Annotated in this window: 83 protein-coding genes, 4 tRNA genes and 1 pseudogene (2 of these 88 cut by a window edge); 65 read left to right on the top strand and 23 right to left on the bottom strand. The window is 64.8% G+C overall.

Annotated features, from left to right (window positions below):
* The 9 genes from PSQ40_RS09100 to ntrC all read left to right on the top strand — a co-directional run.
* On the top strand, positions 1-489 hold the final stretch of the coding sequence (locus PSQ40_RS09100; protein WP_273951159.1) for a YncE family protein. The gene continues 546 nt to the left of window position 1, outside the view; 489 of the gene's 1,035 nt are visible here — the last part of the coding sequence; the start codon falls outside the window, past its left edge; the stop codon is at positions 487-489.
* Between the two features lie 28 nt (positions 490-517).
* Positions 518-1,435 carry a polysaccharide deacetylase family protein gene (locus tag PSQ40_RS09105; RefSeq protein ID WP_273950980.1) on the top strand — a complete coding sequence of 306 codons (918 nt, stop codon included), beginning with the start codon at positions 518-520 and terminating at the stop codon, positions 1,433-1,435.
* 8 nt (positions 1,436-1,443) lie between these two features.
* Complete coding sequence (locus tag PSQ40_RS09110; protein ID WP_273950983.1) at positions 1,444-2,430, top strand: sterol desaturase family protein; 987 nt, start codon at positions 1,444-1,446, stop codon at positions 2,428-2,430.
* Between the two features lie 65 nt (positions 2,431-2,495).
* Positions 2,496-3,404, top strand: a complete 909-nt coding sequence (locus PSQ40_RS09115; protein WP_273950988.1) for an EI24 domain-containing protein — start codon at positions 2,496-2,498, stop codon at positions 3,402-3,404.
* On the top strand, positions 3,343-4,221 hold the full coding sequence (locus PSQ40_RS09120; RefSeq protein ID WP_273950992.1) for a competence/damage-inducible protein A: 879 nt from the start codon (positions 3,343-3,345) through the stop codon (positions 4,219-4,221). Before PSQ40_RS09115 ends, PSQ40_RS09120 begins: the two co-directional genes overlap by 62 nt.
* A 240-nt stretch (positions 4,222-4,461) precedes the next feature.
* Positions 4,462-5,877: a type I glutamate--ammonia ligase gene (gene glnA / locus PSQ40_RS09125; protein WP_273951000.1), complete on the top strand. Its 1,416-nt coding sequence runs from the start codon at positions 4,462-4,464 to the stop codon at positions 5,875-5,877.
* 159 nt (positions 5,878-6,036) lie between these two features.
* Positions 6,037-6,516 carry a hypothetical protein gene (locus tag PSQ40_RS09130; RefSeq protein ID WP_273951001.1) on the top strand — a complete coding sequence of 160 codons (480 nt, stop codon included), beginning with the start codon at positions 6,037-6,039 and terminating at the stop codon, positions 6,514-6,516.
* On the top strand, positions 6,513-7,598 hold the full coding sequence (gene glnL, locus PSQ40_RS09135; RefSeq protein ID WP_273951005.1) for a nitrogen regulation protein NR(II): 1,086 nt from the start codon (positions 6,513-6,515) through the stop codon (positions 7,596-7,598). Before PSQ40_RS09130 ends, glnL begins: the two co-directional genes overlap by 4 nt.
* Before the next feature lie 40 nt (positions 7,599-7,638).
* Entirely contained in the window at positions 7,639-9,225 is a 1,587-nt protein-coding gene (gene ntrC, locus PSQ40_RS09140; protein WP_273951013.1) for a nitrogen regulation protein NR(I), read from the top strand.
* A 276-nt stretch (positions 9,226-9,501) separates the two neighbouring features.
* Here ntrC and xth read toward each other — a convergent pair whose 3' ends face one another.
* A complete protein-coding gene (gene xth / locus PSQ40_RS09145; protein WP_273951021.1) occupies positions 9,502-10,275 on the bottom strand; it encodes an exodeoxyribonuclease III in 774 nt (257 codons plus the stop codon).
* 209 nt (positions 10,276-10,484) lie between these two features.
* Positions 10,485-11,462, bottom strand: coding sequence for a Bug family tripartite tricarboxylate transporter substrate binding protein (locus tag PSQ40_RS09150; RefSeq protein WP_273951028.1), 978 nt, complete (start codon positions 11,460-11,462; stop codon positions 10,485-10,487).
* A gap of 321 nt (positions 11,463-11,783) precedes the next feature.
* Here PSQ40_RS09150 and PSQ40_RS09155 point away from each other — a divergent pair.
* From PSQ40_RS09155 to PSQ40_RS09230, 16 genes are all read left to right on the top strand, one after another.
* Positions 11,784-11,859: transfer RNA gene (locus tag PSQ40_RS09155), tRNA-Gly, on the top strand.
* Positions 11,860-11,957: 98 nt separating this feature from the next.
* A tRNA-Gly gene (locus tag PSQ40_RS09160) sits at positions 11,958-12,033 on the top strand.
* A gap of 98 nt (positions 12,034-12,131) precedes the next feature.
* A tRNA-Gly gene (locus tag PSQ40_RS09165) sits at positions 12,132-12,207 on the top strand.
* Positions 12,208-12,305: 98 nt separating this feature from the next.
* Positions 12,306-12,381 (top strand) — tRNA-Gly (locus PSQ40_RS09170).
* Positions 12,382-13,060: 679 nt separating this feature from the next.
* Positions 13,061-14,281: a tyrosine-type recombinase/integrase gene (locus PSQ40_RS09175; protein WP_273951033.1), complete on the top strand. Its 1,221-nt coding sequence runs from the start codon at positions 13,061-13,063 to the stop codon at positions 14,279-14,281.
* Between the two features lie 575 nt (positions 14,282-14,856).
* Positions 14,857-15,066 carry a helix-turn-helix transcriptional regulator gene (locus tag PSQ40_RS09180; protein WP_273951040.1) on the top strand — a complete coding sequence of 70 codons (210 nt, stop codon included), beginning with the start codon at positions 14,857-14,859 and terminating at the stop codon, positions 15,064-15,066.
* 63 nt (positions 15,067-15,129) lie between these two features.
* Entirely contained in the window at positions 15,130-15,561 is a 432-nt protein-coding gene (locus PSQ40_RS09185) for a helix-turn-helix transcriptional regulator (RefSeq protein ID WP_273951047.1), read from the top strand.
* An 8-nt stretch (positions 15,562-15,569) separates the two neighbouring features.
* Entirely contained in the window at positions 15,570-18,200 is a 2,631-nt protein-coding gene (locus tag PSQ40_RS09190; protein WP_273951053.1) for an AAA family ATPase, read from the top strand.
* A 936-nt stretch (positions 18,201-19,136) separates the two neighbouring features.
* Positions 19,137-20,198 carry a hypothetical protein gene (locus PSQ40_RS09195; protein WP_273951061.1) on the top strand — a complete coding sequence of 354 codons (1,062 nt, stop codon included), beginning with the start codon at positions 19,137-19,139 and terminating at the stop codon, positions 20,196-20,198.
* Positions 20,199-20,206: 8 nt separating this feature from the next.
* Positions 20,207-21,250, top strand: coding sequence for a hypothetical protein (locus PSQ40_RS09200; RefSeq protein WP_273951063.1), 1,044 nt, complete (start codon positions 20,207-20,209; stop codon positions 21,248-21,250).
* 1,028 nt (positions 21,251-22,278) lie between these two features.
* Entirely contained in the window at positions 22,279-23,829 is a 1,551-nt protein-coding gene (locus PSQ40_RS09205; protein WP_273951064.1) for a class I SAM-dependent DNA methyltransferase, read from the top strand.
* Positions 23,819-25,072, top strand: coding sequence for a restriction endonuclease subunit S (locus PSQ40_RS09210; RefSeq protein ID WP_273951065.1), 1,254 nt, complete (start codon positions 23,819-23,821; stop codon positions 25,070-25,072). Before PSQ40_RS09205 ends, PSQ40_RS09210 begins: the two co-directional genes overlap by 11 nt.
* Complete coding sequence (locus PSQ40_RS09215; RefSeq protein WP_273951066.1) at positions 25,069-25,902, top strand: hypothetical protein; 834 nt, start codon at positions 25,069-25,071, stop codon at positions 25,900-25,902. The genes PSQ40_RS09210 and PSQ40_RS09215 overlap by 4 nt, the downstream gene beginning before the upstream one ends.
* A 257-nt stretch (positions 25,903-26,159) precedes the next feature.
* Positions 26,160-29,303 carry an AAA family ATPase gene (locus PSQ40_RS09220; RefSeq protein ID WP_273951067.1) on the top strand — a complete coding sequence of 1,048 codons (3,144 nt, stop codon included), beginning with the start codon at positions 26,160-26,162 and terminating at the stop codon, positions 29,301-29,303.
* On the top strand, positions 29,300-30,652 hold the full coding sequence (locus tag PSQ40_RS09225; protein ID WP_273951068.1) for an McrC family protein: 1,353 nt from the start codon (positions 29,300-29,302) through the stop codon (positions 30,650-30,652). Before PSQ40_RS09220 ends, PSQ40_RS09225 begins: the two co-directional genes overlap by 4 nt.
* Positions 30,649-33,756 carry a type I restriction endonuclease subunit R gene (locus PSQ40_RS09230; RefSeq protein ID WP_273951069.1) on the top strand — a complete coding sequence of 1,036 codons (3,108 nt, stop codon included), beginning with the start codon at positions 30,649-30,651 and terminating at the stop codon, positions 33,754-33,756. The genes PSQ40_RS09225 and PSQ40_RS09230 overlap by 4 nt, the downstream gene beginning before the upstream one ends.
* A 140-nt stretch (positions 33,757-33,896) precedes the next feature.
* On the opposite strand, the gene PSQ40_RS09235 is transcribed toward PSQ40_RS09230, so the two are convergent.
* Complete coding sequence (locus PSQ40_RS09235; protein ID WP_273951070.1) at positions 33,897-34,451, bottom strand: hypothetical protein; 555 nt, start codon at positions 34,449-34,451, stop codon at positions 33,897-33,899.
* 623 nt (positions 34,452-35,074) lie between these two features.
* On the opposite strand from PSQ40_RS09235, the pseudogene PSQ40_RS09240 reads away from it, so the two are divergent.
* The 6 genes and pseudogenes from PSQ40_RS09240 to PSQ40_RS09265 all read left to right on the top strand — a co-directional run.
* Positions 35,075-35,215 (top strand): annotated as a pseudogene (locus PSQ40_RS09240) (IS3 family transposase); the annotation flags it as partial.
* A gap of 467 nt (positions 35,216-35,682) precedes the next feature.
* Positions 35,683-38,079 carry an anti-phage ZorAB system protein ZorA gene (gene zorA / locus PSQ40_RS09245; RefSeq protein ID WP_273951071.1) on the top strand — a complete coding sequence of 799 codons (2,397 nt, stop codon included), beginning with the start codon at positions 35,683-35,685 and terminating at the stop codon, positions 38,077-38,079.
* Positions 38,080-38,094: 15 nt separating this feature from the next.
* Complete coding sequence (locus tag PSQ40_RS09250; protein ID WP_273951072.1) at positions 38,095-38,862, top strand: flagellar motor protein MotB; 768 nt, start codon at positions 38,095-38,097, stop codon at positions 38,860-38,862.
* On the top strand, positions 38,841-40,775 hold the full coding sequence (locus PSQ40_RS09255) for an EH signature domain-containing protein (protein WP_273951073.1): 1,935 nt from the start codon (positions 38,841-38,843) through the stop codon (positions 40,773-40,775). Before PSQ40_RS09250 ends, PSQ40_RS09255 begins: the two co-directional genes overlap by 22 nt.
* 3 nt (positions 40,776-40,778) lie before the next feature.
* Positions 40,779-44,060 carry a DEAD/DEAH box helicase gene (locus tag PSQ40_RS09260; protein WP_273951074.1) on the top strand — a complete coding sequence of 1,094 codons (3,282 nt, stop codon included), beginning with the start codon at positions 40,779-40,781 and terminating at the stop codon, positions 44,058-44,060.
* 942 nt (positions 44,061-45,002) lie between these two features.
* A complete protein-coding gene (locus tag PSQ40_RS09265) occupies positions 45,003-45,872 on the top strand; it encodes a helix-turn-helix domain-containing protein (RefSeq protein WP_273951075.1) in 870 nt (289 codons plus the stop codon).
* 234 nt (positions 45,873-46,106) lie between these two features.
* On the opposite strand, the gene PSQ40_RS09270 is transcribed toward PSQ40_RS09265, so the two are convergent.
* Both PSQ40_RS09270 and PSQ40_RS09275 read right to left on the bottom strand, forming a co-directional pair.
* The gene (locus PSQ40_RS09270) at positions 46,107-47,855 is read right to left on the bottom strand and encodes a methyl-accepting chemotaxis protein (RefSeq protein ID WP_273951076.1); all 1,749 of its coding nucleotides are present in this window, start codon (positions 47,853-47,855) and stop codon (positions 46,107-46,109) included.
* A gap of 1,138 nt (positions 47,856-48,993) precedes the next feature.
* Positions 48,994-50,070: a GlxA family transcriptional regulator gene (locus PSQ40_RS09275; protein WP_273951077.1), complete on the bottom strand. Its 1,077-nt coding sequence runs from the start codon at positions 50,068-50,070 to the stop codon at positions 48,994-48,996.
* A gap of 114 nt (positions 50,071-50,184) precedes the next feature.
* Between PSQ40_RS09275 and PSQ40_RS09280 the strand changes: the two genes are divergently transcribed.
* Together PSQ40_RS09280 and PSQ40_RS09285 are read left to right on the top strand one after the other, a co-directional pair.
* Entirely contained in the window at positions 50,185-51,516 is a 1,332-nt protein-coding gene (locus PSQ40_RS09280) for an amidohydrolase (protein ID WP_273951078.1), read from the top strand.
* A gap of 457 nt (positions 51,517-51,973) precedes the next feature.
* Complete coding sequence (locus tag PSQ40_RS09285) at positions 51,974-54,574, top strand: cation-translocating P-type ATPase (RefSeq protein WP_409338566.1); 2,601 nt, start codon at positions 51,974-51,976, stop codon at positions 54,572-54,574.
* 47 nt (positions 54,575-54,621) lie between these two features.
* On the opposite strand, the gene PSQ40_RS09290 is transcribed toward PSQ40_RS09285, so the two are convergent.
* Complete coding sequence (locus tag PSQ40_RS09290) at positions 54,622-55,353, bottom strand: Crp/Fnr family transcriptional regulator (RefSeq protein WP_409338567.1); 732 nt, start codon at positions 55,351-55,353, stop codon at positions 54,622-54,624.
* A gap of 398 nt (positions 55,354-55,751) precedes the next feature.
* On the opposite strand from PSQ40_RS09290, the gene PSQ40_RS09295 reads away from it, so the two are divergent.
* On the top strand, positions 55,752-56,402 hold the full coding sequence (locus PSQ40_RS09295; protein ID WP_273951080.1) for a Crp/Fnr family transcriptional regulator: 651 nt from the start codon (positions 55,752-55,754) through the stop codon (positions 56,400-56,402).
* Positions 56,403-56,746: 344 nt separating this feature from the next.
* Here the strand turns inward: PSQ40_RS09295 and PSQ40_RS09300 are convergent, their stop codons facing one another.
* Complete coding sequence (locus PSQ40_RS09300) at positions 56,747-56,896, bottom strand: lmo0937 family membrane protein (RefSeq protein ID WP_273951081.1); 150 nt, start codon at positions 56,894-56,896, stop codon at positions 56,747-56,749.
* Positions 56,897-57,180: 284 nt separating this feature from the next.
* On the opposite strand from PSQ40_RS09300, the gene PSQ40_RS09305 reads away from it, so the two are divergent.
* From PSQ40_RS09305 to PSQ40_RS09355, 11 genes are all read left to right on the top strand, one after another.
* Positions 57,181-57,483, top strand: a complete 303-nt coding sequence (locus PSQ40_RS09305) for a BON domain-containing protein (RefSeq protein ID WP_273951161.1) — start codon at positions 57,181-57,183, stop codon at positions 57,481-57,483.
* Positions 57,484-57,536: 53 nt separating this feature from the next.
* Positions 57,537-58,106, top strand: a complete 570-nt coding sequence (locus PSQ40_RS09310; RefSeq protein WP_273951082.1) for a hypothetical protein — start codon at positions 57,537-57,539, stop codon at positions 58,104-58,106.
* Between the two features lie 63 nt (positions 58,107-58,169).
* On the top strand, positions 58,170-58,556 hold the full coding sequence (locus tag PSQ40_RS09315) for a hypothetical protein (RefSeq protein WP_273951083.1): 387 nt from the start codon (positions 58,170-58,172) through the stop codon (positions 58,554-58,556).
* Between the two features lie 87 nt (positions 58,557-58,643).
* Positions 58,644-59,189, top strand: a complete 546-nt coding sequence (locus PSQ40_RS09320) for a sterol desaturase family protein (RefSeq protein ID WP_273951084.1) — start codon at positions 58,644-58,646, stop codon at positions 59,187-59,189.
* A gap of 132 nt (positions 59,190-59,321) precedes the next feature.
* Positions 59,322-59,972, top strand: a complete 651-nt coding sequence (locus PSQ40_RS09325) for a BON domain-containing protein (protein ID WP_273951085.1) — start codon at positions 59,322-59,324, stop codon at positions 59,970-59,972.
* A gap of 106 nt (positions 59,973-60,078) precedes the next feature.
* Positions 60,079-60,588, top strand: a complete 510-nt coding sequence (locus tag PSQ40_RS09330; RefSeq protein ID WP_273951086.1) for a DUF1269 domain-containing protein — start codon at positions 60,079-60,081, stop codon at positions 60,586-60,588.
* 2 nt (positions 60,589-60,590) lie between these two features.
* Positions 60,591-60,896 carry a DUF1488 family protein gene (locus PSQ40_RS09335; protein ID WP_273951087.1) on the top strand — a complete coding sequence of 102 codons (306 nt, stop codon included), beginning with the start codon at positions 60,591-60,593 and terminating at the stop codon, positions 60,894-60,896.
* Positions 60,897-61,297: 401 nt separating this feature from the next.
* Positions 61,298-69,598 carry a GH36-type glycosyl hydrolase domain-containing protein gene (locus PSQ40_RS09340; protein WP_273951088.1) on the top strand — a complete coding sequence of 2,767 codons (8,301 nt, stop codon included), beginning with the start codon at positions 61,298-61,300 and terminating at the stop codon, positions 69,596-69,598.
* Positions 69,570-70,178: a GH36-type glycosyl hydrolase domain-containing protein gene (locus tag PSQ40_RS09345; protein ID WP_273951089.1), complete on the top strand. Its 609-nt coding sequence runs from the start codon at positions 69,570-69,572 to the stop codon at positions 70,176-70,178. Before PSQ40_RS09340 ends, PSQ40_RS09345 begins: the two co-directional genes overlap by 29 nt.
* A gap of 208 nt (positions 70,179-70,386) precedes the next feature.
* Positions 70,387-71,220 (top strand): alpha/beta fold hydrolase, encoded by an 834-nt coding sequence (locus tag PSQ40_RS09350; protein WP_273951090.1) that lies wholly within the window; start codon positions 70,387-70,389, stop codon positions 71,218-71,220.
* Entirely contained in the window at positions 71,217-74,849 is a 3,633-nt protein-coding gene (locus PSQ40_RS09355) for a PAS domain S-box protein (protein ID WP_273951091.1), read from the top strand. Before PSQ40_RS09350 ends, PSQ40_RS09355 begins: the two co-directional genes overlap by 4 nt.
* Before the next feature lie 43 nt (positions 74,850-74,892).
* On the opposite strand, the gene PSQ40_RS09360 is transcribed toward PSQ40_RS09355, so the two are convergent.
* From PSQ40_RS09360 to cho, 9 genes are all read right to left on the bottom strand, one after another.
* Entirely contained in the window at positions 74,893-75,786 is an 894-nt protein-coding gene (locus PSQ40_RS09360; RefSeq protein ID WP_273951092.1) for an amino acid ABC transporter substrate-binding protein, read from the bottom strand.
* A gap of 163 nt (positions 75,787-75,949) precedes the next feature.
* Positions 75,950-76,663 carry a two-component system response regulator KdpE gene (kdpE, locus tag PSQ40_RS09365; RefSeq protein ID WP_273951093.1) on the bottom strand — a complete coding sequence of 238 codons (714 nt, stop codon included), beginning with the start codon at positions 76,661-76,663 and terminating at the stop codon, positions 75,950-75,952.
* Between the two features lie 58 nt (positions 76,664-76,721).
* A complete protein-coding gene (locus PSQ40_RS09370) occupies positions 76,722-79,439 on the bottom strand; it encodes a DUF4118 domain-containing protein (RefSeq protein ID WP_273951094.1) in 2,718 nt (905 codons plus the stop codon).
* A 60-nt stretch (positions 79,440-79,499) separates the two neighbouring features.
* Entirely contained in the window at positions 79,500-79,823 is a 324-nt protein-coding gene (locus PSQ40_RS09375) for a hypothetical protein (RefSeq protein WP_273951095.1), read from the bottom strand.
* A 17-nt stretch (positions 79,824-79,840) separates the two neighbouring features.
* A complete protein-coding gene (gene kdpC, locus PSQ40_RS09380) occupies positions 79,841-80,425 on the bottom strand; it encodes a potassium-transporting ATPase subunit KdpC (protein WP_273951096.1) in 585 nt (194 codons plus the stop codon).
* Positions 80,426-80,468: 43 nt separating this feature from the next.
* The gene (kdpB, locus tag PSQ40_RS09385; RefSeq protein WP_273951097.1) at positions 80,469-82,568 is read right to left on the bottom strand and encodes a potassium-transporting ATPase subunit KdpB; all 2,100 of its coding nucleotides are present in this window, start codon (positions 82,566-82,568) and stop codon (positions 80,469-80,471) included.
* A gap of 27 nt (positions 82,569-82,595) precedes the next feature.
* Entirely contained in the window at positions 82,596-84,395 is a 1,800-nt protein-coding gene (kdpA, locus tag PSQ40_RS09390) for a potassium-transporting ATPase subunit KdpA (RefSeq protein WP_273951162.1), read from the bottom strand.
* A 6-nt stretch (positions 84,396-84,401) separates the two neighbouring features.
* The gene (gene kdpF, locus PSQ40_RS09395; protein ID WP_273951098.1) at positions 84,402-84,500 is read right to left on the bottom strand and encodes a K(+)-transporting ATPase subunit F; all 99 of its coding nucleotides are present in this window, start codon (positions 84,498-84,500) and stop codon (positions 84,402-84,404) included.
* 234 nt (positions 84,501-84,734) lie between these two features.
* Positions 84,735-85,664 (bottom strand): excinuclease Cho, encoded by a 930-nt coding sequence (gene cho / locus PSQ40_RS09400; protein ID WP_273951099.1) that lies wholly within the window; start codon positions 85,662-85,664, stop codon positions 84,735-84,737.
* Positions 85,665-86,097: 433 nt separating this feature from the next.
* Between cho and PSQ40_RS09405 the strand changes: the two genes are divergently transcribed.
* The 3 genes from PSQ40_RS09405 (at position 86,098) to PSQ40_RS09415 (ending at position 87,836) form a co-directional block, all read left to right on the top strand.
* Complete coding sequence (locus PSQ40_RS09405; protein ID WP_273951100.1) at positions 86,098-86,718, top strand: DUF6806 family protein; 621 nt, start codon at positions 86,098-86,100, stop codon at positions 86,716-86,718.
* Between the two features lie 73 nt (positions 86,719-86,791).
* Positions 86,792-87,337, top strand: coding sequence for a YgjP-like metallopeptidase domain-containing protein (locus PSQ40_RS09410; protein WP_273951101.1), 546 nt, complete (start codon positions 86,792-86,794; stop codon positions 87,335-87,337).
* 190 nt (positions 87,338-87,527) lie between these two features.
* Positions 87,528-87,836 carry a high-potential iron-sulfur protein gene (locus PSQ40_RS09415; protein ID WP_273951102.1) on the top strand — a complete coding sequence of 103 codons (309 nt, stop codon included), beginning with the start codon at positions 87,528-87,530 and terminating at the stop codon, positions 87,834-87,836.
* A gap of 21 nt (positions 87,837-87,857) precedes the next feature.
* On the opposite strand, the gene murI is transcribed toward PSQ40_RS09415, so the two are convergent.
* Both murI and PSQ40_RS09425 read right to left on the bottom strand, forming a co-directional pair.
* On the bottom strand, positions 87,858-88,766 hold the full coding sequence (murI, locus tag PSQ40_RS09420; RefSeq protein ID WP_273951103.1) for a glutamate racemase: 909 nt from the start codon (positions 88,764-88,766) through the stop codon (positions 87,858-87,860).
* Between the two features lie 202 nt (positions 88,767-88,968).
* Positions 88,969-90,519, bottom strand: coding sequence for a fumarate hydratase (locus PSQ40_RS09425; protein ID WP_273951104.1), 1,551 nt, complete (start codon positions 90,517-90,519; stop codon positions 88,969-88,971).
* Positions 90,520-90,659: 140 nt separating this feature from the next.
* Between PSQ40_RS09425 and fumC the strand changes: the two genes are divergently transcribed.
* The gene (gene fumC / locus PSQ40_RS09430; RefSeq protein WP_273951105.1) at positions 90,660-92,048 is read left to right on the top strand and encodes a class II fumarate hydratase; all 1,389 of its coding nucleotides are present in this window, start codon (positions 90,660-90,662) and stop codon (positions 92,046-92,048) included.
* A 48-nt stretch (positions 92,049-92,096) separates the two neighbouring features.
* Here fumC and PSQ40_RS09435 read toward each other — a convergent pair whose 3' ends face one another.
* Positions 92,097-92,696: a YqhA family protein gene (locus PSQ40_RS09435; RefSeq protein ID WP_273951106.1), complete on the bottom strand. Its 600-nt coding sequence runs from the start codon at positions 92,694-92,696 to the stop codon at positions 92,097-92,099.
* A 184-nt stretch (positions 92,697-92,880) separates the two neighbouring features.
* Here PSQ40_RS09435 and acs point away from each other — a divergent pair, with 184 nt between their 5' ends.
* Complete coding sequence (acs, locus tag PSQ40_RS09440) at positions 92,881-94,863, top strand: acetate--CoA ligase (protein ID WP_273951107.1); 1,983 nt, start codon at positions 92,881-92,883, stop codon at positions 94,861-94,863.
* A gap of 459 nt (positions 94,864-95,322) precedes the next feature.
* Positions 95,323-95,850, top strand: coding sequence for a pilin (locus PSQ40_RS09445; RefSeq protein ID WP_273951108.1), 528 nt, complete (start codon positions 95,323-95,325; stop codon positions 95,848-95,850).
* Positions 95,851-95,878: 28 nt separating this feature from the next.
* Here the strand turns inward: PSQ40_RS09445 and PSQ40_RS09450 are convergent, their stop codons facing one another.
* Positions 95,879-96,322 carry a universal stress protein gene (locus tag PSQ40_RS09450; protein WP_273951109.1) on the bottom strand — a complete coding sequence of 148 codons (444 nt, stop codon included), beginning with the start codon at positions 96,320-96,322 and terminating at the stop codon, positions 95,879-95,881.
* Positions 96,323-96,425: 103 nt separating this feature from the next.
* On the opposite strand from PSQ40_RS09450, the gene PSQ40_RS09455 reads away from it, so the two are divergent.
* From PSQ40_RS09455 to PSQ40_RS09495, 9 genes are all read left to right on the top strand, one after another.
* Positions 96,426-98,789, top strand: a complete 2,364-nt coding sequence (locus PSQ40_RS09455; RefSeq protein ID WP_409338568.1) for a heavy metal translocating P-type ATPase — start codon at positions 96,426-96,428, stop codon at positions 98,787-98,789.
* On the top strand, positions 98,789-98,926 hold the full coding sequence (ccoS, locus tag PSQ40_RS09460; RefSeq protein WP_273951110.1) for a cbb3-type cytochrome oxidase assembly protein CcoS: 138 nt from the start codon (positions 98,789-98,791) through the stop codon (positions 98,924-98,926). The genes PSQ40_RS09455 and ccoS overlap by 1 nt, the downstream gene beginning before the upstream one ends.
* 62 nt (positions 98,927-98,988) lie before the next feature.
* Positions 98,989-100,425, top strand: coding sequence for a cytochrome-c oxidase, cbb3-type subunit I (gene ccoN / locus PSQ40_RS09465; RefSeq protein ID WP_273951111.1), 1,437 nt, complete (start codon positions 98,989-98,991; stop codon positions 100,423-100,425).
* Positions 100,426-100,436: 11 nt separating this feature from the next.
* Positions 100,437-101,066, top strand: coding sequence for a cytochrome-c oxidase, cbb3-type subunit II (gene ccoO / locus PSQ40_RS09470; protein ID WP_273951112.1), 630 nt, complete (start codon positions 100,437-100,439; stop codon positions 101,064-101,066).
* Between the two features lie 9 nt (positions 101,067-101,075).
* Positions 101,076-101,213 (top strand): cbb3-type cytochrome oxidase subunit 3, encoded by a 138-nt coding sequence (locus tag PSQ40_RS09475; protein ID WP_273951113.1) that lies wholly within the window; start codon positions 101,076-101,078, stop codon positions 101,211-101,213.
* A 20-nt stretch (positions 101,214-101,233) separates the two neighbouring features.
* The gene (gene ccoP / locus PSQ40_RS09480; protein WP_273951114.1) at positions 101,234-102,157 is read left to right on the top strand and encodes a cytochrome-c oxidase, cbb3-type subunit III; all 924 of its coding nucleotides are present in this window, start codon (positions 101,234-101,236) and stop codon (positions 102,155-102,157) included.
* 103 nt (positions 102,158-102,260) lie between these two features.
* Complete coding sequence (gene ccoG, locus PSQ40_RS09485) at positions 102,261-103,700, top strand: cytochrome c oxidase accessory protein CcoG (RefSeq protein ID WP_273951115.1); 1,440 nt, start codon at positions 102,261-102,263, stop codon at positions 103,698-103,700.
* A gap of 11 nt (positions 103,701-103,711) precedes the next feature.
* On the top strand, positions 103,712-104,011 hold the full coding sequence (locus PSQ40_RS09490) for a FixH family protein (RefSeq protein ID WP_273951116.1): 300 nt from the start codon (positions 103,712-103,714) through the stop codon (positions 104,009-104,011).
* Positions 104,012-104,072: 61 nt separating this feature from the next.
* Positions 104,073-104,369, top strand: a complete 297-nt coding sequence (locus tag PSQ40_RS09495; RefSeq protein ID WP_273951117.1) for a hypothetical protein — start codon at positions 104,073-104,075, stop codon at positions 104,367-104,369.
* A 251-nt stretch (positions 104,370-104,620) separates the two neighbouring features.
* Here the strand turns inward: PSQ40_RS09495 and fnr are convergent, their stop codons facing one another.
* Positions 104,621-105,340, bottom strand: coding sequence for a fumarate/nitrate reduction transcriptional regulator Fnr (gene fnr, locus PSQ40_RS09500; RefSeq protein ID WP_273951118.1), 720 nt, complete (start codon positions 105,338-105,340; stop codon positions 104,621-104,623).
* A 189-nt stretch (positions 105,341-105,529) separates the two neighbouring features.
* On the opposite strand from fnr, the gene hemN reads away from it, so the two are divergent.
* From hemN to PSQ40_RS09520, 4 genes are all read left to right on the top strand, one after another.
* A complete protein-coding gene (gene hemN / locus PSQ40_RS09505; RefSeq protein ID WP_273951119.1) occupies positions 105,530-106,915 on the top strand; it encodes an oxygen-independent coproporphyrinogen III oxidase in 1,386 nt (461 codons plus the stop codon).
* A gap of 36 nt (positions 106,916-106,951) precedes the next feature.
* On the top strand, positions 106,952-107,770 hold the full coding sequence (locus tag PSQ40_RS09510; protein ID WP_337961824.1) for a sulfite exporter TauE/SafE family protein: 819 nt from the start codon (positions 106,952-106,954) through the stop codon (positions 107,768-107,770).
* A 127-nt stretch (positions 107,771-107,897) separates the two neighbouring features.
* Positions 107,898-109,202, top strand: a complete 1,305-nt coding sequence (locus tag PSQ40_RS09515; RefSeq protein WP_273951121.1) for an HD-GYP domain-containing protein — start codon at positions 107,898-107,900, stop codon at positions 109,200-109,202.
* The gene (locus PSQ40_RS09520; RefSeq protein WP_273951122.1) at positions 109,199-111,604 is read left to right on the top strand and encodes a sensor domain-containing protein; all 2,406 of its coding nucleotides are present in this window, start codon (positions 109,199-109,201) and stop codon (positions 111,602-111,604) included. Before PSQ40_RS09515 ends, PSQ40_RS09520 begins: the two co-directional genes overlap by 4 nt.
* A 66-nt stretch (positions 111,605-111,670) precedes the next feature.
* Here PSQ40_RS09520 and PSQ40_RS09525 read toward each other — a convergent pair whose 3' ends face one another.
* The gene (locus tag PSQ40_RS09525; protein ID WP_273951123.1) at positions 111,671-112,486 is read right to left on the bottom strand and encodes a sulfite exporter TauE/SafE family protein; all 816 of its coding nucleotides are present in this window, start codon (positions 112,484-112,486) and stop codon (positions 111,671-111,673) included.
* A 338-nt stretch (positions 112,487-112,824) separates the two neighbouring features.
* On the opposite strand from PSQ40_RS09525, the gene PSQ40_RS09530 reads away from it, so the two are divergent.
* A complete protein-coding gene (locus PSQ40_RS09530) occupies positions 112,825-114,612 on the top strand; it encodes a methyl-accepting chemotaxis protein (protein WP_273951124.1) in 1,788 nt (595 codons plus the stop codon).
* Between the two features lie 539 nt (positions 114,613-115,151).
* Here the strand turns inward: PSQ40_RS09530 and PSQ40_RS09535 are convergent.
* Positions 115,152-115,343 carry the 3' portion of a cell division protein ZapA gene (locus PSQ40_RS09535; RefSeq protein ID WP_273951125.1) on the bottom strand. The gene runs 183 nt beyond the window's last position, so the window shows 192 of its 375 coding nt (coding positions 184-375); its start codon lies off the right edge, out of view; it ends in the stop codon at positions 115,152-115,154.

Consider the following 115,343-nt stretch of genomic DNA (forward strand, 5'->3'; position numbering starts at 1 on the left):
GAGTTGGTGGCCATCGACCTGGCCAGCCAAAACCTCAAATGGCGGGTCAAAACCGGTTCGCTGCCCGCCGACGTGTATGGCAGCCCCGACGACAAAACCCTGTTTGTGGGCATGACCGGCGGCGAAGGGGTCGAGGTCTATGACGTCAGCGGCGGCAAGGAAGCCAAGCTGGTCAAGACCATCCTGACCGGCAAGGGGGCCCACGCCTTCCGGGCGGCGGGTGACAAGCGCCACATCTACGTCAGCAACCGGGTGGCCAACACCATCAGCAAGATCGACATGCAGACCCTGACCGCGGTCGCCCAGCTGCCGGGCCCCACCGGGCCGGACTGCATGGACGTGTCGGCCGATGGCAAGCTGATCCTGCTGAGCTCGCGCTGGGCCCGCAAGATGACCGTCATCGACACCGAAACCCGCAAAGTGGTGCGGCAGGTCAACGTGGGCAAGTCTCCCCATGGCGTCTGGACCCTTGACCACGCCCCACGCTGAGCCCCGGGCCGGTCAGGCGCGCGCTCCCATGCGCTCGCCGCATGCCGCCTGGTTCTTGCGCTCGTCGCATGCCGCTTGGTTCGTGCGCTCGCCGCATGCCACCGGGTTCGTGCGCCCGTCGCACGTCGCCTGGCCTGTGGGTCTGACCGCGCTGGCCGTCGCGGCCTGTGGCGCCGCGCTGGCCCAGCCGGCCAGTGGCACCTGGCCCGCCCCGGCCACCTGCGCCAAGCCGGTCTACCTGACGCTGGACACCGGCCACATGGGCGTGGCCCCATTGATGGCCGAGGTGTTGAAGCGCCAGCAGGTGCGCGTGACCTTTTTTGCCGCCAACGAACCCACCCAACAGGGTGACGGCACCCTGGGCGACCACTGGGCACCCTGGTGGCGCGCCCGCGCCGCCGAAGGCCACGCCTTCGCCAGCCACACCTGGGACCATGTTTACTGGCGCGCCGATGTGCCCGCTGCCGACGGGCGCATGCGCTTTCGCGTCAAGCCATCGGCCGGGCCCGAGGCGGGCCGTGAATCGCTGATCGACGTGGCTGACTACTGCCAGGCCCTGGACCGGGCCAGCCAGCGCCTGCAGCAGCTGACCGGGCAAAAGCCCTTGCCCCTGTTCCGGGCGCCCGGCGGCAAGACCTCGCCGGCCCTGCTGGCCGCCGCCCGGCAGTGCGGCTACGCCCACGTGGGCTGGGCGCCGGCCGGCTTTTTGGGCGACGAGTTGCCCAGCGATCGTTTCAGCAACGCCCAGTTGCTCGACAAGGCGCTGCGCAACATCCGCCGGGGCGACATCCTGATGGCCCACCTGGGCATCTGGTCGCGCCGCGACCCCTGGGCGCCCGCGGTGCTTGAACCCCTGATCGAGGGCCTCAAGGCCCGCGGTTTTTGTTTTGCCACGCTGCGCGAGCACCCGGACTACCAGGCCTGGCTCGCGCAGAAAGGCTTTTGAGGCGGACCATGGAGACGTTGATGGATGTCTTTGGCGCGGCTCAGCTTTGGTTGTTTGAGACCGTGCTGCAGCCGCTGATGTTCCAGGCCGGGTTGGGCAACTTCCTGGAGGACGGCTTCAACGGCACCGGCTGGCTGTTGGTGGGCCTGATCCAGCTGGCGGTGATGGTGGCCGTGATCGGCCCGCTGCAGCGCCTGTGGCCGGCCGAGCCCCTGACCGACCGCCGCGCCGTGCGGGTCGATGTCCTCTACACCCTAATCCACCGCCTGGGGCTGGTGCGGGTGGTGCTGTTCTTCGCGGTCGAGCCCCTGTTTGACGATCTGTTCGGTCACCTGCGGGTGCTGGGCCTGCAGACCTGGCACCTCGACGGCCTGTGGCCCGGGGTCACCGACCTGCCCTGGGTCAGCCTGCTGCTGTACCTGGTGGCGTTTGACTTTGTCGCCTACTGGGTGCACCGCGGACAGCACCAGTCGGAGGCTTGGTGGGCCTTGCATTCGCTGCACCACTCGCAGCGCCAGATGACGATGTGGTCCGACAACCGCAACCACCTGCTCGACGACCTGTTTGTCGACTGCATCATGGTGGTGGTGGCGCAGTTGATCGGCATCGCGCCGGGGCAGTTCATTGCTGTCGTGGCCATCACCCAGCTCAGCGAGAACCTGCAACATGCCAACCTGCGCTGCTGGTTTGGTGCGCTGGGGGAGCGCCTGTGGGTGAGTCCGCGCTTTCACCGCATGCACCACGCGATCGGTGTGGGGCACGAGTTCCCCGCGGTGCCCGGCCGCGCCGGGCCGCCGGTGCTGGGCGGTTGCAATTTCGGCGTGCTGCTGCCCTGGTGGGACATGCTGTTCGGCACCGCCAACTTTGAAGTGGCTTACCTGCCCACCGGCGTGCGCGACCAGGTGGAACCCGGCCCGCACGGGCTGCGTGACTACGGGCAGGGCTTCTGGGCCCAGCAGCGCCTGGGGCTGAAGCGGCTGTTCCGGCGCGGTTGAGCGACGGGCGGTACCCCAGCCGCCCAGGGGCTGCCTTCTGGGCCGCCTGAGGTTATGCTGCGCCCATGACTTTGTTGCTTGACTCCTTTTGGCGCGCGGTGGTGTATTGCCTGCACCCGCGCGTGATCGCCCTGTCCTTTCTGCCCCTGGTGCTGCTGGTGGGGCTGTCATTGGGGCTGGGTTACTTCTATTGGGATCCGGCGGTGGAGGGCGTGCGCCAGTCGCTCGAATCGTTCGAGCTGCTCAACACCTTCTGGGCCTGGCTGCAGGGCGCTGGGGTGGGGCAGTTGAAGACCGTGGTGGCACCGCTGATCGTGATCTTTGTGGTCACCCCCGTGCTGGTCGTGGTGTCGCTGGTGGTGGTGGCGGTGCTGATGGCGCCGGCGCTGGTGTCGATGGTCAGCGAGCGGCGCTTTCCCCAGTTGGCGCGGCTCAAGGGCGGCTCGACGGTGGGCAGCCTGCTGTGGTCGCTGGGCTCGGTGTTGCTGGCGCTGGTGGCGCTGGTGGCCTCGATGCCCCTGTGGCTGGTGCCGCCCCTGATTTTGATCTTGCCGCCCCTGATCTGGGGTTGGCTGACCTACCGCGTCATGGCCTACGACGCGCTCGCGCTGCACGCCAGCAAGGACGAGCGCCAGACCCTGTTCCGGCGCCACCGCCTGACTTTGCTGGGCATGGGCGTGATGACCGGTTACCTGGGCGCGGCGCCCAGCCTGGTCTGGGCCTCGGGGGCGCTGTTCGCGGCGGCCTTTGTGGTGCTGGTGCCCGTGGCGATCTGGATTTACACGCTGGTGTTCGCGTTTTCCTCGCTGTGGTTTGCCCACTTTTGCCTGGCGGCGCTCGATGGGCTTCGAGCCGAGTCGGGTACGGCGGCCCCGGTCGAAGTGCTCGATCCGGTCGCGGTAGGATGGCGAGATGAGCTCAACCCACCCAACCCCCTCGTCGGCAACGGCGCCGAGCCGCCCCGCCTCCCCTGAGGCCCCGCCCCCTTTCGGACTGATCATCGTCGGCGATGAAATCATGTCCGGCAAGCGGGCTGACAAACACATGCCCAAGGTCATTGAACTCTTGGGGGCCCGGGGCCTGCAGTTGGCGTGGGCCGATTACGTGGGGGATTCGCCCCAGCGCCTGGAGGCCACGCTGGCCCGGGCCTTCGCGTCGGGCGACATCGTCTTCTCTTGTGGTGGCATCGGAGCGACCCCCGATGACCACACCCGCCAGTGCGCGGCCCGGGCCTTGGGCGAGCCGCTGCAACTGCACCCGCGCGCGGCCGAATTGATCCGTGAGCGCATGCAGGACGTGGCGCGTGAGCAGGGCCTGCCCTACGAGCCCGAGCGCGAGGACAACGTGCACCGCCTCAACATGGGGGTGTTCCCGGCGTCGGCGCAGATCATCCCCAACCCGTACAACAAGATCGCGGGCTTCTCCTGCCAGGGGCCCGGTGGCGGCGCGGTGCACTTTGTGCCGGGTTTCCCGGTCATGGCCTGGCCGATGATCGAGTGGGTGCTCGACACCCACTGCGCGCACCTGTTCAACCGGGTGCCGCACGTGGAGAAGTCGGTCATCGTCTTTGGCGCCATGGAGGCGGCCCTGACGCCCCTGATGGAAGAGATCGAGCGCGACCACGGTGGCGTCAAGGTGTTCAGCCTGCCCAGCGTCGACCACCCCCAGTATGGCCGCCACATTGAATTGGGGGTCAAGGGCGACCCGGCCCGGGTGCTGCAGGCCTACCCGGCCTTGCTGGCCGGTCTGCATCGCTTCGAGGTCAAGTTGGGCCCTGAATTGGTGCGCTGACAATTTGAACCAAGTTGGTGCATTTTTATTTATTGCACCAAAATAGGGTTTCGGTGCGCTGTGGGGCGAAAAAAACGCCATTCCATCGCCCACCGCAGGCCCCAAAAGCCCAAACATCGGCCCTTGGCAAGGCAAAATACCGCAGTGGGGGCTGGGTGCTGTGCACCAAGCTTTGGCACAAAAACTGCATTCCCCCCTGAGTCATTGATTTTTTAACCAGCCTCAACCCAGGAGATCCTGATGGCAAAGACCGTCGCAGACGTGATGAAGTTGGTGAAGGAAAACGAAGTCAAGTTTGTTGACTTCCGCTTCACCGATACCCGTGGCAAGCAGCAGCACACCACGGTTCCTGTGTCCCACTTTGACGAAGACAAGTTCACGTCGGGACACGCTTTTGACGGCTCTTCCATCGCTGGCTGGAAAGGCATTGAAGCCTCGGACATGCTGCTGGTGCCGGACCCGAACACCGCCAACATCGACCCCTTCTTCGAAGAAACCACCCTCATCCTGACCTGCGATGTGGTGGAACCCGCTGACGGCAAGGCCTACGACCGCGACCCGCGCTCGATCGCCAAGCGCGCTGAAGCCTACCTGAAGGCTTCGGGCATCGGCGACACCGCCTACTTCGGTCCGGAACCCGAATTCTTCATCTTCGACGGCATCCGTTGGAGCACCGAGCCGCAAAACACCTTCTACGAAATCGAAGAGTACGAAGCCCCGTGGAACACCGGCGCCAAGCTCGAAGGCGGCAACCGTGGCCACCGTCCGACCGTCAAGGGCGGCTACTTCCCGGTGCCCCCGGTCGACAGCACGCAAGACATGCGCGCTGAAATGTCCCTGATCCTCGAATCCCTGGGCATCCCGGTCGAAGTGTTCCACCACGAAGTGGCTGGCGCTGGCCAAAACGAAATCGGCACCAAGTTCAGCACCCTGGTGGAGCGCGCTGACTGGACCATCCTGCAAAAGTACGTGGTCCACAACGTGGCCAACGCTTACGGCAAGACGGCCACCTTCATGCCCAAGCCCTACCACGGCGACAACGGCTCTGGCATGCACGTTCACCAGTCGGTCTGGAAGGACGGCAAGAACCTGTTCGCTGGCGACGGCTACGCTGGCCTGTCTGATTTCGCCCTGTACTACATCGGCGGCATCATCAAGCACGCTCGTGCCCTGAACGCCATCACCAACCCGGGCACCAACAGCTACAAGCGCCTGGTGCCTCACTTCGAAGCCCCGGTGAAGCTGGCCTACTCGGCCAAGAACCGCTCGGCCTCGATCCGCATCCCGTTCGTGGCCAACCCGAAGGGTCGTCGCGTGGAAGCCCGCTTCCCCGATCCTCTGATGAACCCGTACCTGGGCTTTGCGGCCCTGCTGATGGCAGGTCTGGACGGCGTGGAAAACAAGATCCACCCGGGCGAAGCCGCCACCAAGGACCTGTACCACCTGCCGCCCGAAGAGGACGCACTGGTGCCGACCGTCTGCCACAGCCTGGACCAGGCTCTGGAAGCCCTGGACAAGGACCGCGCGTTCCTGACCAAGGGCGGCGTGTTCACCGACTCCATGATCGATGCCTACATCGACCTGAAGATGCAAGAAGTCAACCGCTTCCGCATGTCGGTGCACCCGGTCGAATACGACATGTACTACTCCCTGTAATCACAGGGCCATGCATGGCGCAAAAGGGCAGCTTCGGCTGCCCTTTTTTCTTGCGCGCCTTGCCGACCTGACCCATGGGCTGTCCGGGCTTTGCCTTCTCGGGTCAGAGCGATTGGGGGATACTTGCCAAGGTGCCCGTGAGGGCGTTGAACTGGACGTATGAAACACGCTGTATTGATCACCTTGTTGGCGCTCCTGTCAGGCCCGGTCCTGGCGCAGGACCGCATTTACCGCTGCGGCAACGAATACACGAACACCGTCTCGCCCGCCCGTGCCAAAGAGTGCAAGCTGGTGGAGGGGGGCAATGTGACGGTCGTTCCGGGCACCCGCCCCGCGGCCAACCCGGCCGAGCCTGGCCGCGTGGTGACGGCACCGCCGGGCGCTCCACGGGTCGACAACAGCGAACAGAAGGCCCGCGACGCCGATGCCCGGGCCATCCTTGATTCCGAGCTGCGCAAGGCCGAGGCGCGTCTGGCCGAGCTGCAAAAGGAATACAACAATGGCGAGCCCGACAAGCAGGGCGGTGAGGCCCGCAACTACCAGAAGTACCTGGACCGGGTGGCGGCCCTCAAGGAGGCCGTGACGCGGGCCGAGGCCGATGTGGCCGGCATCAAGCGTGAAATGGGGCGCCTCAAATGAGCCGCCCCCCTGTCGCGGTGCCGCCCGCTGTGTCGGCGACTTTTCAACCCTTTGACTTGCTGGCCACCCTGATCGCGGTGGTGCGCATCGATGGCTCGGTGGTGTTTGCCAACGCCGCCCTCGAGGACGCGATTGGCACCTCGCGCCGGACCATCGAAGGCTCGCAGTTTGCTGACTTTTTCTCCGAGCCGCAGATCCTGCGCAATGCGCTCGAAGGCGCGGGCAGCAATGAGTTCGCGGCCTTGCGTTACGACGCCTGGCTGAAGCGTTTTTCGCACGATCCGGTGCTGGTGCATGTGATCGTCGCCCAGACCGACCGGCCTGGCGAAGTCATCATCGAGCTGCTGCCGCTGGAGCAGCAGGCCCGCCAGGACCGCGAAGAGCGCCTGATCGACCAGGCGCAGGCCAACAAGGAGCTGATCCGCAACCTGGCCCATGAGATCAAGAACCCCCTGGGGGGCATCCGGGGCGCGGCCCAGTTGCTGCAGATGGAGGTCGAGTCGCGCGACCTGATCGAGTACACCCAGGTCATCATCCACGAGGCCGATCGCCTGCAAACCCTGGTCGACCGGCTGCTGGCGCCGCACCGGCGTCCGCACGTGGTGGGCGACGTCAACATCCACGAGGTGTGCGAGCGCGTGCGCTCGCTGATCCTGGCCGAATTCCCGCGCGGGCTGCGCGTGGTGCGCGACTACGACACCTCGATCCCCGAGTTCCGCGGCGACCGCGAGCAGCTCATTCAGGCCGTGCTCAACATCGCCCACAACGCCGCCCAGGCCCTGGCCGACCGCGTGGCCGCGGGCGATGCGCAGATCACCTTCCGCTCGCGCATTGCGCGGCAGGTCACTTTTGGCAAACAGCGCTACCGACTGGCACTGGAATTGCATGTCATCGACAACGGGCCCGGCGTGCCGGACTCGATCAAGGACCGCATCTTCTACCCCCTGGTTTCAGGGCGCGATGGCGGCTCCGGCCTGGGCTTGACGTTGGCTCAAACCTTCGTCCAGCAACACCATGGCCTGATCGAGTGCGACAGCGTGCCAGGGAGAACAGATTTCAAGATCTTGATTCCATTGCCCTGAATTTGATTGACAACAATTTGACCTAAGGTGGTAAGAGCTCATGAAGCCGATCTGGATAGTAGATGACGATCAATCGATCCGCTTCGTGCTCGAGAAAGCGCTGCTGCGGGAAGAGCTGCCCACGCGCAGCTTCACCAACCCGCGTGAGGTGCTGGCAGCACTCGACGACATCGGGGACGAAGACACCGACAACCAGGGGCCGCAGGTGCTGGTCAGCGACATCCGCATGCCGGGTGGCTCGGGCCTGGACCTGCTGAGCAAGGTCAAGGAGCGCCACCCGGGTCTGCCCGTCATCATCATGACGGCCTTCTCGGACCTGGACAGTGCGGTGTCGGCCTTCCAGGGCGGGGCCTTTGAGTACCTGCCCAAGCCGTTCGACCTGCCCAAGGCGGTGGAGCTGATCCGCCGCGCGGTGGAGGAAAGCCAGCGCGAGGAAGTGGCCGAAGAACGCATGGCCGCCACGCCCGAGATGCTGGGCCAGGCCCCCGCGATGCAGGACGTGTTCCGCGCCATCGGCCGCCTGAGCCAGAGCAATGTGACGGTGATGATCACCGGCGAATCCGGCTCGGGCAAAGAGCTGGTAGCGCGCGCCCTGCACAAGCATTCGCCACGTGCCAATGGCCCCTTTGTGGCCATCAACACCGCGGCCATCCCCAAGGACCTGCTGGAGTCCGAGCTGTTCGGCCATGAGCGCGGCGCCTTCACCGGCGCCCAGACCATGCGCCGCGGCCGCTTCGAGCAGGCCGAGGGCGGCACGCTGTTCCTCGACGAAATCGGTGACATGCCGTTTGACTTGCAGACCCGCTTGCTGCGCGTGCTGTCGGATGGCCATTTCTACCGCGTGGGCGGGCACAACGCCGTCAAGGCCAATGTGCGTGTCATCGCCGCCACCCACCAGGACCTGGAGCAGCGCGTCAAGGACGGCGTGTTCCGCGAGGACTTGTTCCACCGCCTCAACGTGATCCGCCTGCGCCTGCCGGCCCTGCGCGAGCGCAAGGAAGACGTGCCCATGCTGACGCGCCATTTCCTGCAGCAAAGCGCCAAGCAGCTGGGGGTTGAGCCCAAGCGCATCGCCGACACCGCGCTGGCCCAGTTGGGAGCCTTCAACTTCCCGGGCAATGTGCGCCAACTCGAGAACATCTGCCACTGGCTGACCGTCATGGCGCCGGCCCAGGTGATCGAGGCCAAGGACCTGCCGCCCGAGGTGCTGGGTGGCTCCGGCGCCCACGGTGCCCTCAACGCCGCGTCCTACCACCCTGCGGTGGCCGAGGCGGCCCCCCAGCGCACCGAGTCCGCCGCCAGCCCCAGCACGCCGCCTTTCGGTCTGCCGGTGATGGGCGCTGAAGGCCTGACCCACGAACCCAGCCGTGACGATGCCCTGGTGTTGCCGGTGGCGGCCCCGGGCCAGCGGGCCTCGGCCTGGGAGCAGGGGTTGGAGTCCGAAGCGCTGGAATTGCTGGCCACCGGACGCCACGATGTGTGGGACGAGTTGACCCGCCGTTTTGAGTCCAAGCTCATCCTGACTGCGCTGGCCAACACGCGGGGTCGCCGCATCGAAGCCGCGCAAAAGCTGGGCATCGGTCGCAACACCATCACCCGCAAGATTCAGGAACTGGGTCTCGAATGAGCCGCGCGGACGGCCCGCCCCGGCGGGTGGTCCGCAGCCGACAGCAACGCCGCCCCCGGTGCAGGACTGGGGGCGGCGTTGTGCCTTGTGGGGGGCGCTGAAACCTGATCGCAGCGCGGCGTTAGCTAGGCGCTGTCTGCCCCGGCGGCCTGGGCGTCTGAACGTCTGAAGGCCTGAAGGCCTGGGATTCGGGTCGTTGGAGGCGGGCTGCGCTGGCCATGGTGCTGCCCCTGGGCGGGCGCTGGGGCACCGTCCCGCCCCGGCGTGTGCCGCGCCTCAGAACGTCACGATGACCGGCGTGTGGTCGCTGGGGCGCTCGTTCTTGCGCGGGGCGCGGTCGATCTCGCACTGGCTGACCTGCGGCTTGATCGCGTCGCTGACCAGGGCGTAGTCGATGCGCAGGCCGCGGTTGCGGCGGAAGGCGAACTCGCGGTAATCCCACCAGGAGTAACTTTTCTCGGCCTGTTCAAACAGGCGGAAGGCATCGTGCAGGCCCAGGTCCAGCAGGGCCTTGAACTCGTTGCGCTCGGCCGTGGTGTGGTGGATGGTCTCGCGCAGGCCTTCGGGGTCCCAGGTGTCGCGGTCGTCCGCGGTGATGTTGAAGTCCCCCAGCAGCACCAGGCGCGGGTGGGCTTCGAGTTGGCTGCGCAGCCAGTCGCGCAGGGCCTGCAGCCAGCGCATTTTGTAGGCGAACTTGTCGGAATCGGGCGCCTGGCCGTTGACGAAATAGCCATTGACGATGCGCACCGGGCCGCCTTCGCCGGGCAGCGTGCCGGCGATGATGCGGGCCTGTTCGTCTTCGAAGCCGGGGATGTTGCGCACCGTGTCGCTGAGCGGCTGACGGCTCAGGATCGCCACCCCGTTGTAGGTCTTCTGGCCAAAGAAAGCGCTGTGGTAGCCCGCTTCCTGCAAGGCGGCCACTGGAAACTTGTCGTCGCTGAGCTTGAGTTCTTGCAGGCACAGGGCGTCGACCGGGTTGTTGCCCAGCCAGTCCAGCACTTGGGGTAGGCGCACGGACAGGGAGTTGACGTTCCAGGTGGCGATTTTCATGGGGTGTTTCGGTGTCTAGGGTCAGGGGCTGTGGCACGGCGGATGGGGTGGGCCCGAGCCGCGCGCTGCCAGGGGCCGGGCAGCGGGGCTGCCCTTCAAGCCCGCCATTGTCACCCGAGCCAACGGGGCTGGTGGCGGGGCGGCGCTTGCCCACTGGCGCTTGGGGGCTTGTGGGCGGCGCAATCGCTCCGGAGGCCGCCGGGCCGCTGTCAGTCGAGCGTGGCGCCCGTGTCCTTGACCACTTTTTGCCAGCGCGCCAGGTCCTCACGCACCAGTTCGCTGAGCTGGGCGGCACTGCCTTTGTAGGGTTCGCAGCCCACCGCGGCCAGCCGCTCGATGACGTCTTTCTGGTCCAGCGCCTTGACCACCTCCTGCTGCAATTGGGCCACGATGGCGGCGGGCGTGCCAGCCGGCGCAAACAGCCCGTACCAAGGGGTTTGGCCAAAGCCCTTGAGGGTTTCGCCCATCGTGGGACTGTCGGGCAGGGCCGCGATGCGCTTCGGGTTGACGACCCCAATGACCTTGAGTTTGCCGGTCTTGATGAAGGCAATCGACGAGGGCAGGCTTTGCACCGACAGCGGCACCTGCCCGCCCACCACATCGGTGGCCGCGGCGGCCGAGCCCTTGTAGGGGATGTGCTGCAGGTCAATGCCGGCCGCCTTCTGCAGCATCTCGCCAATCAAGTGGTTGAGGGTGCCGTTGCCCGCCGAGGCGATGGCGTATTTACCGGGGCTGGCCTTGGCCAAGGCGATCAGCTCAGCCAGGTTGCGGGCCGGGAAGCTGGGGTTGGCCACCAGCACATAGCCGGCGGTGGCCACGGGGGCGATGGGCTCGAAGTCCTTGATCGGATCGAAGCCGGTGTTCTTGTAAAGCCAGGGGTTGATCACTTGAGCGCTGTCGGCGGTCAGCAACAGCGTGTAGCCATCGGGTTTGGCGCGGGCCGTGGCGGCCGTCCCCACGTTGCCGCCGGCACCCGGCCGGTTGTCCACCAACACCGACTGACCCAATTGTTCGCCCAGCTTCTGGGCCAGCACGCGGGCGATGGCGTCATTGGCGCCGCCAGCGGCTTGGGGGACCACCACGGTGATCGGCTTGCTGGGATAACGCTCTTGCGCGAGCGCCGCCAGGGGGCTGCAGGCCAGCCAGGTGCTCAGGGTGCGGCGTGAGAGGGTCAGGGGGCGGTTCATGGGCTGAGGTCTCCTTGTGCCATGGGGTGCAGGGTGGGGCGCCGAGTGGGGTGGGGCGCTCCCGGCGATTCATGGCGATCGAGCATACGTCAGCGTCGCGGCGGCGGGCAGGTGGTTTGCCCGGGGCCGTGGGGCGTGTGCGTCGGGCGTTGCCTTGTCGGAGTGCCCGGGACCGGGTCAGCCCCGGGGCCGTCAGCCTGCACCCAGGGCTGCTTTCAAAATTTTTTGGTGGTCCGGCAAAAATATGTATAATTTGAGGCTCTGCTGAACACGCTCGGTACCCACTGGGCAGCTCAGCAGGCAGACTTCGCAAGAAGTTTTGCGGGAATAGCTCAGTTGGTAGAGCGCAACCTTGCCAAGGTTGAGGTCGAGAGTTCGAGACTCTTTTCCCGCTCCAGATTCAGTCGCTGCGGTTTGGCTCGCGGTGGCAGGGTTCGGTCAGCAATGGCCGCATCCGGTGGGGGCTTGCGGTGCAAGCACCTGCAAAACGGTTACGCGGGAATAGCTCAGTTGGTAGAGCGCAACCTTGCCAAGGTTGAGGTCGAGAGTTCGAGACTCTTTTCCCGCTCCAAGTTCAGTCGCTGCGGTTTGGCTCGTGGCGGCAGGGTTCGGTCAGCAATGACCGCATCCGGTGGGGGCTTGCTGTGCAAGCACCTGCAAAACGGTTACGCGGGAATAGCTCAGTTGGTAGAGCGCAACCTTGCCAAGGTTGAGGTCGAGAGTTCGAGACTCTTTTCCCGCTCCAAACACCGCCGCTGCGGTTTGGCTCGTGGCGGCAGGGTTCGGTCAGCAATGACCGCATCCGGTGGGGGCTTGCGGTGCAAGCACCCGCAAAACGGTTACGCGGGAATAGCTCAGTTGGTAGAGCGCAACCTTGCCAAGGTTGAGGTCGAGAGTTCGAGACTCTTTTCCCGCTCCAAATAAAAAAAGGAAGCTTCGGCTTCCTTTTTTTTGCGCCGCGTGGGCTGGGGTGGCCGCCTCTTGGGAGGGGTGTCCGGCGAGTGCGGGCTCCCACCCTTCAGGCGGCTGAACTGGCGTTGCTGCCATGGGGCGCTGCGGCTTGGAAGCCCGGCGGCTCGTGCTAGACTGCGCGCCGTGCCCGGATGGTGAAATTGGTAGACACAAGGGATCGTCAGACAACGAGTCCCCCTTTGCCGGTAACGGTGAAGCAAGCTGTGGGTGAATTCAGGAGAGGCTAAAGCGCGAGCCAAGCCGATCGTGAGCCAAGCCAGAACTGCAGTTCTGGAAGGTGCAGAGACTACTGGAGAGGTCGAGCCCTCTTAATGACCAGCAAGAGCGCCCACTGCCCCACCAGGTCAAGCTGAGGGCAAAGAGATAGTCCATGCTGCGGGGAAACCGGCAGACAGAGCATGCTTAAAATCCCTCGACGCAAGTCGTACCGGTTCGATTCCGGTTCCGGGCACCATTTGATCGCCTCAGGCGGTCGCTAAACCCCTCAAAACCCGCACGGCTTCAGGCTCTGCGGGTTTTTCTTGTCGCAGGTAGGCTCAAGGGGTAGCATCTCATCTCGGTATTTTTACGGTACTTCGAACGGTACTTGGTAGATGCCGTAGGTCCAGATACCGTAAAAAGCCCCTATGCCCCTCACCGATACCTTCATCAAGCAAGTCAAACCCTCAGGCAAGCCAGCGGGGGACAAGTATGCCGATGGCGCTGGCATGTTCCTTCTCGTCAAGGCGGCAGGCAAGTATTGGCGGATGGACTATGCGATCCACGGCAAGCGCAAGACGTTGGCCTTGGGTGTCTACCCGGAGGTGTCTCTGGCCAAGGCTCGCCAAAGGCGCGAAGATGCCAAGAAGCTGTTGGCTGATGGGCTCGATCCCAGCCAGGCCAAGCGGGAGGAAAAGTTACACCGCGCTGCAGCTGCCTCCAACACCTTCGAGGCAATCGCGCGCTTGTGGTTGACGGCGACGGCAGCCAGTCGTGCTGAGTCCACCCAGGGAAAAGTCCAAACCTGGCTGGAGAAGGATGTTTTTCCCTCCATCGGTGCTAGCCCCATCACCTCAATTGGCCCGCGTGATGTTTTGGCCGTGGTGCGCAAGATCGAAGCACGTAAGGCGTTTGACACCGCTCACCGCGTGAATCAGATCTGCGGCCAGGTGTTTCGCTTTGCTGTCGCCGAGGGCTCTGCTGAGCGCGATGTGACCACGGATCTGCGTGGAGCCCTGCAGCGTGCCGAAAAGACGCATTACGCTGCTGTCACGGATCCCTCCCAGCTGGGGCCCCTGCTGCGGGCTATTCATGCGTACACGGGCTACCCCGTCGCCAGTGCTGCACTCAAGCTGACGCCGCTGGTGTTCGTCCGGCCTGGCGAGCTGCGCTCAGCGGAGTGGACTGAGTTTGATCTGGAGGCCGCCGAATGGCGCATCCCTGGTGCCAAGATGAAGATGAAGAACGATCACCTCGTCCCCCTGAGTCGCCAGGCAGTAGCGATTCTGCAGGAGCTACAACCAATCACCGGGCACGGCCGGTATGTTTTTCCCAGCATGCGCACTGGCGAACGTTGCATGTCCGAGAACACCGTCAATGCAGCCTTGCGGGGCATGGGGTACAGCAACGAGGTACAGACCGCCCATGGCTTCCGTGCAACGGCCCGAACGATCATGGATGAGGTGCTGGGCGAGCGTGTGGACTTGATCGAGCACCAGCTTGCTCATGCCGTCAAAGACCCCAATGGCCGCGCCTACAACCGCACGGCTCACCTGCCAGCCCGGCGCGAAATGATGCAGCGATGGGCGGACTACCTGGACAAGCTGCGCCAGGGGGCTGATGTGATCCAACTGCGTGCGAACGGGTGAGCTGATGGTTCGGATCGACTTTGATCATTGGGGCGCCCAAAGCAAAGTTTTGCGTGCGCGGGGGAATCCCGAGAACGCTGCAGAGTTGTTGCGTCTGATTGCAAGCCAGCTCAGCGCTGGAACACCTTTGCCCGAGCCGTTCGCTCAGTACCTTGCGGGTGCGATAGAGGCCGCGATGCATGAGCCCGCTGCGCACCGAGGAACTGCGTTGGCTAGGAAGCTCCACCTCACTGCCGCCAGTGGTCGGCCAAAGAAGGGGCTGGATGAGTACAGAGTTGGACGCCTTTACCACCGGCTGCGCCGTCGCAGGGTGACTTCCGAGGTCGTGTACGAAGTTTTGGGAAAGCGCTTCAAAGCCTCAGAGTCAACGTTGAAGCGAGCAGTGGAAGCTTACGACTACGACACATGGGGGTGGAGGCGCGAACTCATGGACGAGCTCACCGACAAGTGAGTGAATATCCCAGGTCAAAAGTCCAAGACCCTTTTGAACTGGACGGCACGATACAGGCTGGCGAGACTTGAGGCCATTCGAGACACACCACCCCGGTGTGTCCGTCACCTCAAGAGAGATCCTCATGGCCGCTATCCCTACTTCCGCCGTCAACTTCGACGACCTTCCCGACAGTGCGCTTGTCGCACTCGACGTCGTGACCACCGTCACGGGCGTTTCCAAAGCGACTGTCTGGCGCATGGTCCAGCGCGGCTCCTTGCCCGCCCCCCGGAAAATTTCCCTTCGCGCAACGCGTTGGCACGTGGGCGAATTGCGCGCCTTCCTGGCTGCCTAAGGTCGAATTGCCATTTACCCCCGATATTGGCCGCTTCTATTCGACTCCGATCAGCTTCCTGCAATGACCATTCGCCTTTCCCATCTGCCCGCCGCGGGCAACCTGCGCGACTTCACCGATGCCATCCACCGAGCGCGCGTCTGCGATGTCCGCAAGGCCCCCAAGACCACGATGCCGACCATCACCAACGATCTGCCCGAGGCAGGTTGTGGTGGCGCGTCGGCAGCTCCAGCCGCGCCTGTAGCAGCGTCGTCTGATGATCATCAGCCTGAACCCGACCCCGAGCCCCGACGACCGTCCTACCGGCCTGTCCTGATCACGTTTTCTGACCTACAGGAGCTGTTACGACTGCGACGGACTGCCGTGCATGAGTTGTCTCGCCAGGTAGGCTTCCCGGTGCCCATCATCGTCGGTAGGTCCAAGCGATGGATCCGCGTTGAGGTCGACCAGTGGATTGAGCAGCGCGCCGCCGCCAGAAAAGGGGCGCTCAAATGAACGCCCAAATGAATGAAGCCCCGCTGGCGGCAACCAGCGAGGCCTCTCAGGAAAAACAGCAGACACTCCATGATTTTCTCGCAAGTGGCGTGAGTGGGCAAGGGCGCGGCGCTCGCTTCACCAGGCTTGAGTACAGCGCGCCAATTGGGAAGGCCTTCTTCGTCTATGACGGGGAGCTGCAGAAGCGCACTAACAGCAATGGGACAGACGCTGTCGCACGCATCGTCGAATGCCACTCCATCCAAGATCTGGAGGATGCCTTCAAAAGGGCCACTCACCGTGATGTTTTCGTTGGCGGCGTACCCTACGCTGACAGGTTGTTGATCACTACGAAAGATGCCAGGGCGGAGGGGAAAATCGCGCGCTCGAAAGACGATCTTCCTTTCCCTCGCGGACCTGGCGTCATGTTCCTGGACAACGACCACCCGACCAGGGAAGGTGACGACCAGTTCGAGGCATACGCAGTCGCAGTCCCAGCCCTGGCGAAAGCCTCGTATGTGTTTGCCCCTAGTTCCTCTGCATGGCTTCATGATCCTGAGACGGTAGAGCTTCTGAAGGGGGCTGGTGGTCAGCATTACGGCATCCCAGTGCAGGATGCAACGGACATCCCTCGCGCCATGAAGGCTCTACACGATAGGCTGGTGCTGGCTGGGATGGGGGCGGCTATCGTCACGCAGGCTGGGTCTATCCTGATCAGGTCCCCCGTTGACCTGGCAATGCGGTCGCCGAATCAGCCACTCTTTCAGCGTGCAGATTGCGGGGCAGGTGTGGTGCAAAAGAAAGTTGAGCACATCGGTTCGCATGCGGGCGAAGTTTTCCTGTTCGATACCCGGCTGATAGCGGACCTCAGCCCGAGTGAAATACATGACCTCGTGGCGGTCGAAGACAAGTTGAGGGCGAGTGTCGATATCAAGGCCCACGACGTCCGGACGTCTTGGGTGGAGGCACGCGTGCTTGCCGTCGCCGCACAGCAAGGCGTTTCGGACGAACAGGCGCGGAGGTTCTTGCATGTCATCGCCCTTGCATCCACAAAGGAACACATCGACATCTGGCCGGGCCTGGTTGTGGAGTTCGCAGACGGCACGACCGTAGACGTGAGCGAATTACTCAAGAACCCCCACAAGTACGACGGTAACGCCTGCTGCGACCCGGTGGAGCCCGAGTATCGCGGTGGAGCACTGGTCGGGAAGTTCTACGCCGAGTCGTTGACCATTCACAGCTTCGCGCATGGCGGACGTACTTTCCACCTGCAGCACGAACCCGTCGACATCAGTGGGATACTGGCCCAGGTGCCAGGTTTGATGGGAGCGCTTACGCACGATGGCGAGGCCCCCTTGGGGCCTTCTGATACGTCTGAGGGAGAGCTCCCATCCATCAACATGACAGGGTGGGCTCCACCGACTGAGCCGCACCCGCTAGCGAGGTTCGTTGACATCAGCGACCTTCCCAAGGTGCCTCGCATGATCATCCCCGGCTTGATCATGCACGGCGTGGTCTGCATCTCGGGCTCTCGGGGCGTGGGCAAGACGACCTGCCTGCTTCCTCTTGCCGCTGCTGCGGCGGGTCTCCATGCGCCTGGGTATGAGTTCGCCCCGAAGCACTGGCGCCATGTGATCTACATCTCCGAGCAGTTGGAGCAAGCCGCGATCATCATGGAGGGGCTGGTCAATCACGCGGGCTTGGGGATCCAGCGTGAGGACGTAAACGATCGCATGCACTTTGTTGATGCTTGCCGGCTGCCCCCAGAAAAGGTTGCCGAAGTCGGAAAGCTCTACAAAGAGCTGTTCACCCGACATATCGATGGCGTCAAGATTGACCCACTGGTTGTGTTTGACACCAAGTCTGCAGTGCTGAGCCTGGCTGACGAGAACGACAACGCGGAGGGGAGCAAGGCCATGGCACACCTCAAGCAGGGCTTTGAAGGCCTCCCTGTTTGGATCATTGGGCATGTGACCAAGGCGAGCATGAACCAAGTCGATGCCAGCGCACTCACCCAGCGGGGAGCAGGATCTTTCGAGGACGATGCGGTACAGACTGCTTACCTCATCGCGGACACATCCGGGGCACGTCGTCTGTGTTTGGGAAAGAAGCGGTTCGAAGCAGAGTGCGACTCCCTTGTCATCGAGTGCGGGTTTGCCAAGACCCGCGCACTGGACGAATTCGGTGACGTGGAAGATGTCGGCATGAGATGGGGGATCGTCAAGAAACCGTTGGGCGACAGCGCAGTATTGCGTTTTGGGGGGGCTAAATCCAGCAAGGAACGGGAAGAAGGGGATCGGCGGGAGAGGATCCTCGATACTCTTCGTGCTGCCTCCAAACGTGGAGAGCCTCTCAACCGGACCGACTTGAGGGAGATGCTGGGCGGCAACGCCCAAAAGCTCTCTGAGACGGTGACAGATCTCTGCAATGAGGGGTGGGTGATTGAGGTCGATGTCCCTGCCGAGCGACGACGAACCTCAACGAGGAAGAAGTTCCTCGTTGCCCTGACGACCGAAGAACACGATGCAGTCACCATCGACGGTAAGCCGGTGCCGCCCCATCTCCTCCAGATCCCCCCAAGTTGGTGCAAACCAACACCACCCGTTCCGGGCGTGGTCAAACCCGTCGCTAAAAACGATGAGGAAAGTTCAACCTGCTGAAAGGCACGCCCATCCGTTCCGAAAGCACCCGTTCCCCTATAGAAAAAACATGGGGGAACGGGTGGGGGAGTGGCTTATTGCCACCCCCCCCCACCCTTCCATTCCCCGATTGCTGGAACGACACGGAACGGGTGGGAACGGATGGAACCCCATCAACCCAACCCCTCTCGACACAATGGGTTCAATACTCTCGGGACGTCACGGCCTCCGGTCCCCCCGGCCGACCAATGAGCAGATCCCCTCCTGGCGCCTGAGCAACAAGGCGCTGTATGGGATCAGCGATGCCCGCCAGGTCATCACTGCCCGGCTGGAATCGCCTGACCTGGTGGTGCTGTCTGCTGGGCGCCTGGTCCAGCCCGTCGGCCTGGTACACCAACCGCGGCACTTCGGCGGAGCTATGCGTTGGGCCTTGTGCCCGATCTGCGACCGGAGGTGCGGGGTCATCTACCTGCACCAAGGGCGGTTCGGGTGCAGGCACTGCCACGGGGTGGTAGCGGCCACCCAGCGCGAGAACCGGCGCAGTCGTCTTTTGAGGCGGGAGGCAGCTATCCGCCGCCGCCTGGGTTGGCCGTTGGGAGTGTTTGACATGAGTCTAGGCAAACCCCGGTACATGCGGTGGTCCACTTTTGCTGCGTTGACCGCGGAGCTGCTGGAGGTTACGAGCCAAGCTACCGGCTTGATTGAGGAATGGACGGCCAAGGCTGAAAAGGTCTTTTGACGGTTGCTGGTACTAGCCCGAGTGACTGCGGTGCGTGTCAAGGTAGTTGTTGCCTGATTCATGCGCGCCGAGGCGCTTTATCCAGTGTGTCGATTTCCATGTAAACCTGACCCCATGGGGGTCACTTCTGCGTGGAAATCAACACCTGTGGGCACTCGGTCCTATGTGCGCCCATAATAAAACCCACCACCGACACACGCCTTCCTCATTCTGAATCCATGCCCTCTCCTCTCGGCTCGCACACCAACGAGCATCTCGGCGACGTTCTCCCGCCCTCCACTCAGCCTCTCACGTCGCTACTGCAAGATTTATGGACCTACTTGCGTGCGCTCGATCCCGTGCTCCGAGCACCTGGCACTGACACCGTGGGTTCCAGTCGGGGCGACCGGTTCCAGCTCCAATGGTGGGCGGCCGAGGACGGCCAGCATTTCGCGCTCCAGGCCTTGGACATTCAACACGGGCAGCAGTGGGAAGCGTTTGCGATTCCAGCCTCAGTTGGACGCACAGTGGCGGGGGTGCGATCAAACTGGGCCACTGCCCAGGCCATGCCGGCGACCGATGACATTTGGACTGCGGTCTTCATGTCACGCGTCGGCCCTCTGATCGGGGCATGTCGTCACCCGAGCTTCATTGAGATCGTCTCCACAGCATCAAACCCAGCTGGCATCAACGTCCTGCGCGATGACCATGCTCGACTGGACCAGCTGAAAAGCGACCTTGAATATTGGAAAGGCCTGGCAAAGGCCCAGGAAAAGAGCGTGCGCAAAGAAGTGGCGTTGCAGCGGCGCCAGCCAAGCTCACCCCAAATTCAGGCCCCCGCCGCGTCTGAGCCAACCTTTGAAACGATATGGAAGCTGCGGGACATCGATCGCTGGGCGGCTCAAAACACGGATCGCATAATCGTCCTGCCCCGGGCGATTTCAGCGACCAAGAACAGCACCTACGACTCTCCAGAAGTGCTGTATCGATCGCTGGAGCTGCTGGCCAACGAGTACACGCAAATGCGCCAAGGGACCATCGACATGGGCACCTTCAAGGACAGGGCAAGAGAAATTGGGGTGGAGTTGAATCGCTCGGTGGCACCTGAATCCGCAAGCGCTTACGGCGATCAGTATTTCGTGCGCTGGGCCGGATCAAGGCGCCTCCTCGATCTGCACCTGACCAAAGGGGTGTCCCGAGATCCACGGTATTGCCTTCGGATCTACTTTTTTTTCGATGAAACATCAGGCCAAGTGGTGGTCGGCTCAATGCCTGACCACTTGGACACAGCGGGGACCTGAGGACTGACATGAGCAAGCTCACAAAAGACCAGAAGCGCGCCAAGGCCAAGCGTGAAGAGCAAAAGCGCCAGCGCACAAAGCAGCACACCATCAACGCTCAGGCAAAGGTCGTGGGTCAGACACTCACAGGGCTGGGTGAATCCATGCGAGGCGGCGTCTCCGCCGAACGGATTGAGGAGCAGATCGTGGCGGTGGCAGGTGGCGCCAGACCTGACAACCAGATCGACCCTTTCTCGCATCCAGCCTGGCGGGACTTCAAGCCCCGCTTGAGCAACCTGGTGGATATGCTGCGCACGGGCTCCATGACACTGGGGAGGCCCGCACCAATGCAGGGGCGTGTCTATCTCATCGACAAGGAACATCGGAGTTTTTCGACGGTCTCCGCCCCGACATGCATGGTTGAGCTGGCGCGTTGGCCCACCGAAATAGTCCTCAAGAAAATCGCTGAGGAGTTATCGATTGAGCCCGTTGAGGGCATCTATTGCTATGGCCTCCGGCTTGGCCAGGTCGCGATCCATTTCGCCTTCGTCCACCATGGCGGTGAAAATGGTTTCGTTGAGATCTACTTGGTCACCCCTACAAGCTGGCACTACCTGATCCCAGACAAGTTTTACCTCTATCTTGAGCCGATGATTGAGTTCACTAGGAACCAGACAGCAGAAATGTTCGGCCTGCGCGAGCCAGAGCAAAAGATGAGGTTTCACCTGAAGGCCTCCCCTGAGGCCATCAAGATGGAGGCGGAACTAGGTGAGGGCCATAGGCGCAAGACCTTGATTTCGATGCTTCAAGACTCAATGGAGGAGTGTGACTTGATTCTGGAATGCGCGCACAACCATCACCGAAACCATGGAAACAAGACCTACGACAACGGGTTTGAGGATGGTTATGCAGAGCGCAAAGGCGAACTCAAGGAAACACAGGAGGCCTTGTCTGCCCTGAGGATGGAACTGCAGACGGCCAAGGCCAAGCTAGCAGCCCAACCATCCTCAAAGGTCAGCAAGCCTGCTCAACTCCTACATGAGCGCATGGCCCATCTGCTGGCGCGGTCATAGGCGTGAGCGGTGGCTAGGCCGTCCTCATTGCAAGACGCGAATGGTGGTGTCCGAACCCAAACTCAATTTTTGTAATGAAGGCGTCGAGGGAGACTAAAAAACGAAATTCGCAGTTCTGAGTTTGGCCGTCATATTGGTCGCTTGTGAAGCGGAAAAGTTCCTATGAAAATTGGGTTCTCCGCGATCCTTCCTTGCATGCTTCAATACCATCTCCAGCCTCAGCTAGATATAGGTCATGCTGTCCCGGAACTTCTTTATGCTCAGCCTGGTGGTATGGAGCCATAACCTTCTGAAACCGACCAAACCCATGTCAGAACACCTGAAGATGCGGTATCCCGAGGACCCGCAAAAGCGGGGAGTCTGCGTTGGAGATAACGTTCTGGGGGATGTTCCCCGAGATGTACCTGACGCTCAAGAAATCCGAGAACTATGTGCCGGCGTCTGTATCCGGGGCCAATGGTTCGCGCTTTGATCCGGGCTCACTGACAATGAAAAGAAAGCCTTCGGGCACCTCCACGGACCCGGCTTAGAAGGCTTGCGTTGCTTTTGTGGGTGAGGGGGCATCGACCCGTCGATTGCATGATTTCAGACCCAAGGGGCGCGCCGTCGCCCAACAGATGGTGTTCGTGCCGAGTGAGGCAAAATTTTCTGTTAAAACTCTGGCAGGGAGGAGACGGAGTGGTTTCGTTTTTAGTGATTCTGCTTTTGAGCAGTGGCTCCTCCAGAGTGAATGGCTTCGCCAAAGACAACAGATAAATCCGCAAATTTCATGCTCCCGTTCGCCCCTGGCTCCCGCGCTGTGATCCGTGACGAAGAATGGGTCATCCGCTGCATCGATCCCTCCTCCGACGGTGGCTGGCTGCTCATCTGTGATGACATTTCGGACCTGGTGCGGGACCATGGGCTTCTCCCTTGGCCGCCGTTGATGGTTCTCACCAATAGCAGTGACGGTGCCATGGTCGGAGCGAGTTCAACTCAGCCCTTCTGTGCTCTGTGCCGGGTGGGTCATCCAACCAATTCCCGCTTTAATGCTAGACGACATCAAAAAAACCCTCTGGGCCACCGCCGACAAGCTACGCGCCAATATGGACGCCGCCGAATACAAGCACCTGGTGCTCGGCCTCATCTTCGTCAAGTACATCTCTGACACCTTCGCCGCCCGCCGTGCCGAGCTGACGGCCCGCCTCACCAACCCCGACGACGAGTATTACTACGGCGATGCCGACCCCGCCGACATTGAAGCCGAGCTGGAAGACCGGGACTATTACAAAGAGGTCAACGTTTTCTGGGTGCCAGAAGGCGCGCGGTGGGAATCGCTGCGCAATGCCGCCAAGCAGCCCGACATCGGCAAACGCATTGATGACGCACTCACCCTGATCGAGGCCGAGAACCCCAAGCTCAAAGGCATCCTCGACAAACGCTACGCCCGTGCGCAGTTGCCCGATGGCAAGTTGGGCGAGTTGGTTGATCTGGTCTCCACCATCGGCTTTGGCGACGACCCCGCCGTAGCCCGCGACGTGCTGGGCCAGGTGTACGAATACTTTCTGGGCATGTTCGCCAGTGCCGAGGGCAAGCGGGGCGGGCAGTTCTACACGCCTGCCAGCATCGTCAAAACCCTGGTCGCCATCCTGGCCCCGCACGAAGGCAAGGTGTACGACCCCTGCTGCGGCTCAGGCGGCATGTTTGTGCAGTCTGAGAAGTTCATCGAAGCCCACGGCGGCAAGCTGGGCGATGTGAGCATCTACGGCCAAGAAGCCAACCCCACCACCTGGCGCCTGGCCGCCATGAACCTGGCCATTCGCGGCATCGACTACAACCTGGGCCGCGAGCCTGCCGACACCTTCACCCGCAACCAGCACCCCGACCTGCGGGCCGACTACATCCTGGCCAACCCTCCGTTCAACATCTCTGACTGGTGGCACGGCAGCCTGGAAGGCGACCCGCGCTGGGAATATGGCGACCCACCCCACGGCAACGCCAACTACGCCTGGTTGCAGCACATGCTGCACCACTTGAAGCCCACGGGCCGCGCAGGCATCGTGCTGGCCAATGGCTCCATGAGTTCCAGCCAGAACAACGAAGGCGTGATCCGCGCCGCCATGGTCGATGCCGATGTGGTGGAAGTCATGGTGGCTCTACCCGGCCAGTTGTTCTTCAACACCCAAATCCCTGCCTGCCTGTGGTTTTTGGCCAAGCAGAAAACGCGCAAGGGCGAAGTGCTGTTCATCGACGCCCGCAAACAAGGCCGCATGATCAGCCGCGTGCAGGCAGAGTTGACCGACGACACCATCGCCCGCATCGAAGCCGTGGTAGCCGCCTGGCGCGGCGATCCAGGCGCAGGCAGCTATGAAGACGTGAAAGGCTTTTGCCGCAGCGTGCCCCTGGCCGAGATTGCCCAGCACGGCCATGTGCTCACCCCCGGCCGCTATGTGGGTGCGGAAGAAGTGGAAGACGACGACGAAGCCTTCGCCGACAAGATGCAGAAGCTCACCGAGAAGCTGGGCGAGCAGATGGCCAAGGGTGCCGAGCTGGATGCGGTGATCCGGGCGAAGCTGGGGGGGCTGGGGTATGAGTTCTGAGTGGCCTGTTTTACCGCTTGAAGACTGCTTAGATGCGCTGATTGACTATCGCGGCAAGACACCTGAGAAAACGGATTCAGGAGTGCCGTTGATCACAGCAAAGATCATTAAGTCTGGGCGAATAGAAACGCCCACCGAGTTCATCGCCGTCGATAACTACGACGCTTGGATGCGACGCGGACTGCCCGAAGCCGGTGATGTAGTTCTCACTGTGGAGGCGCCACTTGGTGAGGTGGCGCAGCTCGGACCGGAGAAAGTCGCGCTTGCTCAACGTGTGGTGACGCTAAGAGGGAAAGCAGGATTTCTGGACAGTACCTATCTGCTTTATCTCCTCCAATCCGAGGATGTGCAAGACCAGTTGAAGTCCAGAGCGACCGGTACAACTGTGCTTGGCATCAAGCAAAGTGAACTTCGGAAGGTTCCAATCAAAGTACCGCCGATACCAGCTCAGCTTGAAGCGGCATCCGTTTTGAAGGCTCTCGACGACCGCATCAACCTCCTGCGCGAAACCAACGCCACCCTCGAAGACATCGCCCAGGCCCTGTTCAAGTCCTGGTTCGTCGATTTCGACCCCGTGCGCGCTAAGATGGTGGGCCGTACGCCCGAAGGCATGGACGAGGCCACCGCAGCGCTGTTTCCCGATGGGTTTGAAACGTCGGAGTTGGGGGAGGTGCCGAGGAGATGGCGGGTAGGTCGGCTTGATGACCTTTTAGTGCTGCAGCGTGGCTTTGATCTCCCTGCTCAGGATCGAACGCCGGGTACCTATCCAATCATCGCGGCCAGCGGGCCTGCAGGCACCCACACAGAGGCAATGGTGAGCGGGCCGGGCGTGGTTACTGGGCGATCAGGTGTGCTTGGCCGTGTCTTCTTGTGTCTCGACAACTTCTGGCCCTTGAACACCACGCTCTGGGTCAAAGAATTCAAAGCTGCAAGCGCCTGCTATGCGTATGAGGTTCTTCGACTTCTAGATTTCAAGTCATTTAACGCGGGGTCCGCCGTACCAACGTTGAACCGTAACCATATTCATGGATTGCCATACCTGATTCCGACACGAGAGTGCATTCAGGCGTATGAATCTGTTGCTATGCCGTTGCATCAACGCGTCAAGCAAAACGAGCTTCAAGCCCAAACCCTCTCCACCCTCCGCGACACGTTACTCCCCCGCCTGATCTCCGGCCAGTTGTGCCTGCCCGAAGCCCAGGCCTCCACCGAGGCCGCTTTGGGCGGTGCGCTGCTGGCATGACAGAACTGATCGCAGCCACTGGGTCCCCATCGTGGGATATGTCGCGCACCCGCGAAATGGTGCGTGCACGGTGGGGCGATAAGGCGTTAGAGGCCTTGCGCCCCGTACTCCGTGCAGTCACCACCCGGCTTATCCATGCGCGCATCCATTTTCAGGATTACCAGCGGTTGGTGAGTGAGCATCTGCGCCAGCCCTTGGAAGCGGGCACGCCTTGGTGGGAGCTGATGTGGGTAGATGAAGAGAAGGGCATTGGTGCCAGCAACTACTTCTTCATAGCTGCAGAGGGCTACGTGTATGCGGGCGTGCAAGCTCAGCATGCGATTGCAGACAACCTGGCACATGTCCTGTACTACAGCTTAGGGTGGAATGTGGACCAACGAATCCCCCTGGGCAAGGTGTCGCTGGGCACGGTATGCGCCCAATTGGCGCGAGAGACGACAAATTCGCCAGAGCTTGCCCCAATCCAGCAGGCCCTAGATGCGTTGAGCACGGCCCCTGCTTACCAAGCGCTCGCCGACGTGACGAACCACATCAAGCACCATGGCGGCCTGCCTGTACGGGTGGGATGGGGTACGTCTGAGCAAACGCCGTTTGAGGTGCTACTGAGCGCTTTTTCACGCAAGCAACAAACACAACCGCCACGGGAGATTGCTGCGTTTCTGGAAGAGACCTACGACGCTATGAGCCGTGCGGTGGTGACTACGGGACTGGCTTTGAATGAATGGCTAGAGAGCAGCGTTGCACCAGCCCCGCCGGACAACAGCCTCCACCAGGATTCGACGCCGGGCGGGCAAGAGTTGCATCCAACTGACCAACCAGCGCGGGTGTGAGATGTACTACATCAATGACGCGCTGTTTGCTGAACTGATGAAATGACGATGGCATCGACACATCTCCAGAATGCGTCGATTTTCGATTGCAAAATAAATATGTTTGAGATTCGTGTCGATGGAGTGAACAACATCACCCGCTGCAAAATCGCTCCTTTTTTTATAGCTATTAGCGCTTATCCACCAATCTATAGAGGCGCTTTGGGCTTAAAAAGTATGCCTCCACGGCCGACACAACGCTCAGGGAGGCTGGGTTGATGACTGTGCAACACAATGCCGCATTTGACCGCTTGGTGGCCGAGCTGCAGAGTCTGGGGGCCGCAGCCCAGCAGTCGCCCACGCAGGACGCAGACTACCAGCGCTTCGTGCAGCGCTTTCCGGCAGCGAAGCTGATCGATTTGTCGATGGATGGCTACTGCGTAGGCAAGGGAGACGGTGCGTCTTTTTGTTGGTGGCTTGAGCAGGGGCTGAAGGCCGTGCTGGGGAGCTACTCTCCCGGAACTTCTCGCGGACATATCTTGTATTTCGCCAAGGACGGCACCGTATACAAGCCCCGCAAGTTGGCCGACTTGAACGACGCTGAGGCGCTGCGCTACACGCTGAAAGTGCACGCAGCAATTGCTAGCGCCGACCCCACACAAGACCTGCGCTGGGTGGATGACGATGCGCAGATCTACCAGCGCGCAGGGGTAGCGCCACGCGTGACCATGGGCGAGGGACGCAAGCTGCGCCTGCTGGCAGCGTATTTGCCTGATGCCGTGTTGCCAATCAGTTCGTCGGACCATCTGGCGCACTTTCTGCGCGTGCTGGGCTGCCCTGTGGCGGACATTCCCCCGGCACATCAGCCGGTGGCGCGCATGCTCAAGCTCATAGCGTACTTCGAGGCAGCGCGAGAGGTGTGCCCCGGCATTACGCCCCCGGGGTTTATGAAGGCCTTGTACGCCCCCACACTAGGCTTGGCGCCCCCACGCGATGTGGATGAGGTGCTGAAACGCTTTGCGGCCGTGCCTCAACTGGCTGATCGACTGCAGGCGGCCGGGCAGACCGAGGCTTTTTGTCAACTGGTGTCGGCGCTGCGCGAATCAGATCTGGACTGGTGGGTGACCCAGAACCACACCATCCACGCTGGCCGCAGCGATGACCCGAAGGTGTGGACGGCCACCAAGGTGCTGGTGATGGAGTGCACGCCGCAGGGGGTGCGCGCAAGGTTGCACCAGCCCGCTGTAGTGCCCACCAGTGCTGTCGATGACACGCTGGCAACTAGCCCCACGCCACCTGCAGCGGATGGCTCTGCGGGTATTGCTGATGGTGCCATCCCTTGGCAACTACTGGACGCCGATGTAGCTGCACGGCTGGCTGACGGAGCGGCAGCCGACCCGCGCGTGCCCGCGCTGCAAAGCCGCGAGGCCTGCTGGCCGGATGACTACGACGGCTCGGAAACAACGCTGAGCGTGGTGCTGTCGCAAGGCGCTATTCGCCATGGATATATCAAGGTACCCAAACTGCAGGCGCTATTTGCACCCGAGTGCATTGCGCCCGACGAGAAAGCCACGCCGCAGCGCAAATTCACACTGGCGTTGCCCAATGGCGAGTCCATCCAAACATGGGTGCTGGCCAATCGTCACCGGCTGCGGGAGCGTTTCGGCGGCATGTTCGGCAGTGCGCAGTTGAAAGCAGGGGATCGGGCCGTAATCCACAAAGAGTCAGACGGCGACTACCGCCTTAGTTTTCAACGCCAAGACAGCACCACCACGAGCGCATCATCGGCAGCCATCACCGCTGTGCCAATCGAACCTCTTTCTCCGAAAGACCGCCCCATGAACGAGCCTTTGAACCAGATTCTGTATGGCCCTCCAGGCACGGGCAAGACCTACGCCACGATCGATGCGGCGCTAAAGATTTTGGACAGGCCGTTTTGGGAGCAGAACCAAAGCCCGGAAAAGCGCAAGGTGCTGAAAGACCGTTTTGATGCGCTGGTCAAAGAGCACCGTGTACGGTTTGTGACCTTTCACCAGAGCTTCAGTTATGAGGATTTTGTTGAAGGGATTCGCGCAACGGTGCCATTGGACGATGACGAAGCCGTCACGGCCGTGCACTACGAGGTGCAGCCCGGCGTTTTCCTGCAGACGTGCCGAGACGCCAAGCGCGACCGGCAATTGGACGACAGCCTGGGAGTACGCGAGGGAGCAAAGGTTTGGAAGCTGTCCATCGAAGAGGCCAGCGGCGCTGGTGAGACACGCCAATACTGTTTGACGCACGGTGAGGCCCGCATCGGATGGGACGTGGCAGGTGACCTCAACGACACTGATCTCAATGATCCTGCCTTGAAGCTGGGCACCAACGAAAAGCACTCTCTCACGGATTTCGGCAAGAACATCACGCCTGGTGACGTGGTTGTTTGCCTTGCGACCAAAACGACCATCAGTGCCGTGGGGGTAGTAACCGGCGACTACGAATACAACCCTCAAGTGCCTGCCGGAGTTCGCTCAGACTACGTGCACAAGCTGCCAGTGAAGTGGCTGGCCACCGGGCTGGACTTCAACATTCTGGAGCTGAACCGAGGGGTGCAACTCACTCTCAAGGCGGTGTACCACCTGTGGCGCATCCAGTGGCCGGACTTGTTGGCCGCATTGCGACACCAGGGCATCACCTTTCAAACGACTGCTACGCCATCCAACGCGGCGGCAGAGCCCTATGTCCTCATCATCGACGAGATCAACCGGGGCAACATCGCCCGCATCTTCGGCGAGCTGATCACGCTTATCGAGCCCTCCAAGCGCGCGGGAGCCGATGAGGCACTGGAGGTGGTGTTGCCGTACTCCAAAACGCCCTTCAGCGTCCCGCCTAACGTGTACCTGATTGGCACCATGAACACGGCCGACCGTTCGTTGACAGGGCTGGATGTGGCGCTGCGGCGGCGCTTTGTGTTTCAAGAGATGCCGCCGCGCCCGGATCTGCTGGACGATGTGACGGTGCCTGGTGTGGATGACGTCACTGTCGGTCAAATGCTACGCACGATGAACCAGCGCATTGAAGCGCTGCTGGACCGGGACCACTGCCTGGGGCACGCGTACTTCATGCCGCTGCGCACAACAGCAACGCTGGCGCAGTTGGGCAGCATCTTTCGCAACCAGGTGCTGCCTCTGCTGCAGGAGTACTTCTTTGACGACTGGCAGCGGATTCAGTGGGTGTTGAATGACCACCGCAAGAAGGCCAAAGAACATCAGTTTGTGCAGTCAGACAGCGTGGACATTGCGAAGCTGCTGGGGCCGGATGTGAATGTGGCGCGCAGCCCGCAAAACTGGCGCATCAACCCGGGAGCATTCGATCTGCCGCAGAGTTACCAGGGCATCGTGCAGAGCACGCCCGCTGGCAACTCTGAGGACGTCAACCTGGCATGACGCAGCGCCCCAAGACCGTACAGGTGCGTGAGCATGCCTGGCTGTGCACCGAGGCGGTCGCGCCGTCGCTGGACTGCGCGCAGATCAGCCCCTCAGCCTTTGACTACCTGTGCCAGCTGAGCGAGCGCTTTTCACGCAGTGGGGCGCGCCTGGCGCAGGTGGAGGGGAGGCAGCGGCTGAAGCTGGACAACTATGTGGGGGTGCTGCAAACGCCCTGCGGCACGGTGATCGAGATCGTGCCCAAGCACCACGCCGAAGGCGGCAGTCTGCCCGAAGCACGTGCCTTGCTGCGCAAGCTGTTGCTGGCACGGCTGGATGTGCCTGCGCGTGAGGTGGGGCCGGCTGCACTGCAGTTGTTTGATGCCCCCCTGTCTGAGTGGGTGATGCAGCAGTTTTTGCAGGCGCTGGATGTGCTGGTGGGCCGTGGCTTGCGCATGGACTATGTACGGGTAGAGGAACAGTTGCCCTTTTTGCGTGGGCAGCTAAACCTGAATGCGCAGTTGCGACAGCCGCCGGGCAAGGGGCATTACTTTCATGTGCGCCATGATATGTATGGACCCGATCGGCCTGAGAACCGCTTGCTCAAGCTGGCGCTGGAGCGCGTCCGCCAGGCCACACAGTCGCCTGAGAACTGGCGGTTGGCGCAGGAGCTGAGTGTTCGACTGCATGAGGTACCCGCCAGCCGCCAAATGGCTCAAGACTTTAGGGCTTGGGGTACCGACCGGCTGCTGGCGCACTACAGGGCGGTCAAACCGTGGTGCGAATTGATCTTGCACCAGCACATGCCGTTGGCGATCTCTGGGGAGCACCAAGGCCTGAGCCTGCTGTTTCCGATGGAGAAGCTGTTTGAGCGCTATGTGGCGCGATGGCTGCGTCGTGCGCTGGCCCCCGGTGTGGAGATGCGCGCACCTGCGCGCAGCCAATCGCTGTGCATGCATGATGACGCTTCGATCTTTCAGCTGGAGCCGGATATCTTCATCAGCCAAGGTACCCAGCGCTGGGTGTTGGATACCAAGTGGAAGCTGCTGAACGAGGCGGACTGGCAGGGCAAGTACGGCTTGAGCCAGTCGGACTTTTACCAACTGTACGCCTACGGGCAAAAATACCTGGGCGGGGGCGGCAGTATGGCGTTGATTTATCCACGCACCGAGCAGTTCACGCAGCCACTTAAGCCTTTTCATTTTGATGAGCGGTTGTCGCTATGGGTGCTGCCATTTGATTTAGATGCCCCGATGGATGAGCAAGCGTTGCTTGGAGGTGAGCATCTGGACATGCCATACGCCACGTCAAGCGGGCCAGCGCTTGCGCTCAGTGCAGATAAAAAAATAATCGAGGGAATCGCACCATGACCGAAGACCAACTCGAACAAGAAACCCTGGCCTGGCTACAAGACGTGGGCTATACCCACCGCTACGGCCCAGACATTGCCTTCGATGGTTCTTCGCCCGAGCGTGCCGACTACCGCCAGGTTGTCCTGCCCTTCCGGCTGCGCGAAGCAGTCAATCGCCTGAACCCAAGCATCCCCGTCGCCGCCCGTGAAGATGCCATCAAGCAAGTCACGGACTTGGGCATCCCGTCCCTGCTGTCTGCCAACCGCGCCTTCCACAAAATGCTGGTGGGCGGTGTCCCCGTCCAGTATCAAAAGGACGGCGAGACACGCGGCGACTTCGTGCGTCTGATCGACTGGGCGCACCCCGAGAAAAACGAATGGTGGGCCGTCAACCAATTCACCATCAAAGGCCCCCACAAGACCCGCCGCCCCGACATCATCCTGTTCGTCAACGGCCTGCCGCTGGTGCTGCTGGAACTCAAAAACCCCGCCGACGAGAACGCCAACATCTGGAAGGCGTTCGACCAGATCGAGACGTACAAGGAGCAGATCCCGGACGTGTTCCAGTACAACGAGGTGCTGGTGATCTCGGACGGCACCGATGCCTTGATGGGGTCGCTGTCTGCCAACGCTGAGCGCTTCATGGCCTGGCGCACGATTGATGGGGTGAACCTCGATCCGCTGGGGCAGTTTCAAGAACTGCAAACCCTGGTGCGTGGTGTGCTGGCCCCGCAGTACCTGCTGGATTACATCCGTTACTTTGTCCTGTTCGAGGACGACGGCCAGCTCGTCAAGAAGATCGCGGGCTACCACCAGTTCCACGCGGTGCGTGCTGCCATCGAAGAAGTGGTGACCGCCTCCCGGCCTGGGGCCTCCCGTAAGGGCGGTGTGGTGTGGCACACCCAGGGCAGCGGCAAGAGCATCACCATGACGTGTTTTGCCGCCCGTGTGATGCAAGAAGCCGCGATGGAAAACCCCACCATCGTGGTCATCACCGACCGCAACGACCTCGACGGCCAGCTCTTTGGCGTGTTCAGCCTGGCCCAGGACCTGCTGCGCGAGCAGCCGACCCAGGCCCTGACCCGTCCAGACCTGCGCGCCAAGTTGGGCAACCGCCCCTCGGGCGGCATCATCTTTGCCACCATCCAGAAGTTCATGCCGGGGGAGGATGAAGACACCTTCCCGGTGCTTTCAGAGCGCAGCAACATCGTGGTGATTGCGGACGAAGCACACCGCACCCAGTATGGCTTCAAGGCCACCCTCAAAGGCAAGCCTGGCGAAGAGAAATACCAGGCAGGCTACGCACAGCACCTGCGCGATGCGCTACCCAACGCCACGTTCGTAGGCTTTACCGGCACCCCGGTGAGCAGCACCGACCACGACACCCGTGCGGTGTTTGGCGAGTACATCCACGTCTACGACATGCAGCAGGCCAAGGAAGATGGCGCCACCGTGGCCATCTACTACGAATCGCGTCTGGCCAAGCTGCGCCTCAAAGACGAAGACCTGCCCAGCATTGACGACGAAGTGGACGAGCTGGCCGAGGACGAAGAAGAAAGTACCCAAGCTAAACTCAAAAGCCGCTGGGCCGCCCTGGAAAAGATCGTCGGCGCAGAACCCCGTGTGGCCAGCGTGGCCGCCGACCTGGTCGCCCACTTTGAAGAGCGCAGCGCAGCCCAATCGGGCAAGGCCATGGTGGTGGCCATGAGCCGTGACATCTGCGTGCATCTGTACAACGAGATCATCAAGCTGCGCCCTGACTGGCACGACCCTGACCCCGAGAAGGGCGCCATCAAGATCGTGATGACCGGCTCAGCCAGCGACAAAGCCCTGCTGCGCCCCCACATCTACGACGGCAAGGTGAAAAAGCGCCTGGAAAAGCGCTTCAAAGACCCCGCCGACCCATTGCGCCTGGTGATCGTGCGCGACATGTGGCTCACCGGCTTCGACGCTCCCTGCGTACACACCCTGTACGTGGACAAGCCCATGAAGGGCCACAACCTCATGCAGGCTATTGCACGGGTGAACCGGGTCTTCAAGGGCAAGCAAGGCGGCTTGGTGGTGGACTACATCGGCATTGGCAACGAACTCAAAGCTGCCATGAAGGAATACACCGCCAGCAAAGGCCGGGGCACTCCCACCGTGGATGCCCGCGAGGCATACAGCGTGCTCATGGAAAAGCTCGATGTCCTGCAATCCATGCTGCATGGCTGCGATTACAGTGACTTCCTTACTGGGGGCCACCAAACCCTGGCCCGAGCTGCCAACCACATCCTGGGCCTGCGCGAAGAGGGTGGCAAGGACGGCAAACGCCGCTTTGCCGACACCACCCTGGCACTGACCCAAGCCTTCTCGCTGTGCTGCACGCTGGACGAGGCCAAGGCAGTTCGCGAAGAAGTCGCCTTCATGCAGGCCGTCAAGGTCATCCTGACCAAGCGCGACATCACCGCCAAAAAACGCACCGACGAACAGCGCGACGAGGCCATCCGGCAGATCATCAGCAATGCCGTGGTGTCCGATCAGGTGGTGGACATCTTCGACGCCGTGGGTTTGGACAAGCCCAACATCGGCCTGCTGGATGATGAATTCCTAGCCCAGGTGAAGAACCTGCCCGAAAAGAACCTGGCAGTCGAACTACTCGAACGCCTGCTCGAAGGCGAGATCAAGAGCCGCTTCGGCAGCAACGTGGTGCAGGAAAAGAAGTTCTCCGACCTGCTGGGCAACGTGATCAAGCGCTACCAGAACCGCTCCATTGAAACTGCTCAGGTGATGGAAGAGCTGGTGGAGATGGCCAAGAAGTTCCGTGAGGCCGCCAGTCGGGGCGAGATGCTTGGTCTGACTGAGGACGAGGTGCGTTTTTACGACGCCCTGGCCACCAATGAATCAGCGGTCAAAGAACTCACCGACGAAACCCTCAAAAAGATCGCCCACGAGCTGACCGACAACCTGCGTCAGAACCTGACGGTGGATTGGTCGGAGCGTGAGAGCGTGCGGGCGAAACTCCGGCTGATGGTCAAGCGGGTCTTGCGTAAGTACAAGTACCCGCCGGACTTACAGGAAGAGGCTGTGGACCTGGTACTACGGCAGGCGCAGGTGTTTGGTGAAAACTGGGGCAACCCATAGCCAGAGCGGTTTGGCGACCTGATTTCGGCTCCGTTAGAAACTTGCACTATCTGTCAGCGATAGCAATACCCCACCGGCGCAACCCAACTACCTGGCGACTAACGTTCATATGGCCGTTCTCGCCAAAAGTGGTAGCTTGGTCAAGCGAAGTCGCCCTGCGCCACGCCGAGGTGCACGCGCTCTAGATGCTCACGCACGTTGGCCTCGTAGTCGATCCAATCCGCGACTTGCTCACCACATGCCAGGAGACGCATCAAATCGCGCTCCAAGGCAGCCCACTGGTCGTATCGTGAAATCCAGTCCCACAGGGTTTGTCGCGGCGCCGAGTTGCTGCTGGCGAAGTACCTCAAGATGCCGGGGTAGCGTGCCTCAACCGCTGCGTAGGTTTCGGGATCAGCGCGGCCCCACACCCAGCCTGCGTCCTCTGGTATCGGTAGGGTAGGGGCGGGGCGCTGGTTACGCCATTCGTAGTAGCGCGTCAGCTCGCGCGCTATGTCCTTACGGATCTTAAAGCGCTCTATGATCTCGACCGGTGCGTCATCCCTGAAACAGAGGGAGAAGTCTGCCATCTCCCAAACCTCTTCGATCGGTCTAGCACGATAGTCGTCGTAGGCCTCGTGGCGGAGGGCCTCAATTCTGGCCAAATCCTCCTCTGTGTAGTCCTGAGGCTGCAGCAAATATTCGAGGTAAGACATCGGCTAAATGTAGCTTACCCACAAGCTTTTGGTCGGACGCAGGCCTGCTCTGGTACTGGGTAGGCGTTCAGGAAAAACAACTGTGACCTCGGCTCGGGACATGCGACCTTCAGGGTGAACGCCACCCTTCGACCCCAGCTAGCCCGGTGACTGACTTTTTTGCGTCGAATTCATGCCGCCTACAGAAAATCGCCGCATGAAAACGAAAGCCTTCCCCACCTCAGGTTACACACCGCTGCAACTGCGTCCATTCCCAAAATTGCTTTTCTGACCGTGCTGTCGATTAGCTTAAAAATGTGCTGCAGGCTAATTCGCGACTAGGCGGCTTTTCGGCGACGGAGGCCGCGTTATTTGGAGCAGTTGCACTCTACCGGATATTGACGGCGCCAGTTGATTCCAGTGATAAGCTTGCTTTCATCAAGCGCTTCCGCCTGGCCTCACCGAGGGCCTTTAAAGTTCCGCAAATCCATGGCTTTGCCTTTGCCCCCTTCTGTATGTCAGTTGGCCTGACCTGTGTGGAGCGTGCTGGTTCAATACAGCCATGGCCTGCAAAGCCCCTGGCGTGTTGACTTCCATCTGGACGTGATCCACCAACAGGGGCGGATTGCATGGAAATTAACACCGTGGAGTTTGCCGCGCTCGAATGGGTATCATAGTTTGACCCCCTCTGCCTGCTCGAACCTATCGGCTATACCCCGCCAGCAGAAGCTGAGGCAAGCTGCTATCGGCAACTCGCCAGAAAGTCCACTACTGTGGTGGCTTGACTTAAACCAAACAACATCCCCGTAACCCGGGGTTGTTCATGTCTATGTGGCAATGGTTTGTCTCAACTTTGGCAAAGGTATTGAGGCGAATGCCATCAACTTTGTTGCAAAATGTAGTAATTCGAGGATAGCGTTCCCGAACAACCTCCCATCTCAGGGATCGCATGTCTAGCCAATCAACAGATTCAGAATATTTTCAAAATTTTGGGGCAGCACGTCCCAATGCTTGTGCAGATGTTCCAAGCAGAGCGCCTACTTTCTTCGATCTTGGCCAAAGCCCTTCATGGCGAATTAGTGCCACATGACCCCACGGCCGAGTCCGACGTTCAGCTGCTGGAGCGCATCTTCACGGAAAGCGCAACCGAGCGTGCCCTACTTGGCGTCTCGACCCGAAGCTGCTCCCGCAAGCGACTTACTTAAATGCCGCGCTGCATCCTCACCCCCATCACTTTTCGCTTCAGACACTCATGACGCCTGAAACATCTGCCCTTATCTCGTCCGCGCTGCACTGGGGCGTCGGTGCCCTGCTTGCCATCGCCGTCGTCTTCTTCTTTATTCAGTTCCTTCGGCCCGGGTGGCGCGTAGGCCGCGAACTGCGTGACGCCCGCCAGCGGCTGGAGCGGCTGAAGGCCACCGGCCCGGTGCTAGACCTAGATCGAGTGCGCGATGAGGTGATGGTGAGCGAGACGCTGCGCCATTGCTGGGACGAATACCGCGACACTCTGCACGGCCAGAAGCAGGCTAACTCCATGGGGGTGATGGAGGTGAGCCGTTGGCGTGCCACCAGCACCGCCAACGTATTCTTCACAGACCAGGGGCTGATCGAGGCGCCGCTCCGCGCAGAGTTCTACAAGCACCTCCCCGGTGTCTTGACCGGCCTGGGCATCATCGGCACCTTCTCGGGCCTGATTGTGGGTCTGCATGGCTTCGATGTGTCGGGTACAGCTGAACAGGTGCGCGACAGCCTCAAGGCGCTGATCGGGAGCGTGGGCGGTGCATTCATGGTGTCGGGCATTGCTATTGCGCTTGCCATGGCTGTGACCACGATCGAGAAATCGCTCATCAATGGCCGCTATACAGAACTAGAGCGTCTGTGCAGCCTAATCGACAGCCTGTTCGACACGGGCGCGGGTGAGGAATATCTACAGCGCCTGGTGGAGGCGTCGGAAACTTCGGCCACGCAGGCTATGCAGATGAAAGAGTCGCTCGTCACCGATCTCAAGCAGGTGCTGTCAGAACTAACGCAGCAGCAAATCGCGACCATGACATCGACCAGCCAAGCGCTGGGAAATTCGATCACCACCAGCCTCACAGAGGGGCTAGCTGACCCGCTAACGCGCATCTCACATGCGGTGCAGCAGGTGGGCAATAGCCAGAGTGAAGCGGTTAACAAGCTGCTGACAGATGTGCTCGGGAACTTCACCGAGCAGATGCACAGCATGTTTGGCTCGCAGATGAGGGGTATGAGCGAAATGCTGGTGCAGACGGCAAACACCATCCAAACTGCGTCGCAGCGCTTCGATCAGTTGGCTGGGCAGATTCAGCAGGCTGGCACCGGTGCGGCCGATGCCATGGCCAACCGTATGGAGGACGCCCTGCAGCAGATGCAGGCCCGCCAGACCGAAGCGAATGATCAAATGCGCTTGTTCATCGACCAGCTCAAGGACAGCGTAGCCAAGGGACAGAGTGAGTCGGCTGAACTGACCATGGGCATGATGCGCGAGCTCAGTGACAGCACCAGCGCTCTCGTGCAGGGCCTGCGCGACCAGGCATACTCAGCCGAGCAAGCGCACAGCCAGCAACAGGCCGCAACCAGCGAGCGCCTGAACAGCTTCCTGGACCAGATGCAAGCGTCTGCGGCCCGTAGCCAGTCCGAGTCTGCCAATGCGACCCAGCGCCTTTTGGGTCAACTGGGTGACTCTGCGAGTGGCATGGTGCGCGAGCTCAGTGAAAGTACCAGCGCTCTGGTTCAGGGCTTGCGCGACCAGGCTCACTCAGCCGAGCAAGCGCACCTTCAGCAACAGGCTGCTACTAGCGAGCGTCTGAACAGCGTCCTGGACCAGATGCAAGCGTCTGCGGCCCGCAGCCAGTCTGAGTCGGCCAATGCGACCCAGCGCCTGTTGGACCAATTGGGTGACTCTGCAAGTGGCATGGTACAGACACTCCAGGCCCAGGCCCAGAAAGCTCAGGAAGAGCATACGAACCGTCAGTTAGAACTGACCGCCAAGTCCAGCGAGCTGATGGAGCAGCAATCGATGCAGATTGCCCGACTGGCTGATGCGGTGCAGCAGGCCAGCACGTCGATGCAGAGCGCGGTCGAGCGCCTTCAGACCAGGGCGCAGGCCACCATCGACAGCATGGGCCAGGGCGCTGAGAAGTTATATGGTGCGTCGGCCCGGTTGGGCGATAACCTGGAACGCATGAAGGCCAGCAGCGATGGCCTGAATGACATGGCAGACAAGCTGAGCGGATCGGCTACTACGCTCAGCACCGCGCTGACAGTCACGCAGCAGGTGCTGGGTGACCAAACTGTTGTGCGCGATGCGTTGAAGTCTCTGGTGGGTGATCTGCGCGAGACAGTTGAACTCGCCAAGCGGGAGGCATCAATGTCGTCTGGACTTGTGGACAGCCTGCAGGCGGCGAGCATCCGCTTGACCGAGGCACAGCGCACCACAGAAACCTACTTGCAAGGGGTCACCGACGTACTGGGTGAAGCTCATGGCGCCTTTGCTCAGCAGATGATGGCTACGATGCGTGAGGGTAACAAGGCTTTCCACGAGGAGCTGGCGCACGCGACAGGCTTGTTAAAAGGCGCGATCCAGGACCTGGGCGATGTGCTCGACAACCTGCCATCGGCAGCCTAAGAAAGGTAGTAGACCATGTTGGGTGGTGTGCGATTGCCTGTGCCCAAACGCGGGCGCGAAGAAGGTGAAAAGCCTTTCTGGATCTCCTTTTCTGATTTGATGTCTGCATTGATGGTTCTGTTTCTCGTGGCTATGAGCGTTGCGCTCCTGACTGTCACTGAAGGCATCACAGATATTGAGCGTCAAGAACGCGAACGCAATGACGCCATCGCCAAGTTGATGGCGGAAGTGGGCAAACTCTCCTTGCAGAAAGAGTTCGAGGGTGTTCGCGTGATCGGCAATACCATCGACTTTGGGACGCGTGGACGCTTTGAGCGCGAAGGACAAAACACCCTGTCCGCACAGCAGCGCGATTTGTTGCGTCAGTTCACGCCCGAGTTGTTGTCCAAGTTGAGAGAATCCGATGCGGGCAAACTTTGGTTCAAGCGTGCTGTTGTTGAAGGTTACGCCAGCCAGACCGGCAAATACCTGTTTAACCTCAACTTGAGCCTAGAGCGCAGCGAGCGTGTCATTTGCGAGCTGCTGCGCGCCCCGGTTGCAGGCGAGCCGGTCATGTCCGACGAAGACCGGAAGTTAGTCGCGACTAAATTCTTCGTCGGCGGTGCATCGTTCAATTCGTTGCGGGCCACAGCCGAGGACAGCCGTCGCATCGAGTTCAAGCTGGAGTTCAAAACGCGGCAGGAACGCAGTGAGGAGCTGAAGAACTCTGCTCCCTTTTTCGACGAGGCAGCCTTGGCTCTGGCTCTGGATCCGAACGAACGATGCCCTATTTTCAGCCGTTGAACGCACTGGACGTGCTGCGCAACCGCTTGCGCAGTGAGCTCGATGTACATCAAGTGGTCCACGCGATCGAATGGGGTAACCCGCGTGTGATGACCGAGGCCCTTAAACGCGTTCGGCACGACTTGGGCGGTGAGGGCCAAGACAAACCAGCTGGGGACCAACTGCGGGCCGCGTTGCTGCGCTTCGCGAAAAGTCATCAAGTGACCTCGTTCAGCGAGCTTAAGTATGTTTGCTATGGCTCCACCGTGCCGATTGGAAAGGACTTGTGGCGGGTGATTGATCAGCGGCCTCTGTTTGATGCCCTGCTGGAGCTGGTGAACCAGCAAGTCAAGCGACCCAAGCAGTTTCGCCGCTGCTACCAGGGCCTGTTGTCCGGGTATTTCGGTTACGAACGTAACCTGGCAGTGCCGGGGGATACGGATAATTGCTGGACTGCTCTTCGCAGCTATTTAGCTAATAATTTAGACTCGTTGTGGCTAGCCTCCTCAAAACGGGGCACTGTGCCGGAGTGGCTAAGTATCCTAAGCGAGCATCGCAACCTGCTCACGACAGACCCCTGCAGTCGCTATGCTGATTCGCTGGTGCGTGACGACCAGACCGAGTTGCGCCGCGTGTGCGCCGGCCTAGGCATCTCAAATAACTCTTGGGTCTGGGAAGAGGCGCTCATGGCCTACGTGAAGCGTGTGTGCCAAAGCAGCGATGCAGGGTTCAAGAAGCACACGCAGTCCATATTGGATCTGGTCAACGGCAAGACGTCGCTCAAACTCCCAACAACCCTTTCTATCAGAGCAACTGCGCAGGTCGTAGCGCGCTATGCACGATGCGCAGATCACCCTGAGCAGCCTGTTCTGCGTGACACTTGCGTGGAGTGGATCGGCAACCCATGGCTGAAGCGAACAGCCTGGGATGCGACGGTAAATTATGAGCCTGCTCGCCTAATGGTCAACAGCTGGCTCAAGCAGCGGCTGATCAAGGACTTCTTCGGTCTGCTGGCTGCTGATGGCGCTGCTGATCTAAGGCGTTTGGATTACTGGTTGACGTGGGAGCCTCAGATCTCTGATATGTGGTTTGTTTTGGGTAGTGATGCCCAAACCAACCGCACTCCTGAGTTTCTGGAGTTGCGGAAACGCATGTCCGGCCGCGACCGGGTACTTGTCGACAACAACCACCTGAACAACGCTTTCGTGATGCGGATTGGGCAGCTTCTTGTGATTGAGTTTGGTGTGACTGGCAATGCTTGTTATGTGTTTGCCGCTTCCGATTTTCGGACTAGCTTAGATAGAGCCGTTCTGAATTTGCATCAGCTCAAGCAAAAGGCCGATGCTAAGCGGCTCTCGCACATGGCCAGTTGGGAGCCTAAGTTTGACTATGAGCTAAAACATTTGCTTCAGTCTGTGCCCATGCGCAAAGGCGAGCTAAAGGACTTCAAGCCTGCCAGCAACCCATCCCAACCGAGCGCGGGTTGGCGTGCGCAATCGACGCCATTGGCTACGCCCGAGCCGATCGCGCCCGTTACTGCTCACCTTCGAAACTCCCCGACACCGACTGCCACGGCGTTTGACTACGCAGGTCTCAAGTCGAAGCCTGTGTGGCCAAGTCCTTCCGCACGAACGCAGTCAGTGGGCACTCGCTCATCAGTGAGCGGTGCCCCGTCCGTCCACAGCGCTAGGCAAGAGTCGTCGGTAGCCCAGCCTACTAGACCAAACAAGCGTCTGACAGAAGTCGAGTTCTCGCAACTCCAGCTTTTGTTCAAGAAGCATGGCGTTGAGTGGGAGGACAACCGTCAAAAGGGCGGCGCGTTGTGGGCGCTGATCCCTGACAAGAACCAGAAGCCAAATGTAGGTGTGGTTCTTGAGCTTTTCCAGTTCCGCTTTACTGAAGGCAAAGGCTACTGGCTCAAAGAAGAGGATTGATGAATGTTTGACGCGCTGTTTGGCAAAAAGCCAGCACCACCGAATGCCCATAAAGGTCCCGTTGTCTCCTTCGACGCCGTCGGCATTCGCTACTCGTCGCCAGCGCCTAGTACCCGTGAATGGCTAGACCAGCCCTTTGCATTTACCGAAACGGCCGACCTGGGGGCCCGGTTGGCTCAGATCCATGTGGAGGGCTTTGGCGACTTATATGAAACCGACTTTCTGTTGCCATGGAGGCACGTATATGCGCTGCTGCGACATCCTGAGCTGAGCGCCTACCGAGAAGCCTTGCTGATCCCACCAGTAACGGTTGCTCGCCCCCGGCTCGTGAGCAAGGGGGCCCTGATGGACCTGGACTTTACGGTGCTGTTGGACGAGTGGGTGGACGGTCAGGGCAGGAGCTTGCAACCGGTGCCGCGACTGGTGGGGCGTGTGCTGCAGTCACCCAGCGGCGCCGCGCTCGTGTCCGAGCCCTTGCACCAACTGCTGGAGGAGTTGTCTCGCTTCCACGCGACTCCGCCACCTGAACGCAGTCAGTCCTTTAAGGAGCAGGCCTTTGGGCGCATACGTAAACTGGCTACGTCAACTGGTTGCCCGGTGTCGGACTATGTAGCGCGAACAATCGTGCTCACGCCGGACCAGTTACGGCTGACGATGGAGCGTCGCGGCGATGAAGATGCCAAGGTGCTGGAGGTCATCCCAGGTTTTGACCGGGCGCCTGAACATTGGTTGCATCACTTCGACCGTTTGCCACTGCAGGACAGTTATGACGTGCCTGATGGGCCATCACTGATTCGGGTCGTGGTGGCTCCTGAAGTGAAGGCGGTGCTTGCAGAGATCAAGCGCATGCCAGGTCGCAGAGCCACAGGTCCACGAGCCGAGGCTTTCGTGCGCAACCCTTTCGCCGTGCTGGGTGAATCTGCAGAGCAGGTCATTGATCCTGAACAGTTCGAGAAAGCCCGCGAAGAGGCAGGTATCCGGTTCGAGCAGTTCACGCCGCATGTCGAACGAGGTGAGTTTGGTGAGGTTTACCGGGTGGGTCTTCTCGTCGAAGAGCTCGGCAACGAGAGTAAGGCCGCCGAGGTGCTGTGGTTTACCGGCCCTGATGATTTACAGCGATTCACCGGCAAGCTGGGACGAGCGTTCACCGATGGCTCGCAATGCGTAGCCTGGCAACGGCGTGACTTGGAGATCGTGGGTGACACTGAGCGCCACCTCATCGATCTGGAGCAATGGGGTCGGGAGTGGGCATGCCCACAGCTCTGGACAGCGGCCGAGGTTCTGAACCTGAGCAACTACTCGGACCGAGTGGAAGATATCGGTGTCGAGAAGCCTTTTGTGACTCCGGTCATCGCCCGAAACGACCAGGGCAGCGGCTGGTTTGAGGGGAACGTCAGCGTCGGGCTGCGGGTGGAAGATTCCCCCGCAGGAAGTGCGACCTATGTGCCCTTGACTTTCCGCGACGTGCCGACGCTGCAGCAGGCAGTCAAGGCCGCTGAGCTGGCCGGGCAGTCCTCGGTCAAGCTCCCAGGCTTGCGCAATGTGGTGCCAATCGTTGATGCCCGACGGGCGGTAGACGCCTTGGCCAAGGCGCAACAACAATTACGCGAAGACAGTTTTAAGCCACCGGGAGATCGGCCTCCGGCCGAGCCCAAGAAGCGCTTGGTAATCAAACGCAACCTCGAAGACGTCGACTACACCGAGGCGCGTGCAGAGTCCCTTCAAATGCCTCAGGATCGGGAGCCGTTGTTACCGCAGACCCTACGCCCTGAGATCGAACTCAAACCGCACCAGCGGATCGGTGTTGCATGGCTACAGCATCTGTGGGAGGCGTCACCCGACCACTGTCGTGGGACTGTTTTGGCCGACGACATGGGATTGGGTAAAACGCTTCAGTTACTCACTTTCATCATCAGTTGTTTCGAGACCGATCCGACTCTGCCACCAGCTTTGGTGGTCGCGCCTGTCGCGCTGCTGGAGAACTGGCGAAACGAGCTGGATCGTTTTTTTCAACGAGGTACCCTGCCACTGTTGATGTTGTACGGGAGCACGCTCAAATCAATGCGTGTGGGCAAGCACGAACTGGATGCCGACCTTAGAGCACAAGGTGTTACCCGGCTGCTGAAGAAGGGCTGGGTTGGCGATGCCCGCCTGGTGCTGACCACCTACGAAACGATGCGTGATTTGGAGTTTGCGTTGGCTAGCCTGCCGTGGTCAATCATGGTCTGTGACGAAGCCCAGAAGATCAAGACACCTGCCGCATTGGTCACGAGGTCGGCCAAGAAGCAGAAGGTGCGCTTCCGCATCGCCTGCACGGGAACGCCGGTGGAGAATACGCTGGCCGATCTCTGGTGCTTGTTTGACTTCGTGCAGCCTGGCATGTTGGGCGCACTTTGCCATTTCTCCCGTACCTATCGTCAGCCGATTGAGGCCAAGACACCCGAGCAGATCGCTAAGGTGGAAGAGTTACGCGCCGTAATCCAACCGCAGATACTGCATCGGCGTAAGACGGAAGTCGCCCGGGATTTGCCAACGCCGGTCGAAGACAAACTTTGCAAGCAGCTCCCGATGTCTCCATTCCAGCAAGGTCTTTATGAGAGTGCGCTCAAGACACTGAGGGAACAGCGGGTCATCAATCCGTCGGCTCAGCTGCAGGCATTGCAGGCGATTCGCAAGATCTGCTCGGACCCGCACGGCTATGCGACGCGGGATAGTCACAAGGCGCCGATCGACAAGATCGTAAACGAGTCACCAAAGATGGGCTGGCTGGTAGGCCGGCTCAAGGCTCTGGCCGTCGATGATGCCGGAAACCACAAGGTGATCATATTTTGTGAGTTCCGGGAGCTACAGCTGCAGCTGCAGCGTGTGATCGCTGCCTTCTTCGGCATCGCCGCTAGCATCGTGAATGGCGACACCTCAGCAGATCCCCGTGCGGCAGGCAACCGGCAGCAGTTGATCGACGCGTTCCAGCAAGCCCGCGGCTTCAACGTGATCATTCTTTCCCCTTTGGCGGTGGGCTTCGGTGTGAACATCCAGGCGGCCAACCATGTCGTTCATTTCACCCGCACATGGAACCCCGCCAAGGAGGATCAGGCTACAGCGCGTGCTTACCGGATTGGCCAGACCCGCACCGTCAACGTCTACTATCCCGGCGTAGTTAGCGACCAGTTCCCGAGCTTCGACGTCAAGCTGGACGCTTTGCTGAGCAGCAAACGCGCACTGGCCACTGACATCCTCAACGGCTGCAGCGATCTCAAGGCATCCGATTTCGCCGACTTCGGTTGACCCGGGTCAATCCCAGTGTCCGCTCACGGCCGTAATCCTTACATGCGACTCGGCTGGAACATGGTGCCACATTGCGCTGTTGATCGGCTCTCGGATAAAAGGGCTGCCGCCATCGACCCTTACATCACGCTCGATCAATAGAAATCAACATCGTCTCGGCCGGGTGATGCGGGAATCCAACGGTTTCGGTCTTTGTTTTTACGGTACTTTTTACGGTACTTTTTTTACTGAATTTTGAAAAATCTATAGATATCGGGGGCGCTAGGACTATTTGCGATTCCGGTTCCGGCACCATTTGATCGCCTCAGGCGGTCGCCAAACCCCTCAAAACCCGCATGGCTGTTGGCTCTGCGGGTTTTTCTTTTCAGGGGCTGTGGCAGTGTTTGTTCTGCGTTCTCAACGTTCTCGAGGGACGGTCGATTCAACTTCCGTGATCCGCCCTCTGCCAGAGGCTTGACGCCCTGGCCGCACCGAGCCCAGGCCGCCTGGGTCGCCGCCATGAACTGCCATGCCGCGTGGCAGGTGGCGTCAGGCAGTTTATGGATTGGCTTTTGATTTGACGCGGATCAATGTTGGGGCGATCCATCAACCAGTCTGTCATTGCTTTACCAGAGAATCTGACTGCCTTGGGTGTTGCCGATCGAGTGGGTTCAGTCCGCCCATGGCAGGTGGCGCGACAGTGCATTTGTACGGTTTGGCACAAATCTCCCGTGGAGGATGTTCTGATGTCACCTTGTGCTGTGGCACGTACCCATGTTCAACTTTTGGACGCATTCAAGGGGTCGTGCGCTCTGCTTGGCAATATGCAGCAAGAAAAGCAATTCAAGACAATTGTGGGGTGGAAGATCCGGCTGGTCTTTTCTTGAGGCGACAAGTTCGCCATGTTGATGTGGGGCGGTGAGGAAAGGGGTTTTACAGGTGCGGCTAGACCAGCAGATAGATTTGAACTCGATTGTTTTGCCAGGCCCCTCCAGCATTAAGACATATCCTTTGCGAGGTGTCGCAGGGACCAACTTTTTATCGCATTGGTCAGGCCCGGCTCACCAGTCGAGCAGTCGAGGTACGCCATTTTTAAGTGTGGCTTTGATGCCGCAAGTTGAGCATCGTCAGGCGCTCTTCAACTTTGGAAATGGTTGGAAAGATCGACTCTGCAGTGATGACAAGGCTATTTATGTCACACCTCCCAATACGCCGCATGAATGGCGGTTTGAGGGGTCGGTCATGGTGATCATGCTGTCAATCTCCATGAGGCAAATTGATGGTGTGTTAGAGGAACTGGAAATCAGCTCATCAGCGCTCGATTTGGTCAAGCCACTGGCTGAAAAAGGGTATAGCGATCCGCTGGTACATGATTTGGTTTTGCGGTTGTGGACAAGTTCGCGCACTGATATCGGCTGCAATCCCTTGTTTGTCCAAAGTGCCATTGTGTGTATCTTGCACAGCATCGCAGCGAAATGCTATGAAGTGGCTGGTGGCGCAACACGTCAGATCGCTGGTTACGATCTCAAAGCTGTTCTTGACATGATTGAGGATCGGTTGGACGAGTCTTTGAGTTTGTCGGCCATGGCCGACTTGGCCAGGGTGAGCAAATTCCATTTCATCCGCCTCTTCAGTGAAGAGACGGGGCGAACGCCCTACCAATACATTCAGCATCGTCGCATCGAAAAAGCCCGGCTCCTGTTGAAAACAACGGATCGCACGGTGGCCGACATTGGCGCCACAGTGGGTTTCCCAGACCCCCCTAATTTCTCAAGAACCTTCACCCGGCATGTGGGATTGAGTCCGACGCAATATCGATTCCAGGGCCGGTGATCGGCATGATTGCCCAGAGTCCACACCACCCGTGACACCGTTTGTTCCTCCGCCCCGCGGGGGGCGCCGAGCGTGGTCACGGCGCGGCCTGGCCAACCGCCTGGCCTTGATGGGATGGGGGGCGATCGGCCCTTCTACCGTGACAGGCCGATCGTCTGTCGGTCTCCTGCACAGGGCTGGGAAAGCCAAGCGATTGCCAGCAGGGCTTTGGCTCCCTGGCAGGGACCGTTTTGCTCAGAAGCTTTCCCAGTTGTCGTCCGTCCCGTTGCGCTTGAACTCCGGTGGGACTTGGCTCAAGGCGGGCTGATTGCGGGTACCGGAACCCAGTGCGCCGGCCGAGGCGCGCCCCGGGTTGTTTGCGACGACGGTCATCTTGGGTGGCGTCGCACGAGTGGGGCTTGCAGCAGACAACAAGTGGTCGGTCGCCGGGTGCGCTGCAGCCAGCTTGAAGACCGATACCGCAGCCACCAACTCGCGGGCTTGCTGATCCAAAGCCTGTGCCGCTGCAGCGCTTTCCTCAACCAGGGCCGCATTTTGTTGGGTGGTCTGATCCAGTTGGTTCACGGCTTGCCCAATCTGGCTCACGCCTGTGTTTTGCTCGACACTGGCAGCGCTGATGTCGCCCACCACGTCGCTCACCTGTTTGATCGCCAAGACCACCTCCTGCATGGTTTGGCCGGCCCGGTCCACGAGTTGCGTGCCTTGTTCGACTTGTGCCACGCTGTCACCAATCAGTGACTTGATTTCCTTGGCGGCTTCGGCGGATCGTCCTGCCAGGCTCCGAACTTCGCTGGCCACGACTGCAAATCCGCGCCCTTGTTCGCCGGCCCGTGCGGCCTCAACCGCCGCATTCAAGGCCAGGATGTTGGTTTGAAACGCGATCCCATCAATGACGCCGATGATCTCCGCAATCCGCTTGGAGCTGGCATCGATGCCTTTCATGGTGTCAACCACCTGGCCCATGGCTTCACCGCCCTGGTTGGCGATCTGAGCCGCATTGGCAGCCAGTTGATTGGCCATCTTGGCGTTGTCGGCGTTCGTGCTCACGGTGGTGCCAAATTGGTCCATGGTCGCTGCCGTCTGCTGCAGCGCACTGGCTTGTTCTTCGGTGCGTTGGCTCAGATCCGTGTTGCCGATCGCGATCTGCGTTGAAGCCGTGGCGACACCCTCAGCGTTCATGCGGACATTGGAGATCACTTGCATCAGGTTGTGCTGCATTTGATTCATGGCGGCCATGATGCTCACGGTATCGCCTGGTTTCACCTGGATGGGGGTACTCAGGTCGCCTGCTGCCACTTTTTGTGCGATTTCAGCGGCCGCATCGGGTTCGCCCCCCAGTTGTTTCACCAGGCTTCGGGTGATCAGCAGCCCCAGGCCGACGCCAAGCAACAAAGAGCCAAAGGTCAGTGAAATCAGCAGCACCCGGGCGTTCTCGAAGGTGTCGTTGTTGGCATCGACAAACTTCTTGGCATTCGTCGCTTTCAGCGCTACCAGATCCTGCATCGCCTGATCCATCTCGTTCACAATCTTGGAGAAGGGACCGAACAAGAATTCCACCGACTCTTTGTTGTTGCCGAGGCCTTCTTTTTTGGCGATGCTTAGCATTTGATCAACGACGGCAAGGTATTGGGGCAACAGGCCGTTGACCTTGTTGAGTCGCTCCTTGCCTTCTTTGGTGTGAATGGTTGATCCGACTTTATCCAGCTCTGCTTTCAGTGCCTCTAAATTTTTTTCAATGCGATTGACATTGATGGTGCGGCGCTCTTCGGTTGGTGATAATAAAATATTCCTGGTTGATCTGCCAATGTAGAGCATTTCAATGGTTGATTGCTTGAGTGAAGATACTCCGATCAATTCCTTTTCATAAAGAAACTGATCTCGCTCGTTAATTTGGCTCAGACTACGCACCCCGATGGCACTCACAATGGCACCAACGATACTGACTGCAATGAATGATCCAATGAGTTTATGAGCTAATTTCATCTGTTTTCCTGGTTGGGGATTGCAGGGGTGATGGGGCTGTTTGTTGAGAATAGGTTTCACGCATCGTGTAGCGCTGGGATGCGGTTAGTCGATTTTATGGGTTCAGTGAAATCTGATTTGATGCAGGTCAATTGATTTGATGGCTGTATCAATTGAGTTTGCACGCTGCTGTGATTGGTGTGGTCTGGCAGGCTGGGGTTGTGGTAATTTTGATTTCAATTCGCAATAGCTGACAAATTGGCAAGAATCAGCATTGTTAATGGCGTGATGGTGCTTTACTGGCCCGCATGGGGAATGACCGAGCAGCCGCCGCGGGAGATGGGCGATGGTGCTCGCGCGCTCTCCAGGCTTGTTGGCCTGGGGTAAAAAGACGGAGTTGAGGGGCTTTACATGCAAATCATCGAAGCGGACATCTGATCGATGTCGGTCGACTTGGCCCAGTTGAACAAGAGACTGGATTGGAGACTCATCGCATGGGTCGTACTCGCCTGGATGGGCCAGGTGGCACAGGCAGAAACTGCGCCTGTGAGGTTCCACCGTCCGGTTGCACCGAAGTCGTTGGCCCGTTCAGCCACTATTCACCGTTTGCGGTCGACATGCCCGCGTCAGAGGGGGCGCCTGGCTTGGCTGCACCGGGGGGCGGTCATCGACATCCGCCAGGGCCGCCAACAGGGTGGCATGGACCCTCGGTCTCTGGATCGGGGCCACTGTGGTCGTGTCCTGCACGATGCCGGACGCCAGGCCCTGTGCTGGCAATGGAGACAGCCCCGCGTTTTTGTTCGGCCGGGCGCTTGCGTGGTGAACGGTCAGACCTTGGGTTTGTCTGGCAACACCGGTTCTTCATCGCCCCGCACCTGCATTTCGCGCTGCAGGTCATCCGCGCCAAATCGGACCAGTTTGAAGCGGTCTCGCAGCCCTTCGCCTTCCCATGGGCTGCCGGGCCAGGGGTCATCGTCCCGCGTGCAGGCATGGCGCTCTGGCGTTGAAGCTGGCCTGGCCTGAGGCGATCCTGACCATGGGCTCGCGTGTCGCATGACCCGGGCTGTCCAACGCAGTTGGCGCACTGATGGCCTGGTGGCGCTGATCCCTGCAGGCCAAACCTTTGGGGGGGGGCAGGGGCTGCGCTGTTGTTGGACGGTCAGCGGACGTCAACCCGCCAGCGTTTGCGCGGCGCGCGCAGGGCATGCCGCCGGCGGTATTCGGCAGGCGCGATGCCGGTGTGGCGCACAAAGATGCGGCGAAAAGCGGCTGGGTCGGCATAGCCGCAGGCCACCGCGATGCTGGGCACGCTCTCGAGCGTCAGCTCCAGCAACACCTTGGCGCGGGCACAGCGCAGGCCGTGCAGGTAGTCCAGCGGCGATTGCGACAGTTCTTGCTGGAAATGCCGCAGCAGCGTGCGCGTGCTCACCGCGGCTGCCGCGGCCAGCAGGGGCAGTGAGTAGGGTTCGTCCAGGTGGGATTCCATCCAGGCAATGGCCCGGGCCAGCGTGCTGTCTCGCGTGGCCGGGAAGTGCTGTTGCGCGTTGGCCTGCAAGGCGGCCCGTGCGCGCTCGTGGTCGGGCCGGAACACGCTGGCGCACACCTGGCCCAGCTCATCGCCCATGGCGTGGTGCACCAGCGCGATGACCATCTCACTGAGGCTGTGGGGCAGGGCGCTGCTCAGCCACGGGCCGTCTGCCACCATGTCCTGACCCGCCACCAGGTGGATGTCCGGAAAGTCCCGTTTGAAGCCCGCCATGTAGAACCACGGCAGGCTGAGTTGCCGGCCCTTCAGCCGCCCGCTTTGGGCGGCCAGCCATGCCGCGTTGCCTTGGGTCAGGACCCTCTGCCCCTGGTCCAGGGCCAGGCCCACCCGGCGCGACAGGCCGTGGTGCCGGCTGGCCACGCTGCGGATGAAGGGGAGGTCTGCCGCATGGAAGGACGGCAGGAACACCGCTTGCGCCGGCCCTGCGGACGCGGCCGCCTGGGGCCCGGCAGGGGGCGGCGAGTACACCGCCCAGGGGCCGGGCAGGGCGCCGAGCGGTTGGCCTTCCGCGTCCAGTAACTGCCAGGCAAACCGCGGGCTGGACGCGCCGGCGCGCAGGCTGGCCAGCAGGTTGGTGCTGCGCAGCAAGTCGATGAACTGCAGCGCACTGCCTGCGGCCGACTCGGGCAGCAGCGGGATGTCGATGCGAAAGATCGGGGCCGTGGCGGATGGGATGGGCGGCGGTGGCATGGCGATAGTGGCTCGGCGATTGGCCATTTTCGCTTGTCATCGGGGCGTGGGCGACTCTTAGCATGGGGCCCTCGCGATCGTTTTTTTCTTTGTTCCTTCACGGATCTGCTGCCCATGCTCAAACACCTCTCTGCTGTCGCCCTGGCCACCGGCGGGCTGACCCTTGCCTTTCACGCCCAGGCCCAGGCCTTGGACCCCGCGGGCCTGCAGGCCATCGACACCGCCGTGAATGCCGTGGCACCCAAGATGGTCAGCTGGCGCCGCGACCTCCATGCCCACCCCGAACTCTCTGGTCAGGAGGTGCGCACGGCCCAGCTGGTGGCCGAGCATCTGAAGAAGTTGGGCATGGATGTGCAGACCGGCGTCGGCGGGACCGGTGTGGTGGGCACGCTCAAGGGCGGCTTGCCAGGCAAGGTGGTGGCCCTGCGGGCCGACATGGATGCCCTGCCCGTCCCAGAGAACACCGGCCTGCCTTTTGCCAGCAAGGTCAAGGCCAACTACCTGGGCAAGGAGGTGCCTGTCATGCACGCCTGTGGGCACGATGCCCACGTGGCCATGCTCATGGGGGCGGCGGAGGCGCTGGCTGGCATGCGGGCCAAGCTGCCGGGCACCATCAAGTTCATCTTCCAGCCTGCTGAGGAAGGTGCCCCCGTGGAGCCGGACGCCCAGGGCAAGGTGCCCAGCTTTGGCGCCAAAGCCATGATCGAAGCCGGCGCGCTTCGGGAGGTGCAGGCGATCTATGGGCTGCATGTGACGGCCAACCTGCCCTCGGGCATGGTGGGCTACCGCAGCGGTCCCTTGATGGCGGGCTCAGACAACATCCGCATCGAGGTCGAGGGGCGCGGCGGTCACGGGTCGTCCCCTTGGGCTGCGATCGATCCGATCGTGGCCGCCAGCCAGGTGGTGCTGGGCTTGCAGACCGTGGTGAGCCGACAGCTCAACATCAGCAAAGAGCCCGCGGTCATCACCATCGGGCAGATCCAGGGCGGCACGCGCTACAACATCATCCCTGACAACGTCGAGATGCTGGGCACCCTGCGCACCTTTGACGAGGGGATGCGCCAGGAGGCCTTCAAGCGGATCACCCAAACCGCGGAGTCGATTGCGGCCTCCAGTGGCGCCACGGCCAAGGTGCGGTTTGGCCCGGTGGCCTACCCGGTCACCACCAACCCGGTCGAACTGACCGAAGCCTCGTTGCCGGCGCTGAAGCTCGCGGCGGCGGGCAAGGTGATGATCATCCCCAAGGTGAGCGGATCGGAGGACTTTTCGGAGTTCCAGAAGGTGACGCCCGGGTTCTTCTACTTCCTGGGCGCACCGCCCAAGGGCCAGGATTTCAGGACCGCCTCGCCCAACCATTCGCCGATGTTCGACATCGATGAAGACCAGATGCCAGTGGGCGCTCGCACACTGGCGGCCCTGGCGGTGGACTTCTTGCAGCGCCGTTGAGTCCCGCTGGCGTGACCTGAACCGCGCCGCACAGGCGTGGTGTTCAGCGCGCCCCCCCGGTGGGTTGACCGCCGGTGCCAGCCGCCTTGGCACGGACCGGCTGGGGCGGGGCCTGGTGGGCCCGTGGGCGCCCCCGCCACCGTGACGGCTCGGGCTGCCCTTCAGATCCAGAGATCTGAGCTTTGAGCTCTGAGCTCTGAGTCTTGTGCCTTGTGCCTTGTGCCTTGTGCCGCTGCGGTCGGTCGTGGCCGGTGCACCGACCGCCTGGGACCAAGCGCTGCGTTGGCAAGCTGCTGGGGCCGCACGGCCGGCCAAGCCTCCGCCTAGCGTACCCCCCTTCCGCCGTCGGCGAGGCGCCCTCGCCGGGCCGTGGCCGCCGCGTTGCAATCGCTTCTGAATGCAGCTTATGTGCGCCAGCGCGTGGTGCGATGGGGGCGGGAGGTCTACAAGCGGAGGCATGCCTTCACCCTTGTCCCCGCTCCCCGCCCTCCCAGTCACCCCGCCGCAGGGCCTGACGGCCGCCACCGCCCAACGCCGTGGGCAGGAGGAGGGGGCCAACACGCTGGCGGTCAGCCAGCGGCGGCCCTGGCGAACCCTGGCCTGGGAGGTGGTGCGCGAGCCCATGTTCTTGCTGCTGCTGGGCTCGGGGGCGCTCTACCTCCTGATGGGCGATGCGCAAGAGGCGCTGATCCTGCTGGGCTTCGTGGCCATCATCATGGCGGTGACGGTGTTGCAAGAGCGCCGAACCGACCGGGCTTTGGGCGAGCTGCGGGCGCTCTCCAGCCCGCGGGCGCAGGTCATGCGCGACGGGGTGCCGCAACGCATCCCGGGGGCGGCGGTGGTGCGGGGCGACTTGCTGCTGCTGTCCGAAGGGGACCGCGTCCCGGCCGATGGGGTGTTGTGGCAGGCCCATGAGCTGAGCACCGATGAGTCCCTGCTGACCGGGGAGTCCGAGCCCGTGACCAAGCACGCCCCGACGGATCGGGTGCTGGCCGGCACCCTGGTGCTCAGTGGGCAAGGCCTGGCCTGCGTGCAGGCCATCGGGGGCCGAACCCAGCTGGGCCGCATTGGTCTGTCGCTGGACGATGTGACCTTGCAGCCCTCACCGCTGCGCGATGAGATGGCCCGCCTGACGCGCCGCCTGGTGGGGGTCGCCGGCGCGGTGTGTGGCCTGCTGGTGCTGTTGTTGTGGGCCCTGCGGGGCGATGTCTTGGCGGCGGTTCTCGCCGGCATCACCCTGGCCATGGGCCTGCTGCCGCAGGAGTTGCCAGTGATCCTGATCGTCTTCCTGGCCCTGGCGGCGCGACGTCTGGCCCAGCAGCAGGTGCTGACCCGACGCCTGAGCGCCATCGAGACGCTGGGCCAGACCACGGTGCTGTGCGTCGACAAGACCGGTACCCTGACCTGCAACCGCATGTCGGTGCAGGTCCTGGTGGCGGGGGAGTCCGAATGGGCGGTGCCTGCCCTCGGGGACACGGCCTTGCCCGAGGCCTTTCACCCGCTGCTGGCGTGCGCCGTGCTGGCCAGCGAGGTCCGCCCGCACGATCCCATGGAACTGGCCTTGCAGCGCCTCGCGACCCAGCACCTCGCGGCATCCGATCCGCTGCCCCCGTCATGGCAGTTGGCGCGTGAGTACGAGTTGTCGCCCGCCTTGATGGCCATGAGCCACCTGTGGCGGGACCCTTCGGCGCCGCAGGACCGGGTGGCGAGCAAGGGCGCACCCGAGGCCGTGGTGGCGCTGTGTCACCTGCCCGCGGCCCAGGCCCAGCGCGTGCAGCAGCAGGCTGCGGCCTTGGCCGACCGCGGCCTGCGGGTGCTGGGGGTGGCCCAGGCCCGCCACCCGAAGGGGCCGGACTGGCCCGCGCAGCAACACGACTTTGATTTCGAGTGGCTGGGTTTGGTGGGGCTGGCTGACCCCCTGCGCCCCGAGGTGCCTGCCGCTGTCGCGCGCTGCCAGCGCGCGGGCATCCGGGTGGTGATGATCACGGGCGACCACCCCGGCACGGCCTTGGCCATCGCGGCCCAGGCCGGCATATCGGCCCAGGCGGTGATCACGGGCGACACGCTGGACACCCTGTCCGCGCCGGATCTGGCCCAGCGGCTGGCCCACACGCAGGTCTTTGCGCGCGTCAAGCCGCAGCAAAAACTGGCCTTGGTGCAGGCGCTGCAGGCACAGGGCGAGGTGGTCGCGATGACGGGTGATGGCGTCAACGATGCCCCCGCCCTCAAGGCGGCGCACATCGGCATGGCGATGGGCCTGCGTGGCACCGATGTGGCCCGCGAAGCCGCCTCCCTGGTGCTGTTGAATGACGATTTCCATGCCATCGTGGCGGCCATTGAACAGGGGCGCCGCACCTTTGCCAACCTGCGCCAGGCCATGGTCTACACCTTGGCCGTGCACCTGCCCATCATCGGTTTGGCCCTGTGGCCGGCGGCGCTGGGCTGGCCGCTGGTGCTGACCCCCTTGCACATCGCTTTCCTGGAGTTGCTGATTGACCCAGCGTGTTCGCTGGTGTTCGAAGCCGAAGCCAGTGCACAGGACTGGATGGCCCAAGCACCCCGTCGCGTGAAGGCCCCCTTGCTCTCCACCGAGGCGGTGCGCTGGAGCCTGTGGCAGGGCGCCTGCGTCACGGCCTGGGTGTTGGGCTGGTATGGCGGTTTGACCTGGCTTGTGCCGTCCTCGACCACGGCCAGCACCGCGGCGTTCGGGGTGCTGGTCATGGCGAATGCCGCCTTGATCCTGCCTTGTCGCTCCGACCAACCGGGCTGGCGCGGCAGCTTTCGCGGCTTGCCGCGGGTCAGTGCCTGGGTCTTGCTGGGCACCCTGTTGGCCCTGGCCCTGGTCACCCAGGTGCCGCTGCTGGCCCTGGCCTTCGGCTTTGTGCGGCTGCCCATGGCGCAATGGGGCCTGATGGCGGCCAGCGTGCTGGTGTTGTTGGGGGTGCTGCAATTGAGCAAGGAGGGGTGGCTGTCCAGCCGGGCCGCGCGCAAGACGGTGGGGGCAAACCTGGCGCCCGCTGATCCGCCTGATCCGGTGCCACGGCGCGGTGGCGAATGAACGGCGGTCGCGGTGGGGGCCGCCAGCGTGGCCGTGGGGTGCCCCGTTCAGGTGGCGAGCCGGTCGGGCAGCAGGCGGTCGTACTCCTTCTTAACCACCGCATAGCATTCGCAGGTGCGGCGCTCCAGCCCCGGGCGGTCCAACACGGTGATGTGTCCGCGCGCATACCGGATCAGACCCGCCGCCTGCAGTTGCAAGGCGGCGCCGGTGACCCCTTCACGGCGCACGCCCAGCATGTTGGCGATCAGCTCCTGGGTCATCACCAGATGGGGGCCGCTGAGCCGGTCCAGGCTCAGCAGCAGCCAGCGGCACAATTGCTGGTCCAGTGTGTGGTGCCGGTTGCAGACCGCGGTCTGGGACATTTGGGTCAGCAAGGCCTGGGTGTAGCGCAGCAGCAGGTGCAAAAATGGCCCGGCATGATCGAACTCATTTTTCAGGGTCTGAGCCCGCATGCGGTAGCCCATGCCGGCGCTCTGCACCACCGCGCGGCTGGGGGTCGAATTGCCCCCCATGAACAGGGCCACACCCACCACGCCCTCATGGCCTACCACCGCAATCTCTGCCGATGCGCCTGAGCCCATCACGTACAGCAGCGAGATGATCGCGGTGGTCGGAAAGTAGGCATAGCTCATCGTGGTGCCTGATTCGTAGAGCACTTTGCCCAGGGGCAGCTCCACCAGTTCCAGCTCTGCCATCACGTCGGCGAAGGCCGGTGAATCCATCGCTTTGAGCAAGTGGTTCAGGGGGGCGCCCTGGGGGGCGGTGTCGGGTTGTTGCATGGCGTTCCTGGGAAATGACGGCGTTGAGAGGGTGACAAGCCGTCCAGGATCCCCCCCTGTGCTGCTGTCCCGGTGGACAGTCTAGGGTGACTGAAACGTTTTGATATGTACGTTGCCGAACACATGGGCATTGTGCGCTGCCGTACCTAAATCCGTCTGGGCACTTTTGCTGCCGAGAATCCGGCAGGTCATGTTCAGTGCGGACGCCGCCGCGCGCGCGTCGCCTCGTCGGGTGCGCTCCTCAGCATCGCGGTGTGTGCTGGCAGACAGATCGCGGCCGGCGTGTCCTCCAGACTGCTTCTGGCTCCCTCGCTCAACCCCCTCAGGACTGTCGCATCGACCACTCTCTCGCAAATCGGCTGCTGGCCCAGTTGAGCCCGGATGAGCGCCGCCGCGTCTTGAGCCAGTCCCAACTGGTCGAGTTGGATGAGGCGGCCGTCCTGGGCCATGCCGGGCAGGCCCTGGCGCACGTCTACTTCCCTACCGACTGCCTGATCTCCTTGCTGACCCACCGGGTTCAGCCGCGCAGCTTTGAGGTGGGGCAATTGGGCTACGAGGGCATGCTCGGGGCCGCTGCGGCCCTGGGCGTCTCGGCGTCGGCGTTTGATGCGGTGGTCACCGGGGCTGGGCGGGCGTGGCAGATCGAGTTGCCCCATTTGCGGGCCCTCACTCGGGCCAGTCGCTCCTTGACGCTGCTGATGACCCGGTTTCTCTACTTCGAGTTGTCGCAAATGGGGGCGCTGGCGGCCTGTGCCCACTTTCACACCCTGGAGCAAAGGCTGGCCCGCTTTCTGTTGATGAGCGTGGACCGCTTGCGCGTGGCCGACCTGAAGATCACCCACGAAGCCCTGTCCCTGATCCTAGGGGTGCGCCGCGCGAGTGTCACCCTCGCCGCCGGTGCTTTCCAGGAGCAGGGCTGGATTCAGTACAGCCGGGGCCACATGCTGGTGCTGAGCCGGGCGGGCCTGCTGCAGGTGGTGTGCGCCTGCTACCGCCAGGACCTGTCCACCTACGATCAGGTGATGCTCGGGTCGACCGCGGCCCAGTAGGCGGGCCCGTCGCGCTGAGCCATGCCCGCGGCCTCACCGTCATGTGGCCTGGCGCTGAGGGGCAACGCACAGACCCGCTGGGTTGATCGCGCCAGACGGGGGCTTTCCGGTTGCCAGGCCTCCGCAGGCGGGCGCCCCAGGTGGCCCCATGAAACCCGTCCCTCCAACCTTGGCCGTGTGGCGCCAGACCCCGGGCCCGGGCGCGCCCTGGGCTGCCGCGCGGCCCCGCTCCGAGACCGAGGCGCGGTTGCGTGCCAACCTGCAGGAGTCCTTGCTCTGGGAACCGGAGGCGAACGCGCTGCGCACCGTGGTGCAGCGGGAGCGCGGCGTGGTCACGCGGGTGTTCAAAGGCTCTGGCGACCGCTCAGCAGGCTCACCAGCAGCATGACCAGCGCCACCACCAGGAACAAATGGATCAAACCGCCCAGGGTGTAGGAGGTGATCAAGCCGAGGGCCCAGCACAGGATCAGCACAGCAGCGAGGGTGTAGAGCATGTCTAGCTTTCGTCAAGCCCCCTGGGCAGCACGGGCCCAGGAAGGGCTTCCCAGTCTGGGGCGTGTGCCGGGTTTTGACTGTTCGCTGCAGCACATGGTCCGTCGCTGGGCGGCCGCGGCCGGCCCAAGTGGGCGCAGGGTATCCCAGCGTACCGACACGGCCCCAGCGCGGGGCCATGCTGGCTCAGCGCAGTCGGGATGGGCGGGGCCTTCTGGCTCTCGGGCCCACACCGCAACACGCTTCCGAAACCTTTTTCAAGGAGCCTCTTATGAATCTGCATTTCATGGGCCGCAGCACGGCCTTGGCCTGTCTGGCGAGCCTGATGTTCCTGAGCGCCTGTGCCTCAACCTCGCGCACCGAAGGCACCGGCGAGTACATGGACGACACGGTGATCACCACCAAGGTCAAGTCAGCGGTGCTCAACGACCCCGTTCTCAAATCGGCCGAGATCAACGTCGAAACCTTCAAGGGCCGGGTGCAGCTGAGTGGCTTTGTGCGCAGCCAGGCGGACATCGACCGCGCCATGACGCTGGCCCGCGGGGTGAAGGGCGTCAACAGCGTCAGCAACGACATGCGCCTGAAGTGAGCCTGCCCGAACTTGTCATTCAACGCTTTTTTCATCTCCAACCGGAACTCCCCATGAAACCCATTTTTCTCACCCTGATGACCACCGTGCTCTGGGGCGCTTCCAGCGTGGCCAGTGCCGCCTTGATGAGCAAACCCGACTACCAGGCCGCCCAGGAGGTGATCTCGCAGCAGTACAAGGCCGACCAAAGCAACTGCGGCAGCCTGGCGGGTAACGCCAAGGACGTGTGCCACCAGGAGGCCAAGGGCCGCGAGAAGATCGCCAAGGCCGAACTGGAGCAGCGCAACCTGCCCAGTGACAAGCACGCCTACGAACTGCGCCTGGCCAAGGCCGACGCCGCCTTCGCCGTGGCCAAGGAAAAGTGCGATGACCTCGCGGGCAACCCCAAGGACGTGTGCCGCAAAGAGGCCACCAGCCGCCATGTGAGCGACAAGGCCGACGCCAAGGTGGTCGAGAAGAGCGCCGAAGCCAAGACCGATGCGCGGGAAAAGATCACCGATGTGCGCCAGTCCGCGGACAACGACAAGCGCGATGCCGCCTACGCCGTGGCCAAGGAAAAGTGCGATGCCCTGGCGGGCGACGCCAAGGCCAGCTGCCACAAAGCGGCCCAGATGAACCGATGAACCCCGCGGCGCCCCCCAGGGCGCCGCTCCCCCTTGGCGACCCCTCTGGAAGCACAACCAGCCATGTCCACGACCAAGCACGCCCCCACAGGCCCATCGCACGCGCATGCCGATGGCCTCGATGAGTCCCATGCCGCCGCGTCGGCGCGCGCCGAGCGCAGCCAGGCCCACCTCAATACCCACACAGCGTCGGCCCAGCGCGTGCCCCTGCCCACCTTGGACGGGCTGGTGGACACCGTGCAACAGGCCTGGTTGAACCCCGGCGAGGACTGGGGTCACGCGCAACTGGAGGCCATCAAGCACCGCTCGCGGCAGTGGCGCGATCAGGGCGTCCAGGCCCGCCTGTCCGCCGAGGCCTATGTGAAGGCCCAGCCCTTCACGGCGCTGGCCTGGGCCGCTGCGGTCGGTGCGGCGCTGGTGGCCGTGCCGCTTTGGTGGCGACGTCGTTGAAGGCGCTTGGCAAGTGCCCGCGCCGCGCGCGCTGCCGCGGCCTGCCCAGCCCGGGGGGCCGACCCCGAATGGTTTCAAGGATGCCCCATGCGCCTGCTGAGCTTTGAACACAGCCTGACCACCTACTACGCCGACCTGGCCGCCTACGGCGTGGGCGTGCTGGGCTTGGGCCTGGCCCTGGGCGGGGCCATGTCGGCCCAGGAGGGGCCTGGTGTCGCCCTGATGGTGGTGCTGGGGCTGGTGGTGTGGACCCTGCTGGAATACCTGATCCACCGCTTCGTGCTGCACGGCCTCGACCCCTTTCGGCGCTGGCACGCGGCCCACCACCAACGCCCCGAGGCCTTGATCTGCACCCCCACCTTGCTCAGCGCCCTGGCTTTTACCGGCCTGGTGCTGTGGCCCAGCCTGGCGGGCTTGCCCAGCCCCTGGGGCCTGGCCTTGTCGCTGGGGGTGCTGACGGGGGCTTTTGTGTACTCGCTGCTGCACCACGCGCTTCACCACCTGCGCGCGCCACCGCTGGCGCTGCGCCGCTGGCAGCGCTGGCACCGGTGCCACCACCACAGCCCCCAGCCGGTCTGCTATGGGGTCAGCACACGGGTGTGGGACCGGCTGTTTGGCAGCGCGGGTCGCTGAGTGTCCGGTGTGCTGACCCGGTTGCAATCGCTGACCGATGCGGCGCGGTCGGCGGTCCGCAAAGCGCTGTGGCGCACAGACCCGCAGCGGGCGCCGCTGCAGACTGCTTCTTTCACCTACAGAAAGTCACCCATGACCTCCGATCAGGCATTGCAGAAGGCGGTACAGGACGAGCTGGGATGGGATCCCTCGCTCAACGCGACCCACATCGGGGTGGCCGTGGGGCAGGGCGTGGTCACGCTGAGTGGGCAAGTGGACAGCTTTGCCGAAAAGTGGGCCGCCGAGAGCGCCGCCCAGCGGGTGGACGGTGTGCGGGCCCTGGCTGTCGAGCTCACCGTGCAACTGCCCAGCACCGCGGAGCGCGCCGACTCCGAGATCGCGCGCGCCGTCATCGCCACGTTGGACTGGCTGACCCAGTTGCCGCCCAGTTCGGTGGCGGTGGTGGTCGAGCAAGGCCAGGTCACCCTCCAGGGCACGCTGGATTGGGATTTCCAACGCCAACTCGCCGCCGCGGCCGTGCGCCATTTGTGGGGCGTGCGGGGGCTGCACAACCAGATCGTGCTCAAACCCCTGTTGCAGCTGCGGGCGATCAAGGCCGACATTGAATCCGCGCTGCGGCGCCGCGCCGAGCTGGACGCCCGAGAGATCCAGGTGCTCGTGGAGGGCAGCAAGGTCATGCTCAGTGGCCGGGTGCACAGCTGGTCCGAGCGCAACCTGGCCACCCATGCTGCCTGGGGCACACCCGGCGTGCACCAGGTGGTGGATCAACTCAGTTTCAACTGAGCCCCCGGTGCCGCGGCGGAAGGGCGTTCAGGCCCGCCGCTGCGGTGGCGGGTGCACTCAGTCCCTCCGATTCGCACCCCCTGGGGTGCCGCCACCAAGGATTGCCATGAACGACTACCCCGAATCTCCCTGCTTTGTTTACGACACCCGTGAGCAAGCCGAGCAGGCCATCCAGACCCTGGACCACGGCGGCGTGTCCCTGTCCGTGCTGTCGCTGATCGGCAAGGGCTACCACAGCGAAGAGCACCCGGTCGGCTTCTACACCCTGGGCGACAAGGTCAAGGCATGGGGCACCAAGGGCGCGTTCTGGGGCGGCATCTGGGGCTTGTTGCTGGTCCCCGCGGTGTTCTTTCTGCCGGGCATTGGCGTTGTGGCGCTGGCCGGGCCCGTGGTGCTGACCCTGGTTGGCGTGCTCGAGGGCGCGGCGCTGGTGGGCGGTCTCTCGGCTTTGGGCGCGGCCCTGAGCCAACTGGGCGTGCCCAAGGCGATGGCACTCAAGTTTGAAACCGCACTCAAGGTCGACAAGTACCTGCTGCTGGTGCACGGCAGCGCCGAAGAGCAGGCCCGGGCGCGCGAGTTGCTGCCGTGGTCGACCATGCGTCAGCAGGTGGCCTGAGCATGGCCGCCCCGAACCAACCCACGCCAGTGCCCTGCCCGGACGACGGGGCCCACCTGCATGAAGGCTCCGAGACCGTGCGCTTTCTGGTCGTCACGGTGGCGGGGGCGGTCGATGCCAGCATCAGCCGCCAGGCCCTGCGTCACCGCTTTGCGGCGGGCGAATCCAGCGCCGACCTGTTGCCGACGTACCGCGCGCACAAGGCACAGATCCATGCCGCGGTGACGCACCGCCTGCAACAGGGCGCACACGCCCCCGTGATGCTGCGCGAGGCCGATTTTCCGCGGCACGGCGGTGGCGACCACTGAGCCTTCGCGGCCAGTGGTGCCCCTGCATCAATTCCCCCTGAACCCTTTGGCAGATGCCTAGAAAGGCCCCCCGATGTCCCACAAGCAAAACGGCAACAAAGAAGTCAAAAAGCCCAAGCAAGAGAAGAAGCCGGCGCCTGCGCCAGTGCCGGTGGCCGTGGTGCCGCCGGCCCCCCGGCGCAAGTAGCCTTGGGCGCGCCCGCGGCCGGGTACGCCATCGCACAGACAGCCCGCCTGGCAAGCCTCAGTCTGCGGTGTAGACGGGTGCCGAGGCGCCCGGTTGTCGACGCTGGAGCGCGCGCCGCCTGCGGTGCGCGCCCAGCCCTGTTGCCCAGGTCCGGGCGGGTGCTGTGGGCCGGTGGGCACCCGGCCTGGCCGGGCTGCAGTCCGGTGCCCCTGCCATGATCCCTGAACCCTCTTTGCTCGTCAGCCTGCGCACCCGACTCTGGGGGCGTTGGGCTGCACGGCGCCGTGCCTTCGCGGCGGCCCGGGCCCAAGCCGCTTTCGAGCCCCCGTTGCAGGCCGAGCTGTTCAACGGCGAGCAGATGCAGCGCCATGGCCACACCCTGGCGCTGCGCCACCAGGCCATCCTGAAGGCCGGGCCGGACCGCTTGCTGGCCCGCCTGACCGACAACGAGGCGGTGTTGCGCGACACCTATGCGGCGCTGCGCCACAGCGCCACCGCCCACCGCCCGGTGGTGCCGGCCGGCGAATGGCTGCTGGACAATTTCTACCTCATCGAAGACCAGATCCGCACCGCCCGGCTGCATTTCTCCAAGGGCTACAGCCGCGCTTTGCCCTTGCTGGCCGATGGCCCGTCGACGGGCTTTCCACGCGTCTATGACATCGCCCTGGAGGCCATCTCGCACGGGGACGGGCGCATGGACCTCGACAGCCTGCACCGCCTGATTCAGGCCTACCAGGGGGTGGACCTGCTGCGCCTGGGGGAGCTGTGGGCGATCCCCATCATGTTGCGCCTGGCCATGATCGAGAACCTGCGCCGGGTCGGTGCGCGCATCGCCCAAGGCATGGCGGAGCGCAACCAGGCCTCGGTGTGGGCCGACCAGATGAGCCTGGTCGCGCAGGCCGACCCCAAGGGCCTGATCCTGGTGGTGGCCGACATGGCGCGCTCCGACCCGCCGCTGGCCCATGCGTTCGTGGCGGAGCTGGTGCGGCGCCTGCGCGGTCAGGGGGCGTCGCTGGCCATGCCGCTCAGCTGGATCGAGCAGCGCCTGGCCGAGACCGGCCAGAGCACCGAGCAGGTGGTCCAGGCCGAAACCCAGCGGCAGGCGGCCAGCCAACTGTCCATCAGCAACAGCATTGCGAGCCTGCGGGCGCTCGACGCCACCGACTGGCGCGAGTTTGTCGAAGCCTCCAGCGCCGTCGAGCACACCTTGCGCGACGACCCGGAGGGCGTCTACGGCCGGATGGACTTTGCCACCCGCGACCACTACCGACATGCGGTGGAGCGCCTGGCCCGCCGGGCGGGGTGCGCCGAGATCGACATCGCGCGCCACGCGGTTCTGCTGGCGCGCCAGGCCCACCGGCCTACCCATCCGCCAGCCAATCCGCCAGCCGATCCTCCAGCCGATCCGCCGGCGCACCCGCCGGCGCACCCGCCGTCCCCGCCGGCGGCGGCCCCAAGCCCCGGCCCGCGCGCGGCGGACCCCCGCCTGGCCCATGTCGGCCATTACCTCATCGGCCAGGGGCAGGCGGCCCTGCAAGCGCCCCGGCACGGGTGGAGCCGCCTGCGCCGGGGCCTGACACGCCGACCCCTGACCCTGTACCTGGGCGCGGTGTGTGGCCTGACGGCGTTCATGGTGCTGCACATGCGCGTCGGCTTGCCCCTGTCGGGGCTGGCTTGGGGCGTCTTCAGCAGCCTGTTGCTGACCCTGGGCTGCAGCCAGCTGGCCCTGTCGATCGTCAACTGGGGCCTGATGCTGTGCACCCAGCCCCAGCGGCTGCCGCGCATGGCCGCGCCCCAGGGCCTGCCGGCGACGGCCCGCACCCTGGTGGTGCCGGCCTTGCTCAGCACCCCCGAGTCCGCCGACCGGCTGGTCGAGGCCCTGGAGCTGCGCTTCCTGGGCAACCAGGACCCCGAGCTGTTCTTTGGCCTGCTGACCGATTTTGACGATGCCCCGGCCGCGGTGCAGCCCGGGGATGCCGCCGCCCTGGCGCGCCTGGCCCGCGGGCTGGAGGCCCTCAACCTGCGCCACGGCAGCGCCACCCACCAGCCCTTCTGTGGCTTGCACCGTCCGCGCCTGTGGAACCCGTCTGAGGGCTGCTGGATGGCGTTCGAGCGCAAGCGTGGCAAGTTGGCGGCGCTCAACCACTGGCTGCTCAGTGGCGATGCCACGCCGTTCCAGTGGGTGCTGGGCGACCCACTGGTCTTGCGCCAGGTGCGCTACGTCATCACCCTGGACTCGGACACCCAGCTGCCCCGGGATTCGGCCCAGCGCCTGATCTGCACGCTGGCCCACCCCTTGAACCAGGCGGTCTATGACCCGGTCGCCCAGCGCGTGACCCAGGGCTACGCGATCCTGCAGCCGCGCATGGCCGCCACCCTGCCCAGCACCAACCGCAGCCGCTATGCGCGCCTGTTCGGTGGTGACCAGGGGGTCGACCCCTACACCGGCGCGGCCTCCGACCTGTACCAGGACCTGTTCCGGGAGGGGTCGTACATTGGCAAGGGCATTTACGACTTGGCGGTGTTTGAGCAGGCGCTGCACGGGCGCTTTCCGGACAACCGCATCCTGAGCCATGACCTGCTCGAGGGCTGCTACGCGCGCGCCGGCCTGGTCAGCGACGTCATCTTGTACGAGGACACCCCGGCGCTCTACGCCAGCGACGTCAAGCGCCGTCAGCGCTGGGTGCGGGGCGACTGGCAGATCGCCGCCTGGCTGCTGCCCCGGGTGCCGCTGGCCGCGGGGCGGCAGGGGGGCAACCCGCTGACGGGCCTGTCGCAGTGGAAGTTGCTGGACAACCTGCGCCGCAGCCTGGTGGCGCCCGCCTTGCTGAGCCTGCTGTGGCTGGGCTGGCTGGTGTTTCCGCCGGCCTGGGGCTGGACGCTGGGGGTGCTGGGCATCCTGTTCTTTCCGGCCCTGGCCGCGGCGGCGGTTCAGGCGCTGCGCAAACCGGCCGAGTCGCTGCCCACCCAGCATGTGCGGCTGATCGCCGTGGGGCTGGGCCGCAAACTGCTGCAGGCGCTGTTCACCCTGGCCTGCCTGCCGCATGAGGCCTGGTACAGCCTGAGCGCGGTGCTGCAGACCGGCTGGCGCCTGGGCGTGAGCCGCCGTCACCTGCTGGTGTGGCAGGCGTCGGAGGCACAGGCCCCGGTGCCCCGGCACCCGCGTTGGGCGGCCCTGGCGCAGCACGGGCTGCTGTGGCCCTGCAGCGCCCTGGCCGTGGCCGGGCTGGCCCTGTGCTGGAGCCGACCCCAGGCTGGCTGGTGGATGGTCGCACCGCTGTGGCTGCTGTGGGCGCTGGCGCCGCTGTGGGAGGCGTGGCTGCGTCGTCCGCCGACCGCGGACCTGGCGCCATTGTCGAGCGCGCAGCGCTTGTACCTGGGGCGACTGGCGCGCCGCACCTGGCATTTCTTTGAGACCTTTGTCACGCGTGAGCACCATGGGCTGCCGCCCGACAACGTCCAGACGCAGCCGCTGGCGGTGGTGGCCCACCGCACCTCACCCACCAACATCGGCTTGTCCCTGCTGGCCAACCTGGCGGCCTATGACCTCGGCTACCTGGGCCAGAGCGCCTTGCTGGCGCGCACCCGCCAGACGCTGGACACCCTGGAGGCCTTGCCACGCTTTCAGGGCCACTTCTACAACTGGTACGACACCCTGAGCCTCGCGCCACTGCCGCCCTTGTACGTGTCGGCGGTGGACAGCGGCAACCTCGCGGGCCACCTGCTGACCCTGCGCGCGGGGCTGCTGGGCCTGCCGGCCGATCCGGTCCTGAGCGACCGGACCCTGGCGGGGCTCAACGACACGCTGGGCGTGTTGCTGGACCAGGCTGGCGAACTGAGCACCAGCCCCCTGGGGCCATCGCTGCAGGCTTTGCAGACCCAGGTGAACGTCGCGCTCGAAGCCGAGGCGCTGTTGCCCCGTGGGCTCTGGCTGTGGCTGGGCCGCCTGGTGCTCAGCGCCCAAAGCCTGGCCCTGCAGGCCGAGGCCGCCGCGGCGGCCCAGGCCCACCCGGAACCGGCGCCTGCCGGGGGCGAGGTGGCGCACTGGGCCCGGGTGCTGGCGGAACAGGCCGGGGCCCTGCAGGCGGAGCTGTCGCACAGCCTGCCCTGGGTCGCTTGGCCCACCGCCAGCGTGCCGCCCGGTCTGCAGCGCATGCCGAGCGGGGTGCAGTTGGCTGCTTGGGCCGAGGCCGGCCCGACAGCGCCCGCGAGCACCACGGCCACCGTGGACCTGGGCATGGCCGCCTGGGTGTTGCAAGCCCGTCAGCGGGCCCGCGACCGTCAGCAGGATGGCCTGGCCCTGGCTGGGCGCCTGCAGGCCCTGGCCGACATGCCCTGGGGCTTCCTGAACCACCCCGCGCGCCACCTGCTGGCGATTGGCTACAACGTGGACCAGCGGCGCCTGGACGACAGCTGTTATGACTTGCTGGCCTCCGAGGCCCGCCTGGCCACCTTCATCGCCGTGGCGCAGGGACGGTTGCCGCAGGACAACTGGTTCGCCCTGGGGCGCTTGCTGACGTCGGCCGGCGGCGACCCGATCCTGCTGTCCTGGAGCGGCTCGATGTTCGAGTACCTGATGCCCTTGCTGGTGATGCCGCAGTACGCCAGCACCCTGCTGGCGCAAACCTGCCAGTCGGCGGTGCAGCGGCAGATCGACTACGGTCATCTGCGGGGCGTGCCCTGGGGCATTTCGGAGTCGGGCTACAACGCGGTCGACGCGGCCCTCAACTACCAGTACCGAGCGTTTGGCGTGCCGGGCACCGGGCTGAAGCGCGGCCTGGGCGAGGACCTGGTGGTGGCCCCCTACGCCAGCGCGCTGGCCTTGGTGGTGCTGCCGGTGCCCGCGTGTCAGAACCTGCAGCGCCTGGAGGCCGAGGGCCTGGGCGCACGCTACGGCTTGTACGAGGCGGTCGACTACACCGCCAGCCGTTTGCCCCGTGGCAAGCGGCGTGTCATCGTGTCGTCCTTCATGGCCCACCACCAGGGCATGACGCTGCTGGCGCTCGATCAGGTGTTGCTGGATCAACCCATGCAGCGGCGCTTTCTGGCCGACCCCGTGCTGCTGGCCGCGGTGCTGCTCCTGCACGAGCGCATCCCCAACCCGACGCGCCTGCAACACGAGAAAGCCGGACCGCTGGAGTTGCGCGCCCTGTCCGTGGGGCCCGAAATGCCCCTGCGCATCATCACCCGCCCCGAAACCCATGCGCCCGAGGTGCAGTTGCTGTCCAACGGCCGCTACCACGTCATGCTCACCCACGCTGGGGCGGGCTCCAGCCGCTGGAAGGACCTGGCCGTCACGCGCTGGCGCGAAGACGCCACGCGCGACGCCTGGGGGCAGTTCTGCTACCTGCGCGACGTGGCGTCGCAGCAGTTCTGGTCGGTCGGCCACCTGCCGACGCGGCGCGAGTCGAGCGCCTACCAGGCGCTGTTCTCGGAAGGGCGGGCCGAGTTCCGGCGCAGCGACCAAGGCTATGAAACCCACGCCGAGATGGCGGTTTCGCCCGAGGACGACATCGAGCTGCGCCGCCTCCACATCACCAACACGGCGCGCGTGCGGCGCGTGCTCGAGGTGACCACCTACGCCGAGGTGGTGCTGGCCCCCGCCGGGGCGGACACCCAGCACCCGGCGTTCAGCAAGCTGTTCGTGCAGACCGAGGTGCTGGCGGACCAGCAGGCCATCCTGTGCCAGCGCCGGCCCCGGACCGACAGTGAGCCGGTGGTGTTCCTGCTGCACCTGATGGCGGTGCATGGCGGCAGCCACGCCGAGGTCTCGTTTGAAACCGACCGCAGCCGCTTCATCGGCCGCACCCGCGACCTGGCCGCGCCCGTGGCGATGACCGACACGGTGCGCCTGTCGGGCACCCAGGGGGCGGTGCTCGACCCCATCGTGGCGATCCGCTTGCGCATCACGCTGGAGCCGCAGCAGTGCGTCACCCTGGACCTGGTCACGGGCATCGCCGAGCGCCGCGAGCAAGCCCTGGCCTTGATCGACAAGTACCGCGACAAGCACCTGGCCGACCGGGTGTTTGACCTGGCCTGGACACACAACTGGGTCACGCTGCAGCAGATCAACGTCACCGAGACCGAGGCCCAGCTGTACGGGCGCCTGGCGGGGCCGGTGCTGTATGCACAAGCCACACTGCGCGCGCCGGCCACCGTGTTGCAGCGCAACCGGCGCGGCCAGTCCGGCCTGTGGAGCTACGCGATCTCGGGCGACCTGCCGATGGTGCTGGTGCGGATCGCCGATGTGGCCCACATCGAGCTGGTGCGTCAGGTGGTGCAGGCGCACGCCTATTGGCGGCTCAAAGGCCTGTCCGTGGACCTGGTGATCTGGAACGAAGACCACGCGGGCTACCGCCAGCAGCTCCAGGAGCAGATCCTGGGCTTGATCGCCTCGGGGGTTGAAGCCAATTTGGCCGAGAAGCCCGGGGGCATCTTCGTGCGCCTGGCCGAGCAGATTCCGCTCGAAGACCGCCTGCTGTTCCTCAGCGTGGCCCGGGTCGTGCTGTCCGATGACAACGGCACGCTGAGCCACCAGGTACTGCAGCCTGCCTATCAGGACCTGCGCAAGGCCCCCGGGTCGCGCCTGCTGGCACGCAGCCCCGCGCTGGCACGGCCGCTGGCCTCCAGCGTGGTCCTGCCCACCGGCTTGCTGTTTGACAATGGCCTGGGGGGCTTCGCGCCCGATGGGCGCGAGTACGTGATCCGGCTCGGTCCCACGCAAGTCACGCCGGCGCCCTGGGTCAATGTGCTGGCCAACGCGCACTTTGGCACCGTGCTGTCGGAGAGCGGCAGCGCCTACACCTGGTTCCAGAACGCCCACGAATTTCGCCTCAGCCCCTGGGGCAATGACCCCGTCAGCGACACCGGGGGCGAAGCCCTGTACCTGCGCGACGAAGACAGCGGGGCCTATTGGTCACCCACGCCCTTGCCCTGCTCGGGACCGGGGCCGACCGTGGTGCGCCACGGCTTCGGCTGCACCACCTTTGAACACGAGGCGCAGGGCATTCACAGCCTGCTGAGCGTGCACGTCGATGTGGTGCACGCCGTCAAGTACTCGGTGCTGACGCTGCGCAACCGCAGTGCCCAGCACCGGCGCCTGTCGGCCACCGGCTATGTGGAGTGGGTGCTTGGCGACCTGCCGGCCAAGACCGGGCAGCATGGCGTCACCGTGCACGACGCCACCACCGGCACGCTGTGGGCCCACAACGCCTACAGCGGCGACTTCCAGCACCTGGCGGCGTTCTTTGACGCGGGTGACGCCAGCACGCAGGACGGGGTCAGCTTCACGGGCGACCGCTGCGAGTTCTTGGGGCGCCTGGGCTCCTGGCGCCGGCCTGCGGCGATGGAACAGGTGCGCCTGTCGATGCGGGTGGGCGCCGGACTCGATCCCTGCGCGGCGCTGCGGGTGCCCTTGGCCCTGGCGCCCGGGGAGAGCCGTCAACTGGTCTTTCGCCTGGGGGCGGTGGACCACCAGGCCCCCTGGCCGGAGGCGGCTGCGCGGCCGGCGCCCTGGCCGCGCAGCCTCGCCGAGGTTCAGGCCTCGCGTGCAGCCGTCGAGGCCCATTGGTCCGGCACCTTGGGCCGCCTGCAGGTGCAGACGCCGGACGCGGCCTTGAACCTGCTGATCAACGGCTGGCTGGGGTACCAGACCCTGGCCTGTCGGCTGTGGGCGCGCAGTGGCTTCTACCAGTCCGGTGGGGCGTTTGGCTTTCGCGACCAGTTGCAGGACAGCATGGCCCTGGTCAGCACCGCGCCGGGCCTGGCGCGGGCCCAGTTGTTGCTGGCCGCGGCGCACCAGTTTCAGGAGGGCGATGTCCAGCACTGGTGGCACCCCCCGGGCGGGCGTGGGGTGCGCACCCGGTGTTCGGACGACTTTCTGTGGTTGCCACAGGCGGTGTGCCGCTACGTCGCGGTGACCGGTGACCAGGCGGTGTTGGACGAGGTGCTGCCCTTCCTCGCCGGCCGGGCCGTCAACGCCGAGGACGAGGCCTATTACGACCTGCCCCAGCCCTCGGGCGAGTCGGGGACGCTGTACGAGCACTGCTGCCGCGCGCTGCGGCGGGGCTGGCGCCTGGGCGAGCGCGGTCTGCCCTTGATGGGCACCGGGGACTGGAACGACGGCATGAACCTGGTCGGCGTGGGGGGCCGCGGTGAAAGCGTCTGGCTGGCCTTCTTCCTGCTGGACACGCTGAACCGGTTCGCGCGCCTGGCCGGGGCCCGTGGGGACGAGGTCTGGCGCGTGCAGTGCCTGACCCAGGCCCACGCCCTGGCCCGCCATGCCGAACTCAGCGGCTGGGACGGCGCCTGGTACCGCCGGGCCTACTTTGACGATGGCACGCCGCTGGGGTCGGCCAGCCAGGCGGAATGCCAGATCGACAGCATCGCCCAGAGCTGGGCCGTGTTGTCGGGCGCTGGGGAGCCGGCCCGGGCGCGCCAGGCCATGCAGTCGGTGGCCGACCGCCTGTTCAACGCGGAGTTCGGCTATGTGGCCCTGCTGGCCCCCCCCGTTTGACCACTCGGAGCACAACCCAGGCTACATCCAGGGCTATGTGCCCGGGGTGCGCGAGAACGGCGGCCAGTACACCCACGCCGCGATCTGGGCGGCGATGGCCTTTGCCCAGTTGGGCGACGCGGCCCAGGCCTGGCGGGTGTTCGATTGGATCAACCCCGTGCGCCACAGCGACAGCCCGGCCGCCGTGGCGCGCTACCAGGTGGAGCCCTATGTCATGGCCGCCGACGTGTACGGCGTGGCGCCGCACCAGGGGCGGGGCGGCTGGACCTGGTACACCGGCTCGGCGGGCTGGATGGTTCGCCTGATCCTGGAGTCGTTGTTGGGCTGGCGGCTGGAAGCCGGCACCTTGAGCCTGGCGCCCTGTCCGCGCCCTGGCTGGGACGGCTTCAGCCTGACGTTGGCCCATGGGGCCTCGACCTACGCCTTGCAGGTCCACTGCCGGGCTTCCTCCGCGGCCAGCCAGTTGCGCTGCGATGGGGTGCTGCTGCCGGGGCTGAGCGTGGTGCTGGTCGACGACGGCCGGCCCCATGACCTGAGCCTGGACTGGTCGGTGCCCGCCGTCCCCCTGGCCGGAGCCTGAGCAGGGACACGGGCTTGGGCTGGCCGGTTCGCCCGGGGAGGGGCCTGGGGCTCGGCCTGGGCCGGGCTGGGCATAGGCCATGCCCCTATCTGATGAATCCCCTGAATGTGGGGCATCAATTTCGCCATTATGATCATTGCGGCGAACCGATCAGGTCCTGCCCAGCGCCCCGTGCGCATCCCGTTGACCCCACACGGCTGCCTAAAAAATGAGCATTCTGAAGCGCAACAACGTCAAGGTATTGGGCGAGTCCGGCCCGGTTTTGCTGTACGCCCATGGTTTTGGCTGCCACCAGGGGATGTGGGCGCAGGTCACCCCTGCGTTCGCGGCCACCCACCGTCAGGTCCTGTTTGACTACGTGGGTAGCGGCCACTCGGAGCGCGCCGCCTTTGACCCCCAGCGCTACGGCCAGTTGCAGGGCTATGCGCAGGATGTGCTCGAGGTGTGTGACGCGCTGGGGCTCGGCTCGGGGGTGACGTTTGTCGGGCACTCGGTCAGTTGCAGCATTGGCTTGCTGGCGTCGATTCAACGGCCCGAGTTGTTTGACCGGCTGGTGCTGCTGGGCCCCTCGCCGTGCTTCCTGAACCACCCGCCCGACTACCTGGGTGGCTTTGAGCGTGAGGACGTGGAGGGCCTGCTGAGCCTGATGGAACAGAACTACATGGGCTGGGCCAAGTCGCTTGCCCCGGTGGTGGCGGGCCCGGCGGGGCAGGGCGCGGTGGAAAACACGCTGTCGGACAGCTTTTGTTCCACCGACCCGGCCGTGGCGCGGGTGTTTGCGCGCGCCACCTTCTGGGCCGACAACCGCGCCGATCTGCCCCGGGTCACCCGGCCCAGCCTGCTGCTGCAGCACCGCCAGGACAACCTGGCCCCGCTGGCGGTGGGCGAGTACCTGCGCCAGCACCTGCCGCTCAGCACGCTGGAGGTGCTCGACGTGGCGGGGCATAGCGCCCACCTCAGTCACCCGGACCTGGTGGTGCAGGCCATGCAAGCGTATTTCGACCAGGGGGAGGCGCAGCCCGCTCCAGCCGCCCGCCCATGACGCTGCCCGAACCGATGGATCTGCTGCCGTGTGCGGTGCTGTTCACCGACCCGTCGGGGCGCCTGCTGGCCCTCAATGCGACGTCGCTGCGCTGGGTGGGTGGGGCCACCGAGGACTGGATCGGTCAGTCCATCGAGGCCTGGCTGCCGCCCGCCAGCCGCATTTTTTTGCAGACGCACATCTGGCCCACGTTGCTGCGCGAGGGGCGGCTGGAAGAGGTGCACCTGCAGATCTGGGGCCAGGACCGAGCCCGCCTGCCGGTGCTGCTCAATTGCCATGAAGTCCAGTGGGCGGGGGAGCGGGCCTTTGCCTGGAGCTTTTTTGTCGTCCACAAGCGCCACCTCTTTGAGGCCGAGCTGGTGGCCCAGCGCAACCTGGCCGAGACCGCCAACCAGGCCCTGAGCGAGAGCCAGCGTTTCATCCGAGGCATCACCGACGCCATCCCCGGCATGGTCGCGTACTGGGACCGCGAACAGCGCTGCCGCTTTGCCAACCAGGCCTACCACCAGTGGTTCAAGCGGGCCCCCGAAGACATCGTCGGCATGACGCTGCGGGCCTTGTTGGGCGAGGCCGTTTATGCGCTCAACGAACCCCACATCCGCGCCGTGCTGCAGGGGCAGGAGCAGCAGTTTGAGCGCGTGTTGACGCGCCCGGACGGGCGCATCAGCCACACCTGGGCGCACTACGTGCCCGACATCGCTGACGGCGAGGTGCGCGGCTTCTTTGCCAATGTCACCGATGTCACGGCGCTCAAAGCCACCCAGCTGGCGCTGGACCAGGCGCAACGTCTGGGGCAGATCGGCAGCTGGAGCTGGCAGTCCGAGGGGGCGGTGACGGTCTGGTCAAAACAGATGTACGCCCTGTTGGGCCTCAACCCCGAAGACCCGCCCCCCAGCTTCGCGGAGCAGGCGCGTTACCTGGGCGAGGCGGACTATGCGCGCCTGCGGGCCCAGGCCGAGTGGGCCCTGCGCACCGGTGCCCCCTATGCGATCGAGCTGCGCTACCGGCGCCCCGACGGCCAGTGGGGCTGGCTGGAGGCCCGAGGTGAGGTGGCGCGGGACGCCGCGGGCGCGGTCAGTGGCCTGCGCGGCACGATCCAGGACATCACCGAGCAGCGGGCCCAGAAGCAGGCCCTGGAGTGGGCCCAGGACCGGCTGCGCAGGATGTACGAGACGACGCCGGCGATGCTGCACTCGATCGACCCGCAGGGCCATTTGCTGCACGTCAGCGACGCCTGGCTGGCCTGCCTGGGGTATGAGCGCCACGAGGTCATTGGGCGCTTGTCCTCCGACTTCCTGACCGAGGAATCCCGGCGCCGGGCCCAGGAAGAGGTGCTGCCCCGCTTTTTTGAGATCGGGCGCTGCGATGCGGTGCCCTACCAGATGCTGACCCGCGAGGGCCGGGTGATCGATGTGCTGCTGTCGGCCATCCTGGAGCGCGACGAGCAGGGCCGCCCGGTGCGCAGCCTGTCGGTCAGCGAGGACGTCACCTTGCGCCGCCAGGCCGAGCGCGAACTGGCGCGCGAGCACGCGCGCATGCGCAACCTCATCGAGGGCACCAACGCGGGCACCTGGGAGTGGAACGTGCAGACCGGCGAGGTCATCGTGAACCCCCGCTGGGCCGCCATCCTGGGCTGGACGCTGGACGAACTGGGCACCGTGACCAACCAGTTCCGCGCCGAGATCGCCCACCCCGACGAGTTGGCCGCGACCCAGCAGCGCCTGCGTGAGCACTTTGCCGGACGCACCGAGGCCTATGTGGCGGAGTTGCGCCTGCGCCACCGCGACGGCCACTGGGTCTGGGTGGAGGACCGGGGCCGCCTGATCACCCGCACCGCCGAAGGCAAGCCCGAGTGGGTCTACGGCATCCACATCGACATCAGCGAACGCAAGCAGCGCGACGAAGCCTTGCTGCGCCTGAGCGCTGAGCTGGCGCAGCAGCACGAGCTGATGCGCGTGACCCTGCAGTCGATTGGCGACGCCGTCATCACCACCGATGCGCAGGGCCGCGTCACCTGGCTCAACCCGGTGGCCGAGCGCATGACCGGCTGGCCCACCGCCGAGGCCCAGGGCCAGCTGCTGCCGCAGGTGTTCCAGATCGTCCACGAGGAAACCCGCGAGGTGGCACCGAACCCGGTCGCGGCCTGCCTGGCGATGGGCCAGATGGTGGGCCTGGCCGACCAGACCGTGCTGATCTCGCGCGATGGCGCCGAGTACGGCATCCAGGACTCGGCCGCCCCCATCCTCGGCCCGCAGGGCGACATGCTGGGCGTGGTGCTGGTGTTCCACGACGTGAGCGAGCAACGCCGCCTCAGCGGCGAGATGACCTACCGCGCCACCCACGACGCCCTGACCGGCCTGATCAACCGCGGAGAGTTCGAGCTGCGCCTGCTGCGCACCCTGCGCCAGGCGCAGGAGCAGCACAGCCAGCATGTCCTGCTGTACATCGACCTGGACCAGTTCAAGCTGGTCAACGACGCCTGCGGGCATGCCATCGGTGACCAGTTGCTGATGCAGGTGGGCAAGCTGCTGGGGGACTCGATCCGGGCGCGTGACACGCTGGCCCGCCTGGGCGGTGACGAGTTCGCGATCATCCTTGAACACTGCACGGCGGAGCAGGCGCAGCGCATCGCCCAGAAGATCTGCGACCGCATGGAGGACTTCCGTTTCGTGCACGAGGAGCAGCGGTTTCGCATCGGCACCAGCATCGGCCTGGTGCCCATCGACCAGCGCTGGGCCAGTGTGTCGGCCTTGCAGCAGGCGGCCGACACCTCCTGCTACGCCGCCAAGGAGGCCGGTCGCAACCGCGTGCACCTGTGGTTTGACACCGACGAAGCCATGCAGGCCCGCCACCACGAGGTGCAGTGGACCTCGCGCATCGAGCGCGCGCTGGACCAGCGTGGTTTCGAGCTGTTTGCGCAGCGCATCCAGCCGCTGAAGGCGGCCTCGGGCGGGGTGCATGCCGAGGTCCTGCTGCGCCTGCGTCACGACGATGGCAGCCTGGTGCAGCCCGGGGCGTTTCTGCCGGCGGCCGAGCGCTTTCACCTGGCGTCGCGCGTGGACCGCTGGGTGCTGCGCCATGCCATCGACTGGCTGCGCGGCCTGCCGGTGCCCAACGGCCTCCACACCTTGAGCGTCAACCTGTCGGGTCAGTCGGTGGGCGACCGGGCCTTCCATGCCTGGGCCGTCGACTTGCTGGCTTCGGCTGGTCAGGCGCTGTGTGCGCAGTTGTGCCTGGAAATTACCGAGACGGTGGCGGTCACCAACCTGGCCGATGCCGCCATCTTCATCGAGCAGGTGCGCAAGACCGGGGTGCGCGTGGCGCTCGATGACTTTGGGGCCGGGGCGTCCTCGTTCGGCTACCTCAAGGCCTTGCCAGTGGACTGCCTGAAGATCGACGGCCAGTTCATCCGCAACCTGGTCACCGACGCGCTGGACGACGCGGCGGTGCGCTGCTTCACCGATGTGGCCCGGCTGTTGCAGATCCAGGTGGTGGCCGAGTTTGTGGACAACGACGAGGTGTTGCAGCGCCTGCGCGCCATCGGCGTCGACTACGCCCAGGGCTACCTGTTGCACCTGCCCGAGCCCATCGACGCCCTGCGCAGCGCCGTCTGGCCCGCCCCCGCCTGAGGCGCGCCGGCTGCGCCCGTCGAGGGGCGCCGGGCGGGCGGCCTCAGAACGGGACCTGGTCGGTGGGGTATTTCCAGAAGTCGCGCAGCAGGTAGCTCATGGGCAGGTTCAGGGCCGCGTTGGCGGGCGGGATGGGGCGCATGAACCAGCGCTCGTAAATGGGGTGGATTTCGCGGCTGGTGATCAGGCGCTTCATCTCCTCGTCCACCACCTGCTTGAGCGCGGTGTCGCCCTTGGGCAGCATGATGGCCAATGGCTCGGTCGTCAGGTAGCGGCCCACCACCTTCAGGTCGGCGGGGCTGGGGCTGCTGGCGATCAGGCCGTAGAGCAGCACGTCGTCCATCACAAAGGCCTCGGCCTGACCGTCGAGGACCTGCTTCAGGGCCTGCTGGTGGTCGCTGGCCTCGCTGAGGTTGAGCTTCATCAGGTGCTGCCGGTTGAGCTGGTCCACCACCTTCAGCGGGGTGGTGCCACGGGTCGACACCACGGTCTTGCCGGACAGGTCCTCGAGCCGGGTGGCCGGGTTGTTGGCCCGCACCAGCAGGCGCGCACCGGCGATGAAGTGCGGCACCGTGAAGGCCACCTTTTCGCGCCGCTCGGCGTTGTTGGTGGTGGAGCCGCATTCCAGGTCGGCGCGGCCTTGTTCGATGGCGGCGAGCCGGTCGCTGGCCTTGACCGGCAGGTAGTCGATGCCCAGTTCGCGCACGCCCGCCTTCTTGCGGATCACCTCGGCCAGGCGCAGGCACAGGTCCATCGCGTAGCCGACCGGGCGCCCCTGGGCGTCGAGGTAGGAGAACGGGATCGACGACTCGCGGTGCGCCAGCACCAGGCGCCCCCCGGACTTGATGCGGTCCAGCACCCCTTGCGCGGGCGCCGGCAGCGCGACACAGGCCAAAAGCAGGGCGGCGACAAGGCCAGGCAGGCGGTGACTGGGCATGGGGTCGGGGCGGGCCGGGTGGGCCCTGGGGGTGTTGATTGGTATTGGCATTTATATCAAAAATTTCATTTGATAACGCTGTGCCAGGTCATCCCGAGGGCCCGGGCTGTGCACCGACTGACCCACCGCCGGCCCGACCTGGGGCGGACGGGCCGGCGCGGGTTCAGGCCTCGACCTGCAGCCGGTAGCCGACGGCGGTCTCGGTCAGCAGGTGGCGGGGTTGGGCCGGATCCTGCTCCAGCTTCTGTCGCAGGTGGCCCATGTAGATGCGCAGGTAGTGGTTTTGATCGGCGTGGCTGGCGCCCCACACCTCGCGCAGCAGCTGGCGGTGCGTCAGCACCCGCCCGGCGTGGCTGACCAGCACACTCAGCAGGCGGTATTCGATCGGTGTCAGGTGCACCCGCTGACCATCACGGCGCACCAGGCGCGCCACCCGGTCCAGCTCCACCTGGCCAAAGCGGAACACCGGGTCCTGCCCCTCGCTGCGGGCCGCGCCCTCGGCGACCGCTGTGCGTGGCCGGCGCAGGTTGGCGCGCACCCGGGCCATCAACTCGCCCACGCCGAAGGGCTTGGCCAGGTAGTCGTCGGCGCCGGCGTCGAGGGCGGCAATCTTGTCGGCCTCGTCGCTGCGTGCCGACAGCACCACGATGGCCACCTGGCTCCAACTGCGCACATCGCGGATCAGGTCCAGCCCATCCCCATCGGGCAGGCCCAGGTCCAGCACGATCAGGTCGGGCTTGCGCGTGCCGGCCTCGATCAGGCCGCGCTGCACGCCGTCGGCCTCGTGCACCTGCCAGCCCTCGGCCTCCAGGGCCACGCGCACGAAGCGCCGGATCTGCGGCTCGTCTTCAATCAGGATGGCAACGGGAGCGGACATGGTGGGGCACAGCCAGGCAGTGGGGAGGACAGCGGGTGGGTGGCGCGCGGCGGGCCGGTCATTCGCCCAGGTCCAGGGCGGGCGGCGCGCGGCGCGGCAGCCGCAGGGTGAATTCTGCACCCTGGGCGGGCGGGGCGACGGTTTCGGCGCTGATCTGGCCCCGGTGGGCTTCGACGATGGCGCGCGCGATTGCCAGGCCCAGCCCCATGCCGGGGGTGGCCGACTCGCGCTCGCCGCGGGTGAAGGTCTCAAACAGCGCCGCACCGCGCAGCGCCGGTGGCAAGCCCGGTCCGTGGTCGCGCACCTGCAGCCACCAGCTGTCGTCGGTGACGCCCGAGTGGATCTCGATCGGGGGGCGCCCGTACTTGACCGCGTTCTCCAGCAGGTTCACCAGCACGCGTTCGATCAGGGTGGCATCAAACTCCACCAAGGGCAGCCCAGGCGCCAGCGTCACGCGCACCGGGCGCTCACCCAGGGCCGGTCGGGCCTGCCGGATCGCCGCGCCCACCACCTCTTCGACCGATTGCCAGTCGCTGCGCAGGTGCACGGCGCCGCTTTGCAGGCGCGCCATGTCCAGCAGGTTGCTGACCAGGGTGTGCAGTTGCCGGGCTTCTTCGGTCAGCGCTTGGGCCAGGCGGTCTTGTTCGGGGGCCAGCGCCGGTCGGCTGCTGCGCAGGGCGTCGGCCAGGCCGATCAAGGCCGTCAGGGGCGTGCGCACATCGTGCGAGATGGCGGCCAGCAAGGCGGCGCGCAGGCTCTCGGACTCCATCTGCACCACGGCTTGCTGGGCCACCTCGACGTAGTGCACGCGCTCCTGGGCAATCGCGATCTGGCGCGCCAGGGTGTCGAGTTGCTGCACCTGCTCGGGGATCAGCAGCCAGCGTGCCTGTGCCGGGCGCAGCGCCAGCACCCCGCGCACCCGCATCGGTGCCTTCAAGGGGCGGTAATGCCAGGGGTTGGCCGACAGGGTGTGGGTGGCCAGACCCGCCGCCTGCCCGTTGCGAAACGCCCAGTCGGCCACGCTGAGGTCGAAGCCAGGTGGCGCTGCCGGGGGCGCGCTGAGGCGGTCGTCGGCATCGCTGAGCAGGATGCGCACCTCGCCACCAAAGCTGGCCCGCACCGCGGCCTCCCCCATCTCGGCCACCTGCTGGCTTTGCAGGGCCGAGGACAGGTCGCGCGTCAGCTCGAACAAGGAGCGGGCGCGGCGTTCGCGCCCGCTCAGGATGCGGGCCTGAAAACGCAGTCCAGCGGTCAGCTGCCCGGTCAGCAGCCCCACCGCCAGCATCACCGCAAAGGTCAGCAGGTACTGCACATCGCTGACCGCGAACGAGAAGCGCGGTGGCACAAAGAAAAAGTCAAACGCCGCCACGTTGAGCACCGCCGACAACGCCGCGGGCCCGCGCCCCAGCTTGACGGCCACCAGCACCACGCCCAGCAGGAACAGCATCACGATGTTGGCCAGGTCGAACCAGCCGATCAAGGGCGTGGCCAGCAAGGCGGTCAGCACCGACACGGCCATGGCGACGCCGTAGCGCCAGACCAGCCGGGGGCGGCTGCTGGGCCACTCGTCCTCCAGCCCGCGGTTCAGCGCCCGGGGCAGCTGGCGCGAGGTGCTGGGTTGGCCCACCTCGACCAGGTCCAACTCGGGGGCGGCATGGGCCAGTCGCTGGGCCAGCCGCGGGCGCCAGAACGCCCGCCGCCACCGGGCCGTGCCTGCGCGGGCCCGCCCCAGCACCAGGGTGGCGCAGTTTTGTTGGCGCGCCAGGCGCAGCAACTCGGTGGCGATGTCGTCGCCGGTCAGCACCGAGGGGATGGCCCCCATTTCCTCGGCCAGTTGCAGCACGGCCAGGATGCGATCGCGCTCGGCCGAGGGCAGCCGCTGCAGGCGCGGTGTCTCCACATAGGCCACCAGCCAGCGCGCATTGAGCTGCCCGGCCAGGCGGGCCGCGGTGCGCACGGTGTGTTCGGCCCCGGGCTGCTCGCCCACGCCCACCAGCAGGGCCCCCGAGGTGTTCCAGACCGGCGTGGCGCCCGGCGATTGCTCGACGCGGTACAGGCGCACATCGTCCTCCACGCGCTCGGCGGTGCGGCGCAGCGCGATCTCGCGCAGCGCCACCAGGTTGCCCTTGCGGAAGAAGTTCTGGGCTGCCCGTTCGGCCTGCGCCGGGCGGTACACCTTGCCGGCCTTCAAGCGGGCCAGCAGTTCGTCGGGGCTGACGTCGATGAGGATGATCTCGTCGGCCCGGTCCAGCACCGTGTCGGGCACGGTCTCCTGCACCCGCACCCCGGTGATGGCACCCACCGTGCCGTTCAGGCTCTCCAGGTGCTGCACATTGAGGGCCGTCCAGACCTCGATGCCGGCCTCGAGCAGCTCCAGCACGTCCTGCCAGCGCTTGGGGTGCCGGCTGCCGTCGACGTTGGTGTGGGCCAGTTCGTCCACCAGCAGCACCTCGGGGTGGCGCGCCAGTGCCGCGTCGAGGTCGAACTCGGGCAGGCTGCGGTCGCGGTAGGGCACCGCCTTCTGCGGCAGCTGAGGCAGGTCGCCAAGCAAGGCCTGGGTGTCGGCGCGGCCATGGGTTTCGACCACGCCGATCAGCACGTCGCGCCCCGCAGCCCGCTCGCGCTGGGCCGCCGTGAGCATGGCGCAGGTCTTGCCCACGCCCGCGCTGGCGCCAAAGTACAGGCGCAGCCGGCCCCGGCTGGCGCGGGCCTGTTCGTCACGCAGTTGGTCCAGCAGTTGGTCGGGGTCGGGGCGACCGTCAGGGGTGGGCGGCACGGGAGCGCTTTCAGATCGTGGCGGCATTATGGTGCCGGGGCGGGCGGGGCGCGAACGGCCTCACGCCCCGGGGCGTTGGGGGCGGGGCGCCCGCCGCGACCAGTGCTGGGGCCGGCCCCACTGGGCCTGCGGCAGCCAGGTCAGCAGCGCATCGACCACGCAACCGTGTTGCTCCGCACTCAGCAGCACCTCGAACTCGACCTCGTGGCGCCAGGGGTGGGGGTGGCAGCGCAGCACCCCCGCCCGGGTGTGGCGGGCCAGCACTTCGCGGGCCCGGCGCGCCTGGTCCATGGGCACGCGCAGGGGGATCACCCACCACTCGGTTCGGGTGGGGCGCAGGTCGGTGTTGGCACCAAACACCTCGGCATAGGCGGCATAGGCCATCGTGCAATCCTCTCTGCTCAACGGCGGGCATCGAGGGCCAGGTTCAGGGCCAGCACATGGACTTGGGCCTCGCCGAACCAGCCCCAGCGTGGGCGCTCGGTGTGCTGTTCGACCAGCGCTTGCAGCTCGGTCGGGTCCAGGCCCCGCGCCCGGGCCACGCGTGGCAATTGGTAGGCCGCGGCGGCCGGGCTGATGTGCGGGTCCAGGCCGCTGGCCGAGGCGGTGACCAGGTCCACCGGCACCGGGCCGGTCTGACCGGGGTCCGCGGCGCGCAGGGCGGCGATGCGGGCGCGCACCGCCTCGCTCAGTGCAGGGTTCAGCGGGCCCTGGTTGGGGCCGCCGGAGGCCGCGGCGTTGTAGGCCATCGGGGCCGTGGCCGAGGGGCGGCCCCAGAAGTGGCCGGGGTCCGAGAAAGGTTGACCGATCAGGTGCGAGCCGAGGGTCTGCCCCCCGTGCTGAATCAGCGAGCCCTGGGCTTGCGCGGGGAACAGCGCCTGGGCCAGGCCAGTCACGGCCAGTGGGTAGAGCCCGCCGGTGAGCAGGCTCAGACCGATCAAGGACACCAGCGCAGGGCGCCACAAAGGAAGGAAGGACATCGACATGGGTTGCTTTCTTGTACAAGTCATCACGAAGGCGTCGGGGGCCTCAGGCCAGGCCCAGCGCGACCAGGATCAGGTCGATCAGCTTGATGCCCACAAAGGGCACAGCCAGACCGCCCAGGCCATAGATCAGCAGGTTGCGCCGCAGCAGCGCAGCGGCGCCGATGGCGCGGTAGCGCACGCCTTGCAGCGCCAGGGGGATCAGGAACACGATGACCAAGGCGTTGAAGATCACCGCCGACAAGATGGCCGACTGTGGGCTGGCCAGGCGCATGATGTTGAGCGCCTCCAGCGGCGGGTAGGTCAGCACGAAGATCGCCGGGATGATGGCGAAGAACTTGGCCACGTCGTTGGCGATCGAGAAGGTCGTCAGCGCGCCGCGCGTCATCAGCAAGGCCTTGCCGGTCTCCACCACCTCGAGCAGCTTGGTGGGGTTGGAGTCCAGGTCCACCATGTTGGCGGCCTCCTTGGCGGCCTGGGTGCCGGTGTTCATGGCCACCGCCACATCGGCCTGGGCCAGCGCGGGGGCGTCGTTGGTGCCGTCGCCCGTCATCGCCACCAGGCGGCCTTCCTGCTGGTACTGGCGAATCAAGGCCAGCTTGGCTTCGGGCGTGGCCTCGGCCAAGAAGTCATCGACCCCGGCCTCGGCCGCGATGCTGGCGGCCGTCAAGGGGTTGTCGCCAGTGATCATCACGGTCTTGATGCCCATGCGGCGCAGTGCCGAGAAGCGCTCCTGGATGCCGGTCTTGACGATGTCCTTGAGCTCCACCACCCCCACCACCTGGGCCCCATCGGCCACCACCAGGGGCGTGCTGCCGCGGCGGGCGATGTCCTCGGCGGCGCGCTGCACCTCGGTGGGCAGCGTGCTGCCCAGGGCCTCGACGTGGCGGCGCACCGCCTCGAGCGCGCCCTTGCGCAACAGGCGGGCCGGCCGCTGTGCGCCGCTGCCGGGCAGGTCGACCCCGCTCATGCGGGTTTGGGCGCTGAAGGGCACGGCCACCGCCTGGGCCAGGCTGGCGCCCAGGGCGGCGCACGCCTGCGCGCTCAGGGCCTGCGCGGCCAGCGCCACGATGCTGCGCCCCTCGGGGGTCTCGTCGGCCTGCGAGGCCAGCCACGCCACCTGGGCCAGGGCCAGCTCGGTCTGGCCCGGCGCCGGGCGCAGCTGGGTGGCCTGGCGGTTGCCGTGGGTGATGGTGCCGGTCTTGTCGAGCATCAGCACGTCCACGTCGCCGGCGGCCTCGACGGCGCGGCCCGAAGTGGCAATCACATTGGCCTGCATCAGGCGGCTCATGCCCGCCACGCCGATGGCGCTGAGCAAGCCCCCGATGGTGGTCGGGATCAGGCACACCAGCAGGGCGACCAGGGCGGTCAGGGTCACCGGGTGGCCGCTCTGGGCGGCCTGCACGCTGAACAGCGAGTAGGGCAGCAGGGTCACGGTGACCACCAGGAACACGATGGTCAGGGCCGCCAGCAGGATGTTGAGCGCGATCTCGTTGGGGGTCTTCTGGCGTTGGGCACCTTCGACCATGCGGATCATGCGGTCGATGAAGCTCTCGCCCGGGTTGACGCCGATGCGCACCACCAGCCAGTCCGACAGCACCCGCGTGCCGCCGGTGACGGCCGAGAAGTCCCCCCCCGACTCGCGGATCACCGGGGCCGACTCGCCCGTGATGGCCGATTCGTCGACCGAGGCCACGCCCTCGATCACCTCGCCATCGAGCGGCACCATGTCACCGGCTTCGACCAGCACCACGTCGCCGCGGCGCAGCAGGCCCGCCTCCTCGGGCAACCAGGGGCTGCCGTGGCGAGGCTGTTGCAGCTTCTTGGCCCAACCGGCCTTCTGGATGCCACGCAGCGAGGCCGCCTGGGCCTGGCTGCGGCCCTCGGCCAGGGCCTCCGCGAAGTTGGCAAACAGCACGGTGAACCACAGCCACAGCGCCACGCTGAAGATGAACCACGGGGCGGCCTCGCCGTGGCCGTGCCAGGCGTGCACGCCCAGCAAGGTGGTGAAGAGGCTGCCGACATAGACCACCAGCATCACCGGGTTGCGCCATTGCACGCGCGGGTCGAGTTTGACGAAGGCCTGGACGAGGGCCGGCTTGAACAGGGCCGGGTCGAACAGGGCAAAGCCTGAGGATGAACTCATGATGACAACTTTCTAGGAAGGCGGGGGTCAGCGGGTCGGGAAGAGCATGAAGTGCTCGACCACAGGCCCCAGGGCCAGCGCGGGGACATAGTTGAGCAGGCCGACCAGCAGCACCGTGCCCACCAGCAGCGACACGAACAGTGGCCCGTGGGTCGGCAAGGTGCCGGCCCCGGCGGGCAGGCGCGGCTTGCGCGCCAGGGCGCCGGCCAGGGCCAGCACCGGCACGATGACGCCGAAGCGCCCCAGCCACATCACCACGCCCAGGCTCAGGTTGTAGAACGGGGTGTTGGCCGACAGGCCCGCCATGGCACTGCCGTTGTTGTTGGCGGCCGAGCTGAAGGCGTAGAGGATCTCGCTGAAGCCATGCGCCCCCGGGTTGCCCACACCGGCCCGTCCGGCCTCGGTCAGCACCGCGACGGCGGTGCCGCCCAGCACCAGCAGGGGCGTGACCAGGATGGCGAGCGACACCAGCTTCATGTCATGGGCCTCGATCTTCTTGCCCAGGTACTCGGGCGTGCGCCCGATCATCAGACCGGCCATGAACACGGCCAGCACCGCGAACACCAGCATGCCGTACAGGCCGGTGCCCACGCCGCCGAACACCACCTCGCCGAGCTGCATCAGGACCAGGGGCACCAGGCCGCCCAGCGGGGTCAGCGAATCGTGCAGGGTGTTGACCGCGCCACACGACGCGGCGGTGGTGATCACGGTGAACAGGGCGCTGGCGCTGATGCCGAAGCGGGTTTCCTTGCCCTCCATGTTGCCGCCGGCCTGCTGTGCGCTGGCCACCGGGTCGGTGCCCAGCGCGGTCAGCAAGGGGTTGCCGGCCTGCTCGGCGGGTGTGATGACCAGCACCGCCGCGACAAACAACAGCCCCATGGCGGCCAGCACGGCCCAGCCCTGGCGCAGGTCGCCGAGCTCGCGGCCAAAGGCAAAGCACAGGGCGGCGGGGATCACGAAGATCGCCAGCATCTGCAGCAGGTTGCTCAGCGCGGTGGGGTTCTCAAAAGGGTGGGCCGAGTTGGCATTGAAGAAGCCGCCCCCGTTGGTACCCAGCACCTTGATGGCCTCTTGCGAGGCCACCGGCCCCATGGGCAGGCGCTGCTCGTTGGTCGACAGGGTCTTCTGCACCGGCTGGCCTTTGGCGTCGAGCACCGGCTGGCCGTCGGCGCCCAGCTGGGGCTGGGTGTACTGCTGGGTCTCCAGCGTGGTCACGGTCTGGTAGGGGCTGAAGTTCTGGATCACCCCTTGGCCGACCAGGGCCAGGGCCAGCAGCAGCGACAGGGGCAACAACAACCACACCGTGCTGCGCAGCAGGTCGGCCCAGAAGTTGCCGATCACCTGGGCCGAGCGCGCGGCCAGGCCGCGGATCAGGGCGAACACCACCGCGATGCCGGTGGCCGCAGAGACAAAGTTCTGCACCGTCAGCGCCAGCATCTGGGTCAGGTAGCTCATGGTGGATTCACCGGCGTAGCCCTGCCAGTTGGTGTTGGTGACAAAGGACACCGCGGTGTTGAATGCCGAGTCGGGGCTGATCGCGCCCAGGGCCTCGGGGTTCAGCGGCAGCCCGCCCTGGGCCCGTTGCAGCCCGTACACCGCCAGCAGGCCCAGGCCATTGAAGACCAGCAAGGCGCAGGCGTAGTGGGGCCAGCGCATCGGGGCCTGGCTGCCAGGGCCGGCCAGCCGCCACCACAGGGCTTCGGTGCGCAGCATCCAGCGTGGCAGGCGGCCCGAACACAGCGCCGCCAGGTAGCGACCCAGCGGCCAGGACAGTCCCAGCAACAGGGTCAGGAACAGGGCCAGCAGGCCCCAGGCTGAGGCGTTCAGGGTCATTCAGAACTCCTCGGCGCGCAGCAGCGCGCAGACCAGGTAGGCGAGCAGCCCGATCGCGATCAGGCCCCCCAGGCTGTAGAGCCATTCGGCCGCCATCATGATTGGCCTCCGGTCGGGGTCTCAAGGGCCTGCAGGCCCCAGATCAGGGCCGCCATCAGGCCGACCAGCAGGGCTGCAAGGGCTAGCCAAGCGATGTCCATGTTCACGCTCCATTTCGCAAAAAACGATGCTGGAAGCGTAGGTTTTCAGGCGTAAAAAGCGGGTTGAATTGCGCGCGGTGCGCGTATAAAAAACGTAAAAACGGCGCCCGGCCCAGCCGGTGGTCGGGGGGCGTCAGGGGGCCGCGCTGCGCCGCCGCCGCGGGCGCGCGGTGCTGGGCTGGGCCGGCGGGGCGGTGCCGGGGGCGGCCAGGGGCAGCCATTCGACCCGGCCTTCGAGCATCGGCCGCACCAGGATCTGGTAGCCGTCGGCGTCAAAGCCCGCGGCCTGGTGGCTCAGTGCGGCGGCCTCGGCGGGGGTGGCCACGCTGCCCAGGTAGCACCAGTGGTGCAGCACATGGATCTGGGTGAAGTCGCCGTCGCGCTCGACCAGGCCGACCGCCCCCGGGTGCGGCCAGCAGTGCACCTGCACGCCGTGCAGGGCCGCCAGCAGGCGGGCGTCGTGCTCGGTCACGCTTTCATCGCCGCGGCACACGCCCGCACACTGGCGCAGTGCCGCGCGGAAGCAGCCCTTGCCTGGCGGCAGCTTCTCCAGGCCCAACTGCCCGTAGCACAGCCGGTGCTGGTCGGCCAGCGCGCGCAGGCGTTCCAGCGCCGCGTGGCGGGTGGCGTAGAGGCCATACAGCTCGGGGGCGGTGGCGAAGTTCAGGTCCTTGGCATGCACCAGCACCAGCCGGTCGCCCTGGCGCTGCCAGGCGCACAGTTGCCGGTTGCGGCGCAGGCGCTGGTTGAACACCGGCTGCTGGGTCTTGATCATCTGCGCTTCCAGCAACTGCGCCCCGATGTCCCCGGCGGTGCGGATGTGGCTGATGCGCCGGGTCTGCCGCAGCATGCGGTCCTCGTCGGGGTTGCGCAGGTGCGACAGCACGCGCTGGCGCAGGTTCACGCTCTTGCCGATGTACAGCGGCAGTTGGTTGGTGTCGCCATGGAACACGTACACCCCCGGGGCCGCGGGCAGGTCGGCCACCGCGGCCTTCAGGTGCTCGGGGTACTGAAAGGGTTCGCTGGGGGCGAAATCGGCGCGGCGGCGGCGGGGCAGTTGCATGGGCGGTGGCAGGGCAGGGCGGGCAGGGCGTGCAGGCGGGACGCTGGCCCGTGATGATGCCTCGGATCGGGCAACCCTCGCCAGGCGTCGGGGACTTTGGGCCGGTGCCTGTGGGATGGGTGTGGGACGGGGGCGGGCTGGGCTGGGCAGGTGGCCGGCGGGCGGTTGTGGGGTGGTCGTGAGGCTGTTGTGAGGTGTGGGCGCGGCGCGGCCTGGCCGCCTGACGGGCCCCTCTGGTCGCAGGCCCGGGGGCGATTTGTCGGTTGCGCGTCTGGGGCGCCGCATGGCTCATGCGAAAATGGGGGCTTCACAAGTGGCCAACGGGCGTTGCGGCCGGGGATGACCTGATCCGCGTGCGCCTGGTTTGTCCGGTGCTGTCGCCCCTGTGCGGCGGTGGCGGTGAACGGCCCTGGGGCTCAATTACCATCGAATCATGTCAAGTTACAACGCCCCCTTTGAAATCCATGTCCACGGACAGGTGGTGCTGCGCAGCGATGTTCTGTTCGAACAACTGCAAGAAGCACTCAAGCCACTCTGGCGTTACGCGGGCGCGCGCTCTCTGGCCGATGGCGCCGCCAGCGTCTACGAAGAAGAGCCGGGCATCAAGTTCGACCCCAAGGAACACCTGTTGCAGATGTGCTGGACGGTGCGTGGCGATGAAGACTTCCGCCAGGTGCTCGACGAGATGTGCATGAACCTCAATGAGCTGTCCGAACACGGCGCGGCCATCGAGGTCACGTTCTACGACGCCGAGTTCGACGAGGAAGAAGAAGACCGCGGCGCCGAGTCGCGGGACGACTTCCTCATGCTCTTCGTGGGCCCCAACCCGGCGGCCATCATGCAGGTGCAGCGTGACCTGCTGGTGCAGGACGTGGTCAACATGATGGAGCGCCACTTCGATGGCTCCGAGCTCGGGGGCGTGGTGGCGGAGATCGACAAGCTGTTCTCGCAGCGTTTCGATGACCTGGTCAACTCGCTCGAAATCGGTCGCCCCCCGCGCGGCTCGGGCGGTTCAGGCCATGGCGGTGGTCGCCGCCCGCGCCACCTGCATTGAGGCCGGCCAGGGTGGTGTGGCGACGCTGGTCAGGCGCGGCCCTGCGGGCTCGCGCGGCACAGGGCCTTGCGGCATGAGCCCGGTGGCCGCGCCGCGCAGCGCGCTCAAGTACCTCGCGGCGTACCCGCCCACCCTGCAGCAGCAGGCCCAGCAGTTGCTGGACTCGGGCCGCCTGGCCGACTGGCTGCTGGAGAAATACCCGCAGGCGCACGGCCTGCGCACCGACGGCGCCCTTTACCGCCATGTCGAGGCCCTGCGCCAGGAGCACATGCGGCAAACGCCGCGGCTCGACCGGGTGCTTTACGACAGCAAGATCCATGTGGTGCGCCATGCGCTCGGCCTGCACACCCTGGTGTCCCGCGTGCAGGGCGGGCGCCTCAAGGCGCAGCATGAGATCCGCATCGGCGCCCTGTTCCGTGACGCCCCGGCGCCTTTTCTGAGCATGATCGTGGTCCACGAGCTGGCCCACCTCAAGGAGCGCGAACACGACCGCGCGTTCTACCGCCTGTGCGAACACCTCGAGCCCGACTACCACCGGCTGGAGCTGGACGTGCGCCTCTACCTCACCCACCTCGAAGCCGGCGGTGGGCGCCTGTGGGCGCCGCCCGCGGCGGCCTGATCCGCGCCCTTTCACGGCCATTGGCCCGCGGTTGCGCCACCGAGCGTCGCCCACGGTGGCTTTTCTCGGGGGACCTTGCTTTGCCTCAAGGTGCGCCGGGGCCAGGGTGGCCACAATGGGCGCGTCCGGGTGGCTTGCAGTGCCCCGGACCCATACCTATTCGAGTTGTCCCCCACCTGAGGTTTATTCCATGTCCAATCGCCGTGAATTTATTGTCCAGCTGAGCACGGGTGCCGGCCTTGCCTTGGCCAGCGCTGGCGCCATGGCCAGCGGCCCGATGCTGGCCGAGTCCGATGCCCAAGCGGGTGCGCTGGGCTACAAGGCCGACGCCAGCAAGGTCGACAAGACCAAGTTCCCCAAGTACGCCGCGGGTCAGAACTGCACCAGCTGCGCCTTGTACCAAGGCAAGGCCAGCGACGCGGCCGGTGGCTGCCCGCTGTTTGCCGGCAAGCAAGTGGCAGGCAAGGGCTGGTGCAGCGCCTGGGCCAAGAAGGCCTGATCGCGGCGAGCATCGGGTGGCTCACCGGCCTGCGCCGGGCGCCACCTGGACCGGGGCGTGGTCACACGCGCCCAGTCCCCCGGGCCACCAGCGCTGCACCGCGGCGCTGAGCTGAGCCGGGTCTCCGCTGGTCAGCCAGCGCACCGTGCCGGGGCCTTCCGGGTCGGTGCGCAAGGCCCCCGCCGCCGTCAGCAAGCGGCGGGTGTGCCGGGCGACTGGCGCCCCGGTGTCCAACACAGCGACACCGGGCCTCAAGTGCTTCTGAATCTCGTCCTCGACCAAGGGGTAGTGGGTGCAGCCCAGCACCACGGTGTCAATCGGTGCACCGGTCCCGGGCGCCATGGCCCCTGCGGCCTGCAGGTACTTGTGACACAAGGCCTCGATGCGCGGCTCGTCGCCTTGTTCGATGGCATCGGCCAGGCCGTCGCAGGGCTGGCAATGCCACTGCCGGTCCGGTGCCTGGCATTGCGCCAGCAACTGGGCAAACTTGGGGCTTTGCAAGGTGCCGCGCGTGGCCAACACCAGCACCTGACCGTTGCGGCTGGCCTGCGCGGCAGGCTTGAGCGCGGGTTCCACCCCGACCCACACCAGTTGCGGCCAGGCCTGGCGCAACTCGGCAATCGCGGCCGCGGTGGCGGTGTTGCAGGCCACCACCACGGCCTTGGCCCCCTGGGCCACCAGGTGTGCCGTGATGCGCTGTGAGCGCTCGCGCACAAACGCATCACCGCGCTCGCCATAGGGCGCAAAGCCGCTGTCGGCCCAGTAGATGAAGTGCTCGTCGGGCAGGGCTGCGCGCAGCGCACGCAACACGCTCAGGCCCCCGATGCCGCTGTCAAACACCCCGATCGGGGCCTCGGCGAGCGGGGCCGAGCCCGGGGCCGAGGCGGCGGGGTCGGCACACAATTGGACGGGGGCGGCGGGATGGGACATGCTGGACAGAAGGCCGGTGCGGCCCGAGATTTTGCCACCACCCCACAACAAAGCCCCCGGCAGCGGGGCTGCGCGGGGGCTTTGTTGTGGGGTTGGCTGGGGCGCTCAGGAGGCGCTCAGGAGACGCCAATGGCAGCGGTTTGGAGGCGGGACCCGTGCGGCGCCGAACTGGCGCCGCGCGGGCTGCCCTGGGGCCTCAGGCTCAGGCGGCGCCGACGGCGATGCCCTTGAACTCGCCGGTGGCGATGCGCTTGTGCCATTCAGCCGGGCCGGTGATGTGGGCGCTGGTGCCGCCGGCGTCCACGGCCACGGTCACCGGCATGTCGACCACGTCGAACTCATAGATGGCTTCCATGCCGAGGTCGGCAAAGCCCACCACCTTGGCGGCCTTGATGGCCTTGGAGACCAGGTAGGCGGCGCCGCCCACGGCCATCAGGTAGGCCGACTTGTGCTTCTTGATGGCGTCGATGGCCACCGGGCCGCGCTCGGCCTTGCCCACCATGGCGATCAGGCCGGTCTGGGCCAGCATCATTTCGGTGAAGCCGTCCATGCGGGTGGCCGTGGTCGGGCCAGCCGGGCCCACGGCCTCGTCCTTGACCGGATCAACCGGGCCCACGTAGTAGATGACGCGGTTGGTGAAGTCCACCGGCAGCTTCTCGCCCTTGGCCAGCATGTCCTGGATGCGCTTGTGAGCGGCATCGCGGCCGGTCAGCATCTTGCCGTTGAGCAGCAGGGTGTCGCCTGGCTTCCAGCTGGCCACTTCGGCTTGGGTCAGGTTGTCGAGGTTGACCTTCTTGCTCTTGTTGTAGTCCGGCGTCCAGTCGACGTTGGGCCACAGGTCCAGGCTCGGCGGGTCCAGGTAGACCGGGCCCGAACCGTCCATCACGAAGTGGGCGTGGCGGGTGGCGGCGCAGTTGGGGATCATGGCCACGGGCTTGCTGGCCGCGTGGGTCGGGTACATCTTGATCTTGATGTCCAGCACGGTGGTCAGGCCACCCAGGCCTTGGGCGCCGATGCCCAGGGCGTTGACCTTCTCGTACAGCTCGAGGCGCAGTTCTTCGGTCTGGGTCAGCTTGTCGCCCTTGGCGGCCTTGGCTTGCAGCTCGTACATGTCGAGGTCGTCCATCAGGCTTTCCTTGGCCATCAGCACGGCCTTTTCAGCGGTGCCGCCGATGCCGATGCCCAGCATGCCTGGCGGGCACCAGCCAGCCCCCATGGTGGGCACGGTCTTGAGCACCCAGTCGACCACGCTGTCGCCGGGGTTCAGCATGACCATCTTGCTCTTGTTTTCGCTGCCGCCGCCCTTGGCGGCCACGGTCACTTCCACGGTGTTGCCGGGCACGATCTCGCTGAAGATCACGGCCGGGGTGTTGTCCTTGGTGTTCTTGCGGGCGAACTGCGGGTCGGCCACGACCGAGGCGCGCAGCGTGTTGTCAGGGTGGTTGTAGCCGCGGCGCACCCCTTCGTTGATGGCGTCGTCGAGGCTGCCGGTGAAACCTTCCCAGCGCACATCCATGCCCACCTTCAGGAACACGTTGACGATGCCGGTGTCCTGGCAGATCGGGCGTTGGCCCGTGGCGCTGAGCTTGCTGTTGGTCAGGATCTGAGCGATCGCATCCTTGGCCGCCGGGCTTTGCTCACGCTCGTAGGCGCGGGCCAGGTGGGCGATGTAGTCGGTGGGGTGGTAGTAGCTGATGTACTGCAGGGCCCCGGCGATGGAATCGATGAGGTCGCTTTGTTTGATGGTGGTCATGGTGCTTCGTGGGCTGGAAGGAACAATGCTCGATCCGGACACGGGGCCCGGGCCTGGCGACGGCGTCGGCAGACCTCTGGGCTTGCCCGAATCGCGGGCACCCGTTATTTTGACAGGTTGAAACAAGCTGAGGGCGTACCATGTCAACTCGCACCGAACACGACAGCTTCGGCCCCATTGAAGTCCCCGCCGATCGGCTGTGGGGCGCACAGACGCAGCGCTCGTTGCAGTTCTTCGACATTTCGGGGGAACGGCAGCCGCGCGAGATCATCCGGGCCTTGGCCCAGATCAAGCGCGCCAGTGCCTACGTCAACCACCGCCTGGGCCTGCTGCCGGCCGCGCGCGCCACCGCCATCATCGCGGCGGCCGACGAAGTGATCGAGGGCCGGCACGAGGCCGAGTTCCCGCTGGTGGTGTGGCAGACCGGCTCGGGCACCCAGACCAACATGAACGTCAACGAGGTGATTGCCAACCGGGCCAGCGAACTGCTCGGCGGGCCGCGCGGCCCCGGTCGCCTGGTGCACCCCAACGACGACGTGAACCGCAGTCAGTCGTCCAACGACGTCTACCCCAGCGCCATGCATGTGGCGGCGCTGGACGCCATCACCCACCGCCTGCTGCCCGCCTTGCAGGCGCTGCAGACCACGCTCAGCGACAAGGCCCATGCGTTCGCCGACATCGTCAAGATCGGGCGCACCCACTTGCAAGATGCCACGCCGCTGACCCTGGGGCAGGAGTTTTCAGGCTACGCCGCGCAGCTGGCCCATGCCGAGCGGCACCTGCGCGCCGCCTTGCCCCACCTCAGCGAGCTGGCCCTGGGCGGCACGGCGGTGGGCACCGGCCTGAATGCCCCGGCGGGGTATGCGCAGGCGGTGGCCGAGGAACTGGCCGGCCTGACCGGCTTGCCCCTGGTGTCGGCGCCCAACAAATTCGAGGCCCTGGCCACCCTGGACGGCCTGGTCCAGGCCCATGGTGCCCTCAAGACCCTGGCCGTGGGCCTGATGAAAATTGCCAACGATGTGCGCTGGCTGGCCAGCGGCCCGCGCAGCGGCCTAGGCGAAATCAGCCTGCCCGAGAACGAACCGGGCTCGTCCATCATGCCGGGCAAGGTCAACCCCACCCAGTGCGAGGCCCTGACCATGGCGGCCGCCCAGGTCATGGGCAACGACGTGGCGCTGAGCGTGGGCGGCGCCAGTGGCCATTTCGAGTTGAATGTGTTCCGGCCGATGGCGGCGCACAACTTCTTGCAAAGCGTGCGCCTGCTGGCCGATGGCATGAGGAGTTTTCACCAGCACTGCGTGCAGGGCATCGAGCCCAACCGGGCGCGGATTGCGGAGTTGCTGGAGCGGTCCCTGATGCTGGTGACCGCCCTCAACCCCCACATTGGCTACGACAAATCGGCCCAGATCGCCAAGAAAGCCCACCAGGAAGGCAGCAGCCTGCGCGAGGCGGCGCTGGCGCTGGGCTTTGTCACTGCCGCGCAGTTCGATGCCTGGGTGGTGCCCGCCGACATGACGCACGGGGGCTGAGGGGCTGCCCAGCCCGGCGCCGGGCCGGCCGGGCGCGCGCGACCCGCGTCAGTGCTTGTCGTCGCTGTGCGCCATCAGGCGGTCGGTCAGCGCAATCGCCAGCGCCGACAGCAAGAAGGTGATGTGGATCGCGGTTTGCGCGATCAGCACCCGGTCGGCGTAGTTGTCGGCGTTGATGAAGGTCTTCAGCAGGTGGATCGAGCTGATGCCGATGATGGCGGTGCTGAGCTTGACCTTGAGCACCGAGGCGTTCACGTGGCTCAGCCATTCCGGCTGATCGGGGTGGCCTTCGAGGTTCATGCGGCTGACAAAGGTCTCGTACCCGCCCACGATCACCATGATCAACAGGTTGGAGATCATCACCACGTCGATCAGCGCCAGCACCACCAGCATGATGATGGTTTCATTCAGCGAGGTGATGGCCACATTCGATTTGTAACCAATGCTGGTGATCAGGGCCTCCAGCGCGCTGCTGCTGCCAAAGGCGGCCTCCACCAGGTGCACCAGTTCCACCCAGAAGTGAAAGACATAAATGGCTTGTGCCGCGATCAAGCCCAGGTAGAGCGGCAACTGCAACCAACGGCTGGCAAAAATCAGGGCGGGCAAGGGCCGCAGGGGGGTGGAGGGCTTGCTCTTGGGGGCGGTCATGGAGGAGTGGGTCGTTGAACAAATGTGAATCAACTGTCGATTCTAGGCAAGCGACGTGACAGTCGCTGTGACAGACCCTTGACCCAGGGGAGATACCATGGCCAACCGCTTTTCAGTCAGAGCGCTGTAAGGGCGGCACGCCACATTTATGTGCAACATACCCGCCCTGATAAAAGGAGACAAAATGAGTGCCACCCCGACCCCTGCCGACGCTGTCGTGTACCTGCCCAGCGAGGACTTCGTCAAAAACGCCCATGTGTCCGGCATGGCGGCCTACCAGGCGCTGTGCCAAGAAGCCGAGACCGACTACCAAGCCTATTGGGGTCGCCTGGCCAAGGAACTGATCACCTGGAAGACGCCCTTCACCCAGGTGCTGGACGACAGCCAGGCCCCGTTCTTCAAGTGGTTTGCCGACGGCACCCTCAACGCCTCCTACAACTGCCTGGACCGCAACATCGAGCGCGGCCTGGGCGACAAGACCGCGCTGATTTTTGAAGCCGATGGCGGCGAAGTCACCAAGACCAGCTACCGTGACCTGCTGGCCAAGACCTGCCAGATCGCCAACGGCCTGAAGTCGATTGGCATCGGCAAGGGCGACCGCGTCATCATCTACATCTCCATGTCCATCGACGGCGTGGCCGCCATGCAGGCCTGCGCCCGCATCGGGGCCATCCACTCGGTGGTGTTCGGTGGCTTCTCGGCCCAGTCGGTGCGCGACCGCGTGCAGGACACGGGCGCCAAGGCCATCATCACGGCCGACCAGCAGGTGCGCGGCGGCAAGCACCTGCCGCTGAAGGCCATCGTGGACGAGGCCCTGACGCTGGGCGGCTGCGAATCCGTCCAGCACGTGCTGGTGGTCAAGCGCACCGGCGCCGAGTTGCCCATGACCGCAGGCCGTGACCTGTGGATGAGCGACGTCATTGCGAACCAGCCCACGGTCTGCGAGCCGGAATGGGTCGAAGCGGAACACCCGTTGTTCCTGCTCTACACCTCGGGCTCCACGGGCAAACCCAAGGGCGTCCAGCACTCCACGGGCGGCTACCTGCTGCATGCGGCGCTGACCACCAAGTGGACCTTCGACCTGAAGGCCGACGACGTGTTCTGGTGCACCGCCGACATCGGCTGGGTCACCGGCCACAGCTACATCACCTACGGCCCGCTGTCGCTGGGCGGCACCGAGATCGTGTTCGAAGGCGTGCCGACCTACCCGGACGCCGGCCGTTTCTGGAAGATGATCCAGGACCACAAGGTCAGCATCTTCTACACCGCGCCGACCGCCATCCGCTCGCTGATCAAGGCCGCCGAGGCCAACGCCGCGGTGCACCCCAAGAGCTATGACTTGAGCAGCCTGCGCCTGCTGGGCTCGGTGGGCGAGCCGATCAACCCCGCGGCCTGGGAGTGGTACTACCGCGAGGTGGGCGGCAACCGTTGCCCCATCGTCGACACCTTCTGGCAGACCGAAACCGGTGGCCACATGATCACCCCGCTGCCGGGCGTGACCCCGATGGTGCCGGGCTCGTGCACGCTGCCCTTCCCGGGCATCCAGGCGGCCATCGTCGACGAGACCGGCAAGGACGTGCCCAACGGCCAAGGCGGCATCCTGGTGGTGAAGAAGCCCTGGCCGTCGATGATCCGCACCATCTGGGGCGACCCGGACCGTTTCGTCAAGAGCTACTACCCGGCCGACTTCCAGGGCAAATACTACCTGGCGGGCGACGGCGCGATCCGCGACGAGAAAACCGGCTATTTCACGATCACCGGCCGCATCGACGACGTGCTCAACGTGTCGGGCCACCGCATGGGCACGATGGAGATCGAGTCCGCCCTGGTCAGCTGTACCGAGCTGGTGGCCGAGGCCGCCGTGGTGGGCCGCCCCGACGACACCACGGGCGAGGCAATTTGCGCCTTCGTCGTGCTGAAGCGTTCGCGCCCCGAGGGGGACGAGGCCAAGGCCATCGCCAAGCAGCTGCGTGACCATGTGGCCAAGGAGATCGGTCCGATCGCCAAGCCCAAGGACATCCGTTTTGGCGAGAACCTGCCCAAGACCCGTTCGGGCAAAATCATGCGCCGCCTGTTGCGCAGCCTGGCCAAGGGAGAGGCCATCACCCAAGACACCAGCACGCTGGAGAACCCGGCCATCCTGACCCAGCTGGACCAGACCTACTGATCCGGCGGCCCCTTCATTGACCGAGTGCGACGGGGCGGTCTGCCCTGTCGCCTCCCTGGGGCGGGCCTCGCACGCCGGCCTCCTTTCCCAACCTGCTTCGGCAGGTTTTTTTTCGCCTTGCGAAGGCCCGGCGCCGGGGAAACGATGGACGGCAGTGCTGTTGGCGCAGGTAAGCAGCGCAAGCAGACGAAACCCATCGCAAGGGCTTCCTTCAGGCCGGGACATGGCATGAACCGGGGCAGCCATACCGTCAGCCCTCGGCGAGACAGGGGAGGGAGCGGCGCGCCCATGCGCGTGGCCGAGGGGGCTCGGCCTGGTCAGGGCGCGCTGCAAGGCGTTGCGCACTGCTTACAAACGATGCCAGTTTATTGCGCTTGGGCTCGCTAACTTGGGCTGACCACGGGCGGGGTGGCCCGTTGGCAGGTTCATTTTCTGTTCGCTAGTTTTCAGGAGGACAGCATGCCCAGAAACCCCTTGCAGCGCGGCTTCACCTTGATCGAGTTGATGATCGTGGTGGCCATCATCGGCATCCTGGCGTCCGTCGCCTTGCCGGCTTACCGTGACTACACCGTGCGCGCCAAGATGGCCGAGGTCATTCTCGCGGCGACGCCCTGCCGAACGGCGGTCAGCGAGGTCATTCAAACGGCCTCAGGCACCAATGTGTCGGAGGCCCTGGTGCAGGCATGCACCGACCAGTTGTCCCGCTATGTGTCCCGGGTCAGTGTGGATGGCAACGGTGTCGTCACCGTCACCGCCAACCAGGCCACGTTGGCGCCCCTGGGCAGCAACACCCAGCTGACCTTCACCCCGGTGGTCAGCAGCGGGGAGGCGGCAGCGCCCACCTACGCCGCATTTGTCGGCGAGCAGGGGGGTGGCAAGGCCCTGCATGGCTGGGTCTGTGGCAGTCGCTCCGAGTCCCGCATCGCGGGGGGCACCACCGTCGACAAAAAATACCTGCCCGCCAGTTGCCAGGGCCTCTACCCCTGAGGGGTGGCCTAGGGGGGCAGGGGGCGCGTCAGCGCAGCACCAGCACCGGGATGGTGGAGTGCGTCAGCACCTGCTGGGTTTCGCTGCCCAGCAGCAGGCGCTTGAGGCCTCGGCGACCGTGCGACGCCATGATGATCAGGTCACACTTGTGCTTCTTGGCGGCGGCCAGCAAAGCTTCGGCGATCAGGTCGGAGCGCACCACCACGGCCTTGGCCTTGAGGCCAGCGGCCACGGCCTCGGCCTTGACCGCGTCGACCACGGCCTGGCCATGGTCAGACCATTCCCTTTCGATGCGGCCCACTTCGTCGACGCTCAGCGGCACAGAGCCTTCAAAGTAACTCTGGGGGTAACGCGGCACCACCTTCACGGCGACCAGTTCAGACCCAGCCAAGCTGGCGAGCTCGATGCCGGTTTCGACGGCCTTGTGGGACAACTTGGAGCCATCGGTGGCCACCAGAATGCGCTTGTACATGTGGATCTCCTTGAATGTGTGAGCCTTCAGGTTAACGATCAGGGGGTTGTGGGCCTTGATCTGCATCAAGAGCCGGGCGCAGAATGAAGGTTAGGCTCTTCCCATGAATCCTGCACCTCCTCTGGCCATCCGTTCGGTCGACATGTCGGCACCGCTGCTCGGGCCCGAGCCCGAGTCGCTGTCTGGGGTGTCCGCCCGTTTGGCTTTGCTGGACGATCCGCAGGAATGGTCTTTCTTTGGTCAACCGGCTTCGGGCCAGGCCCTGACCGATTCAACGCCGCCTGACGAAGTGGGCCCCTGGGCCTCGCAGGTGGTGCTTGAGGGCATGCACTGCGCGGCCTGCGCGCTGACGATCGAGCAGGCACTGCGCTCCGTGCCCGGGGTGTCCGATGCCCAAGTCAATGCTGCCACCCGCCGTGCCCGCGTGGTGTGGCAACCGGGCCTGGTGCGCCCCTCCACCTGGATCTCGGCGGTCGAGGCGGCGGGCTACCATGCGCTGCCCGCGCGCGATGCCTTCAACGCCGAACTGCGTCAGCGTGAGCAGCGGCGCGCCCTGTGGCGCATGGGGGTGGCGGGCTTTTGCATGATGCAGGTCATGATGTACGCGTGGCCGGCCTATGTGTCGGGTCCTGGCGACCTGAGCGAGGACATGGCGCAGTTGCTGCGTTGGGCGTCCTGGGTGCTGACCCTGCCGGTGATGGTGTTTGCCTGCAGCCCTTTCTTTGCCAGTGCCTGGCGCGATGTGCGCCAGCGCCGCATCAGCATGGACCTGCCGGTCGCGCTGGGCATGGCCGTGACCTTTGTGGTGAGCACGGGCGCCACCTTTGACCCTGCGGGCGTGTTGGGGCACGAGGTCTACTTTGATTCCCTGACCATGTTCGTGTTCTTCCTGTTGACCGGGCGCTGGTTTGAATTGCGCCTGCGCGACCGCACGGCCGGGGCCCTGGAGGCCCTGATGAACCGCATGCCCGACAGCGTGGAGCGGCGCACGGCCCGTGGCGATTTCGAGCGCGTGGCGGTGCGCCGACTGGTCCTGGGGGATGTGGTGCGGGTCCTGCCCGGTGAGGGCTTTCCGGCCGACGGCCAGGTGATCGAGGGCCAGACCCAAGTCGACGAGGCCTTGCTCACTGGGGAGTCCAGTCCGGTCTGGCACGGTGTGGGCAGCCAGGTCACGGCCGGCAGCCACAACCTGACGGCCGCGGTGCTGATGTCGGTGCAGCGCCTTGGCGCCGAGACCCGCTTTGCTGAAATCGTCGCGTTGATGGAGCGCGCCTCGCTGGACAAGCCGCGTCTGGCCATCCTGGCCGACCGGTGGGCGCGGCCTTTTTTGGTGTCGGTGCTGGTGGCCGCGGCCTTGTCGGCGGCCTACTGGTGGTCGGTGGACCCGGGGCGCGCCTTGATGGTGGCGGTGGCGGTGCTGATCGTCACCTGCCCTTGCGCCCTTTCCCTGGCCACGCCGGCTGCCATGCTGGCCGCTGCGGGCGCCCTGGCCCGTCAGGGCGTGCTGGTGCGCAATCTGCAGGGTCTTGAGGCCTTGGCCGCGGTGGACCGCGTGGTGTTTGACAAGACCGGCACCCTGACCCGGGACGGCATGGCCGTCCAGGGCCTGCAACGGCGTGACGGCGTGAGTGCCGACGAGGTCTGGGCGGCGGCCCGGGCTTTGGCTGCGCATTCATTGCACCCGGTGTCGCGCGCGCTGCTGCAGGCGGCACCGGCGGTGCCGGAGCGGGTGCTGGCCGCGGTGCACGAGGTGCCGGGCCAGGGCTTGGAGGGCCTTTGGCAGGTGCCGGGTCAACCCGACCGCACCCTGCGCCTGGGGTCGGCGCGCTGGTGTGGCTTGGGTGACGCCTCGTCCCAGGCGGCGGCACAGGTTCACCTGGCGGAGGACGGCGTCTGGCTGGCCAGCTTTGAGTTGCAGGAGGACGTGCGGCCCGATGCGCAGGCCGCGATCCAGCAACTGCACGGCCTGGGCCTCCAGGTGAGCCTGTTGTCGGGGGATCGCCAGGCCGCGGCCCAGCGTGTGGCCTCGGCTTTGGGCATTGACGAAGCCTTGGGCGACTGCACCCCGGCCGACAAGCTCAAGCACCTGCGTGAGGCCCAGCAAGCGGGCCACCAGGTGGCCATGGTGGGTGACGGCCTCAACGACGGCCCGGTGCTTGCCGGGGCCCATGTGTCGTTTGCATTTGGCAACGCGGTGCCGCTGGCGCGCTCGCGTTCTGACCTGGTGGTGATGGGCGGGCAACTGGCCCGCATCCCCGAATCGATTGCGCTGGCGCGCCGCACCCTGAAGGTGGTGCGCCAAAACCTGATCTGGGCCGCGGGCTACAACGCCGTCTGCGTCCCGCTGGCGGTTGTGGGCTGGTTGCCCGCCTGGCTGGCGGGCCTGGGCATGGCCCTGAGTTCTTTGCTGGTGGTGCTCAATGCAGCCCGCCTGTCGTTGACCCACTTTTCGTCACGGAGCCTCTGATGGACGTCCTTTTCCTGTTGATTCCTTTGTCTGTCGGGCTCGTGCTGTTGATCCTGGGGGGGCTGTGGTGGTCCATCTACCACGGCCAGTTTGAGGGGGTCGAGCAGGAGGGGGAGCGCATTCTCAGGAACGATTGACGTGCGTCAATGCGTCGCTGTGCTTTCAATCTGACACTCGGATAGCAACTTAGAGGTAATCGATGAATTCATCCAATACACAAGCTGCCCTGTACAACGACACCGTCGTCAGGCAGTTCTCAATCATGGCGGTGGTGTGGGGGGTGGTCGGTATGTTGGTCGGCGTGGTCATCGCGTCCCAACTGGCTTGGCCCGAACTCAACTTTGGCATTCCATGGCTCAGCTACGGTCGCTTGCGTCCGCTGCACACAAATGCCGTGATCTTTGCCTTCGGTGGCTGTGCGCTGTTCGCGACCAGCTATTACGTGGTGCAGCGGACCTGCCAGACCCGGCTGTTCGCAGGGCCCCTGGCGGCCTTCACCTTCTGGGGTTGGCAGCTGGTGATTCTGGCGGCGGCGATCAGCCTGCCCCTGGGCTACACCACCGGCAAGGAATACGCCGAACTCGAATGGCCGATCGACATCCTGATCACCCTGGTCTGGGTCGCCTACGCCATCGTGTTCTTCGGCACCGTCGGTACCCGCAAGGTCAAGCACATCTATGTGGCCAACTGGTTCTACGGCGCCTTCATCCTGGCGGTCGCCATCCTGCACCTGGTCAACAGTGCTGAAGTGCCGGCCGGCATCATGAAGTCCTACTCGGCTTACGCCGGGGTGCAGGACGCCATGGTGCAGTGGTGGTATGGCCACAACGCGGTGGGCTTCTTCCTGACCGCAGGCTTCCTGGGCATGATGTACTACTTCATCCCCAAGCAAGCAGGTCGTCCGGTCTACTCGTACCGCCTGTCCATCGTCCACTTCTGGGCGCTGATCTTCACCTACATGTGGGCGGGTCCTCACCACCTGCACTACACCGCACTGCCGGACTGGACCCAGTCGGTCGGCATGGTGTTCTCGCTGATCCTGTTGGCCCCCAGCTGGGGCGGCATGATCAACGGCATCATGACCCTGTCGGGCGCCTGGCACAAGCTGCGTGACGACCCCGTGCTGCGCTTCCTGATTGTGTCGCTGTCGTTCTACGGCATGAGCACCTTCGAAGGCCCGATGATGTCGATCAAGACCGTCAACGCGCTGAGCCACTACACCGACTGGACCGTGGGCCACGTGCACTCGGGCGCCCTGGGCTGGGTGGGTCTGATCTCGATGGGCTCGCTCTACTACCTGATCCCGCGTCTGTTCGGCAAGAAGGCCATGTACTCGGTCAAGGCGATCGAAGTCCACTTCTGGACCGCCACCATCGGCATCGTGCTGTACATCGCTGCGATGTGGATTGCCGGTGTGATGCAAGGCCTGATGTGGCGTGCCATCAACCCCGACGGCACCCTGACCTACACCTTTGTTGAAAGTGTGAAGGCGACCTTCCCGTTCTATGTGATCCGTGTGGCGGGTGGCTTGCTGTACCTCGGCGGCATGATCGTCATGGCCTGGAACGTCTGGATGACGGCGATCTCGGGTCGCTCGGTGGACACCGCAGTGCCCGCTGTGACGGCCCACGCTTGAGGAGAGAAACCATGAGTCAACACAACAACACGCCCAGCACCTTCTCGCACGAGAAGATCGAAACCAGCAACTTCCTGATGATCGTCCTGATCTTGCTGGTGATCGCCGTGGGTGGCATGGTCGAAATCGTACCGCTGTTCTTCCAGAAGTCCACCACCGAGGCGGTAAAGGGCGTGCAGCCCTACACCGCTCTGCAACTGGTCGGCCGCGATGTCTACATCCGTGAAGGTTGCTACAACTGCCACTCGCAGATGATCCGCCCCTTCCGCGCTGAGACGCTGCGTTATGGCCACTACTCGGTGGCGGGTGAGTTTGTTTATGACCACCCCTTCCAGTGGGGCAGCAAGCGCACCGGTCCCGACCTGCACCGGGTGGGCGGCAAGTACAGCGATGAATGGCATCGCATCCACTTGAACAATCCGCGTGACGTGGTGCCTGAGTCCAACATGCCGGCTTACCCCTGGCTTGAGAAGACCGTGGTCGACCCGACCGTGGTGGCCCCCCGCATGAAGGCCCTGCGCACCGTGGGCGTGCCTTACACCGACGAGCAAATTGCTCAGGGCGGTGACGAAGTCAAGGGCAAGACCGAGCAAGACGCCCTGGTCGCCTACCTGCAATCCCTGGGCCGCGCGCTCAAGTAAGGAGTTGCGATGGACATCACCACCCTCCGCGTCGTGGCGACGTTGGCCTGCTTTGTGACCTTCATTGGCATCACGGTCTGGGCCTACTCGCGGCGCAACGCTGCAGGCTTCCAGGAAGCTGCTCAGCTTCCCTTTGAACAAGACTGAACACAGAACGAGAGAGCACCATGAGTGACTTCACAAGCAACTTCTGGTCGGTATACGTCACCGCCATCACGCTGGGAGGCATCATTGCCTGCCTGCTGCTGTTGTGGATCGCATCCCGCAAGAAGGTCGTCGCGACGACGGACAACACCACGGGTCACGTCTGGGACGGCGACCTGACTGAGATGAACAACCCGCTGCCCCTGTGGTGGGTGGGCCTGTTCATCATCACGGTGGTCTTTGGCCTCTGCTACCTGGCGTTCTACCCCGGCCTCGGCAACTTTGCCGGCAAGCTGGGTTGGTCCACCAGTGGCGAGTACGACAAGGAAATCGCCAAGGCCAACAAGGAACTTGAACCCCTCTACGCCCGCTTCACCAGCATGAAGGTGGAAGAGGTGGCCAAGGATCCGCAGGCCACGGCCATCGGTGAGCGCCTGTTCATGAACAACTGCGCTCAGTGCCACGGCTCCGATGCGCGCGGCAGCAAGGGTTTCCCGAACCTGACCGACGCGGATTGGCTGCACGGCGGCACGCCCGAGAAGATCACCGAAACGCTGACCGCAGGCCGCATGGGCAACATGCCGCCCATGGCCGCGGCGGTGGGCACGGCGGACGACGTGAAGAACGTGGCCAACTACGTGCTGAGCCTGTCGGGCAGCCCGCATGACTCGCTGCGTGCTTCGCTGGGCAAGGCCAAGTTCGGTGCTTGCGCTGCCTGCCACGGCGCCGATGGCAAGGGCAACCCGGCCCTCGGTTCGGCCAACCTGACCGATGACATCTGGCTGCATGGCTGGGGCGAAGCCGCCATCATCAACATCATCAACAATGGCAAGACCAACCAGATGCCGGCCCAGGCTGAGAAGCTGACCGCTGCACAGATCCACGTGCTGGCATCGTATGTGTGGGGCCTGTCGAACAACCAGGCGCCTGCCAAGGCTGCCCAGTAAGCCCTGAGTGGCACGCCGTCCGGACGCTGATTGACGTCCGGACGGTTTTTGCCTTTTTCAATCGCGTGTTTTTTGGCGTGACGCATTCAGCGGGGACAGCAGCTTGGAACCCTCATCGACAGAGACTCGGAAAGTCATTCCCATCACCCCCGTGGCCGACGATGAGCCGGACATGGTGTCGCTGTATGCCGCGCAACAGAAGATCCACCCGCGTTCGGTCAGCGGCTTTTTTTCGAAGTGGCGCTGGGCGCTGGTCATCTTCACGCAACTGATTTTTTATGGCCTGCCCTGGCTGGAGTGGGGGCAGCGCCAAGCGGTGTTGTTTGACCTCGAGGCCCGCCGCTTTTTCATTTTTGGCCTGGTGCTGTACCCGCAGGACTTCATTTACCTGACGGGCTTGCTGGTCATCTCCGCGCTGGCGCTGTTTTTGTTCACGGCCATCGCGGGGCGTTTGTGGTGCGGCTACGCCTGTCCGCAAACCGTCTACACCGAGATCTTCCTCTGGATCGAACACCACATCGAAGGTGACCGCCAGGCCCGCATGCGCCTGGACGCGGCTCCCCTGTCGATGGAGAAGCTGGTCAAGCGCAGTTTCAAGCACATCGTCTGGTTGACGGTGGCGGTGTGGACTGGCTTCACCTTTGTCGGCTATTTCTCGCCGGTGCGTGACCTGGGGCTGGCTTTCCTGCAAACCCGCATGGGGGGATGGGAGCTGTTCTGGGTCCTGTTTTATGGCTTTGCGACCTATGGCAACGCCGGCTTCATGCGCGAGCAGGTCTGCAAGTACATGTGCCCCTATGCACGCTTTCAGAGTGCGATGTTCGACAAGGACACCCTGATCGTCACCTACGACGAGGCCCGCGGTGACCCGCGGGGCTCGCGTTCGCGCAAGGCCGACCCCGCCCAATTGGGGCTGGGCTCCTGCGTCGACTGCAGCCTGTGTGTGCAGGTCTGCCCCACGGGCATCGACATCCGCAACGGTCTGCAGTACGAGTGCATCGGCTGTGGCGCCTGTGTCGATGTTTGCGACACCGTGATGGACAAGATGAACTACCCGCGCGGTCTGATCCGTTATTCCACCCAGAACGCAGTGACCCAGCAGTGGGGCCGCCCGCAGATCATCCAGCGCGTGTTCCGTCCGCGCACCCTGCTGTACGGCACGGTGCTGGTGCTGCTGACCGTCGGCATGCTGGCCAGCCTGGTGTTGCGCACGCCGCTCAAGGTGGACGTGGTGCGCGACCGGGCGGCCTTGTCGCGCATCGTGGCGGGTGGCAAACTCGAAAACGTGTACCGCCTGCAGGTCATGAACGCCACCGAAAAGACCCAGTCCTACCGCGTCACGGCCTCGGGTCTGGAGGGTTTGGAAGTGGTGTCCGAGCAGCAGTTCGAAGTCGGGCCGGCCGAGTCGCGCTGGGTGCCGGTGCGGCTGCAGATCGCCTACGGCTCAGCCTCCGAGGGCTCCCACCCGGTCTATTTTGGTGTGGCCGACCTGCAAGGTCAGGCCCATGTGTCTGAGAAGTCTGTTTTTCTCGTGCCCCGTTGAAGGAAGCAAGCATGAACTCCCCCCAAACCCAAGCCCTCAAGTCCTCGCCGGCGGCGCCGCGTCCCTGGTGGCGTTTTGGTCACGTCTGGCTGCTGATCTCAGGCCCTGCGATCGTCGTGGTGGCCGGTTTTGCCACCCTCTGGCTGGCCATCCGCACGCCCGATCCGGTGGTGGCCGACGACTACTACAAGCGCGGCATCGAGATCAATCGCACCCTGCCCGATGCCGCTCCCAAGGCCCTGCTGCCCGCCTTGCAGGGTCGCAACCACGCCGCCACGCCGTCTCAGGATATTCCCGAACCCAAGCGTTGAACGCTTAACTTTTGAGGCGTGCAGGACTAGGATGCGCTGACACAACAAGGAGAACCGCACCATGCTGAGTCAACGCCTCATGTGGATTGTCTGGCCCGCTTTTCTGGTGGCCGGTGTGTTGGAAATGCTGGTGTTTGCGGTGGTCGACCCCAGCGACCTGACCTGGCTGGGGCACCCTTTGAGCCTGTCGCGTCAAGGCGTGTACACCGTGGCCTTCTTTGCCTTCTGGGCCTGCGCCATGGTCTCCAGTGCGCTCACCACCTTGCTGGCCCGTTCCCCGTTTGAGGTCAACCGCTGCCCACTGCCCGTTCAGGGGCGGCCGGACGCCTGCCCCAAACAAGAAGCCACCTGTTCCTGATGGACCGCGGCCCGTGGGGCGTGGTGGGGGTGAACGGTCTTGCCGCCGCGGTCGCCGCAGTCTCGGCAGCACGGCGGCGCAGGGGATGCGGCTGAGCAGGCCAAGCCAGCCGTGGCGAGTGCCAGCAGCCCAGGCCCATGCACAGGCTGGCCGAGACCACCCAGGCGCTCAGCGCCAGCCACTAAACGGGGAGGGGAGGGCGCCTTGGGCGCCCAACCAAAGTCAGCCGCGCGGGCTGCTTCGGTGCTGCTTCACTGGCAGGTTTGCGAGTTGACGATGCGCTTGAGGGCATCGGTGTCGAGGATGCGCACATGGCGCTGCTTCACCTCGACGATGTTCTCGTCCACAAACTTCGAGAAGGTGCGGCTCACGGTCTCGAGCTTCAGGCCCAGGTAGCTGCCAATTTCTTCGCGCGTCATGCGCAGCACCAGCTCCGACTGCGAAAAACCACGTGCGTGCAGGCGCTGCACCAGGTTCAGCAAAAATGCCGCCAGGCGCTCTTCCGCGCGCATGCTGCCCAGCAGCAGCATGACCCCGTGCTCGCGCACGATTTCGCGGCTCATGATCTTGTGCACGTGGTGCTGCAGGGCGGTGACCTCGCGCGACAGTTCTTCGATGCGGTCAAAGGGCATCACGCAGACTTCGGCGTCCTCGAGGGCGACCGCGTCGCAGGTGTGGTGGTCCTGAACAATGCCGTCGAGACCGATGATCTCGCCCGCCATTTGGAAACCCGTCACCTGGTCGCGGCCGTCTTCGGTGGCGACGCAGGTTTTGAAGAAGCCAGTCCGGATCGCGTACAGCGAGGTGAACTTCTCACCGTTGCGGAACAGCGTGCCGCCGCGCTTGACCTTGCGGCGCACGGCGACCACCTCATCAATGCGTTCGAGTTCTTCGGGCTTGAGGCCCATGGGCATGCACAGCTCGCGCAGATTGCAGTTTGAGCAGGCAACTTTGATGGTTTGTGGGTTCATTCGCCGGAGAGAAGAGTCAAGGCCCGAGCTTAGCGCTTTTGCAGCTTCGGACGTTACAGGTGTATCAAACATGGCGCCTCCTGATGTGTCTCAAATTGTGAATGGCAGTTCGGGTTGGGCGCTTGATCCAGATCAAGTCCTGAATTTGGGGCACGGGCACAGTATGGTCATTAGAAGGAAAAATGCCAGATGAATGTCGTTTCGCCAGACCTGCTTCGTCGATTTGATGTGCCCGGGCCGCGTTACACCTCGTATCCTACGGCGGACCGCTTTGTTGAGGCTTACACCGAAGCAGACTACCGGCAGGCGCTGAACCAGCGCCGGGGTGGAGGTGCTGCGGCATTGGTGTTGCCCTTGTCGCTGTACGTGCACATTCCCTTCTGCGAGTCGCTGTGCTACTACTGCGCTTGCAACAAGATCATCACCAAGCACCCGGAGCGCGCCGACGAGTACCTGCGCTACCTGAGCCGTGAGATTGACCTCCATGTGCAGCAGATCGGCGCCGGTCAGGCCGTCAGCCAGTTGCACCTGGGCGGTGGCAGCCCCACTTTTCTGTCTGACGACCGCCTCAGCGAACTGATGGGCATCCTGCGGCGCAACTTTGCGCTGGCCCCGGGCGGCGAGTATTCGATCGAAGTCGATCCGCGCACGGTCACCACCGAACGCCTGGCCTTTCTGGCCCAGCTGGGTTTCAACCGCCTGAGCTTCGGTGTGCAGGACTTTGACCCCGCGGTTCAAAAGGCGGTGCACCGCGTGCAACCCGCCGAACAGGTGTTCAACCTGGTCGCCGAGGCGCGTCGCCTGGGCTTTGAGTCGATCAATGTCGACCTGATCTACGGCCTGCCACGCCAAACCCCCGAGTCCTTCGACCGCACCCTGGCCCAGGTGGCCGAGCTGCGGCCGGACCGCATCGCGCTGTACGCCTACGCCCATTTGCCGGAGCGCTTCAAGCCCCAGCGTCGCATCGTCTCGGCTGAACTGCCGGGCGCCGCGGCCAAGGTGTCGATGCTGTCGCGCTCACTGACGGCCTTCATGGGGGCGGGCTATGTCTATGTGGGCATGGACCATTTTGCGCTGCCCAATGATTCGCTCGCGGTGGCCAAGCGCCAGGGGCGCCTGCACCGCAACTTCCAGGGCTACAGCACGCAACCCGACTGCGACCTGATCGGCCTGGGGGTGTCGGCCATTGGCCGCGTGGGGGCCACCTACAGCCAGAACGCCAAGACGCTCGAGGACTACTACGACTACCTCAACCAGGGGCGCTTGCCCGTGGTGCGGGGCTTGGCCTTGTCGCGCGACGACCTGGTGCGCCGGGCCGTGATCATGGCCCTGATGTGCCAGGGCCATGTGCTGTACGAGTCCATTGACCTGGCCTGGCTGATCGACTTCCGCACCTACTTTGCCAATGAGATGGCCCTGCTGGCCGACCTGGAGCGTGACGGCCTGGTGACCCTGGACGACACCGGCATTGAGGTCACGCCCAATGGCTGGTTCTTCATCCGCGCCGTGGCCATGGTGTTCGACCGCTATTTGCAGGCCGATCGCACCCGGGCCCGTTTTTCGCGCATCATCTGAGTCGGGTCGACCGGCTGCCGCTGGGGCCCGCAAGGAGTGGCTTTGAGTTCTTTGGCCTGGACCGGTTTGTTGATGGGCCTCGCAGGGGGGCCGCACTGCTTGGCCATGTGCGGCGCCGCCTGCGCCGCCCTGGCCCGGGGTGGGGCTGGCGCGGCCGCGTCGGCTTCGGCCTTGGCCGCCCGCCAGGCCCTGGCGACGACGGGCCGGGCCTCGATTCCGATCCAGCCGCTGCCGGTGGCCGCCGCGGCACCGGGACAAGCAACGGCCTCTGACACCCCATCGGCCTCCCCGTGGCCCAGTCGCCGTGACGCGCTCTTTCAAGTGGGACGCCTGTTGGGCTACTCGCTGACGGGGGCTGCGGCGGCGCTGGCGGTCGACAGCCTGGCCTGGCTCAGTGCCCAGACGGTCCTGCTGCGGCCGGTGTGGACCTTGTTCCATGTGATGGTGCTGGTGTGGGGCGGGGTGCTGTTGGTCAACGCCCAGCAACCGCTGTGGGTGCAGGGGGCGGCGCGCTCGGTGTGGCAGCACGTGCAAGGGCTGACCCGTCGCCAGAGTGGTGTTTTTGCAACAGGTATGCTGTGGACTTTGATGCCTTGTGGCCTGTTGTACTCCGCCTTGTTGGTCGCGGGCTTGTCTGGCAGTGTGCTCGACGGTGCCGGGGTGATGGCTTCTTTTGCCTTGGGCAGCAGCGTGTCCTTGCTCCTGGGGCCGTGGCTGTGGCGCGGACTGCAGCGGCATGTCAACGCCTGGCGCCAAGACTGGGGCTCGCGCGCCGCGGGTTTGCTGCTGTGTGGCCTGGCCGGCTGGGCCTTGTGGATGGACATGGCGCACCGCATCGCGGACTGGTGCCGCTGATCTTTTTTGCCACAACGAATACCCATTCGTTCTGGATTTATCACCGCAGCCGGCTTTATTAGACGTAAAAGTTGTAGCTAATTGACGCCATAATGGGATTTGACCCTGTGGATTCGGTCAGGTTCTTATGGAAGCAAGTCAAACCAAGCTCATTGATATTCAACAGTTGCGCAAAGGCATGTTTGTGCAGCTTGAGCTCGGCTGGATGGACCACCCCTTCCCGGTGGGCAGCTTCAAGATCAGTTCGGACGAGCAACTGCAAACCGTGCGCGCGCTGGGCCTGAGCCAGATCCGCTATGTACCGTCGCGCAGCGATGTGCAGGTCGAGGACACCCCCGCGACGGCTTCTGCCACCGCCGAACCGTCTCCCGCTCCGGTGGCCGCCGCCCCGGTCGAAGCCCTGAGCCCGGCCGAACTGGCGCGGCGCAAGCGCCAGGCCGACCGCCTGGCCCAGGAGCGCAGCCTGGAGGTGTGCGAGCGCCGCTTTTTTGAGGCCACCCGCCAGTACCGCAAGGTCGGCGAGCAGGTGCGCAGCAGCCCGGCCCAAGCCCGGGCGCAGAGCGAAGAGCTGGTCGATGGTTGCGTCAGCGAGCTGCTGGCGAACGGCGAGTCGGTGATCCGCCTGCTGACCGAGGTGTCGGGTGACCGCAGCGCCACCCACCCCATCAATGTGATGATCATCTCGCTCCTGCTGGGCCGCTCGCTGGGCCTGGGCGAGGAGGAGCTCAAGGAACTCGGTCTGGTGGCCATGCTGCACGACCTGGGCAAGCTGGAGCTGCCCGAGCGCGTGCGTGCCTTTGACGACCAGTTTTCCTCGGCGGAATACCGCATGTACCAGGAGCACGTTGAGCAAAGCGTGCAGGTCGCCCAGCGCATGGGGCTGTCGCCCGCGGTGCAAAAAGGCATTGCCCAGCACCATGAGATGGCCGACGGCAGTGGTTTCCCGATGCGCCACAAGGTGGACCGCCTCGAGACCTACGGCAAGATCGTCTCCTTGGTCAACCGCTACGACAACCTGTGCAACCCAGCCCGCATGGCGATCGCACTGACGCCGCACGAGGCTTTGTCGGTGATCTTTGCGCAGATGAAGGCGCGTTTCGACGCCACCGTGCTCGGCGCCTTCATCCGCATGATGGGGGTCTACCCGCCAGGCTCGGTGGTGCAGTTGGTCAACGACCGCTTTGCCCTGGTGGTGTCGGTCAATTCGTCGCGCCCGCTGCGTCCCCGCATCCTGGTGCACGACCCGCAGGTGCCCCGCTCGGAGGCCCTGGTGCTGGACCTCGAGCACACGCCCGATCTGGGCATCAAGCGCAGCTTGAAGGCGTCCCAGTTGCCCAAGGCCGCGCTCGATTACCTGTCGCCGCGCCAGCGCATTTGCTATTTCTTTGAGCGCGCGGTGGAGGCGCCAGTGGCGACAGGGGTCGAGCCGTGAGCGCCCAGCCCCCAGTCCCATCCTTGGATGGTCTGCTGGAGGCGGTCTGGCTGGTGGAGGCGGAAGGCCTGACGGTCTGCGCGGTCAACGCGGCGGCCTGTCAGCTCATGGGCGGTGTGCCCGCAGCCAGCCTGTTGGGTCACCTGGTCACCGACTGGGCGGTCTCACCCGAAGACATGGTGTTCTGGTCGGGGGTGGCCGGCGGAGCGCCGGACGGCCTGTGGTCGCAAAGCCTGATCCGCCGCCCGGATGGCGAGGTGCTGTCGGTGGAGCGCCGTATCAGCCCCACCACGCTGGCCGATGGCCGGGCTGCCTTTTTGGTGGCGGTGCTGGACCGCAGCCGTGAGCAGCAGGCGGCCAATGAACTGGAACAACTGGTGGCCGAGCTGCGCGCCACGCTGGATTCAACCGCTGACGGCATCCTGGTCTGCAGCCTGCGCGGTGATGTGCGCGCTTTCAACCGGCGTTTTGCCCAGATCTGGGACCTGCCCGACACCCTGCAAACCCGCCGGGACGACACTGCCTTGCACGCCCACCTGGCGCACAGCGTGGTCGACACCGGGGCCTACCAGGCCCGGCTGGAGGTGTTGACCGGCATGCCCGAGATGCAGGGCACCGACACCTTGCTGCTGCGCAACGGGCGCGTGCTGGAGCGCGTCAGCATCCCCCAGCTGAGCCGGGGGCGGCCCGTGGGGCGCGTGTATTCCTTCCGCGATGTGACCGACCAGATGGCGGCCGAGGCCGGCCTCAAGCTCGCCGCCAAGGTGTTCGAATGCAGCCTGGACGCGGCCTTCATTGCCTCCGCCGACGAGTTGCTGGTGGCCGTCAACCCGGCCTGCGAGCGGCTGGCCCAGCAAGCCGCGGGGCGCCTGCTGGGGCGGGTGGCGGGCAGCTTGTTCACCGACCCGCACAACGACCAGTTGCTGGACACCATCCGGGCCCATTGGCGCCGCCACGGCTTTTGGGAGGGCGAGGTCTGGTTGCGCCGCGAAGACGGCGAAGCCTGTCCGGTGCAACTGTCCTGGGTGGTGCTGCGCGACGAGCAAGACCAGGTGCGCCAGAGCATTGGCTTCTTCCGCGACCTCACCGAGCAACGCGCCGCGCGCCACCGCATCGAGCAATTGGCCTACAGCGATGTGCTCACCGGCCTGCCCAACCGCTTGCTGTTGTCGCAGCGGGTGGACTTTGCCTTGCAGATGGCGCGCCGCCAGGCCACCAGTTTCGCCATCCTGTTTCTGGACCTGGACCGCTTCAAGAACATCAACGACTCGCTCGGCCACCAGTTTGGTGACCGCGTGTTGGTGCAGGTGGCTGGGCGCATCCGCTCCTGCCTGCGCGACGTCGACACCCTGTGCCGTCTGGGGGGGGACGAGTTTGTGGTCTACCTGCATGGGGTCGACGCCGAGGGCGCCGAGCTGGTGGTGGGGCGCATCCTGCAAGAGCTGACGCGTCCTTTCTTGCAGGACGACATGAACTTCAGCATCGGTTGCAGCATCGGGGTGGCCATGTACCCGCAGGACGGCAGCACGCTGGACGAACTGATCAAGCAGGCCGACACCGCCATGTACGAGGTCAAGGCCACCGGGCGCGGGCATTTCCGCTTCTACCGGCCGCAGATGAACGTCGATGTGCTGTCGCGCATGAAGCTCGAAACCGCCATGCGCCAGGCCCTGGAGCAAGGCAAGTTCCGCCTGCATTACCAGCCTCAGCTCAACCTGCTGAGCGGCCGCCTGATCGGCGCCGAGGCGCTGATCCGCTGGATCGACGAGGAGCGCGGTCCGGTCTCGCCAGGCCAGTTCATTCCCTTGGCCGAGGAGTCGGGCTTCATCGTCCAGATTGGCGCTTGGGTGCTGGCCGAGGCGGTGCGTCAGGCGGTGTGTTGGCAGCAGGCGGGCACGCCAATGCTGGTGTCGGTCAACGTGTCGGCGCTGCAGTTCCGCCAGCCTGATTTTGTGCAGCGCGTGGCGCAGACGCTCAGCGAGGCGGGCCTGCCCGCCGAGCTGCTCGAACTGGAGCTGACCGAGTCAATCCTTGTGCAGGACGCCGACGAGGTGTTGCAGCGCCTGCAGGCGCTGTCCAGCCTGGGCGTGCACCTGGCGATCGATGACTTTGGTACCGGTTATTCCAGCCTAGCCTACCTGAAGAAGTTCCCCATCGACAAGCTCAAGATCGATCAGTCCTTTGTGCGGGGTCTGCCCGAGGACGAGAGCGACACGGCCATCGTGGTCGCCATGATCAGCATGGCCCGCGCGCTCAAGCTGTCGGTGATCGCTGAGGGCGTGGAGACCGAAGCCCAGCGCGCCACCCTGCAGCGCCTGGGCTGCGACGAGTACCAGGGCTTTTTGTGCTCACCGGGCGTGCCGCCCGACAAGTTCGCGCATTTCCTGCAAGCCTTGCGTTGAGGCCGTGGCACGCGGTGGCCACGCCCCATGGTGCGGGGCGGGCCGGGGCACCCGGAGCCCCCGGTTTCAGCTGCTCAGGCCTTTCCACAGCATGTAGCTCGCCAGCAAGTAGAGCGTGCAGGCGAACACGCGCTTGAGCTTCTTCACCGGCAGTTGGTGGGCCGCCTTGGCCCCCAGGGGCGCGGTCAGCACGCTGCAGGCCGCGATCACCCCAAGCGCCGGCAGCCAGATGTAGCCCAGCGAGGCTGGGGGCAACTGGGCCACCGACTGGCCCGCCAGCGCATAGCCCACCACGTTGGCCACCGCGATCGGGAAGCCCAGGGCCGCCGACGTGGCCACCGCGTTGTGGATCGCCACGTTGCACCAGGTCATGAAGGGCACGCTGATGAAGCCCCCGCCGGCGCCAACCAGACCCGACAGGAAACCGATCACGCCACCCGCCAGCCACTGGCCGCCGGTGCCGGGCATCTGGCGGCTGGGGGCCGGCTTCTTGTCGAGGAACATCTGGGTCGCCGAGAAGCCCACGAACAGGCCAAAGAAGATGGCCAGGTAGCTGCCCTTGAGCAAGGCAAACACCCCCAGGCTGGCGATGGCCCCGCCCAGCACGATGCCCGGTGCCAGGCCCCGGACCAGGTCCCAGCGCACGGCGCCGCGGCGGTGGTGGGCGCGCACGCTGGAGATCGAGGTGAACATGATGGTCGCCATCGATGTGGCGATGGCCATCTTCACGCTGAGGTCCGCAGCCACGCCTTGCTTGCTGAGGATGAAGGTGATGAAGGGCACCATCAGCATGCCGCCCCCAATGCCCAGCAGGCCCGCCAAGAAGCCAGAACCCAGGCCCAGCAGGGCGAGTTCCACGATCAACAAAGGGTCCAGCAACATGGGGGCTTTCGGGAGGGGGTGAGAAGGGTGTCTTTGGCCGACAAGGGACAGGTGCATCTGCTTTGGGGGCGGCGCCCAAGGCGCGATCCGGTCCCCAGGGCCTGCCCAAAATTCTAGTTCAGTTGTTCTCTGCCAGCCCGGCCTCAGGCGCACCTGCGCGACGCCTGCCTCGTCGGTTCAGTCCTGCTGAGGGGGGGCAGGGCGCTGGACCATCGCTTGTCGAGGCGCGTCAACCGAGTCGCTTCAATATTTAAAAGTCTGACACTTCCAGTTGTGAAATATCATTGCCGAGCGCAGCGAACCCGCATCGCTATATCACATCAGGAGCAGTGTTCATCATGAGCCGAATTGAGCTGGATCAAGTAAAGGTGTCGACCCGATTGAGTTTGGGCTTTGGCTTGTTGTTGGTTTGCTTGGTGGCAGTGGGGGGCATCGCCCTCTACAAGTTCTCAACTTTGGCCGGCAAGCTGGATGAGTTGATCTCCAACCGCCTGGTCAAGGTCACCCAGTTCACCGAGTTGAAGGACAACTTCCAATCGGTGGCGCGCATCACCCGCACCGTGGCCTTGATCGAGGACGTGAAGCAGGCGCAAGAGCAGGCTGACAAGATCCAGCCCCTGCGGGCCCGCAGCGTCGAGTTGATTGGGCAGTTGAGCAAGACCCTGACGGTGCCCAAGAGCGTGGAACTGCTCAAGGTCATTCAGGACAACCGCCAGGCGTACGACGCGGACATCGACGCCGCCCTGCGCCTGGGGCTGACGGGCAAGCCGGAAGACGCCAAGGCGGCCACCGACATCCTGCTCCTCAAAGTGCCCGCGCGGCAAGATCTGATTTTCAAGGCCCTGGACGACTCGGTGGCCGTGCAGCGCGAATTGGCGCAGCAGGCGGGTGCCCAGGCCTCGGAGGCGGTGGCTTCGGGGCGTGTGCTGGTGCTGGGCCTGGTGGCGGCCGCGATCCTGGCTGGCGTGTTGGCGGCGTACCTGATCGTGCGCAACCTGACGCGTGCGCTGGGGGCGGAGCCGTACGAGGTTTCGCGTGCCGTGGCCCGTGTGGCCGATGGCGATCTGAGTCAAACGGTGGCTCTGCGTCCCGGTGACACGGACAGCGTGATGGCCGCGGTGCAGCGCATGCAGGCCAGCTTGGCCCAGGTGGTCAGCACGGTGCGCCAAGGCAGCGAGGCGGTGGCCTCGGCCAGTGCCCAGATCGCCTCGGGCAACCGCGACCTGTCCGGCCGCACCGAAGAGCAGGCCAGTGCCCTCGAGCAAACGGCCGCCTCCATGGAGGAGTTGGGCTCGACCGTGACCCACAACGCGGACAACGCCCGCCAGGCCAACCAGTTGGCGCAAGCCGCGTCCGGGGTTGCCAGTCAGGGGGGCGCGGTGGTGGCCGAGGTGGTCGACACCATGAAGGAGATCAACGACAGCTCGCGCAAGATCGCCGACATCATTGGCGTCATCGACGGCATTGCCTTCCAGACCAACATCCTTGCCTTGAACGCCGCGGTCGAAGCCGCCCGCGCGGGCGAGCAGGGCCGCGGCTTTGCCGTGGTGGCCGGCGAGGTGCGCACGCTGGCCGGGCGCAGCGCCGAGGCCTCGAAGGAAATCCGGCGCCTGATCCAGGCCAGCGTCGAGCGCGTCGAGTCCGGTTCGGTCCTGGTCGACCGTGCGGGCGCCACCATGAGCGAGGTGGTGGGCAGCATCCAGCGGGTCAGCGACATCATGGGCGAGATCTCGGCCGGCACCTCGGAGCAGGCCCAGGGTGTGACCCAGATTGGCGAAGCCGTCACCCAGATGGACCAAACCACGCAACAAAACGCGGCACTGGTCGAAGAAATGTCCGCGGCAGCGGACAGCCTGCGGGTGCAGGCCGATGACCTGGTGCGCGCGGTGGCGGTGTTCAAGCTGGCCCCGGGCATGGGGGCAGCAAGCCCTCGTTCCGCACCAGCCCCTCGCCGTCAGGCGGTGGCCGCCCCTGCCGTCAAGTCGCCCGCGTTGAAGTCGGCTGCGGCGCCGGCGTTGGCGCCTGCGGCCTCTGGCCGCCCCGCGGCGCCGGTCAAGGCGGCCGCGCTGCCGCCGGCCAGCAAGTCACCAGTGCCGGCGCGCGAGGACGATTGGGAAAGCTTCTGAGCTCGACCACTGGCGGGGCGGCGGGTCGACCCAGACCCGACGGCTCAGCCGGACTGGCCAAACAAAAAAGCCACCGCTGTGCGGTGGCTTTTTGCTTGGGCGGGGTCTGTGGTGTCCCAGGACTGGGGCCACGGCGCTCAGCCCGGAGGGAGCTGAAGCGCGGAAGAGGTGTCTGCGAATACCACCGGACCGGCATCCTGAACCGGGGGTTCAGGTGGGCAAGGGCAGACTGGCGTTGGGTTCATCTGACGCGAGACGATCACGCTCACCAGCCGATGTACCAAGCCCGGGCTCAAAGAGCATTGGTTCAAGGAAATATAAAGCCCGGCGCGTACCGCAGACGGTGCCTATTGTAGGCCTGAGTCAGGCCCTTGGCGGCTTCGCGGCCGCCGAGCGGCTTGTTTTTAGGGGCTTTGCCGGCGGGGCTTGTCAAACGGGCCCAGTTCGGCTGGGGTGGGGCAGCGAATCAAGCTGCCAGTGCCCGCACGGCGCTGGCTCGCGTGCCTGGACAGTGAGGCCGAACCCGGCCCGGCGCCGCGTCAGATCAGGTGACCGTCTTCGCCCAGGGCTGCATCGAGCTGGGCCATGAGCAGGCTCAGCCGGGCCTGGCGCGCGTCGGACAAGGGCCCGTGCTCGACCAAGGGGGTGGCCGGGCGGGCCGCCTGGGCTTCCTGGGCTTGACGCGCCAGGGCCTGCGCTTGCAGTTCGGCGGTCTCGCGGTCGGCCAGCTC

The organism is Curvibacter cyanobacteriorum, assembly GCF_028649475.1.
Classification (GTDB): Bacteria; Pseudomonadota; Gammaproteobacteria; order Burkholderiales; family Burkholderiaceae_C; genus Curvibacter; species Curvibacter cyanobacteriorum.

Bases quoted from the DNA above. Each gene is read 5' to 3' on its own strand.
- PSQ40_RS09225 (WP_273951068.1), top strand. From the start codon at position 29,300: ATGACGCAGCGCCCCAAGACCGTACAGGTGCGTGAGCATGCCTGGCTG.
- PSQ40_RS09340 (WP_273951088.1), top strand. From the start codon at position 61,298: ATGATCCCTGAACCCTCTTTGCTCGTCAGCCTGCGCACCCGACTCTGG.
- PSQ40_RS09200 (WP_273951063.1), top strand. From the start codon at position 20,207: ATGAGCAAGCTCACAAAAGACCAGAAGCGCGCCAAGGCCAAGCGTGAA.
- PSQ40_RS09185 (WP_273951047.1), top strand. From the start codon at position 15,130: ATGACCATTCGCCTTTCCCATCTGCCCGCCGCGGGCAACCTGCGCGAC.
- PSQ40_RS09205 (WP_273951064.1), top strand. From the start codon at position 22,279: ATGCTAGACGACATCAAAAAAACCCTCTGGGCCACCGCCGACAAGCTA.
- PSQ40_RS09130 (WP_273951001.1), top strand. From the start codon at position 6,037: ATGAAACACGCTGTATTGATCACCTTGTTGGCGCTCCTGTCAGGCCCG.
- ccoO (WP_273951112.1), top strand. From the start codon at position 100,437: ATGAGTCAACACAACAACACGCCCAGCACCTTCTCGCACGAGAAGATC.
- acs (WP_273951107.1), top strand. From the start codon at position 92,881: ATGAGTGCCACCCCGACCCCTGCCGACGCTGTCGTGTACCTGCCCAGC.
- PSQ40_RS09270 (WP_273951076.1), bottom strand. From the start codon at position 47,855: ATGAAATTAGCTCATAAACTCATTGGATCATTCATTGCAGTCAGTATC.
- PSQ40_RS09300 (WP_273951081.1), bottom strand. From the start codon at position 56,896: ATGCTCTACACCCTCGCTGCTGTGCTGATCCTGTGCTGGGCCCTCGGC.
- PSQ40_RS09290 (WP_409338567.1), bottom strand. From the start codon at position 55,353: ATGCAACAACCCGACACCGCCCCCCAGGGCGCCCCCCTGAACCACTTG.
- PSQ40_RS09150 (WP_273951028.1), bottom strand. From the start codon at position 11,462: ATGAACCGCCCCCTGACCCTCTCACGCCGCACCCTGAGCACCTGGCTG.
- PSQ40_RS09360 (WP_273951092.1), bottom strand. From the start codon at position 75,786: ATGCCCAGTCACCGCCTGCCTGGCCTTGTCGCCGCCCTGCTTTTGGCC.
- PSQ40_RS09230 (WP_273951069.1), top strand. From the start codon at position 30,649: ATGACCGAAGACCAACTCGAACAAGAAACCCTGGCCTGGCTACAAGAC.
- hemN (WP_273951119.1), top strand. From the start codon at position 105,530: ATGAATGTCGTTTCGCCAGACCTGCTTCGTCGATTTGATGTGCCCGGG.
- PSQ40_RS09335 (WP_273951087.1), top strand. From the start codon at position 60,591: ATGGCCGCCCCGAACCAACCCACGCCAGTGCCCTGCCCGGACGACGGG.
- PSQ40_RS09425 (WP_273951104.1), bottom strand. From the start codon at position 90,519: ATGACCACCATCAAACAAAGCGACCTCATCGATTCCATCGCCGGGGCC.
- PSQ40_RS09445 (WP_273951108.1), top strand. From the start codon at position 95,323: ATGCCCAGAAACCCCTTGCAGCGCGGCTTCACCTTGATCGAGTTGATG.
- PSQ40_RS09120 (WP_273950992.1), top strand. From the start codon at position 3,343: ATGAGCTCAACCCACCCAACCCCCTCGTCGGCAACGGCGCCGAGCCGC.
- PSQ40_RS09180 (WP_273951040.1), top strand. From the start codon at position 14,857: ATGGCCGCTATCCCTACTTCCGCCGTCAACTTCGACGACCTTCCCGAC.
- cho (WP_273951099.1), bottom strand. From the start codon at position 85,664: ATGCAACTGCCCCGCCGCCGCCGCGCCGATTTCGCCCCCAGCGAACCC.
- ccoS (WP_273951110.1), top strand. From the start codon at position 98,789: ATGGACGTCCTTTTCCTGTTGATTCCTTTGTCTGTCGGGCTCGTGCTG.
- fnr (WP_273951118.1), bottom strand. From the start codon at position 105,340: ATGAACCCACAAACCATCAAAGTTGCCTGCTCAAACTGCAATCTGCGC.
- ccoN (WP_273951111.1), top strand. From the start codon at position 98,989: ATGAATTCATCCAATACACAAGCTGCCCTGTACAACGACACCGTCGTC.
- zorA (WP_273951071.1), top strand. From the start codon at position 35,683: ATGACGCCTGAAACATCTGCCCTTATCTCGTCCGCGCTGCACTGGGGC.
- PSQ40_RS09275 (WP_273951077.1), bottom strand. From the start codon at position 50,070: ATGCCACCGCCGCCCATCCCATCCGCCACGGCCCCGATCTTTCGCATC.
- PSQ40_RS09450 (WP_273951109.1), bottom strand. From the start codon at position 96,322: ATGTACAAGCGCATTCTGGTGGCCACCGATGGCTCCAAGTTGTCCCAC.
- kdpF (WP_273951098.1), bottom strand. From the start codon at position 84,500: ATGATGGCGGCCGAATGGCTCTACAGCCTGGGGGGCCTGATCGCGATC.
- PSQ40_RS09515 (WP_273951121.1), top strand. From the start codon at position 107,898: ATGGAAGCAAGTCAAACCAAGCTCATTGATATTCAACAGTTGCGCAAA.
- PSQ40_RS09355 (WP_273951091.1), top strand. From the start codon at position 71,217: ATGACGCTGCCCGAACCGATGGATCTGCTGCCGTGTGCGGTGCTGTTC.
- PSQ40_RS09455 (WP_409338568.1), top strand. From the start codon at position 96,426: ATGAATCCTGCACCTCCTCTGGCCATCCGTTCGGTCGACATGTCGGCA.
- PSQ40_RS09235 (WP_273951070.1), bottom strand. From the start codon at position 34,451: ATGTCTTACCTCGAATATTTGCTGCAGCCTCAGGACTACACAGAGGAG.
- PSQ40_RS09220 (WP_273951067.1), top strand. From the start codon at position 26,160: ATGACTGTGCAACACAATGCCGCATTTGACCGCTTGGTGGCCGAGCTG.
- glnL (WP_273951005.1), top strand. From the start codon at position 6,513: ATGAGCCGCCCCCCTGTCGCGGTGCCGCCCGCTGTGTCGGCGACTTTT.
- PSQ40_RS09495 (WP_273951117.1), top strand. From the start codon at position 104,073: ATGCTGAGTCAACGCCTCATGTGGATTGTCTGGCCCGCTTTTCTGGTG.
- PSQ40_RS09195 (WP_273951061.1), top strand. From the start codon at position 19,137: ATGCCCTCTCCTCTCGGCTCGCACACCAACGAGCATCTCGGCGACGTT.
- PSQ40_RS09285 (WP_409338566.1), top strand. From the start codon at position 51,974: ATGCCTTCACCCTTGTCCCCGCTCCCCGCCCTCCCAGTCACCCCGCCG.
- PSQ40_RS09530 (WP_273951124.1), top strand. From the start codon at position 112,825: ATGAGCCGAATTGAGCTGGATCAAGTAAAGGTGTCGACCCGATTGAGT.
- murI (WP_273951103.1), bottom strand. From the start codon at position 88,766: ATGTCCCATCCCGCCGCCCCCGTCCAATTGTGTGCCGACCCCGCCGCC.
- PSQ40_RS09110 (WP_273950983.1), top strand. From the start codon at position 1,444: ATGGAGACGTTGATGGATGTCTTTGGCGCGGCTCAGCTTTGGTTGTTT.
- PSQ40_RS09475 (WP_273951113.1), top strand. From the start codon at position 101,076: ATGGACATCACCACCCTCCGCGTCGTGGCGACGTTGGCCTGCTTTGTG.
- ntrC (WP_273951013.1), top strand. From the start codon at position 7,639: ATGAAGCCGATCTGGATAGTAGATGACGATCAATCGATCCGCTTCGTG.
- PSQ40_RS09490 (WP_273951116.1), top strand. From the start codon at position 103,712: ATGAACTCCCCCCAAACCCAAGCCCTCAAGTCCTCGCCGGCGGCGCCG.
- PSQ40_RS09405 (WP_273951100.1), top strand. From the start codon at position 86,098: ATGTCAAGTTACAACGCCCCCTTTGAAATCCATGTCCACGGACAGGTG.
- xth (WP_273951021.1), bottom strand. From the start codon at position 10,275: ATGAAAATCGCCACCTGGAACGTCAACTCCCTGTCCGTGCGCCTACCC.
- PSQ40_RS09190 (WP_273951053.1), top strand. From the start codon at position 15,570: ATGAATGAAGCCCCGCTGGCGGCAACCAGCGAGGCCTCTCAGGAAAAA.
- PSQ40_RS09345 (WP_273951089.1), top strand. From the start codon at position 69,570: ATGTGGCCCTGCTGGCCCCCCCCGTTTGACCACTCGGAGCACAACCCA.
- PSQ40_RS09250 (WP_273951072.1), top strand. From the start codon at position 38,095: ATGTTGGGTGGTGTGCGATTGCCTGTGCCCAAACGCGGGCGCGAAGAA.
- PSQ40_RS09310 (WP_273951082.1), top strand. From the start codon at position 57,537: ATGAAACCCATTTTTCTCACCCTGATGACCACCGTGCTCTGGGGCGCT.
- PSQ40_RS09215 (WP_273951066.1), top strand. From the start codon at position 25,069: ATGACAGAACTGATCGCAGCCACTGGGTCCCCATCGTGGGATATGTCG.
- ccoP (WP_273951114.1), top strand. From the start codon at position 101,234: ATGAGTGACTTCACAAGCAACTTCTGGTCGGTATACGTCACCGCCATC.
- kdpB (WP_273951097.1), bottom strand. From the start codon at position 82,568: ATGAGTTCATCCTCAGGCTTTGCCCTGTTCGACCCGGCCCTGTTCAAG.
- PSQ40_RS09435 (WP_273951106.1), bottom strand. From the start codon at position 92,696: ATGACCGCCCCCAAGAGCAAGCCCTCCACCCCCCTGCGGCCCTTGCCC.
- fumC (WP_273951105.1), top strand. From the start codon at position 90,660: ATGTCAACTCGCACCGAACACGACAGCTTCGGCCCCATTGAAGTCCCC.
- PSQ40_RS09315 (WP_273951083.1), top strand. From the start codon at position 58,170: ATGTCCACGACCAAGCACGCCCCCACAGGCCCATCGCACGCGCATGCC.
- PSQ40_RS09280 (WP_273951078.1), top strand. From the start codon at position 50,185: ATGCTCAAACACCTCTCTGCTGTCGCCCTGGCCACCGGCGGGCTGACC.
- PSQ40_RS09305 (WP_273951161.1), top strand. From the start codon at position 57,181: ATGGGCCGCAGCACGGCCTTGGCCTGTCTGGCGAGCCTGATGTTCCTG.
- PSQ40_RS09350 (WP_273951090.1), top strand. From the start codon at position 70,387: ATGAGCATTCTGAAGCGCAACAACGTCAAGGTATTGGGCGAGTCCGGC.
- PSQ40_RS09175 (WP_273951033.1), top strand. From the start codon at position 13,061: ATGCCCCTCACCGATACCTTCATCAAGCAAGTCAAACCCTCAGGCAAG.
- PSQ40_RS09320 (WP_273951084.1), top strand. From the start codon at position 58,644: ATGCGCCTGCTGAGCTTTGAACACAGCCTGACCACCTACTACGCCGAC.
- PSQ40_RS09210 (WP_273951065.1), top strand. From the start codon at position 23,819: ATGAGTTCTGAGTGGCCTGTTTTACCGCTTGAAGACTGCTTAGATGCG.
- PSQ40_RS09325 (WP_273951085.1), top strand. From the start codon at position 59,322: ATGACCTCCGATCAGGCATTGCAGAAGGCGGTACAGGACGAGCTGGGA.
- PSQ40_RS09375 (WP_273951095.1), bottom strand. From the start codon at position 79,823: ATGGCCTATGCCGCCTATGCCGAGGTGTTTGGTGCCAACACCGACCTG.
- PSQ40_RS09255 (WP_273951073.1), top strand. From the start codon at position 38,841: ATGCCCTATTTTCAGCCGTTGAACGCACTGGACGTGCTGCGCAACCGC.
- kdpC (WP_273951096.1), bottom strand. From the start codon at position 80,425: ATGTCGATGTCCTTCCTTCCTTTGTGGCGCCCTGCGCTGGTGTCCTTG.
- PSQ40_RS09330 (WP_273951086.1), top strand. From the start codon at position 60,079: ATGAACGACTACCCCGAATCTCCCTGCTTTGTTTACGACACCCGTGAG.
- PSQ40_RS09525 (WP_273951123.1), bottom strand. From the start codon at position 112,486: ATGTTGCTGGACCCTTTGTTGATCGTGGAACTCGCCCTGCTGGGCCTG.
- PSQ40_RS09410 (WP_273951101.1), top strand. From the start codon at position 86,792: ATGAGCCCGGTGGCCGCGCCGCGCAGCGCGCTCAAGTACCTCGCGGCG.
- glnA (WP_273951000.1), top strand. From the start codon at position 4,462: ATGGCAAAGACCGTCGCAGACGTGATGAAGTTGGTGAAGGAAAACGAA.
- kdpE (WP_273951093.1), bottom strand. From the start codon at position 76,663: ATGTCCGCTCCCGTTGCCATCCTGATTGAAGACGAGCCGCAGATCCGG.
- PSQ40_RS09105 (WP_273950980.1), top strand. From the start codon at position 518: ATGCGCTCGCCGCATGCCGCCTGGTTCTTGCGCTCGTCGCATGCCGCT.
- PSQ40_RS09415 (WP_273951102.1), top strand. From the start codon at position 87,528: ATGTCCAATCGCCGTGAATTTATTGTCCAGCTGAGCACGGGTGCCGGC.
- PSQ40_RS09260 (WP_273951074.1), top strand. From the start codon at position 40,779: ATGTTTGACGCGCTGTTTGGCAAAAAGCCAGCACCACCGAATGCCCAT.
- PSQ40_RS09115 (WP_273950988.1), top strand. From the start codon at position 2,496: ATGACTTTGTTGCTTGACTCCTTTTGGCGCGCGGTGGTGTATTGCCTG.